The sequence below is a fragment of the Pseudomonas peradeniyensis genome (assembly GCF_014268935.2).
GTDB classification, from domain to species: Bacteria; Pseudomonadota; Gammaproteobacteria; order Pseudomonadales; family Pseudomonadaceae; genus Aquipseudomonas; species Aquipseudomonas peradeniyensis.
Genome location: NZ_JABWRJ020000002.1, coordinates 1,061,019 through 1,175,450 on the forward strand (window position 1 = coordinate 1,061,019; position 114,432 = coordinate 1,175,450).

The 114,432-nt window shown below is 63.8% G+C and carries 95 protein-coding genes, 2 tRNA genes, 3 rRNA genes and 2 pseudogenes (2 of these 102 running past the window's edge); 47 read left to right on the forward strand and 55 right to left on the reverse strand.

Going from position 1 to position 114,432, the window contains the following annotated elements; translation table 11 throughout:
* On the reverse strand, positions 1–171 hold the 5' end (the start) of the coding sequence (locus tag HU751_RS14255; RefSeq protein ID WP_050704003.1) for a PadR family transcriptional regulator. It extends 363 nt beyond the left edge of the window; 171 of the gene's 534 nt are visible here — the first part of the coding sequence; the start codon lies at positions 169–171; its stop codon lies off the left edge, out of view.
* A gap of 104 nt (positions 172–275) precedes the next feature.
* The gene (locus HU751_RS14260; RefSeq protein WP_186732058.1) at positions 276–3,395 is read right to left on the reverse strand and encodes a transglycosylase domain-containing protein; all 3,120 of its coding nucleotides are present in this window, start codon (positions 3,393–3,395) and stop codon (positions 276–278) included.
* 425 nt (positions 3,396–3,820) lie between these two features.
* On the opposite strand from HU751_RS14260, the gene HU751_RS14265 reads away from it, so the two are divergent.
* The gene (locus HU751_RS14265; protein ID WP_186713053.1) at positions 3,821–5,239 is read left to right on the forward strand and encodes an amino acid permease; all 1,419 of its coding nucleotides are present in this window, start codon (positions 3,821–3,823) and stop codon (positions 5,237–5,239) included.
* A gap of 60 nt (positions 5,240–5,299) precedes the next feature.
* On the opposite strand, the gene HU751_RS14270 is transcribed toward HU751_RS14265, so the two are convergent.
* Complete coding sequence (locus HU751_RS14270; RefSeq protein WP_186732059.1) at positions 5,300–6,919, reverse strand: FMN-binding glutamate synthase family protein; 1,620 nt, start codon at positions 6,917–6,919, stop codon at positions 5,300–5,302.
* 180 nt (positions 6,920–7,099) lie between these two features.
* Here HU751_RS14270 and HU751_RS14275 point away from each other — a divergent pair, with 180 nt between their 5' ends.
* On the forward strand, positions 7,100–7,357 hold the full coding sequence (locus tag HU751_RS14275) for a type B 50S ribosomal protein L31 (protein WP_186732060.1): 258 nt from the start codon (positions 7,100–7,102) through the stop codon (positions 7,355–7,357).
* A gap of 8 nt (positions 7,358–7,365) precedes the next feature.
* Here HU751_RS14275 and HU751_RS14280 read toward each other — a convergent pair whose 3' ends face one another.
* The gene (locus HU751_RS14280; RefSeq protein ID WP_186732061.1) at positions 7,366–11,652 is read right to left on the reverse strand and encodes a DEAD/DEAH box helicase; all 4,287 of its coding nucleotides are present in this window, start codon (positions 11,650–11,652) and stop codon (positions 7,366–7,368) included.
* 175 nt (positions 11,653–11,827) lie between these two features.
* Between HU751_RS14280 and HU751_RS14285 the strand changes: the two genes are divergently transcribed.
* Entirely contained in the window at positions 11,828–12,241 is a 414-nt protein-coding gene (locus tag HU751_RS14285) for an NUDIX hydrolase (protein WP_186732062.1), read from the forward strand.
* Here the strand turns inward: HU751_RS14285 and metR are convergent.
* Positions 12,225–13,142 carry a transcriptional regulator MetR gene (gene metR, locus HU751_RS14290; protein ID WP_186732063.1) on the reverse strand — a complete coding sequence of 306 codons (918 nt, stop codon included), beginning with the start codon at positions 13,140–13,142 and terminating at the stop codon, positions 12,225–12,227. The two genes, HU751_RS14285 and metR, sit on opposite strands and share 17 nt — an antisense overlap.
* 197 nt (positions 13,143–13,339) lie before the next feature.
* Here metR and HU751_RS14295 point away from each other — a divergent pair, with 197 nt between their 5' ends.
* Positions 13,340–14,335, forward strand: coding sequence for an alpha/beta fold hydrolase (locus HU751_RS14295; RefSeq protein WP_186732064.1), 996 nt, complete (start codon positions 13,340–13,342; stop codon positions 14,333–14,335).
* Positions 14,336–14,382: 47 nt separating this feature from the next.
* Here HU751_RS14295 and HU751_RS14300 read toward each other — a convergent pair whose 3' ends face one another.
* The 7 genes from HU751_RS14300 to HU751_RS14330 all read right to left on the reverse strand — a co-directional run bounded on the left by HU751_RS14300 (position 14,383) and on the right by HU751_RS14330 (position 21,258).
* Positions 14,383–14,718: a GlpM family protein gene (locus HU751_RS14300; RefSeq protein WP_186732065.1), complete on the reverse strand. Its 336-nt coding sequence runs from the start codon at positions 14,716–14,718 to the stop codon at positions 14,383–14,385.
* A 27-nt stretch (positions 14,719–14,745) separates the two neighbouring features.
* Positions 14,746–16,074: a two-component response regulator AauR gene (gene aauR, locus HU751_RS14305; RefSeq protein ID WP_050704012.1), complete on the reverse strand. Its 1,329-nt coding sequence runs from the start codon at positions 16,072–16,074 to the stop codon at positions 14,746–14,748.
* Positions 16,071–17,975 (reverse strand): two-component sensor histidine kinase AauS, encoded by a 1,905-nt coding sequence (gene aauS / locus HU751_RS14310; RefSeq protein ID WP_050704013.1) that lies wholly within the window; start codon positions 17,973–17,975, stop codon positions 16,071–16,073. The genes aauR and aauS overlap by 4 nt, the downstream gene beginning before the upstream one ends.
* A gap of 68 nt (positions 17,976–18,043) precedes the next feature.
* Positions 18,044–18,778, reverse strand: coding sequence for an amino acid ABC transporter ATP-binding protein (locus tag HU751_RS14315; RefSeq protein WP_011532505.1), 735 nt, complete (start codon positions 18,776–18,778; stop codon positions 18,044–18,046).
* Positions 18,775–19,446 carry an amino acid ABC transporter permease gene (locus tag HU751_RS14320; protein WP_011532506.1) on the reverse strand — a complete coding sequence of 224 codons (672 nt, stop codon included), beginning with the start codon at positions 19,444–19,446 and terminating at the stop codon, positions 18,775–18,777. Before HU751_RS14320 ends, HU751_RS14315 begins: the two co-directional genes overlap by 4 nt.
* Complete coding sequence (locus HU751_RS14325; RefSeq protein WP_023629014.1) at positions 19,447–20,193, reverse strand: amino acid ABC transporter permease; 747 nt, start codon at positions 20,191–20,193, stop codon at positions 19,447–19,449.
* Between the two features lie 147 nt (positions 20,194–20,340).
* Entirely contained in the window at positions 20,341–21,258 is a 918-nt protein-coding gene (locus HU751_RS14330; RefSeq protein ID WP_186732066.1) for a glutamate/aspartate ABC transporter substrate-binding protein, read from the reverse strand.
* 319 nt (positions 21,259–21,577) lie between these two features.
* Here HU751_RS14330 and HU751_RS14335 point away from each other — a divergent pair, with 319 nt between their 5' ends.
* Positions 21,578–22,207: a dermonecrotic toxin domain-containing protein gene (locus HU751_RS14335; RefSeq protein ID WP_186732067.1), complete on the forward strand. Its 630-nt coding sequence runs from the start codon at positions 21,578–21,580 to the stop codon at positions 22,205–22,207.
* A 32-nt stretch (positions 22,208–22,239) separates the two neighbouring features.
* Positions 22,240–25,638: an NEL-type E3 ubiquitin ligase domain-containing protein gene (locus HU751_RS27115; RefSeq protein WP_367616960.1), complete on the forward strand. Its 3,399-nt coding sequence runs from the start codon at positions 22,240–22,242 to the stop codon at positions 25,636–25,638.
* On the opposite strand, the gene glpD is transcribed toward HU751_RS27115, so the two are convergent.
* From glpD to HU751_RS14360, 4 genes are all read right to left on the reverse strand, one after another.
* The gene (gene glpD / locus HU751_RS14345; protein ID WP_186732069.1) at positions 25,639–27,168 is read right to left on the reverse strand and encodes a glycerol-3-phosphate dehydrogenase; all 1,530 of its coding nucleotides are present in this window, start codon (positions 27,166–27,168) and stop codon (positions 25,639–25,641) included.
* 260 nt (positions 27,169–27,428) lie between these two features.
* Positions 27,429–28,184, reverse strand: a complete 756-nt coding sequence (gene glpR, locus HU751_RS14350) for a DNA-binding transcriptional repressor GlpR (protein ID WP_186713043.1) — start codon at positions 28,182–28,184, stop codon at positions 27,429–27,431.
* Positions 28,185–28,297: 113 nt separating this feature from the next.
* On the reverse strand, positions 28,298–29,797 hold the full coding sequence (gene glpK / locus HU751_RS14355) for a glycerol kinase GlpK (RefSeq protein ID WP_186732070.1): 1,500 nt from the start codon (positions 29,795–29,797) through the stop codon (positions 28,298–28,300).
* A gap of 79 nt (positions 29,798–29,876) precedes the next feature.
* The gene (locus tag HU751_RS14360; RefSeq protein ID WP_186732071.1) at positions 29,877–30,728 is read right to left on the reverse strand and encodes an MIP/aquaporin family protein; all 852 of its coding nucleotides are present in this window, start codon (positions 30,726–30,728) and stop codon (positions 29,877–29,879) included.
* Between the two features lie 306 nt (positions 30,729–31,034).
* Between HU751_RS14360 and ybaK the strand changes: the two genes are divergently transcribed.
* A complete protein-coding gene (gene ybaK, locus HU751_RS14365) occupies positions 31,035–31,505 on the forward strand; it encodes a Cys-tRNA(Pro) deacylase (RefSeq protein WP_050704020.1) in 471 nt (156 codons plus the stop codon).
* A gap of 99 nt (positions 31,506–31,604) precedes the next feature.
* Positions 31,605–32,384, forward strand: a complete 780-nt coding sequence (locus HU751_RS14370) for a PhzF family phenazine biosynthesis protein (protein WP_186732072.1) — start codon at positions 31,605–31,607, stop codon at positions 32,382–32,384.
* A 218-nt stretch (positions 32,385–32,602) separates the two neighbouring features.
* On the opposite strand, the gene HU751_RS14375 is transcribed toward HU751_RS14370, so the two are convergent.
* The gene (locus tag HU751_RS14375) at positions 32,603–33,697 is read right to left on the reverse strand and encodes an ABC transporter ATP-binding protein (RefSeq protein WP_186732073.1); all 1,095 of its coding nucleotides are present in this window, start codon (positions 33,695–33,697) and stop codon (positions 32,603–32,605) included.
* Positions 33,694–34,614: an ornithine carbamoyltransferase gene (argF, locus tag HU751_RS14380; RefSeq protein ID WP_050704023.1), complete on the reverse strand. Its 921-nt coding sequence runs from the start codon at positions 34,612–34,614 to the stop codon at positions 33,694–33,696. The genes HU751_RS14375 and argF overlap by 4 nt, the downstream gene beginning before the upstream one ends.
* A 364-nt stretch (positions 34,615–34,978) precedes the next feature.
* On the opposite strand from argF, the gene HU751_RS14385 reads away from it, so the two are divergent.
* Entirely contained in the window at positions 34,979–37,087 is a 2,109-nt protein-coding gene (locus HU751_RS14385) for a molybdopterin oxidoreductase family protein (protein ID WP_186732074.1), read from the forward strand.
* A gap of 91 nt (positions 37,088–37,178) precedes the next feature.
* The gene (gene grxD / locus HU751_RS14390) at positions 37,179–37,514 is read left to right on the forward strand and encodes a Grx4 family monothiol glutaredoxin (RefSeq protein WP_016713741.1); all 336 of its coding nucleotides are present in this window, start codon (positions 37,179–37,181) and stop codon (positions 37,512–37,514) included.
* 65 nt (positions 37,515–37,579) lie between these two features.
* On the opposite strand, the gene bfr is transcribed toward grxD, so the two are convergent.
* Positions 37,580–38,053, reverse strand: coding sequence for a bacterioferritin (gene bfr, locus HU751_RS14395; RefSeq protein ID WP_028690081.1), 474 nt, complete (start codon positions 38,051–38,053; stop codon positions 37,580–37,582).
* A gap of 202 nt (positions 38,054–38,255) precedes the next feature.
* Entirely contained in the window at positions 38,256–38,477 is a 222-nt protein-coding gene (locus HU751_RS14400) for a bacterioferritin-associated ferredoxin (RefSeq protein WP_046854452.1), read from the reverse strand.
* 214 nt (positions 38,478–38,691) lie between these two features.
* Here HU751_RS14400 and HU751_RS14405 point away from each other — a divergent pair, with 214 nt between their 5' ends.
* Positions 38,692–39,294 (forward strand): peroxiredoxin, encoded by a 603-nt coding sequence (locus HU751_RS14405; protein ID WP_023629028.1) that lies wholly within the window; start codon positions 38,692–38,694, stop codon positions 39,292–39,294.
* A gap of 77 nt (positions 39,295–39,371) precedes the next feature.
* On the opposite strand, the gene rnt is transcribed toward HU751_RS14405, so the two are convergent.
* Together rnt and pyrC are read right to left on the reverse strand one after the other, a co-directional pair.
* The gene (gene rnt / locus HU751_RS14410; RefSeq protein WP_225933324.1) at positions 39,372–39,983 is read right to left on the reverse strand and encodes a ribonuclease T; all 612 of its coding nucleotides are present in this window, start codon (positions 39,981–39,983) and stop codon (positions 39,372–39,374) included.
* Positions 39,984–40,042: 59 nt separating this feature from the next.
* Complete coding sequence (gene pyrC / locus HU751_RS14415; protein ID WP_186732075.1) at positions 40,043–41,089, reverse strand: dihydroorotase; 1,047 nt, start codon at positions 41,087–41,089, stop codon at positions 40,043–40,045.
* Between the two features lie 130 nt (positions 41,090–41,219).
* Between pyrC and HU751_RS14420 the strand changes: the two genes are divergently transcribed.
* Entirely contained in the window at positions 41,220–42,218 is a 999-nt protein-coding gene (locus HU751_RS14420; RefSeq protein WP_186732076.1) for a flagellar protein MotY, read from the forward strand.
* 128 nt (positions 42,219–42,346) lie between these two features.
* Positions 42,347–43,564, forward strand: coding sequence for an argininosuccinate synthase (locus tag HU751_RS14425; protein WP_050704027.1), 1,218 nt, complete (start codon positions 42,347–42,349; stop codon positions 43,562–43,564).
* Between the two features lie 42 nt (positions 43,565–43,606).
* Here the strand turns inward: HU751_RS14425 and HU751_RS14430 are convergent, their stop codons facing one another.
* The gene (locus tag HU751_RS14430) at positions 43,607–44,062 is read right to left on the reverse strand and encodes a hypothetical protein (protein WP_186732077.1); all 456 of its coding nucleotides are present in this window, start codon (positions 44,060–44,062) and stop codon (positions 43,607–43,609) included.
* Positions 44,063–44,429: 367 nt separating this feature from the next.
* Between HU751_RS14430 and HU751_RS14435 the strand changes: the two genes are divergently transcribed.
* Positions 44,430–45,056, forward strand: coding sequence for a response regulator transcription factor (locus HU751_RS14435; RefSeq protein WP_028690074.1), 627 nt, complete (start codon positions 44,430–44,432; stop codon positions 45,054–45,056).
* 48 nt (positions 45,057–45,104) lie between these two features.
* On the opposite strand, the gene HU751_RS14440 is transcribed toward HU751_RS14435, so the two are convergent.
* The 7 genes from HU751_RS14440 to metG all read right to left on the reverse strand — a co-directional run bounded on the left by HU751_RS14440 (position 45,105) and on the right by metG (position 50,885).
* Positions 45,105–45,281 (reverse strand): PA3496 family putative envelope integrity protein, encoded by a 177-nt coding sequence (locus HU751_RS14440; protein ID WP_050704028.1) that lies wholly within the window; start codon positions 45,279–45,281, stop codon positions 45,105–45,107.
* A 104-nt stretch (positions 45,282–45,385) separates the two neighbouring features.
* On the reverse strand, positions 45,386–46,024 hold the full coding sequence (nth, locus tag HU751_RS14445; RefSeq protein WP_186713034.1) for an endonuclease III: 639 nt from the start codon (positions 46,022–46,024) through the stop codon (positions 45,386–45,388).
* A gap of 4 nt (positions 46,025–46,028) precedes the next feature.
* Positions 46,029–46,553 (reverse strand): Rnf-Nqr domain containing protein, encoded by a 525-nt coding sequence (locus tag HU751_RS14450; protein WP_186732078.1) that lies wholly within the window; start codon positions 46,551–46,553, stop codon positions 46,029–46,031.
* Entirely contained in the window at positions 46,550–47,161 is a 612-nt protein-coding gene (locus HU751_RS14455) for an RnfABCDGE type electron transport complex subunit G (protein ID WP_186732079.1), read from the reverse strand. Before HU751_RS14455 ends, HU751_RS14450 begins: the two co-directional genes overlap by 4 nt.
* On the reverse strand, positions 47,158–48,129 hold the full coding sequence (locus HU751_RS14460) for an RnfABCDGE type electron transport complex subunit D (protein ID WP_186732080.1): 972 nt from the start codon (positions 48,127–48,129) through the stop codon (positions 47,158–47,160). Before HU751_RS14460 ends, HU751_RS14455 begins: the two co-directional genes overlap by 4 nt.
* A 75-nt stretch (positions 48,130–48,204) precedes the next feature.
* Positions 48,205–48,753, reverse strand: coding sequence for an Rnf-Nqr domain containing protein (locus HU751_RS14465; RefSeq protein ID WP_186732081.1), 549 nt, complete (start codon positions 48,751–48,753; stop codon positions 48,205–48,207).
* A gap of 89 nt (positions 48,754–48,842) precedes the next feature.
* Complete coding sequence (metG, locus tag HU751_RS14470) at positions 48,843–50,885, reverse strand: methionine--tRNA ligase (RefSeq protein ID WP_186732082.1); 2,043 nt, start codon at positions 50,883–50,885, stop codon at positions 48,843–48,845.
* A gap of 158 nt (positions 50,886–51,043) precedes the next feature.
* On the opposite strand from metG, the gene apbC reads away from it, so the two are divergent.
* Positions 51,044–52,138, forward strand: coding sequence for an iron-sulfur cluster carrier protein ApbC (gene apbC, locus HU751_RS14475; RefSeq protein WP_186732083.1), 1,095 nt, complete (start codon positions 51,044–51,046; stop codon positions 52,136–52,138).
* A gap of 192 nt (positions 52,139–52,330) precedes the next feature.
* On the opposite strand, the gene HU751_RS14480 is transcribed toward apbC, so the two are convergent.
* Positions 52,331–52,540 (reverse strand): cold-shock protein, encoded by a 210-nt coding sequence (locus tag HU751_RS14480; protein ID WP_003254922.1) that lies wholly within the window; start codon positions 52,538–52,540, stop codon positions 52,331–52,333.
* Positions 52,541–52,868: 328 nt separating this feature from the next.
* Between HU751_RS14480 and dcd the strand changes: the two genes are divergently transcribed.
* Together dcd and HU751_RS14490 are read left to right on the forward strand one after the other, a co-directional pair.
* Positions 52,869–53,435, forward strand: coding sequence for a dCTP deaminase (gene dcd, locus HU751_RS14485; RefSeq protein ID WP_003258001.1), 567 nt, complete (start codon positions 52,869–52,871; stop codon positions 53,433–53,435).
* A 93-nt stretch (positions 53,436–53,528) separates the two neighbouring features.
* The gene (locus HU751_RS14490) at positions 53,529–53,771 is read left to right on the forward strand and encodes a hypothetical protein (RefSeq protein WP_050704037.1); all 243 of its coding nucleotides are present in this window, start codon (positions 53,529–53,531) and stop codon (positions 53,769–53,771) included.
* 6 nt (positions 53,772–53,777) lie between these two features.
* On the opposite strand, the gene HU751_RS14495 is transcribed toward HU751_RS14490, so the two are convergent.
* Positions 53,778–54,893, reverse strand: a complete 1,116-nt coding sequence (locus tag HU751_RS14495) for a succinylglutamate desuccinylase/aspartoacylase family protein (protein ID WP_186732084.1) — start codon at positions 54,891–54,893, stop codon at positions 53,778–53,780.
* A gap of 222 nt (positions 54,894–55,115) precedes the next feature.
* Between HU751_RS14495 and HU751_RS14500 the strand changes: the two genes are divergently transcribed.
* Positions 55,116–55,541 (forward strand): type II toxin-antitoxin system HicB family antitoxin, encoded by a 426-nt coding sequence (locus HU751_RS14500; protein WP_186732085.1) that lies wholly within the window; start codon positions 55,116–55,118, stop codon positions 55,539–55,541.
* Positions 55,542–55,621: 80 nt separating this feature from the next.
* Here HU751_RS14500 and HU751_RS14505 read toward each other — a convergent pair whose 3' ends face one another.
* From HU751_RS14505 to HU751_RS14525, 5 genes are all read right to left on the reverse strand, one after another.
* Positions 55,622–58,057, reverse strand: a complete 2,436-nt coding sequence (locus HU751_RS14505; RefSeq protein ID WP_186732086.1) for a penicillin acylase family protein — start codon at positions 58,055–58,057, stop codon at positions 55,622–55,624.
* A gap of 193 nt (positions 58,058–58,250) precedes the next feature.
* Positions 58,251–58,454, reverse strand: coding sequence for an SEC-C metal-binding domain-containing protein (locus tag HU751_RS14510; RefSeq protein ID WP_012313055.1), 204 nt, complete (start codon positions 58,452–58,454; stop codon positions 58,251–58,253).
* A 7-nt stretch (positions 58,455–58,461) separates the two neighbouring features.
* Positions 58,462–58,938, reverse strand: coding sequence for an LEA/WHy family protein (locus HU751_RS14515; protein WP_186732087.1), 477 nt, complete (start codon positions 58,936–58,938; stop codon positions 58,462–58,464).
* A gap of 2 nt (positions 58,939–58,940) precedes the next feature.
* Positions 58,941–59,417 carry a YchJ family protein gene (locus HU751_RS14520; RefSeq protein ID WP_186732088.1) on the reverse strand — a complete coding sequence of 159 codons (477 nt, stop codon included), beginning with the start codon at positions 59,415–59,417 and terminating at the stop codon, positions 58,941–58,943.
* A 4-nt stretch (positions 59,418–59,421) separates the two neighbouring features.
* Positions 59,422–59,916, reverse strand: coding sequence for a DUF6231 family protein (locus tag HU751_RS14525; RefSeq protein ID WP_186732089.1), 495 nt, complete (start codon positions 59,914–59,916; stop codon positions 59,422–59,424).
* Positions 59,917–60,076: 160 nt separating this feature from the next.
* Here HU751_RS14525 and HU751_RS14530 point away from each other — a divergent pair, with 160 nt between their 5' ends.
* From HU751_RS14530 to HU751_RS14545, 4 genes are all read left to right on the forward strand, one after another.
* Positions 60,077–60,769: a PA1041 family peptidoglycan-binding anchor lipoprotein gene (locus HU751_RS14530; protein WP_110738786.1), complete on the forward strand. Its 693-nt coding sequence runs from the start codon at positions 60,077–60,079 to the stop codon at positions 60,767–60,769.
* Between the two features lie 89 nt (positions 60,770–60,858).
* Complete coding sequence (locus HU751_RS14535) at positions 60,859–61,578, forward strand: PA1041 family peptidoglycan-binding anchor lipoprotein (RefSeq protein ID WP_186732090.1); 720 nt, start codon at positions 60,859–60,861, stop codon at positions 61,576–61,578.
* 98 nt (positions 61,579–61,676) lie between these two features.
* Complete coding sequence (locus HU751_RS14540) at positions 61,677–61,952, forward strand: DUF1145 domain-containing protein (protein ID WP_050704046.1); 276 nt, start codon at positions 61,677–61,679, stop codon at positions 61,950–61,952.
* The gene (locus HU751_RS14545; RefSeq protein WP_186713019.1) at positions 61,945–62,703 is read left to right on the forward strand and encodes a collagen-like protein; all 759 of its coding nucleotides are present in this window, start codon (positions 61,945–61,947) and stop codon (positions 62,701–62,703) included. The genes HU751_RS14540 and HU751_RS14545 overlap by 8 nt, the downstream gene beginning before the upstream one ends.
* A 147-nt stretch (positions 62,704–62,850) precedes the next feature.
* Here the strand turns inward: HU751_RS14545 and HU751_RS14550 are convergent.
* Together HU751_RS14550 and HU751_RS14555 are read right to left on the reverse strand one after the other, a co-directional pair.
* Positions 62,851–64,212, reverse strand: a pseudogene (locus HU751_RS14550) (IS3 family transposase).
* A gap of 801 nt (positions 64,213–65,013) precedes the next feature.
* Positions 65,014–65,478: a CopD family protein gene (locus HU751_RS14555; protein WP_186735322.1), complete on the reverse strand. Its 465-nt coding sequence runs from the start codon at positions 65,476–65,478 to the stop codon at positions 65,014–65,016.
* A gap of 98 nt (positions 65,479–65,576) precedes the next feature.
* On the opposite strand from HU751_RS14555, the gene dinG reads away from it, so the two are divergent.
* From dinG to pdxH, 5 genes are all read left to right on the forward strand, one after another.
* On the forward strand, positions 65,577–67,721 hold the full coding sequence (gene dinG / locus HU751_RS14560; RefSeq protein WP_050704221.1) for an ATP-dependent DNA helicase DinG: 2,145 nt from the start codon (positions 65,577–65,579) through the stop codon (positions 67,719–67,721).
* An 81-nt stretch (positions 67,722–67,802) separates the two neighbouring features.
* Positions 67,803–70,031, forward strand: coding sequence for a beta-galactosidase (locus HU751_RS14565; protein ID WP_186735321.1), 2,229 nt, complete (start codon positions 67,803–67,805; stop codon positions 70,029–70,031).
* 169 nt (positions 70,032–70,200) lie between these two features.
* Entirely contained in the window at positions 70,201–71,346 is a 1,146-nt protein-coding gene (locus HU751_RS14570; protein WP_186735320.1) for a serine hydrolase domain-containing protein, read from the forward strand.
* A gap of 99 nt (positions 71,347–71,445) precedes the next feature.
* The gene (locus tag HU751_RS14575; protein WP_186735319.1) at positions 71,446–72,423 is read left to right on the forward strand and encodes an OmpA family protein; all 978 of its coding nucleotides are present in this window, start codon (positions 71,446–71,448) and stop codon (positions 72,421–72,423) included.
* A 19-nt stretch (positions 72,424–72,442) separates the two neighbouring features.
* A complete protein-coding gene (gene pdxH / locus HU751_RS14580) occupies positions 72,443–73,090 on the forward strand; it encodes a pyridoxamine 5'-phosphate oxidase (RefSeq protein ID WP_186735317.1) in 648 nt (215 codons plus the stop codon).
* A 111-nt stretch (positions 73,091–73,201) separates the two neighbouring features.
* Here pdxH and HU751_RS14585 read toward each other — a convergent pair whose 3' ends face one another.
* Positions 73,202–73,432 (reverse strand): hypothetical protein, encoded by a 231-nt coding sequence (locus HU751_RS14585; protein WP_050704226.1) that lies wholly within the window; start codon positions 73,430–73,432, stop codon positions 73,202–73,204.
* Positions 73,433–73,580: 148 nt separating this feature from the next.
* Here HU751_RS14585 and HU751_RS14590 point away from each other — a divergent pair, with 148 nt between their 5' ends.
* Complete coding sequence (locus HU751_RS14590) at positions 73,581–74,045, forward strand: outer membrane lipoprotein (protein ID WP_050704227.1); 465 nt, start codon at positions 73,581–73,583, stop codon at positions 74,043–74,045.
* 72 nt (positions 74,046–74,117) lie between these two features.
* Here the strand turns inward: HU751_RS14590 and HU751_RS14595 are convergent, their stop codons facing one another.
* The 7 genes from HU751_RS14595 to HU751_RS14625 form a co-directional block, all read right to left on the reverse strand.
* Positions 74,118–75,725 carry an NAD(P)/FAD-dependent oxidoreductase gene (locus HU751_RS14595; protein WP_186735315.1) on the reverse strand — a complete coding sequence of 536 codons (1,608 nt, stop codon included), beginning with the start codon at positions 75,723–75,725 and terminating at the stop codon, positions 74,118–74,120.
* A gap of 103 nt (positions 75,726–75,828) precedes the next feature.
* A complete protein-coding gene (locus HU751_RS14600; protein WP_050704229.1) occupies positions 75,829–76,506 on the reverse strand; it encodes a COG3650 family protein in 678 nt (225 codons plus the stop codon).
* Between the two features lie 115 nt (positions 76,507–76,621).
* Positions 76,622–77,323, reverse strand: coding sequence for an ABC transporter ATP-binding protein (locus tag HU751_RS14605; RefSeq protein WP_011532591.1), 702 nt, complete (start codon positions 77,321–77,323; stop codon positions 76,622–76,624).
* Positions 77,324–78,091 (reverse strand): high-affinity branched-chain amino acid ABC transporter ATP-binding protein LivG, encoded by a 768-nt coding sequence (gene livG, locus HU751_RS14610; RefSeq protein ID WP_084856089.1) that lies wholly within the window; start codon positions 78,089–78,091, stop codon positions 77,324–77,326.
* Positions 78,088–79,344, reverse strand: coding sequence for a high-affinity branched-chain amino acid ABC transporter permease LivM (locus tag HU751_RS14615; protein WP_186735313.1), 1,257 nt, complete (start codon positions 79,342–79,344; stop codon positions 78,088–78,090). The genes livG and HU751_RS14615 overlap by 4 nt, the downstream gene beginning before the upstream one ends.
* Positions 79,341–80,264: a high-affinity branched-chain amino acid ABC transporter permease LivH gene (gene livH, locus HU751_RS14620; protein WP_028692119.1), complete on the reverse strand. Its 924-nt coding sequence runs from the start codon at positions 80,262–80,264 to the stop codon at positions 79,341–79,343. The genes HU751_RS14615 and livH overlap by 4 nt, the downstream gene beginning before the upstream one ends.
* Before the next feature lie 235 nt (positions 80,265–80,499).
* The gene (locus tag HU751_RS14625; RefSeq protein WP_186735311.1) at positions 80,500–81,615 is read right to left on the reverse strand and encodes a branched-chain amino acid ABC transporter substrate-binding protein; all 1,116 of its coding nucleotides are present in this window, start codon (positions 81,613–81,615) and stop codon (positions 80,500–80,502) included.
* A 358-nt stretch (positions 81,616–81,973) separates the two neighbouring features.
* Between HU751_RS14625 and HU751_RS14630 the strand changes: the two genes are divergently transcribed.
* Positions 81,974–82,279, forward strand: a complete 306-nt coding sequence (locus tag HU751_RS14630) for a DUF2288 domain-containing protein (protein ID WP_186735309.1) — start codon at positions 81,974–81,976, stop codon at positions 82,277–82,279.
* Between the two features lie 211 nt (positions 82,280–82,490).
* Here HU751_RS14630 and HU751_RS14635 read toward each other — a convergent pair whose 3' ends face one another.
* Entirely contained in the window at positions 82,491–84,674 is a 2,184-nt protein-coding gene (locus HU751_RS14635; protein ID WP_186735307.1) for a hypothetical protein, read from the reverse strand.
* A 193-nt stretch (positions 84,675–84,867) separates the two neighbouring features.
* On the opposite strand from HU751_RS14635, the gene HU751_RS14640 reads away from it, so the two are divergent.
* Positions 84,868–85,755, forward strand: coding sequence for an NAD(P)-dependent oxidoreductase (locus tag HU751_RS14640; RefSeq protein ID WP_050704234.1), 888 nt, complete (start codon positions 84,868–84,870; stop codon positions 85,753–85,755).
* Here the strand turns inward: HU751_RS14640 and HU751_RS14645 are convergent.
* Together HU751_RS14645 and rapA are read right to left on the reverse strand one after the other, a co-directional pair.
* The gene (locus HU751_RS14645; RefSeq protein WP_186735305.1) at positions 85,655–87,919 is read right to left on the reverse strand and encodes a putative bifunctional diguanylate cyclase/phosphodiesterase; all 2,265 of its coding nucleotides are present in this window, start codon (positions 87,917–87,919) and stop codon (positions 85,655–85,657) included. The genes HU751_RS14640 and HU751_RS14645 overlap by 101 nt on opposite strands.
* 255 nt (positions 87,920–88,174) lie before the next feature.
* Positions 88,175–91,021 (reverse strand): RNA polymerase-associated protein RapA, encoded by a 2,847-nt coding sequence (gene rapA / locus HU751_RS14650; RefSeq protein WP_186735303.1) that lies wholly within the window; start codon positions 91,019–91,021, stop codon positions 88,175–88,177.
* A gap of 127 nt (positions 91,022–91,148) precedes the next feature.
* On the opposite strand from rapA, the gene HU751_RS14655 reads away from it, so the two are divergent.
* The 4 genes from HU751_RS14655 to ccoM all read left to right on the forward strand — a co-directional run bounded on the left by HU751_RS14655 (position 91,149) and on the right by ccoM (position 92,756).
* Positions 91,149–91,844 (forward strand): M949_RS01915 family surface polysaccharide biosynthesis protein, encoded by a 696-nt coding sequence (locus HU751_RS14655; RefSeq protein ID WP_028692112.1) that lies wholly within the window; start codon positions 91,149–91,151, stop codon positions 91,842–91,844.
* A gap of 112 nt (positions 91,845–91,956) precedes the next feature.
* Positions 91,957–92,283 carry an aspartate-semialdehyde dehydrogenase gene (locus HU751_RS14660; RefSeq protein WP_186735301.1) on the forward strand — a complete coding sequence of 109 codons (327 nt, stop codon included), beginning with the start codon at positions 91,957–91,959 and terminating at the stop codon, positions 92,281–92,283.
* 59 nt (positions 92,284–92,342) lie between these two features.
* Entirely contained in the window at positions 92,343–92,504 is a 162-nt protein-coding gene (locus HU751_RS14665) for a hypothetical protein (protein WP_096048546.1), read from the forward strand.
* Between the two features lie 135 nt (positions 92,505–92,639).
* Positions 92,640–92,756 carry a cytochrome c oxidase subunit CcoM gene (ccoM, locus tag HU751_RS27080; RefSeq protein WP_023629476.1) on the forward strand — a complete coding sequence of 39 codons (117 nt, stop codon included), beginning with the start codon at positions 92,640–92,642 and terminating at the stop codon, positions 92,754–92,756.
* A 113-nt stretch (positions 92,757–92,869) separates the two neighbouring features.
* Here the strand turns inward: ccoM and HU751_RS14670 are convergent, their stop codons facing one another.
* On the reverse strand, positions 92,870–93,598 hold the full coding sequence (locus HU751_RS14670) for an SDR family oxidoreductase (protein WP_186735299.1): 729 nt from the start codon (positions 93,596–93,598) through the stop codon (positions 92,870–92,872).
* A 101-nt stretch (positions 93,599–93,699) separates the two neighbouring features.
* On the opposite strand from HU751_RS14670, the gene HU751_RS14675 reads away from it, so the two are divergent.
* Positions 93,700–94,479 carry a LysR family transcriptional regulator gene (locus HU751_RS14675; protein ID WP_186735297.1) on the forward strand — a complete coding sequence of 260 codons (780 nt, stop codon included), beginning with the start codon at positions 93,700–93,702 and terminating at the stop codon, positions 94,477–94,479.
* A gap of 179 nt (positions 94,480–94,658) precedes the next feature.
* Here the strand turns inward: HU751_RS14675 and HU751_RS14680 are convergent, their stop codons facing one another.
* On the reverse strand, positions 94,659–95,417 hold the full coding sequence (locus HU751_RS14680; protein WP_186735295.1) for an SDR family NAD(P)-dependent oxidoreductase: 759 nt from the start codon (positions 95,415–95,417) through the stop codon (positions 94,659–94,661).
* 115 nt (positions 95,418–95,532) lie between these two features.
* On the opposite strand from HU751_RS14680, the gene HU751_RS14685 reads away from it, so the two are divergent.
* The gene (locus tag HU751_RS14685; protein ID WP_186735293.1) at positions 95,533–96,453 is read left to right on the forward strand and encodes a LysR family transcriptional regulator; all 921 of its coding nucleotides are present in this window, start codon (positions 95,533–95,535) and stop codon (positions 96,451–96,453) included.
* A 125-nt stretch (positions 96,454–96,578) separates the two neighbouring features.
* The gene (locus HU751_RS14690) at positions 96,579–96,899 is read left to right on the forward strand and encodes a DUF2025 family protein (RefSeq protein WP_186716147.1); all 321 of its coding nucleotides are present in this window, start codon (positions 96,579–96,581) and stop codon (positions 96,897–96,899) included.
* A gap of 20 nt (positions 96,900–96,919) precedes the next feature.
* On the opposite strand, the gene HU751_RS14695 is transcribed toward HU751_RS14690, so the two are convergent.
* Together HU751_RS14695 and HU751_RS14700 are read right to left on the reverse strand one after the other, a co-directional pair.
* Positions 96,920–99,505, reverse strand: coding sequence for a bifunctional diguanylate cyclase/phosphodiesterase (locus HU751_RS14695; protein WP_186735291.1), 2,586 nt, complete (start codon positions 99,503–99,505; stop codon positions 96,920–96,922).
* Between the two features lie 51 nt (positions 99,506–99,556).
* On the reverse strand, positions 99,557–100,633 hold the full coding sequence (locus tag HU751_RS14700; protein ID WP_186735289.1) for a diguanylate cyclase: 1,077 nt from the start codon (positions 100,631–100,633) through the stop codon (positions 99,557–99,559).
* A gap of 125 nt (positions 100,634–100,758) precedes the next feature.
* On the opposite strand from HU751_RS14700, the gene HU751_RS14705 reads away from it, so the two are divergent.
* The gene (locus tag HU751_RS14705; RefSeq protein ID WP_186735287.1) at positions 100,759–101,853 is read left to right on the forward strand and encodes an MBL fold metallo-hydrolase; all 1,095 of its coding nucleotides are present in this window, start codon (positions 100,759–100,761) and stop codon (positions 101,851–101,853) included.
* Here the strand turns inward: HU751_RS14705 and HU751_RS14710 are convergent.
* Positions 101,850–102,725: a formate/nitrite transporter family protein gene (locus tag HU751_RS14710; RefSeq protein WP_186735286.1), complete on the reverse strand. Its 876-nt coding sequence runs from the start codon at positions 102,723–102,725 to the stop codon at positions 101,850–101,852. The genes HU751_RS14705 and HU751_RS14710 overlap by 4 nt on opposite strands.
* Before the next feature lie 458 nt (positions 102,726–103,183).
* On the opposite strand from HU751_RS14710, the gene HU751_RS14715 reads away from it, so the two are divergent.
* The 9 genes and pseudogenes from HU751_RS14715 to HU751_RS14755 form a co-directional block, all read left to right on the forward strand.
* Positions 103,184–104,720 (forward strand): 16S ribosomal RNA (locus HU751_RS14715).
* 86 nt (positions 104,721–104,806) lie between these two features.
* Positions 104,807–104,883 (forward strand) — tRNA-Ile (locus HU751_RS14720).
* A gap of 24 nt (positions 104,884–104,907) precedes the next feature.
* A tRNA-Ala gene (locus HU751_RS14725) sits at positions 104,908–104,983 on the forward strand.
* Positions 104,984–105,228: 245 nt separating this feature from the next.
* Positions 105,229–108,121: ribosomal RNA gene (locus HU751_RS14730) — 23S ribosomal RNA — on the forward strand.
* 133 nt (positions 108,122–108,254) lie between these two features.
* Positions 108,255–108,370 (forward strand): 5S ribosomal RNA (rrf, locus tag HU751_RS14735).
* The 16S, 23S and 5S rRNA genes sit together here with 2 tRNA genes alongside, the layout of an rRNA operon.
* 410 nt (positions 108,371–108,780) lie before the next feature.
* Positions 108,781–110,424 carry an acetolactate synthase large subunit gene (locus HU751_RS14740; RefSeq protein WP_023629316.1) on the forward strand — a complete coding sequence of 548 codons (1,644 nt, stop codon included), beginning with the start codon at positions 108,781–108,783 and terminating at the stop codon, positions 110,422–110,424.
* 218 nt (positions 110,425–110,642) lie between these two features.
* A pseudogene (locus HU751_RS14745) lies at positions 110,643–112,590 on the forward strand (flavin monoamine oxidase family protein).
* A gap of 135 nt (positions 112,591–112,725) precedes the next feature.
* Positions 112,726–113,622 (forward strand): nitrilase family protein, encoded by an 897-nt coding sequence (locus tag HU751_RS14750; RefSeq protein ID WP_186712712.1) that lies wholly within the window; start codon positions 112,726–112,728, stop codon positions 113,620–113,622.
* A 93-nt stretch (positions 113,623–113,715) separates the two neighbouring features.
* Positions 113,716–114,432 carry the 5' portion of a hypothetical protein gene (locus tag HU751_RS14755; RefSeq protein ID WP_225933325.1) on the forward strand. 351 nt of this gene lie beyond the right edge of the window, so the window shows 717 of its 1,068 coding nt (coding positions 1–717); its start codon is at positions 113,716–113,718; its stop codon lies beyond the right edge, outside the window.

Consider the following 114,432-nt stretch of genomic DNA (forward strand, 5'->3'; position numbering starts at 1 on the left):
GCTGTAGCTGCCGTCGAAGAGGGTCTCGATCTGACGGATCAGGTCGTAGCCGTGGCCGGGTTGTTCGGCCAGCATCGACAGCATCAGCAGCTTCAGGTCGCCGGGGGCGAACACCCGCGGGCCACGCTCGCCGCGGCCGGGGCGGCGTTCGAAGGGGTCGTGGTCGCGCATGGGGAAGAGCTCCGTCTGTTTAGATATATCGCAAGATATTACTCAAGATATATCTAAAGACAAGCCTTCAAATGCAGATGATTATCATCTAATTTCTTGATGGTTCAGGATTGGCCCGTCACCTGCGGCGCCTTGCAAGCGGTGGGGTTGCCCGGCTCCAGGTACGGCATGAGGATCGGCGCCATGCCCTTGAGCACCTGCACCGGCAGCGCGGAGGTGAACTTGAAGGCTTCTGCCGAGCGCCCCGGGACGAACGCGGTGAGGGTGCCGAAGTGGTTGTCGCCGAGGAAGAACACGAAGGTCGCAGTGCGGTTCAGCGAACGCGAGCCGATCAACCGGCCGCCGGCGCCGAAGCTTTCGATGCGGTTGTCGCCGGTGCCGGTCTTGCCGCCCATCACCAGCGGGGTGCCGTCGTGCAGCTTGAAGCTGCCGGAGATGCGCCGCGCGGTACCTGCATCGACCACCTGCGACATGGCACCCTTGAGCGCCCGGGCGACTTCCACCGGGAGGATCCGCTGGCCACGGTCGGGGTCGCTGATCAACTGGGTCTCGTAGGGGGTGTTCTGGGCGAAGTGCAGGGTGTCGATGCGCAGCGTGGGCAGGCGCACGCCGTCGTTCTGGATGATCCCGACCAGTTCGGACAGCGCGGCCGGACGGTCGCCGGAGCTGCCGATGGCGGTGGCCAGCGACGGTACCAGGTGGTCGAACGGGTAGCCGACGCGCTTCCAGCGCTGGTGGATGTCGGTGAACGCCTCGATCTCGACCATGGTGCGGATGCGGCTGTCGCGGGCGCCCTGGTGGCGGCTCTTGAACAGCCAGCTGTAGACCTCCTGGCGCTCGAAGCGGCTGGCGTTGAGGGCGTCCTTGAGCGAGGCGCCGGGGTTCTTCAGCAGGTAGCCGAGCAGCCACAGGTCCAGCGGGTGGACCTTGGCGATGTAGCCCTGGTCGGGCAGGTCGTACTTGCCCGGGCCGTAGGCTTCGTACATCTCTACCAGGCGGCCGTCGGTGAGCTTGGCCATGGCCTTCTTGTCTTCCTTGCTGTGGGCGCGGACGAAGGCGTTGAAGGTCTCCTGGCCGGCCTCGGGGAACAGGTAGCGGTGCACCGCGGCCAGGCGCTGCGGGGTCACGCGCATGCTGTCGAGGAAGGTGTCCAGGCGCTGCTGCGAGGTCTTGCGCTGGTACTTCTTCCAGAAACGCATGGTGTAGTTGGAGCCTTCGCGGTCGGCGAAGCGCGCCAGGTATTCCTGGCGGCGCGGGTCGCTGTCGTCCCTGAGCAGTGGTTCGCGGTTGAACGGCTGCTGGTAGGTGACGTAGCGCACGATGTCGCGCATCAGGCGGATGAACGGCAGGTTGATCGACTCGCGCAGGGCATCCTTGAGGGTCGGGTTGCGGTTGTTGTCTTCCTTGCGGAAGTTGTTGAACACATGCATGCCGCCACCGGTGAAGAAGGCCTCGCCGGTGTTGGCCGAGTACTTGCGCTCGAGCGCCGCGTCGAGCATGGCGTCCAGGCTCTGGTTCTTGCTGTTCTGCATCAGCCATTCCAGCGACCACTGGGTGAGGCGGTCGAGTTCGGCCACCGGGACCTTCTTCAGCTCGGCCGCCGGCTTGCCGGCGTACTTGCCGTGCAGCTCGGCGATGATTTCCAGGTAGGTGGTCAGCACCCGCAGCTTGGCGGTGGAGCCCAGTTCGAGCTTGCTGCCTTCGTTGATATCGAAGGGCTGGTTGGTGCTGTCGGTCTGCACCCGCACCCGCGAGCCGTCGGCGGTGCGTTCGAACAGGGTGAAGCTGTAGCTCACCTGGTCGGTGGTCTTGGCGGTGAGCAGACGTTCGCCGATCAGGCCGATCTGCGCGGCGAACTCCGGGTCGGCGAGGTTCTTCAGGTACTGGCTGACCTGCACCTGCAGGTCGGCCTGCAGGGTGCTGGTGGCCGACAGGTCGAGGCGGTCGAGGTCATACAGCGGCCGATTGAGCATGGCCGCCAGGCGATTGCGGGCCAGGCTGATGCCTTTGTTGGTGATGATCGGCACGATGGTCGGTTGGGCCACCCAATCGCGGTACACCGCCTTGCTGGCCAGGGCGGCGTCGGCCAGGGGGCGCTCGATGATGCCGTTGGCCGCCAGCACGCGGATGTGCGAGTCGGTGAGCTCGGCCAGCTCGATGCGGCCCTTGGACAGGTAGTGCGAAGGGCGGCGCTGGGCGATCATCAGCGACAGCACCTGACGCAGGGCCAGGCCGCGCTCGGCCATGCTCTTTTCGTCGCTGGCGGTGGAGGTGAGGGCCTGGTTGACCTGGTCGAAGTCGGCGCCGTACCACACCCGCAGGCCTTCGGCCATGCCGTGCACCTCGCCGTGGCCGGGTACCGCCGACAGCGGCACGCTGTTGAGGTAGTCGCGCACGATGCGTTCGCGGGCCTCGGTGGTGTCCGGGCCGCCCTGGTAGGCGCGCACGCTGGCGGAAATCATCTGGCGGATCTTCTCGGCGCCCGAGACGGTCAGCCCGTCGGGTGAATGCCGGTACTTCTCCAGCTGGGTGGCCAGGGTGCTGCCGCCGGCCGACTGCCCGGGCAGGGCCAGGTACTTGGCTACCTGGCTGTAGGCGGCCTTGGCGAAACGCGGCCAGTCCACCGCCGGGTTGTTCTGCGGGTCTTTCGGGTCGAGCAGGTCGCGGTTCTCGATGAACAGCAGGCTGTTGACCATCACCGGCGGGATCGCCGCGAAGTTCGGGTACAGGTGCTGCGGGTAGTTGTACTGGTAGAGCATGTCGCCGCGGCAGTCGGTGATCGACAGGCCGGCCTGGATCTTCTCCACGTAGGGCACGAACAGGCCGTGATCGACGTAGTTCATCAGCGCCGGGGAGAAGCGCACCTGCTGGTTGATCAGGTAGTCGCGCTTGAGCAGTCGCGGCAGGAACTCGCCCAGGGCGCTGTAGCCCAGGCGTCTGTCGAAGGGGCCCTCGCCGGGGTAGACGATGGCGTCGCTCGGGCCGGGCTCCAGGGCGTAGGTGAGGGTGCCGGCCAGGCGGCTGAACTCGCGCGATTGCAGGCGTGAGGTCTGGAACTCGTCGTAGGCTGCCAGGCCCACCGCGACCAGGCCTATCAGCAGGATGAGCAGGATCAGGCGCCACCACAGGCGGCGCTGACGTGGGGTCTTGGGCAAGGGGGCTTCAGCCTGAGGTGCTTTGGGTGCTTCCGTTCCGGTTGGTTCCGATTGCCACAGTGCGCCCATAGTCTTAAGTCCGGCCAAGTGTTTTCGCGTTACTTGTCTGAAGCTTAGACGCTGGCCCAGTTTGGTGAAAAATTTGTAAGAAGCTTCGAGCAATCGCGTATGAACATGCGCCTTTGGTGCGACTTCCATTCTTCGGCAATGTTGTTAATGTAGCTGCCCCATTCCTGTGCATGGGCGGAGCGAGGCCAGAATGCCCCTCCGGTGAAGGGCTTTTTGCCGAGAATTCTCGCCAAATATCCCGCTGTATATAGTGAAAAGCCCTGCAAGTGGCTTCCTATACTGCTCGCCCCCTTCGACCCGCCGGCGCCCCGCGCCCGGTGGACAGGCCCGCCCACAAGGCGGCCTGGCGAGACGACGCCCCGCCTATCGGCGCGGCCGGTGCTGCACGAAGGTTAAATCCAATAACAAAATGAGGTTGTATTGCTATGCCAGTCGGCAACCATCCTGCCCCCGACGAGTCCGTCCAGGGCGGCCCGCTCAAGCGCGAGCTGGGCGAACGGCACATCCGTCTGATGGCCCTTGGCGCCTGTATCGGCGTCGGCCTGTTCCTGGGTTCGGCCAAGGCCATCGAAATGGCTGGCCCCGCCATCATGCTCTCCTACATCATCGGTGGCCTGGCCATCCTGGTGATCATGCGCGCCCTCGGCGAGATGGCCGTGCACAACCCGGTGGCAGGCTCCTTCAGCCGCTACGCACAAGACTACCTAGGCCCCCTGGCGGGCTTCCTCACCGGCTGGAACTACTGGTTCCTGTGGCTGGTGACCTGTGTCGCCGAGATCACCGCGGTGGCCATCTACATGGGCATCTGGTTCCCTGACGTGCCACGCTGGATCTGGGCGTTGATGGCCCTGGGCAGCATGGGCGCGATCAACCTGATCGCGGTCAAGGCGTTCGGCGAGTTCGAGTTCTGGTTCGCCCTGATCAAGATCGTCACCATCATCGCCATGGTGCTCGGCGGCATTGGCATCATTGCCTTCGGCTTCGGTAACGATGGCGTGGCCATGGGTATTTCCAACCTGTGGAGCAACGGTGGCTTCATGCCCAATGGCGTGACCGGCGTGCTGATGTCGCTGCAGATGGTGATGTTCGCCTACCTGGGCGTGGAAATGATCGGCCTGACCGCCGGCGAAGCGCGCAACCCGCAGAAGACCATCCCCCAGGCCATCGGTTCGGTGTTCTGGCGCATCCTGCTGTTCTACGTGGGCGCGCTGTTCGTGATCCTGTCGATCTACCCGTGGAACGAGATCGGCAGCCAGGGCAGCCCGTTCGTGATGACCTTCGAGCGCCTCGGCATCAAGACCGCCGCCGGCATCATCAATTTCGTGGTGATCACCGCCGCGCTGTCGTCGTGCAACGGCGGTATCTTCAGCACCGGGCGTATGCTCTACAGCCTGGCGCAGAACGGCCAGGCCCCGGCCACCTTCGCCCGCACTTCGAAGAACGGCGTACCGCGCAACGCGCTGCTGCTGTCGATCGCCGCGCTGCTGCTGGGCGTGCTGGCCAACTACCTGGTGCCGGAAAAGGTGTTCGTCTGGGTGACCTCGATCGCCACCTTCGGCGCGATCTGGACCTGGGTGATGATCCTGCTGGCGCAGCTCAAGTTCCGCGCCGGGCTGAGCACCGCCGAGCGCAACGCGCTGAAGTACCGCATGTGGCTGTGGCCGCTGAGCTCGTACCTGGCGTTGGCGTTCCTGGTACTGGTGGTGGGGCTGATGGCGTACTTCCCGGATACCCGCGTGGCCCTGTATATCGGCCCGGCGTTCCTGGTGCTGCTGACGGCGCTGTACTACACCTTCCGCCTGGCGCCGAAAGAGGCCCAAGGCGTGGCGAGTACCGCCTCCTGATGAACAAAGCCCCGGCCAGTGCCGGGGCTTTGTTTTTGTATGGCCCTCATCGCGGGGCGATCAGGCCGCCACCTCGCTATGCGGCTCGAAGCTGTCGGCCCGGGCCAACTGCCACATCCGCGAATAGAACTGCCCATTGACCTCGCCGGTCAGCAACTCGCCCGGCTTGAGGAAGACGTGCATCTGCGAGAACAGCTTGATCTCGGTGGCCGAGATCCGCCGCACCAGGTGCTTGGCCTCCAGTTGCGCCGGATGCTCCAGGCCCGCCGCAGCGAGCATTTCGGCCAGGGCGCGCAGGGTGTTGTGGTGGAAGTTGAGCACCCGCTGGGCCTTGTCCGGCACCACCAGCGCACGCTGGCGCAGGGCGTCCTGGGTGGCCACGCCGGTCGGGCACTTGTTGGTGTGGCAGCTCTGCGACTGAATGCAGCCAATGGCGAACATGAAGCCGCGCGCCGAGTTGGCCCAGTCGGCGCCGATGGCCAGCACGCTGGCGATGTCGAAGGCGCTGACGATCTTGCCGCTGGCGCCGAGCTTGATCTTGTCGCGCAGGTTCAGGCCGACCAAGGTGTTGTGCACGAACAGCAGGCCCTCGCGCAGCGGCACGCCGATATGGTCGGTGAACTCCACCGGGGCGGCGCCGGTGCCGCCTTCCTTGCCATCGACGACGATGAAGTCGGGCAGGATGCCGGTTTCCAGCATGGCCTTGGCGATGCCCATGAATTCCCACGGGTGACCCAGGCAGAACTTGAAGCCCACCGGCTTGCCGCCGGACAGTTCACGCAGCTGGGCGATGAACTGCATCATCTCGATCGGGGTCGAGAAGGCGCTGTGGCGTGATGGCGAGATACAGTCCTCACCCATCATGACGCCACGGGTCTCGGCGATTTCCCGGGTCACCTTGTGCTTGGGCAGGATGCCGCCATGGCCGGGCTTGGCACCCTGGCTCATCTTGATCTCGATCATTCGCACCTGCGGGTTCTGCGCCTGGGCGGCGAAGCGCTCGGGGTCGAAGCGGCCGTCCGCGGTGCGGCAGCCGAAGTAGCCGCTGCCCAGTTCCCAGACCAGGTCGCCGCCGTGTTCGCGGTGGTAGGGGCTGATGCTGCCTTCGCCGGTGTCGTGGTGGAAATTGCCCAGCTTGGCACCCTGGTTGAGGGCCCGGATGGCGTTGGCGCTGAGTGAGCCGAAGCTCATGGCCGAGATGTTGAAGATCGATGCTGAGTACGGCTGGGTGCACTGCGGGCCGCCGACGCTGACGCGAAAGCTGGCCGGGTCGGCCAGTGGCGCCGGGCGCATGGAGTGGCCGATGAACTCGAAGCCCGACTCGTAGACGTCGATCAAGGTGCCGAAGGGTTTGTCCGAGGCTTCGTTCTTGGCCCGGGCGTAGACCAGCGAGCGCTGGGCGCGGGAGAAGGGCAGGGCGTCGCTGTCGGATTCCAGCAGGTACTGGCGGATCTCCGGGCGGATGCCCTCGACCAGGTAACGGATGTTGCCCAGGATCGGGTAGTTGCGACGGACCGCGTGGCGTTGCTGGAGCAGGTCGAACACGCCGATCAGGCTGAGCACCCCGGTGGTCAGGGTGAACGGCCACAACCAGTCGTGGGCGAGGAACGGCAGGCTGGCGAGAGTGAACAGCACGCAGGCGGCGAAGAAGGCGTAACGGCTGAGGAGTGACAGGCTCATACGGTGTCCTTGCGAATGGCTCGGTCAGGCTCAGGGGCCTGGGGCAAAGCCCGACCATAGCCCGGTTGGGCGCCGCTATGCCAGCGTGGGGCGGACGAGAAAAATGAAAATTGGGGTATCGAAAATCATTCGCGATAAGATATGTTATAAAGTAACTATAACTCACACGAGATTGCCCCCATGAAAGCTGGTATCCACCCCGCCTATCGTCCCGTGCTGTTCCACGACACTGCCGCCGATGTGTTCTTTCTGATCGGCTCGACGGTCGAAACTGATCGCACCTTGGTGCACAGCGATGGGCAGACCTATCCGTATGTGGCGCTGGATGTGTCCAGTGCCTCGCATCCGGTGTACACCGGGCAGCAACGCAAGACCACGGTCGAAGGGCGGGTGGCCGGGTTCAACAAGCGCTTCGCCGGTTTCCAGGCCAAGCGTTGATCGTGTAGTCAAATGGACGGAGTGTCGCGCAACAGATGCTGGCGCCATTGCGTCTGTTCGGTGGCTGTCGAGTCGACAAGAAACTGGTACTTGCCCGCCACGCGGGTGGCTACCGCGACACCCTCCCGGTACAGCACGCGGTTACCCGCCACCGCCGGTACCTTGGCCCCAGGCAACAAGGTACCCACCAGGTTCAACGGATCGCAGCCGCTGACCACCACCAGCTCGCCTTGCGGTGAGCGCCTGCGTACCTGGCGCAACAGCCCCACGGCTTCGGGCAAGGCGAACTGCTCACCCGCCAGCCCGGCGATAAAGCGCCCGCCACGGATTTCGCCACGGGCCTCGAGGCGGTGGTAGCAGCGCAACAGGTCGCGCCATGGCGGCAGCGCATCGCTCTCGCGCTCCAGCAGGCGCCAGCAGACGACGCCATAGCGGCGCAGCAGGCTGCGGGCCACATGTTCCAGGCGCAGGTTGGCGTCCACGGCAATGCTCGAACGGCGCAACAGCGCCCAGCGTCCGGCGTGGACCATGCTGCTCGACAGCGCGGGATGGCCGCGGCGGCTGTTACGTGAAGTGCGCTTGGCCGCCGGCGTGATCAGGCTGCGCAGGCCGCTGAAACCATCGGCGCTGGCCAGGCCCGAACCGACCAGTTCCTGCAGGGCTGCCTCCAGCTCGCTGGGTAGCAGATGAGCTTCGTGGGCCAGTTCATCGAAGAACAAGGCGCCTTGTTCCTGCAACGTCTGCAACACCCGTCGTGCGCGTGCGCCCAGTTGTTCGAGGTCGGCTGTGGGCGCCAGGCTGCGCCATAGCCCCAGGTGTTCGCGGGGCAGCAGCACCAGCGGCGTGCTGGCCAGGGTGCTGGCTGACAGCGTGGACGCCAGCCGGCTCCAGGCCCACTGGCCGCTGCGACAGGCATCGTCCAGCCAGTGCGGGCTGTAGTCCTTGATCCGTGCCGGCAGCAGGTCGCTTTCCCAGGCGCCGGCGGCGGCGGGGAAGCCTTGCAGCTGGGCGAGCACTTCGCCCAGCGCTTGCGGCCCGCGCAGGCGGGTTTCGCCGCCCAGGTGCTGCCAGTCGAACAGAAAGCGCAGGAAGTCCTGCAGGCTGACCGGCTCGATTTCCTGGCGCAGGCGCTTGACCGTGTAGCGGTGGATGCGCGCCAGCAGGTGCCGCTCGCACCACTGCAGGCCAGTCTGGCCTGGGCTGAAGTGGCCACGCATCACATAGCCCTCGCCTTCCAGGCGGGCCAGGGCCTTTTCGGCATTACCCGGCGCCTGTGCAAGCGGGTTGACGATCTCGGTCAGGGTCAATGGACCGAAGCCACTGAGCCGGGCGCGCAGCAACTCGATCAGGGCCGTGTCGAGGTCGGGCGGATCGGTGAAACCTGGCAACACCGCAACGTCCGGGTGCGGGCGGGCGTCGGGATACAGGATCAGCATCGCCTGCAGGCGCTCGCGGGCGAACCACAGGCGTCGCTCCCCGGCATCCAGATGACAGGCGCGACCGGCCTTGGCCAGTTGCGCCAGCAGTTGCGGCCAGCCGGGATTGCCCTCGACTTCAGGTTGGGTAATGGCGCCCAGGCTCATCAGCGCCTCATGCATTTCGTCGGCATTGTTCGCCTGTGGCCAGGCCTCGGCCTGCACCGCGGCGATGGCGTCGCCGTCCAGCGCACCCAGGTCGTCGGCGCTGTGCACGTCGTTCCAGCGTCGGTTGAGCACGGCCTGGGTACGCCGCTCTTCAAGCGGTGCGTCGTCGAGGAAGGTGTAGGGCCGGGCGTTTAGGATGGCCGAAGCCAGCGGCGAAGGGGCCGGCAGGTCGCGACTGAGCAGGCGTACCTCGCCGTTCTCCATGCGCCGCAGCAACGCCAGCCAGCCCTCGCTGTCCATGGCCTCGTGCAGGCAGTCGTCGAGGGTCTGTTGCACCAGCGGGTGGTCGGGGATCTGTCGCTCGCCGACGATATTCTCCAGGCAGGCGATCTGGTCGGGGAACACGGCGGCCACCAGGTCCTCGCTCTTCATCCGCTGGATCTGCGGCGCCACCTTGCGTCCGCCCACATAGCGCGGCAAGGCCAACGCCACCGCCGCGTTCCAGCGCCAGCGCACGCCGAACAGCGGCGCATCGAGCAGGGCCTGGACCAGAATCGGCTCTGCGCTGCGGCTGTGCAGGTAGCGCCATACTTCGTCCAGCGCGAAGCTGTGGCTGGTGGACAGCGACAGCACGATGGCGTCCTCGCTGGCCGCCGCCTGCAGTTCGAAATTGAACGCGCGGCAGAAGCGCTTGCGCAGGGCCAGGCCCCAGGCCCGGTTGATCCGGCTGCCGTAGGGGGAATGAATGATCAGCTGGGTGCCGCCGGACTCGTCGAAGAAACGTTCCATCACCAGCGTCTGCTGCGAGGGCAGGGCGCCCAGTACCTGCCAGGTGCGGCCCAGGTAGTCGAGCAGCTGCTCGGCGCAGCCTTCATCCAGGGCGTAGGTCGTTTGCAGCCAGGCGTGAACCTGCTGGCCATCGCCGGCCTGCAATTGCTGGTCGATCCGCTGTTGGAGGCGGGCCACCGCGGCGGACAGCTCGTCACTGCGCCCCGGTGCCTCGCCCAGCCAGAACGGGATGGTCGGCGGCAGGCCGTGGGCGTCCTCGACCCGTACAAGTCCCGGTTCGACCCGCAGGATGCGATAGGAGGCATTGCCCAGCTGGAATATATCGCCGGCGATGCTCTCCACCGCGAAGTCTTCATTGACGCTGCCGATGTTCAGCGCCTGGGGCTCGAGCAGCACCGCATAGTCGGCGGTCTCGGGGATGGTGCCGCCGCTGGTCAGGGCGGTCAGCTGGCTGCCGCGGCGCCCACGCAGGGTGTGGTTCACCGCATCCCGGTGCAGGTAGGCGCTGCGGATGCCCTGGCGACCGTTGAAGCCTTCGGCGAGCATGCGCAGCAAGGCCTGGTAGTGGCTTTCGTCGAGTTGGCCATAGGGACTGGCCCGGCGCAGCAGGTCGAACAGCGCCCGCTCGTCCCAGGGCTGGTTGCTGACTTCGGCAACGATCTGCTGGGCCAGCACATCCAGTGGCGCCGCCGGGATATGCAGTTCGTCCAGCTCGCCCTGGCGCACGCAGTCGAGCAGGGCGACACATTCGATCAAATCGTCCCTCGAGGTGGGGAACAGGCGCCCCTTGGGCACGCCGTCGACCTGGTGGCCGGAGCGCCCGACCCGTTGCAGCAAGGCGGCGATCGAGCCCGGCGAGGCGATCTGGCAGACCAGGTCGACCTCACCGATATCGATGCCCAGCTCCAGCGAGGCGGTGGCCACCAGCATCTGCAGTTCGCCGCCCTTGAGACGCTGCTCGGCGGCCAGGCGATGCTCCTTGGCCAGGCTGCCGTGGTGCGCAGCCACGGCGTGGTTGCCCAGGCGCTCGCCGAGGTGGCGGGTCAGGCGCTCGGCCAGGCGCCGGGTGTTGACGAACACCAGGGTAGTGCGGTGCTCGCGGGCAAGGCTGGCGAGGCGGTCGTAGACCAGCTCCCAGACATCCGTGGCCATCACCGCGCCCAGCGGCACGGGCGGCACTTCCAGGGCCAGGTCGCGATGGCGGACATGGCCGATATCGACGATGGCGCAGGGGCGCTCCTGCCCGACCAGGAACCGCGCCACCCGCTCCACCGGGCGCTGGGTGGCGGACAGGCCGATACGTCGCAGCGGCCGGCCAGCCAGGGCCTGCAGACGCTCCAGGGTCAGCGCCAGGTGGCAGCCGCGCTTGTTGCCGGCCAGCGCGTGGATTTCGTCGACGATCACCGTGTGCACACTGGCCAGCCCCTCGCGGCCCGAGGCCGAGCCCATCAGCACGTAGAGCGATTCCGGCGTGGTCACCAGGATATGCGGCGCCAGCTTGCGCATGGCGGCGCGTTCCTTCTGCGGGGTGTCGCCGGTGCGCACGGCGGTGGTGATGCGCGGGGCCTTCAAGCCAAGCTGTTCGATCTGCCGGCCGATACCTTCGAGCGGCACGTCGAGGTTCAGGCGGATGTCGTTGGACAGCGCCTTGAGCGGCGAGACGTAGACGACCTGGGTCTGCGCCGGCAGTTCGCCGTCGTGCGCCAGGCCCTCGCGGAACAACTCGTCGAGCACGGCGAGGAAGGCGCTGAGGGTCTTGCCCGAGCCGGTCGGCGCGGCCAGCAACATCGACTGGCCACCGTGAATCAACGGCCAAGCGTCGGCCTGGGCCTCGGTGACCGTGGCGAAACGCTGGCGGAACCAGGTGGCGACGGCGGGGTGGAACAGGCCGAGCACCGGGTGTTGGTGGGCAGGGAGGTTCATGGGTTGGTTATGGCGGGTTGCCGGTGGATTGGCAAGGGGCCGTTCGTCCGGGAAGCCTATCGCGGGGCGAGCCCGCTCCCACGCGTATTCGGCAGGGCTGTCGTGGGAGCGGGCTTGCCCCGCGATAGGCTCTGGTCAGGTATCCTGCGCCCCTTCATCCGCCTGTGAGTCCACCATGTCCAACACCATCCGCATCGCCGCCGCCCTGCTCATCGACGCGCAAGGCCGCACCCTGCTGGTACGCAAGCGCGGTACCCAGGCGTTCATGCAGCCCGGCGGCAAGATCGATGCGGGCGAGTCGCCGGCCCAGGCGCTGGTGCGTGAGCTGCACGAGGAGCTGGGCCTGCGCGTCGATCCGGCCCAGGCCATTCACTTGGGCCGTTTCAGCGCCCCGGCCGCCAACGAACCGGGCTTCGAAGTGCAGGCCGAGTTGTTTCGCGTCCAATGCACCGCGATGGTAAGCCCGGCGGCGGAAATCGAAGAGGTGACCTGGCTGTCCGCCGACCAGGCGACGGACCTGGATCTGGCCCCCCTGACTCGCGACCTGATCCTGCCGCTGTGGCGCGAAGGCCTCAACGCACCGCGCTGACCCCGTCCAGGGTGGCGAACGAGGTGTCCTTGGCGGTCAGCAGGAAGTCGCGCATGTACGGCGCATCGAGCATGTCGGTGCGCACCGCGGCATAGAGCGTGGCGAACAGCCCTTTCTCGCCCAGGCGCTTGCCCTTCACGTAGCCCCGCGAGCTGTACTCGTGCAGCGCCCAGTGCGGCATGCCGCACACGCCGCGGCCGCTGGCCACCAGTTGCATCATCATCACCGTCAGCTCTGACGTTCGCACCGCGGCCGGCTCGATGTCGGCCGGCTCCAGGAAGCGGGTGAAGATGTCCAGGCGGTCGCGTTCCACCGGGTAGGTGATCAGGGTCTGGTCGAGCAGGTCCTGGGGCACGATGAACGGCTTGGCGGCCAGCGGGTGCTGGTTGGCCACGGCGAGCATGGCCTCGTAGGTAAACAGCGGCACGTAGGTGATGCCGGCCAGGTCCACCGGGTCGGAGGTCACCACCAGGTCCAGGTCGCCACGGGCCAGGGCCGGCAGCGGGGCGAAGGCGAAGCCCGAGGCCAGGTCCAGCTCCACCTCCGGCCAGGCGTCGCGGAACTGGTCGATGGTCGGCATCAGCCACTGGAAGCAGCTGTGGCACTCGATGGCCATGTGCAGGCGTCCGGCGGTGCCGCCGGCCAGGCGGGCGATGTCGCGCTCGGCGCCGCGCAGCAGCGGCAGGGTGGCGTCGGCCAGTTGCAGCAGGCGCAGGCCGGCACTGGTGAAGCGGATGGGCTTGGTCTTGCGCACGAACAGCGGCAGGCCCAGGCGTTCCTCCAGCTCCTTGAACTGGTGCGACAGCGCCGACTGGGTCAGGTGCAGGCGCTCGGCGGCCTCCACCAGGCTGTCGGCTTCGCGTAGGGCATGAAGGGTTTTCAGGTGGCGGATTTCCAGCACGACGGCTCCGTGAGCATTCTTTGAGCTAAAACGAGGTTTCGTTGAGTTTCCCTCATGTTGCCATGTGCTGTCGATAACAGGATGCACACGACCGCTCGGCAAGGTTCACGAAACTGTCACGGTTTTGTGGCAGCGCGCCCGAACGGATTTCATCAGACTCGCGCTCTACTGGGGATCTGCATTCTGGTGTTTCTTTCATGCGGGCTTTATTACTTTTCTTCTTGCTGCTGGTCAGCGTGCCGGCGAGCTTCGCCGAGGGCCGCTGCGACGTCCATGTGCCGGTGCAACGGGCCGAGCTCGGTGAGCTGAGCCTGGTCTACCAGAGTGTCGGCGCGCCCCGTGATCCGGCGCTGTTGCTGGTCATGGGCCTGGGCGGGCAGCTTATCCACTGGCCGGACGATGTGGTCGAGGCCCTGTGCCGCCAAGGTTTTCGGGTGATCCGCTACGACAACCGCGATGTCGGCCTGTCGCGCTGGAACCAGCTGCCGGCCTCGGCCAACCTGACCGTCGAACTGCTGCGCTACAAGCTGGGCCTGCCGGTGTCGGCGCCCTATACCCTCACCGACATGGCCGGTGACGGCCTGGGCCTGATGGATGCCTTGGGGATCCGCCAGTTCCATGTGCTGGGGGTGAGCATGGGCGGCATGATCGCCCAGCATCTGGCGGCCATGGCCCCGGAGCGGGTAAGCAGCCTGACCCTGGTGATGTCCAGTTCGGGGGCCGCCGGCCTGCCGGCGCCGGATCCGGCGCTGGTGCAGTTGCTGGCGCGGCGCAGCGCGCCGAGCCGCGAAGTGGCCATCGAACAGCAGGCCGACCTGCTGGCGGCGTTGGGCAGCCCGGAGGTGCGGGACGACCGTGCCGTGTTGCTGGCACAAGCCGCCGTGGCTTATGACCGGGCGTTCAATCCGGAAGGGGTCAAGCGCCAGATCATGGCGATCCTTGCCGAACCCAGTCGGGTCGCGTTGCTCAACCAGCTGCGGGTGCCGACACTGGTGGTGCACGGCACCGCCGATCCGTTGCTGCCGGTGATGCACGGGGTGCATCTGGCGGCGCATATCCAGGGCAGCCAGTTGCGCTTGATTCCGGGACTGGCGCATCGTTTCCAGGAGCCGTTCAAGGCGCCGTTGCTGGGGGCGGTCCTACCCTACCTGCAGGCGCATCGGCAGGATGTCACGCATATCGCCCGGCTCTAGAGCCTATCGCGGGGCAAGCCCGCTCCCACGATAGCCCCGCGGTACGCTCAGTGCATTCTTACCCAGAGGCTCACCAGCATCGTCGCCGCCGCCAGCCAGGCCACCGTGGCCAGGGCTAGCGACGCCTCCAGGCGCAGGCGGTCGACCAGCACGTACAAGGTCGCCAAGTACACGAAGTACGGAATGATCGACCACATCCCGAACAGGATGGTGGTCTTCAGGTCTTCCAGCGATCGCCCCTTGCCGACGATGTAGTGGGCGATCAGGGCAAAGGTGGGAAACAGCGGCACCAGGCCGGCAATGTAGTAGTTGCGGGTCTTCGACAGGATTGCCAGGAGCACCACCACGCCGGCGCCCAGGGCCGCTTTGAATACCAGGTCCACGTTGAACTTCCAGGGTCAGGTTGCCGATCAGCCGAGGCCGTACTTCTTCACTTTGTCGAACAGCGTGGTCTTGGCCATGCCCAGCTCCTGGCTGGCCTGGCTCAGGTTGCCGCCGGTGCGCTGCAGGGCGTCGCTGAGCAGGTTGCGTTCGAACGCTTCGACCGCCTCGGCAAAGCCCAGGCCCTGGCTGGCGCCGCCGCTGGGACCCTTCTTGAACGCGGGCAGGCCCAGGGCATGGCGCTCGGCGACGTTGCGCAGCTCGCGCACGTTGCCCGGCCAATCGTGGGCCATCAGCCGCGACAGGGTCTGGCTGTCCAGCTCCGGCGCCTCGCGGTCGAAGCGCAGCGCCGATTGCTGCAGGAAGTGCTCGAACAGTTGCAGGATGTCTTCGCGGCGCTCGCGCAGCGGCGGCAGCTCCAGGGTGACCACGTTGAGCCGGTAGTACAGGTCGCTGCGGAACTGGCCGCTCTGGCCGAGCGTGGCAAGGTCGGACTTGGTCGCGGCGATCACCCGGCAGTCCACCGGGATGCTCTGGTTCGAGCCCAGGCGTTCCAGGGTGCGCTCCTGCAGCACGCGCAGCAGCTTGATCTGCAGGTTGATCGGCATGCTCTCGACCTCGTCGAGGAACAGCGTGCCGCCATTGGCATGTTCGATCTTGCCGATGCGCCGCTTGCCGGCGCCGGTGAAAGCGTTGGCCTCGTGGCCGAAGATTTCGCTTTCGAACAGGTTCTCCGGCAGGCCACCGCAGTTCAGCGCCACGAATGGCTGGCCCTGGCGCCGGCTGAAGTCGTGCAGGCAACGGGCGACCAGCTCCTTGCCGGTACCGGTCTCGCCCTCGATCAGTACGTTGGCCGAGGTGTCGGCGACGTTGGCGATCAGTTCGCGCAACTGCTCCATGGCCGGCGAACGGCCGATGATGCGCCCTTCCAGGCTGCTCTGCTCGGCCAGTTGGCGGCGCAGGGCGAATACCTCGCGAGACAGGCCGCGCTGTTCCAGGGCGCGGCGCACCACCTCGACCAGGCGCTCGGGCGAGAAGGGCTTCTCCATGAAGTCATAGGCGCCGTTGCGCATGGCGCCGACCGCCATGTCGATGTCGCCGTGGCCGGTGATCAGCACCACCGGCAGGCTGCGGTCGCGGGCCTTGAGGCGGTTGAGCAGTTCCAGGCCATCGATGCCCGGCAGGCGGATATCGCTGACGACGATACCGGCAAAGTCGTCGCCGATGCGCTCCAGGGCCTGTTCGGCGCTGCCGACGCCTTCGCAGGCGATGTCTTCCAGGGCCAGCGCCTGCTGGCAGCCGAGCAGCACGTGCGGGTCGTCTTCGACGATCAGGACGGTGAGAGGGGCTTGTTTCATAGAGGCTCAGCCAATTCGCTAGGGGGCGTGACCAGGGGCAGGGCAAGCACGAACGCGGTGCCGCCACCGGCGGGATGTTCGACGCTCAGTGTACCCTTGGCAGCGGTGGCCAGGCTCGCCGACAGGGTCAGGCCCAGGCCCAGGCCATGCTCGCCCGGTTTGGTGGTGAAGAAGGGTTCGAACAGGTGCTTGCGTGCCTCGGCATCGATGCCGTGGCCGTTGTCGAGCACCCGCAGGCGGTACTTGTCGCCCTGGACTTCGCCTTCCAGCCAAAGTTGCGGCAGGGGTTGGGTGGCCATGGCGTCGAGGGCGTTGCCGATCAGGTTGACCAGGATCTGTTCCAGGCGGGTCTGGTCGATGGCCAGCAGCTGGTCGTCGAACTGTCGGTGCAGTTGCAGATGACAGGCGCTGATGCGGTTGGCCAGCACCTGCAAGGTGGCCTCCACGGCCTTCTCCAACGAGGCCTGGCCACTGTCGTCGCCACGTCGGGCGAACGAGCGCAGGCTGGCGGTGATGCGGCCCATGCGGTCGATCAGGTCGTTCATGGTGCGCAGGTTGGCGCTGGCGGTTTCCAGCGCGCCGCGCTCGAGGAAGCGCACGGTGTTGCCGGACAGGGTGCGCAGGGCCGCCAGCGGCTGGTTCAGTTCGTGGGCGATGCTGGTGGACATCTGCCCGATGGCTGCCAGCTTGCCGGCCTGGACCAGTTCATCCTGGGCGTGGCGCAGGGTCTGCTCGGCGTGGCGGCGCTCGCGGATCTGGCCCTTTAGCCGTTCGTTGCTGGCGCGCAGGTCGGCGGTGCGCTCGGTGATCTTGCGCTCCAGCTGGCTGTTGGCTTCTTCCAGTGCCTCGCGGGCGGCCAGGCGGGTGGCGATCACCTTGCGCCGCTCGTTCCAGGCGATGGCCAGGATCGCCAGCAGGGCGAAGGCCACGCCCACCAGGATGCCCTGCATCATCGATTCGCGGCGCAGGTCCTGCAGCGGGGTGAGCAGGGTGAAATGCCAGGGGGTGTCGACCAGGCGGCGGGTCTGGGCCAGGTAGGACACCTCGCGCTGCTTGCCCTGGTCGGTCTCGCTGTTGGCCGGGAAGGTCAGCTTCTCCACGCCGTCGGCCAGGGTTTCGCGGGCCAGCGGTTGCAGTTCGTTGAGCGGCCACCAGTAGTACTGCAGGCTGCGCGCCAGGCGTTCCTTGATCTGCGGCGTCAACGGGCGTACCGATTTCAGGCGCCGGGCCGGGTCGCTGGAGAGGATGATGATGCCGTTCTCATCACTGACGAAGGCCTCCAGGCGGGCGCGCTGCCAGCGCTCCTCGAGGGTGTCCAGGCGCACCTTGATCACCGCCACGCCGATGATCTTGCCGTGTTCCTCCAGCCCGTGGGCCAGGTAGTAGCCGGCCTCGCCGGTGGTGCTGCCGATGCCGTAGAAGCGTCCCGGCTCGCCGCGCACGGCGACCTGGAAGTAGGCGCGGAACGCCAGGTCCTCGCCGAGGAAGGAGTCGGCGTCGCGCCAGTTGCTGGTGGCCTGGACCCGGCCGTTGGTGTCGAGGACGAAGATGGCCCGGCTGCGGCTGCGCCGGTTCAGGCCTTCGAGGTATTCGTTGACGGTCTGGCGATCACCGGCCTCGGGGTCGGTGAGCAGGCGCGAGACGCTGTCTTCCAGCTCCAGCAGGCTGGGCAGGTAGGTGTACTTGCTGATTTCGCTTTCGACGGTGCGGGCGTGCAGCTCCAGCTGGCGTTCGCCATTCTCGCTGAGGGTGCGGATGCCGTTGCTCTCGCTGATCAGGAAGGCGGCGAAGCCCAGCCCGACCATCAGCAGGATGACCAGGGGCGGGACGAGCAGTTGGCGGATCAGACGGGATTTCACGGCGGGCTGGGCAGGGCGAAGGAGCGAAGGATCGCATTTCATCACAGTGGCCTTGTCACGACCAGCATCCGCTGCCCGGCAGGTGGCCGGGCAGCGTCACTGTAGCCGACTCAGTGTTGCAGGATCTTGCTCAGGAAGTGCTGGGTGCGCTCGTGGCGGGCGTTCGGGTTGCCGAAGAAATCTTCCTTCTGGCAGTCCTCGATGATGTTGCCCTTGTCCATGAAGATCACCCGGTTGGCGACCTTGCGCGCAAAGCCCATCTCGTGGGTCACGCACATCATGGTCATGCCTTCGTGGGCCAGCTCGACCATCACGTCCAGTACTTCGTTGACCATTTCCGGATCCAGCGCCGAGGTCGGTTCGTCGAACAGCATGACGATCGGGTCCATCGACAGGGCGCGGGCGATCGCCACGCGCTGCTGCTGGCCGCCGGACAGCTGGCCGGGGTGCTTCTTGGCATGGGCGCCGAGGCCCACGCGGTCAAGCAGGGCCAGGCCCTTCTTGGTGGCTTCCGCCTCGCTGCGGCCGAGCACCTTGCGCTGGGCGATGGTCAGGTTCTCGGTGATCGACAGGTGCGGGAACAGCTCGAAGTGCTGGAACACCATGCCGACCCGCGAACGCAGCTTGGGCAGGTTGGTCTTCGGGTCGGCGATGGAGGTGCCGTCGACCACGATGTCGCCCTTCTGGAACGGCTCCAGCGCGTTGACGCACTTGATCAGGGTGGACTTGCCCGAGCCGGAAGGACCGCACACGACCACCACTTCACCCTTCTTGACCTCGGTGCTGCAGTCGGTCAGTACCTGGAAGTCCCCGTACCACTTGTTGACGTTCTTGATGGAAATCATACGGTGATCCTTTTTTGCAGGCGCTTGACCAGCCAGGAAGCGGAGAAGCTGATGAGGAAGTAGACGACACCGGCAAAGATCAGGAACTCATGGGAGCGTCCGATGATGTCGCCATTGGAGCGGGCCGAGTTGAGGAAGTCGATCAGGCCGACGGTGTAGACCAGCGAGGTGTCCTGGAACAGGATGATGCTCTGTTGCAGCAGCAGCGGGGTCATCTTGCGAAACGCCTGGGGCAGGATGATCAGGCGCATGCACTGGCCGTAGCTCATGCCCAGCGCCTGCGCGGCGCCCATCTGGCCCTTGGAGATCGACTGCACGCCGGCGCGGACGATTTCGCAGAAGTAGGCCGCCTCGAACATCATGAAGGCCACGACGCAGGAGGTGAACGCGCCCACCGGGGTGTCTTCGCCGGTGATCCAGCGCAGCACGAACGGCACCGCCAGGTAGAACCAGGTGATCACCAGCAGCAGCGGGATGGAGCGGAAGTAGTTGACGTAGGTGCCGGCGATATTGGCCAGCAGCTTGTTCGACGACAGGCGCATCAGGGCCAGGATGGTACCCAGGGCAATGCCGCCGACCACGCCCATGACCATCAGTTGCAGGGTCAGGACCATGCCGTCCCAGAGGGCGGGCAGGGCCGGGATGATTTCACTGAAATCCATGTCCATTTACTTGCCTCCCACGGAAATCAGGCCCGGTACCGCGACTTTCTTCTCGACCATGCGCATGAGCAGCATCAGGCCCATGTTCAGGGTGAAGTAGATCAGGGTGGCCAGGGTGAATGCTTCGAACAGGTTCGCGGAGAACTCGGCGGTTTGCTTGGTCTGTGCCAGCAGCTCCATCAGGCCGATCAGCGAGGCCACCGAGGAGTTCTTGAACACGTTCAAGAATTCCGAGGTGAGCGGCGGAATGATGATCCGGTAGGCCTGGGGCAGCAGCACGTTCATGTAGATCTGCGGCAGGCTGAAGCCCATCGCGCGCCCGGCCGACTCCTGGCCGCGGGGCAGCGCCTGGATGCCGGTGCGCACCTGCTCGCAGACACGGGCGGCGGTGAACAGGCCGAGGCAGATGACCACGCTGATCAGCGCCGAGGTGGTCGGGTTGAGGTCTTGCTTGAACCACTCCTGCAGGCCTTCGGGCAGCAGGTCCGGTACCAGGAAGTACCAGATGAACAGCTGCACCAGCAGCGGCACGTTGCGGAACAGCTCGACATAGGCGGTGGCAATCCCTGACACCAGACGATTGGGTACGGTACGCATCACGCCGAGCAGCGAGCCCAGCAGCAAGGCGATGATCCAGGCGGAGATGGCGATGGCGATGGTCCAGCCCAGGCCGGTGACGTACCAGTCCAGATAGGTTTCGCTGCCCACGCCGGTGGACTTGAAGAACACGCCCCAGTCCCAGTTGTAATTCATCGGGATTTCCCCTCAGACGGTTGTTTCACGGGCACCTCGATACATCCGGGGGCGTTCGACGCCCTCGGATGTAAAGGTTAGACACTAACTAAGTGGCCTGTTGGATGGATTCGCGCGGATGCGCTTCAGGCCACTATTTGCCGGAGGTCAGGACTTCTTCTCGTCCGCCGCCTTGTCGGTCGGCTCGGCGATCAGCTTCTTCAGCTCGTCGCTCATCGGGAACTGCAGGTTCAGGCCCTTTGGCGGAATCGGCTGCTGGAACCACTTGTCGTAGCTCTTGTTGACGTCACCCGACTTGAAGTAGGCAACGATGGCCTCGTCGACCGCTTTCTTGAAGGCCGGGTCGTCCTTGCGCACCATGCAGCCGTAGATTTCGTACGACTGTGGCGTGCCGGTGATGACCCAGTCAGTCGGCTTCTTGGCCTTGGCCATTTCACCGGCCAGCAGGGCGTCGTCCATCATGAAGGCCACGGCGCGGCCGCTTTCGAGCATGTTGAAGGCTTCACCGTGGTCCTTGGCGGAGATCACGTTCATCTTCATCTGCTTGTCGGCGTTCATCGCCTTGAGGATGCGCTCGGAGGTGGTGCCGGCGGTGGTCACCACGTTCTTGCCGGCCAGGTCGGCAAAGTCTTTATAGGAGGGCTGGCCATCCTTGACCTTGGTCAGCAGGCGGGTGCCGACTTCGAAGATGCCCACCGAGAAGCCGACCTGCTGCTGGCGCTCGACGTTGTTGGTGGTGGAGCCGCACTCAAGGTCGACGGTGCCGTTCTGCACCAGCGGGATGCGGGTCTGCGAGGTGACCAGGTTGTACTTGACCTTGATGTCGGTGCCCAGTTGCTTCTTCAGGGCTTCGACGACGGCCAGCTGGATGTCGTGGGAGTAGCCCACTGGTTCCGGTTTGCCGGCCAGATAGGAGAACGGGATGGAGGAGTCGCGGTGGCCCAGGGTGATGGTGCCGGAGTCCTTGATCTTCTTGAGAGTGCCAGTCAGCTCTTCGGCCATGACGGGCGATGCGATGACAGCGGCCGCGATGGCGGCGCCCAGCAATTGACGAACGATGCGCATCAAATTTTCCTCGACGTGTTTGTTTTTTTTATGGAGCCGTTGGCGGACTCTTTCGTTCAACGAATACAGCATGAAGCGTGGTGCATTCGGCGTTCAAGTGTAGAGCATGAGTCGTGCCAAGCCCCAACCTTGATGATAACGCCGCGAAAATACTGGGGATTACTCTTTGTTGAAGGTTTTTAGGTGTCATTTGATGTCCGTCAAACCGAACGCGTTGTGCCATGCCGTTCGGAAATCCGAATGAAGGCATGTAACTATCTACCGACAGGGCTTGGCGGGTCGCGGGTCAACTGTGGCTTTTCCCATCAAGAGAAGCGCCATGAGTCTTCACGAGATTGTCCCCGATTCCGTAGATGCGTTGATTGCCAAGCGTTTGCCCGTCTGGTTGAGCAGTGCCGAGGTCGACCGCTTGCAGGCGCTGCATCGCGCACTCAAGGCGCAGCAGAAAAGTGCCGAGAACATGCGTGAACTCCTGGCTCCTGTGCCGGCACTTGATGCATTTGCCGAGCCCTTGCTCAGGCAGGCACTGCTCAAGCAGTTCAAGCTCGACATTGACGTGCGCAACAGCACCGTGAATATCGTGCAGGAGATCTATCATCCGGTGCCGCTGAACGCGGCGCCGAAGCTATGGGATCGGCGCACGTCCAGCAGGGAGTTGTTGGCGGCGGTACTCCATAACTACACCGAGGGCGAAACCACGCCTGGTGCGCTGACCGTGGCTACAGTTCTGGATGCCGATAAAAAACGGCTGAACATCGGTTTCACCCAGTTCGCGAAACTTTGCCGGAGCCTGGACCTGGGCGGTCAGTATCAGAAATTGCTCAAGGCGCACCTGCAACCGAGCGATTTGCTGGCGAAGGAGGCCGTACATGCGCAGGTCGAAGAGGATCTTCGGGCACGCATGGAGGTCGCCGTGCGCCGATCGTTCCCGGCGATCCGGCCGTATTGACCTGCCGCCAGCTGTACTTGCTGGGCAAGCGCATGGAGGGTGTGGTGACCGTGGAAGTCCGGGAGCACGCCTTGGGCGCTGTCACGGGCATTCTCAGCTGGATTCCGGACGATCCAGTACAGTCCGTCCAACATCATGCCTCCTGGGCTGCGCTGTACCGGACGCTGGCCAGGCGCATGCGGCAATCGTCCTATTCCGACTTCTTCATGCGCTTCGTCCGTGAGCGGGACAGGCCAGTGTTCGCCACTGTGCTGAAAAAGTTGCTCAAGGATACGGACAGCTCCCGGGATATCGAACTGGATGGGCGTCATCTGGAGTTCGAAGGCGCGTTGATTGCCTACCTGCGCAAGTTGCGTATCGAGAAAATCCTGGATGACGCGCGTGTGCTTGCAGTGCCCACCGCAGAAGCAGACGCCGACGCGTGTCGCGAGCGATTCGAGCGTTACCTGGAAGCCGGGCTTACCCTCCTCAATCTGGCGGGCTTCTTCGTGCCAGTGCTTGGCGAGGTCATGCTGGGGGTGGCCGCCGCTCAGATTGCCAACGAGGTGTACGAGGGATACGAGGACTGGGCGATAGGTGACCGTCAGGCCGCCTTGCAGCATATGTTCGGGGTGGCCGAGAACCTTGCGGTGGCTGCCATCCTCGCCACGGGGGGAGTGGCGGCCGGGAAGGTGCTGGAGCGTTCGCTGACGGTAGACAACCTGGTACCGATAGTCGATGACGCCGGGCAGGCGAAGTTGTTCAAGGGCTCAAAGGAACCACATGAATGGTCCGGCACAGGCCTGTTGATGCGTCGGCTAGGCCGAGAACTGAGTGACATGACCGATGAGCAGGCCCTGTGGCTGGCCGAAGGTACCGGTTTTGGCGAGGAGCGCCTGCGTCGATTGCATGTGCAGCAGGCTTCACCTCCAGCCCGCTTGCTCGATGCCTGGGAGCGCTACCAGCTGCACGAGCAGTTTCCCGCGTTACGTGACGAAGCCTTTGAAGCCCAGGTGCGATCCAGGCAAGGCACCGAGACACCAGAAGCGTTGTTGCTGAGGCGGGATTTCCCGGGATTGAGCCATCGGGGCGCGCAGGAAATCATCGAACAGGCCAATGGGCGGCAGCTCGCAGAGATGCTCGATAAGCAGCGTATCCCGCTGGAACTCGCCGAGCACGCGCGCTGGTTTATGCGTGACAGTCGGTTGGATCGGGCTTGCGCTGGCTTGCGCCAGGCAAGCGCGGTGAATCTGGACAGCGAGCGTCTGGCCCTGGGGTTGGTCGACCAGCAAGCACCGTGGGCTGAAAACGGGCGTGTTGAATTGCGTGACAGTTCTCGTGAGGGGGCCTTGCGCACTCAGGTCGGCAGTGAGGAAACCGCAGATATTCGCTATATCGTTCGCGGCACCCAGGGTTATCAGGCTCAGGATGGCAACGGTATCCCGTTACCGCAGGCGTCGGAGCAGGACAGTCTGATCCAGGCGATATGCCTGCATCTGGAACCGTCGCAGAAACTGTTGCTGGGTGACGCCTTGCTGGGTGAAAAGGCGTTGACCGACAAGCTGGCGGCATTGGCTGGCGGCCAGCGGGAACAGGCGGCCACATTGATCAGGCAGGCGCCGGTCGGAGAGGGTATCCACCCATTGGCCCGTTTCGCCGACGGCCGCCTGGGATATCCGTTATGTGGCCGTACGCCAGGTGGCCGCCAGGCGAGTCGACGGGGGATTCATCAGATCTACCCGACCCTTGGCGAGGAAGAGCTGGAAAACTACCTGTTGGACCTGCTGGCCAGGCAGGTCGATCCATGGGTGCACTACAACCAGTTGAAGCATCAATTGAGCCGCCTGCGCGAAGGCCTGCAAAGCTGGTGTAGCGCAGGCAACGGCATACTCGAAAAGCTCAGGCGCCGACGTGTGGCCACCGCCATGCGCCGTTGCTGGCGACGCAAGAGTCGGGTCCTGGGCGATGGAGGCCATTGGCTGATGGTCCGTGGCGAACAGGTAGGCAGCGTGCCGGTCCTGCCCACGGGCATCAGCTATGGGCATGTGACGCGCCTGACCCTGCGCGACATGGACCTTGCCGCCATCGATGCGGACTTCCTGTCACGCTTCACCGGGCTGGTGGAGCTCGACCTGCGGGAAAACAGGCTTACGCAAGTACCGGCGGGTATCGAGCGTCTCACCTCGCTGCGCTATCTGCGCCTGGGCTACAACCAGATTGCCATGGACAGTGCCGGCAACCAGCGCCTGCTGGCACTGGTCAATCTGCGCGAGCTCGACCTGGGCCACAACCCGCTCGGCCAGGCCCCCGATGTGAACGGGCTGCGCCACCTGCGCCGGTTATCGCTGCATTCGACCGAGATCGCCACGCTGCCCGAGCGGGTTCAGCAGTTGCCCTGGCAGGGCGTGGTCGACCTGCGCAACAACAGCATCCAGCATGTGCGCCAGGATCTGCACAGCCTGCAACTGCGCTTGCAGCGAATGGTCCTGCATGACAACCCGCTGGATGAAGCCAGCCAGGCGTTGGTGAACCTGGCGTCCCGCGAGCCGATCAATCGCAACCCCATTGAGCACCAGCTGATCGATCAGGCTGCTCGGGAGCTATGGTTGGCCGGTAGCTCGGGCAAGCTGCGTAGCCAGCGTGAAGCGCAATGGCTGAGGTTGCGCGAGGAGCCTGAATCAACGGCGCTGTTCCAGTTTTTCGCCGATTTTGCCCGGACCGAGGATTTTCGCGAGCATGCCGATTTCTATCGCAGGCGCATCTGGCGAATGATCGATGCGTGCGAGCAGAACACCGAGCTGCGTGCAGTGATGTTCGCCCAGGCTGGCGGGGAGCGTGCCTGCGAGGATCGGTTGTTGCTGATCCTCAGTGAGCTTGAGGTCACGTTGTATGTGGAGCGTGCTTCGGCGGGGAGGCGTCTGGCCGAGCGCGAGGAGGCCTTGCTGAAGGCCGGGCGGGCGTTGTATCGACTGGATGAGGTCAACACCCTGGCTGCGCGCAAGGTGCAGGAACTCGAACGCCAGGGTGGGGAGGTGGACCCGATCGAAGTCTATATGGCCTATCGGACGCACTTGTCCGGGCCCCTGGGTCTTCCGGCCCAGCCTGACGGCATGTACTACCTGACGGATGCCAGGGTGTCGCCGGGTGACCTTAACACTGCCAGGCTACAGGTTCTGCGGGAGGAGACACCGCAACGGCTGAGCGAGGCATTGGCACAACGACCGTTCTGGGACACCTTTGTGCATGCGCGCTACCCGGGGAAGGTCGATGCCTTGGTCTCTGCCCTCGATGAACAACTGACACAGGCAGCGGCGCTCTCCGAACAGATGTACCTGGTTCGCTCCGAGTCCCTGCGGGTGAAGTATGAAGCTTCCTTGCAGGCGCTGCGCCTGAGCCTGGCGCAGGAGGCCTATGCCCGCCCCCTGCCTGGCGTTGCTGCTGTCGAGGCGTGATCAGGCGGCCTGGACGCGGGCCTGATTCTGCTGCAGGTACTCCTCGAGTGCCTGTTGCTCGGCGGCCGAGGTGAACAGGCCGAGCTTGGTCCGGCGCCAGAGAATGTCAGCGGATTCCACCGCCCATTCCTGCTCGCGCAGGTAATCCACCTCACGGCTGAACAGGCCACCGCCGATGGATTGACCCAGGCCCTCTGGGCCTTCCACGCCTTCGAGCAGGCGCCATACACGGCTGCCGTAGGTCACGGCCCAACGCTTGGCGATGTCCACCGGCAACCAGTCATGGCGTGCCAGCACGGCATCGACCAAGGCTTGAACGGTGGTCATGCTTTCGCCCCCCGGCAGCGCTGCGCCAGCGGTCCAGCTGCCGCGCATCTGGGTGAAGAATGGCTGCAACTCGGCCATGGCCGACTCGGCCAGCTTGCGGTAGGTGGTCAGTTTGCCGCCGAACACCGACAGCAATGGTGCCTCACCTTGGGCTGCGGACAGTGCCAGGGTGTAGTCGCGGGTCACGGCCGACGGGTTGTCCGACTCGTCGTTGCACAGCGGACGTACGCCGGAATAGGTGTGCAGGATATCGGCGCGGCTGAGCTGGTGGTTGAAGTGCTCGTTGACCACCTTGAGCAGGTAGTCGGTTTCCTGATCGGTGATCGCTACTTTGGCCGGGTCACCGCTGTATTCGCGGTCGGTGGTGCCGATCAGGGTGAAGCGATCCAGGTAAGGAATGCAGAAGACGATGCGTTGGTCTTCGTTCTGCAGGATATAGGCGTGCTCGCCTTCGTACAGGCGCGGCACGATCAGGTGGCTGCCCTGGATCAGGCGGATGCCGTACGGTGCGTCGAGCTTGAGATCGTCCTTGATGAAGCTGGCGACCCAGGGGCCGGCCGCGTTCACCAGTGCCCTGGCGCGGATGCTCTGCAGGCTGCCGTCGGCATGCTGCAGTTCTACCTGCCACAGACCGTCGACGCGCTCGGCGCGCAGGCAGCGGGTGCGGGTGTGGATGTGCGCGCCGTTTTCCCGTGCGGCCATGGCGTTGACTACCACCAGGCGCGCATCGTCCACCGCGCAGTCGGCGTATTCGAAGCCGCGGGTGATGGCCGGCTTGAGCGGGTAGCCCGGGCCGAAGCGCAGGCCGCGCGAGGCGCCCAGGCGCTTGCGCTTGCCCAGGTGGTCATAGAGGAACAGGCCGGCGCGGATCATCCACGCAGGACGCAGGTGCGGGCGATGGGGCAGCACGAAGCGCATGGGTTTGACGATGTGCGGCGCCTTGGCCAGCAGGACTTCACGCTCGGCCAGTGCTTCGCGCACCAGGCGGAACTCGTAGTGCTCCAGGTAGCGCAGGCCGCCGTGGATCAGCTTGCTGCTGGCCGAGGAGGTGTGCTGGGCCAGGTCGTCCTTTTCGCAAAGGAACACCTTCAGGCCGCGCCCGGCGGCATCGGCAGCGATACCGACGCCATTGATGCCACCGCCGATCACGGCGAGGTCGTAGCAATCCTGGAGCGGTGGCTGGGACGAAACGGGCTGGGACACGGGCAAGGCCTCCTGAGGCTGTTCACATCGAATATGAACATTGATGTTCGTTTTCGAAAATACTAGCGCAATGAACAGGCGGCTGCCAGTCAGTCTTTATAGAAAAAACTGATCGGATGACAGGGAAATGAACATTTGTGAAAAAGAGAGAGGTGAACTGTTGGAAATTTTCAGGGGGGGGCGAGATCGAGCACCGTACGGACGGCGCTCTATCTCATGGGCGACACAAGGGGTGAGCCATGCGCCCCACGGGCACTGTTTCAAACCACCTCAAGACGAATCTTGTACTGGTTTAGCAGTTGGGTCAGGGCAGGAGAGGGGGCCTGATCCGTCACCAGGCAGTCGATCAGGCTGATCGAACCGAGGCGGACCATGGCGTTGCGGCCGAACTTGCTCGAGTCCGCCGCCAGCAGCACCTGGCGGGCGTTGGCAATGATCGCCTGGGATACCCGCACCTCCTGGTAGTCGAAGTCCAGCAGGCTACCGTCCTCGTCGATACCGCTGATACCGACCACGGCGAAATCGACCTTGAACTGGTTGATGAAGTCGACGCTCGCCTGGCCGACCACGCCACCGTCGCGACGAACCGTGCCGCCGGCCACCAGCACCTCGAAATCGTCCTTGGCCGCCAGGATCGCCGCCACATGCAGGTTGTTGGTGATGACCTTCAGGTGGTTGTGGTTGAGCAGGGCGCGGGCGATGGATTCGGTGGTGGTGCCGATATTGATGAACAGCGAGGCATGGTCGGGAATCTGCCGGGCCACGGCTTCGGCGATGCGCTGCTTCTCGTCGCGCATCTGGTCGGCGCGCATGGCGTAGGCGGTGTTCTCGATGCTCGAGTCGTAGGCTGCTCCACCGTGATAACGGCGCAGCAGGTTGACCTCGGCGAGCTGGTTGATATCGCGGCGGATGGTCTGCGGGGTGACGACGAACAGCTGCGCCATCTCCTCGATGCTGACGTAGCCGCGTTCGCGGACCAGCTCGAGGATTTGTTGTTGGCGTGGGGGCAGATTCATGGGCGGTCCTTTGGGGCAGCCGGACAAATTCTGCAATGATGCCGTAGGAAGGGGATGACGACCAGTAGGCCTTTGGTCAACTGGGGCTGCGCAGCAGCCCCGGCCTTCCTCAATCAGGCGTCGTGATCTTCCCAATCGCGGGTGCGATCGACAGCCTTGCGCCAGCCCTTGTACAGCTTCTCTTTCGCCGTTTCATCCAGTTGCGGGCTGAACTCGCGCTCGATGATCGCCTTGTCGCGCAGCTCGTCCAGGCCGCTCCAGAAACCGCAGGCCAGGCCTGCCAGGTAGGCCGCGCCCAGCGCCGTGGTCTCGCGCATTTTCGGGCGCTCGACGCAGGTGCCGAGAATGTCGGCCTGGAACTGCATGAGGAAGTTGTTGGCCACCGCGCCACCGTCCACCCGCAGTTCGCTCAGGCGCTGGCCGCAATCCTGCTGCATGGCGTCGAGCACGTCGCGGGTCTGGTAGGCGATCGATTCCAGGGCGGCGCGGATGATGTGATCGACCTTGACGCCACGGGTCAGGCCGAACAATGCGCCGCGGGCGTACGGATCCCAGTAGGGTGCGCCCAGGCCAGTGAAGGCCGGTACCAGGTAGACGCCGTTGCTGTCCTTTACCTTGCTGGCGAAGTACTCGGTGTCGTAGGCGTCGTTGACGATCTTCAGTTCGTCGCGCAGCCACTGCACGGTGGAGCCGCCATTGAACACCGCGCCTTCGAGGGCGTAGGCCACCTCGCCGCGGGGGCCGCAGGCGATGGTGGTGAGCAGGCCGTGGGACGACTGGACCGCCTTGTCGCCGGTGTTCATCAGCAGGAAGCAGCCGGTGCCGTAGGTGTTCTTGGCCTGGCCCGGTTCCACACACATCTGGCCGAACAGCGCCGACTGTTGATCGCCAGCGATACCGGCGATGTCGATGCCGCTCTTGGTCTTGCCATAGACTTCGGACGATGGGCGTACCTCAGGCAGCATCTGACGCGGAATGCCGAGGATATCGAGCAGCTTCTCGTCCCACTGCAGCGTATGGATGTTGAACATCAGCGTGCGCGAGGCGTTGGTGTAGTCGGTGACATGCACCTTGCCGCCGGAGAATTTCCAGATCAGCCAGGTATCGATGGTGCCGAACAGCAGCTCGCCACGTTCGGCGCGTTCGCGGGCACCTTCGACGTTGTCGAGGATCCACTTGAGCTTGGTGCCGGAGAAGTACGGGTCGGTGACCAGGCCGGTGGCCTCGCGGATGTACTGCTCGTGGCCGTCGCGCTTGAGCTGGGCGCAGATGTCGGTGCTGCGGCGGCACTGCCAGACGATGGCGTTGTACACCGGGCGGCCGGTTTCCTTGTCCCAGACGACGGTGGTCTCGCGCTGGTTGGTGATGCCGATGGCGGCGACCTGGGCGTGGCTGATGCCGGCCTGGGCCAGGGCCTCGACCATGGTCGCGCTCTGGGTGGCGAAGATTTCCATCGGGTCGTGTTCGACCCAGCCCGCCTGCGGGTAATGCTGGGCGAATTCACGCTGCGAGGTGCCCACCACGTTGGCGTCGCGATCGAAGATGATGGCGCGCGAACTGGTGGTGCCCTGGTCCAGGGCGATGATGTAGTTCTTGTCCAGGGTATCGGTCATGTCGGTGGCCTTGCACGAATATGGGAGTAGGTCAGGGCGTGGCGGGCGCCGGCCTTGCGGTCCGGGCCCGGCGCGGGCATCAGGAAACCTGGGTATCGCCCTGAGGATTATCGTCTGTCTGTTGGGCCGCGGCCTGGGTGGTCGGCAAGTTGCGGGCGATCAGCCCGCGGTACAGGGCCGCGCCCAGGCTGGCACCGAGGATCGGCGCGAACACTGGCACCAGGAAATACGGAATATCGCGCCCGCCGGTGAAGGCGACTTCGCCCCAGCCGGCCAGGAAGGTCATCAGTTTAGGCCCGAAATCCCGCGCCGGGTTCATCGCGAAGCCGGTCAGCGGGCCCATGGCGCTGCCGATCACGGCGATCAGCAGACCGATCAGCAGGGGGGCGGTGGCGCCGCGTGGCAGACCGTTGTTGTCGTCGGTCAGGGCCATGATCACGGCCATCAGGATGGCGGTGATGATCACTTCGACCAGGAAGGCCTGGCCGGTGGACAGCGCCGGGTGCGGGTAGGTGGAGAACACCGAGGCCAGCTCCAGGCTGGCCTGGCTGCCGCGCACCATGGCGTGGCTTTGTTCGAAATCGAAGAACAGGTTGCTGTACAGGAAGTACACCAGGGCGGCGCCGCAGAACGCGCCGCACACCTGGGCCAGCATGTAGAACGGCAGTTTGCGCTTGTCGAAGCCGGCGAATACGGCCAGGGCGATGCTGACTGCCGGGTTCAGGTGCGCGCCGGAGACACCGGCGGTCAGGTAGATCGCCATGCTCACGCCGACCCCCCAGATGATGCTGATCTCCCACAGGCCGAAGCTGGCGCCGGCGACCTTGAGCGCGGCGACACAACCGATGCCGAAGAAGATGAGCAGGGCGGTGCCGAGAAACTCGGCCAGGCATTGGGCGGATAACGTGGGTTCGCGTAGAGCAGTTGTCATGTGTGACCTCGGTTCTTGTTGTTGTGAGGCGCTGGGCGCTCGACAGCAAAAAAGCCCGGAGTCGATCCCCATTGACGCCGGGCGGGTACAGGAAGTGCACCTTATAGGTGCACCTTGTATTCATAAACGAAAAAATATAGACAAGAAACGCTGATGTCAAAGGTCGAAAATGAACGCCTGGCCATAATTTGACTGGCACGCCGGGTTGTGAATTCATGGCCGCTGCTCTAGCTTGGGACCTGCGCTGGCTGCATGGGTGGAATTGCCCTAAAGTACCGGGCGACTTGTGATCGACTGGAGCCGTTGATGACCCCCGCCCTGGACCTCTTGAAGAAGGCGCGCGCCGAGCACCGCGTGCACAGTTACGAACATGATCCGAAAACTGCCTCGTATGGCCTGGAGGCGGCGGAAAAGCTGGGCCTTGACCCGCTGCGGGTGTTCAAGACCCTGCTCGCCAGCAGCGAAAAGGGCGAGCTGCTGGTGGCCGTGGTGCCGGTGGTCGGCACCCTCGACCTCAAGGCACTGGCCCACGCGGCGGGGGTGAAGAAGTGCGAAATGGCCGATCCGCAGGCCGCCCAGCGCGCCACGGGCTACCTGGTCGGAGGGATCAGCCCGCTGGGGCAGAAGAAGCGCCTGCGCACCTTTATCGATCAATCCGCGCAACAACATGAAACGATTCATGTGAGCGCTGGCCGTCGTGGTCTCGAAGTGGAACTGGCTGCCGTGGTGCTGGCCACCCATACCCAGGGACAGTTCGCCGAGATTGGTCGCGGCTGATCATCTGTACTGATAGAAATTCCACGACTCTGTCTCTGTCGGGCCCTGGCGGCATGCCGCATGCTCGGGGCCTTTCCCGCCAGATACAGGAGTCGTGGCATGCAGTTGCATTTTCATCAGGTGGACGCCTTCAGCGACCGTCCCTTCGCTGGCAACCCGGCCATGGTCTACCACCTGGAGCAGTGGCTCGACGATGGCCTGATGCAGCAGGTGGCCGCCGAACACAACCTCGCCGAAACCGCTTTCGTGGTGGCCGAGGGTAATGGCTATCGGATCCGCTGGTTCACCCCTAGCACCGAAGTCCCCCTGTGCGGTCACGCCACCCTGGCCAGCGCCCATGTCCTGTTCGACGTCTATGGTGAGCAGGCGCCGCGCCTGGATTTCCAGAGCCGCTCGGGCCTGCTCAGCGTCAGTCGTGAGAACGATCGCCTGTGGTTGGACTTCCCGCGCATCGACCCGCAGCCGCTGGCCGAGCCAGTGGCGGTAGCCGAGGCGCTGGGGTGCGAGGTGCGCGAGGTCTACCAGACCCGCGAGCTGTTCGTGGTGCTCGACTCGGAGCGGGCGGTACGCGATTGCGCGCCGGACATGGCGGCGCTGGCTCGCCTGCCGGGCTTGGGGGTGATCGTGACGGCTGCGGGTGAGCGACATGATTTCGTATCGCGCTATTTCGCTCCAGGCATCGGCATCCCGGAGGACCCGGTCACCGGTTCCACCCATTGCTCGCTGATCCCTTACTGGGCGGCACGGTTGGGCAAGCACGACTTGCAGGCCTTCCAGTGTTCAGCCAGGGGTGGTGAACTGTTCTGTCGCCTGGAAGGGGAGCGGGTGAAGATCGGCGGGATGGCTCGGCGGGTGGCCAGCGGTATGCTGATGTTGTGAGCTGAGAGGCTCGCCGAGCCTTGTCGAGCTAGGTGCAGGGTTGAAAACATCATTTGCGTGGGGGCTGGCTTGCCCCGCGATGGAGTATGGCACCGGCTTCGCCGGTGATCGCGGGTCAAGCCCGCTCCCACGCTGTCCCAGCCAGATCAAAGTGATAGGGGCGGGCAAGCCCGCCCCCAAAAGGATGTTTTCAGTCCCAGTGCATCAATGCGCGGAACTCACGCGCCGCACGCCTGCTCATGACTGGCCAGCTGCGCGGCGACGCTGCCGGGCACCGCGAACAGTACCAGGTGGTCCGCCGCTACCGCGATACCGACGTCCTGGCCGACCTGATGGTCGTTGTGGCTGGGGAAAATCGCCTCGAGCTGGCTGCCGGTGGGCAGTTGCAGGCGATACAGCGTCGAGGCGCCGAGGAAGCTCTTGCCGATGATCCGCGCCCGCAACGGGCTGTCGGGGGCATGGATGATGTCATCCGGACGCAGCAGCACATCCACCGAACTGCCAGGAGCCATGGTGTAGGCGCGGTTGCCGCGCAGCTCGCCGAGTTCGGTGGTTACCGCCTCGTGGCTGCTCATCTGGCCGCGAATGAAGTAACCCTGGCCGATGAAGCTGGCGACAAACGGGGTCTGTGGCTCGTGGTAGAGGTTGTAGGGCGTGTCCCACTGTTCCAGGCGGCCCTCCTTGAACACGCCGACATGGTCGCTGACGGCAAAGGCTTCCTCCTGGTCGTGGGTGACCAGGATGGCGCTGGTGCCGCGGCTCTTGAGAATGTCGCGCACTTCATGGCTCAGGCGCCGACGCAGTTCCACATCGAGGTTGGAGAACGGCTCGTCGAGCAGCAGCAGCTGCGGCTCGGGCGCGAGTGCCCGGGCCAGGGCCACGCGCTGTTGCTGGCCGCCGGACAGCTCGTGCGGGTAGCGCCCGCCCAGGCCGCCGAGCTTGACCAGCTCGAGCATCTCGTCGACTACCGCCGCCTGGCGCGGGTGCTTGCCGATGCCGAAGGCGATGTTCTGCGCCACGGTGAGGTGGGGGAACAGGGCGTAGTCCTGGAACACCATGCCGATCCGGCGCTTTTCCGGGGCCAGGGTGAACCCGGCGCGGGAAATGACTTCCCCGGCCAGCTGGATCTCGCCGTCGTGCACCGGCTCGAAGCCGGCGATGGCGCGCAGCGTGGTGGTCTTTCCGCAACCGGAGGACCCCAGCAGGCAGCCGATGTCGCCTGCGTTCAGATGCAGGTTGAGGTTCTGGACGATGCGCTGCTCGCCATAGCCGCAGGCGAGGTTGCGCAGGTTGAGCAGTAGCTGTTGACTCATGCGTGGTGGTAAGCCGGTTCTACAAGGAATTCCAGAAGGGCCTTCTGCGCATGCAAGCGGTTTTCAGCTTCGTCCCAGGCGACCGAACGGGGGTCGTCGAGCAGGTCCTGGCTGATTTCCTCGCCACGGTGGGCGGGCAGGCAATGCATGAACAGGGCATCGGGTGCCGCCAGGTCGAGCAGTTCGCGGGTGACCTGGTAAGGCGCGAAATGCGCCAGGCGCCGTGCAGTTTCCTCTTCCTGGCCCATGGAAGTCCAGACATCCGTGGTCACCAGGTGAGCGCCGCGCACGGCTTCCTTCGGATCACGGATGATCTGCACACGGTCACCACCCAGTGCCAGGAAGCGTTGATCAGGCTCGTAGCCTTCAGGGCAGGTGATGCGCAGTTGGAAATCGAACTGCACGGCAGCTTCGATATAGGAGTTGCACATGTTGAAGCCGTCGCCGACCCAGGCCACGGTCTTGCCCTGGATCGCGCCACGGTGCTCGAAGAAGGTCTGCATGTCGGCCAGCAGCTGGCAAGGGTGCGACTCGTCGGACAGGCCGTTGATGACCGGTACCTTCGAGTTGGCGGCGAACTCGGTCAGGGTGCTGTGGGCGTGGGTGCGGATCATCACCGCGTCGACCATGCTCGACAGCACGATGGCGCTGTCGGCGATCGGCTCGCCGCGGCCCAGCTGGGTGTCGCGCGGCGACAGGAAGATGGCCTGGCCACCGAGCTGGATCATGCCAGCTTCGAAGGACACCCGGGTACGGGTCGAGGATTTCTCGAAGATCATGCCCAGCACGCGGTTCTTCAGTGGCTCGAACAGCACGCCTCGTTTGCGCAGGTCCTTCAGCTCGATGCCTCGACGGATCACGCCGAGCAATTCGTCAGCGGTGAAATCCATCAGGGAGAGAAAGTGCCTTGCGCTCATGATTGACTACCTTATCTGCAACGTTCTGCAGGTCGACCGTATGGGTTTTGTTGACAACGGGGGTGACCTGCGGCGTAAGCCGCACGGGGCGGACGGAATAGGGGAAGGCGCAATACTATAATTAAATGTCGCCTAAAACCAAGAGGGGAAACAGCGCCACTGTGTCAAAGGGTGTCGTAAGCCCTTGCCGGCTGGCTGTTTTTTATTTGCTACAGCGGTTGTACACGGCTCGGAGCGTATTTGGCAAACCCGTTGTCGCGAATCGCCCGCCTGATGTCGTCCGATTCACGACGCGAACCTCGCTGGCGAGCCCCGGTCGGCAGGCGCATAGTCGAATCTCGACAATAACAAGGCAGAGGCGGCCATGACCAAGACCCTGCATCACCGAGCCTGTCACCTGTGCGAGGCCATCTGCGGCCTGAACATCGAAGTCACCCACGAAGCCGAGGGCCCGGCGCGGATCAGCTCGATCAAGGGCGACCCGCAGGATCCCTTCAGCCGCGGCCATGTCTGCCCCAAAGCGGTCGCCCTGCAGGACATCCAGGATGACCCCGACCGCCTGCGCCAGCCCCACCGGCGCATCGGTGACCAGTGGCTGCCAGTCAGTTGGGACGAAGCCTTCGCCCTGGCCGCCGAGCGGCTGTGGGCGATCCAGCAGGCCCACGGGCGCAACGCGGTCGCCGTGTACCAGGGCAATCCCAGCGTGCACAACTATGGGCTGATGACCCACAGCAACTACTTCCTCGGTTTGCTCAAGACCCGTAATCGCTTCTCGGCGACTTCGGTGGACCAGTTGCCGCAGCACCTGACCAGCCACCTGATGTACGGCCATGGCCTGCTGCTGCCGATTCCGGACATCGACCAGACGCAGTTCATGTTGATCCTGGGCGGCAATCCCCTGGCCTCCAATGGCAGCATCATGACCGTCCCGGATGTGGAAAAGCGCCTCAAGGCGCTCAAGGCCAGGGGCGGGCAACTGGTGGTGGTGGATCCGCGACGCAGCGAGACAGCTGCGCTGGCCGACCAGCACCTGTTCATTCGCCCCGGTGGCGACGCGGCGCTGCTGTGTGGGCTATTGCATACGCTGTTCAGCGAGAACCTGGCCCGGGGCTCGCATCTGCCGGTTGCGGGCCTGGAGCAGGTGCGCGAAGCCATCCTGCCGTTCGATGCGTCTGCCATGAGTGCGTTGTGCGGTATTCCGGCCGAGGCGATCCGCCAGCTGGCACGAGATTTCGCCGCTGCCGACAAGGCGGTGTGCTATGGCCGGATGGGCGTATCGACCCAGGCCTTCGGTTCGCTGTGCCACTGGCTGGTGCAGTTGATCAACCTGGTCACCGGCAATCTCGATCGGGAGGGCGGTGCCCTGTGCACGGCACCTGCGGTCGACCTGGTCGCCAGCACTTCCGGCGGGCATTTCGATCAATGGCGCAGTCGGGTCTCTGGCTTGCCCGAGTATGGCGGCGAGCTGCCGGTCTCGGCCCTGGCCGAAGAGATCCTCGAATCCGGGGAGGGTCAGGTGCGGGCGCTGGTGACCGTGGCGGGCAACCCGGTGCTGTCCACACCCAACGGGCGTCGCCTGGACGACGCCCTGGCCGGCCTCGACTTCATGCTCAGCATCGACCTGTACATCAACGAGACCACGCGCCATGCCGACCTGATCCTGCCGTCGACCTCGGCGCTGGAGAACGATCACTACGATTCCACCTTCAACCTGCTGGCGGTGCGCAACGTTACCCGTTTCAACCGGGCAATCCTGCCCAAGCCCGAAGGCGCGCTGCACGATTGGGAGATCTTCGTGGGGCTGGCCAGGGCCTTTGCCGAGCGCGCGCAGGTCGAGCTCAAGGCAACCCTGCCGCCGGCACAGATGATCGACTTCGCCCTGCGCAAGGGGCCTTATGGCGAGGAGACGCCCTGGAAGCTCTCGTTAGGCGTGTTAGACGCGCATCCCCATGGCCTCGACCTCGGGCCGCTGCGCGCCAACCTTACGACGCGCCTGCGCACGGCCAGCGGCAAGGTCGAGGCGGCCCCGGGAGTACTGCTCGAGGACCTGCGGCGCCTCGCCCGTATGGCCGCGCCTGCGGATGACCAGTTGCTGCTCATCGGCCGTCGCCATGTGCGCAGCAACAACTCGTGGATGCACAACTATCATCGCCTGGTCAAAGGCAAGCCACGCCATCAGTTGCTGATGCATCCGGACGACCTGCGCCGGCGTCAGTTGCAGGACGGCCAGATGGTGCGGGTTCGCTCGCGTACCGGGATGATCGAGGTGACGGTGCAGGCCAGCGAGGAAATGATGCCAGGCGTAGTCAGCCTGCCCCATGGCTACGGCCATGGGCGCCAGGGCGCGCGCTTGCAGGTGGCCGCTGCGCAGCCGGGGGCGAGTGCCAATGACCTGACCGACGAACACCTGCGCGATGGCGTTTCCGGCAATGCAGCCCTCAATGGCGTGCCGGTACAGGTCGAGGCCGCATGAAGCACGGCAAGGCCGAGCATGCTGCTCGGCTTTCCGATACAATGCGTCACCGTGCCGACGACCCTGTCGGAAAGTTCAGCCGAGGTGCTTCATGGATATCATCGATACAATCAAAGAGCAGATTGCCAACAACACCATTCTGCTTTACATGAAAGGTTCGCCGAATGCGCCGCAGTGTGGCTTCTCGGCCAAGGCTTCGCAGGCAGTGATGGGTTGCGGCGAGAAGTTCGCCTACGTCGACATCCTGCAGAACCCGGAAATCCGCGCCAACCTGCCCAAGTACGCCAACTGGCCGACTTTCCCGCAACTGTGGGTGGCCGGTGAGCTGGTCGGCGGCAGCGATATCATGCTGGAAATGTTCGAAAAGGGTGAGCTGCAGACCCTGATCAAGGAAGCGGCCGCCAAGGCCAAGGCTTCCGAGGCCTGATCCGGCGCTTGCCGCAGGTAGCAAAAAGCCCCGCCTAGGCGGGGCTTTTTCGTTGCTGGCGAAACTTATTCTTCGCCCATCTGCGACTGCAGGTAGTTCTCGATTGTGATCTTGTCGATCAGGCCCAGCTGGGTTTCCAGCCAATCGATGTGTTCTTCCTGGTCTTCGAGGATGTCTTCGAGCACATCGCGCGAGCCGAAGTCGCCGGCGGTTTCGCAGTGGGCGATGGCAGCCTTGAGGTCGGCATGGGCCTTTTTCTCAAGCTTGAGGTCGCAGTCGAGCATCTCCTTGGTGTGCTCGCCGATCATCAGCTTGCCCAGGTCCTGGACGTTGGGGATGCCTTCGAGGAAGAGGATGCGCTTGATCAGCTTGTCAGCGTCCTTCATCGCCTGGATGGACTCTTTGTACTCGAGCTTGCCGATCCTGTTCAGGCCCCAATCTTCATACATGCGCGCGTGCAGGAAGTACTGGTTGATTGCGACCAGCTCGTTTCCGAGGATCTTGTTGAGATGCTGGATGACGCTTACGTCGCCTTTCATGATGGGGTCCTGCCCTGTAGAAGTTGAGCCAATACAGAGAAGTTTGAGCCCGACCTATCTCTATGTCAAACCTAAGTTATTGAATAATAAGTGAAAATTAATCGGAATAAGAATGTTTGTGAACCGCGTTCGGGCGCTAACTTATTGAATTGCAGGCATAAAAAAACCGGACACTGGGTCCGGTTCTTCGAATTCGGGGAAATTACGCCGCGTTGAATTCAACGGGGTAGGGCAGGGCGGCCTGCTGGCTCAGTTGCAGCTCGGTGAGGGTTTCGCGTACCACCTGCTTGGCGAGGCAGGCGCACTTGCCGCATTGGCTGGCCACATTGGTGGCGGCTCGCACTTCCTTGTAGCTGCAGCATCCTTCGTAGATCGCATCGCGGATCTGTCCATCGGTGACACCGACACAGAGACACACATACATAAAGGCTGACCGTCGCGGGTTGAGTCGATGCGTTGGAGAGTAATGGTAATGAGAATGCTTGTCAAAACACTTTGTGTAAGGTGCGTGCCAGAGCGACCGGCGGTCGAGATTCGGCCTGTCACGCAAAGCTGTGTATGATGGTCGGCCTTTGCTGGATCCGGGGGAACGCGTTCCGCCCGGGCAAGGTTTTTCACCCCTCATCAGGAGAGATCGAATGAGCGTACTCGTTGGCAAACAAGCCCCGGACTTCACCGTTCCAGCCGTGCTGGGCAACGGCGAGATCGTCGACAGCTTCAACCTGGCCTCGGCCATCAAGGGCAAGTACGGCCTGGTATTCTTCTACCCGCTGGACTTCACCTTCGTCTGCCCGTCCGAGCTGATCGCCCTGGACAACCGTATCCCTGACTTCCAGGCGCGCAACGTGGAAGTGATCGGCGTGTCGATCGACTCGCACTTCACCCACAACGCCTGGCGCAACACCCCGGTCAACAACGGCGGTATCGGCCAGGTCAAGTACACCCTGGCGGCCGACATGACCCACGAAATCTGCAAGGCCTACGACGTCGAGTCCGAAGGCGGCGTGGCCTTCCGTGGCGCCTTCCTGATCGACACCAACGGTGTCGTTCGTTCGCAGATCGTCAACGACCTGCCACTGGGCCGTAACATGGACGAGCTGCTGCGCCTGGTCGATGCCCTGCAATTCCACGAAGAGCACGGCGAAGTCTGCCCGGCCAACTGGAAGAAAGGCGACAAGGGCATGAACGCTTCGCCGGAAGGCGTCGCTGCCTACCTGAGCGAGAACGCTGGCAAGCTGTAATTTGCCACGCGCATAAAAAAACCGGCCCTGGTGGCCGGTTTTTTTATGCGCTGCGAACATGTCGCGGGAGGCGGGCCTCAATCGTTGAAATCGCGCCAGCCGCCCATTTCTTTCCAGCGGTTGACGATGCCGCAGAACAGCTCGGCGGTCTTCTCGGTGTCGTAGCGCGCCGAATGCGCCTCTCGACCGTCGAAGTCGATGTCCGCGCTCTGACAGGCCCGCGCCAGCACGGTCTGGCCGTAGGCGAGGCCGGCGAGGGTGGCGGTATCGAAGCTGGAGAACGGATGGAACGGGTTGCGCTTGATGTCATTGCGCGCGACTGCGGCATTGAGGAAGCCCAGGTCGAAGCTGCTGTTGTGCCCGACCAGGATCGCCCGCTTGCAGCCATTGGCCTTCAGCGCCTTGCGCACACCGCGGAAGATATCGGTCAGCGCGCTTTCCTCGCTCACCGCCATGCGCAGTGGGTGGTCCAGCTTGATGCCGGTGAACTCCAGCGCGGCTGCCTCGATATTGGCCCCTTCGAACGGTTCGACCCGGTGGAAGTAGGTGTGCTCGGGGAACAGGAAGCCCTTTTCATCCATGCCGATGGTGACGGCGGCGATCTCCAGCAGCGCGTCGGTGGCGCTGTTGAAACCGCCGGTCTCGACATCCACCACCACCGGCAGGTAGCCACGGAAACGCTCGGCCATCGGATGGCGCGAGCCGCTGCTGACCTGGCTGTCCTGGTCGTCTTCGTAAAGATCTTCGCTCACGCGTTGTCCTCCAGCAGGCGCCAGCGCAACTTCTCACCGGCGCGCAGGGGGATCACGGTATTGTCGCCGAACGGCAGGCTGTCCGGTGCGGTCCATTCCTCACGCACCAGGGTGATGGTGTCGGTGTTGCGCGCCAGGCCGTAGAAGTCCGGGCCGTGCTTGCTGGCGAAGCCTTCGAGCTTGTCCAGCGCGTTGCGCTGTTCGAACGCCTCGGCATACATCTCGATGGCGGCGTAGGCGGTGTAGCAACCGGCACAGCCGCAGGCGGCTTCCTTGGCATGCTTGGCGTGGGGCGCCGAGTCGGTGCCGAGGAAGAACTTCGGGTTGCCGCTGGTGGCGGCATCCAGCAGCGCCACCTGGTGGGTGTTGCGCTTGAGGATCGGCAGGCAGTAGAAGTGCGGGCGGATACCGCCGACCAGCATGTGGTTGCGGTTGTACAGCAGGTGCTGGGCGGTGATGGTCGCACCGACGTTGGCCGGCGCTTCGCTGACGAACTGCGCGGCGTCGCTGGTGGTGATGTGTTCGAACACCACCTTCAGGGTCGGGAAGCGCTCGACCAGGCGGCGCATGTGCTCGTCGATGAAGCGTTTCTCGCGGTCGAACACGTCGATCTCGCTGCGCGTGACTTCACCGTGCACCAGCAAGGGCATGCCGGTTTCGGCCAGGGCCTCGATCGCCGGGAAGATATTGTCGATGCTGGTCACGCCCGAATCGGAGTTGGTGGTGGCGCCGGCCGGGTAGAGCTTGGCGGCGTACACGATCCCGCTGGCCTTGGCGGCACGCACATCGTCGGCGCTGGTGCGGTCGGTGAGGTAGAGCACCATCAGCGGCTCGAAGCGGCTGCCGGCGGGGCGTGCGGCAAGGATGCGCTCGCGGTAGCCAGCGGCCTCGACGGCGTTGCGCACCGGCGGAACCAGGTTGGGCATGATGATGGCGCGGGCGAAGGTGCGCGCCACGTCACCGACGGTGTGGGGCAGGACGGCACCATCGCGCAGATGGATGTGCCAGTCGTCGGGGCGCAGGAGGGTCAGGCGATCGGACATTGGAGATTCCAGGCGGGTCGAACTCAGAAGCCAATGCTACCGGAAAACCCCTGTTCGAGCACGGCTATCAAGTTTTCCGACGGGCGACCGATAGCGTTCAGGTAAGCCGTCGAAATTTGTGGAGCCTCCCGTGCGCCAGCGTTACCTAGCCCTGTTCACCCTCGTTGCCAGCCTGCCGGCCGGGGCAATGACCTTCCAGACCCGCGTGGAGAACGTCGCCTGGAAAGTCGAGGGTGACCAGTTCGAATGTCGCCTGATCCAGCCGATCGACGGTTTCGGCAGCGGTGAGTTCGTGCGCCGTGCCGGCGAGCAGCCGACCTTCCAGCTGCGCTCGGACAGCAATGTCCTGGGCGCCGGTTCCGCCACCCTGCTGGCTGCTGCGGCGCCCTGGCAGCCCGGGCGCGGCGACATCAACCTCGGTGCGGTGCACATGGCCCGTACCGGTGTGCTGTTCACCTCCAGTCAGGGTCAGGCCAGCCGTCTGATCAACGGCCTGCTCGATGGTCGCAGCACCGTGGTGCGCAACTACCGGGGCGAAGGTGGTCGGCCGATGGAAGTGCATGTGATGCCGGTCAGTTTCGCCAAGGCCTACAGCGACTACCAACTGTGCGCCGCCAAGTTGCTGCCGATGAACTACGACCAGATCCGCCAGACCCAGGTTGGCTTCCCCGGAGGCGGGATCGAGCTGGACAGCTCGGCGCGCGCCCGTCTGGATGTGCTGCTCGACTACCTGAAGGCCGATCCGACGGTCAACCGCATCGAACTCAACGGCCACTCCGACAACAGCGGTAACCGCCTGACCAACCGCGACACCTCGCGCCGACGGGCGCTGGCGGTGGCCGATTACCTCAAGGCCCATGGCGTGCCGGAAGAGCAGATCAGCGTACGCTTCCACGGCGAACGCTATCCGCTGGCCAAGAACAACAGTGCCGCCAACCGCGCGCGCAACCGCCGGGTGAACATCCAGCTCGAGCGCGTGACACCGGTCGAGAAGCCGGTGGAGAAGCCGGTGGAGAAACCGGCAGCGCAGGTGCCGCCGACGGCCCCGGCACCCGCCGCCGCCACGCCTACGCTTACGCCAACGACGCCTGCAGCCGCTGCCACGCCGTCCGCTCCAACCAAATCCTGAGTGCGACAGCGGGTCGCGCCCTCGACAATTCCTGTCGCTTTGTCGTCACAAGCTGTCGCCCCATTGTAAATTTTTCGGCAACGCCGGTAGAATCATCTGCTTTCCGTACAACCCCGTGGAGTGATGGCATGGCGGACGTAAAAAAGGTCGTATTGGCGTATTCCGGCGGCCTTGATACTTCGGTGATTCTCAAGTGGCTGCAGGACACCTACAACTGTGAAGTGGTGACCTTCACCGCTGACCTCGGCCAGGGCGAGGAGGTCGAGCCGGCCCGCGCCAAGGCCCAGGCGATGGGCGTGAAAGAAATCTACATCGACGACCTGCGCGAAGAGTTCGTGCGCGACTTCGTCTTCCCGATGTTCCGCGCCAACACCGTCTACGAAGGCGAGTACCTGCTGGGTACTTCCATCGCCCGCCCGCTGATCGCCAAGCGCCTGATCGAGATCGCCAACGAAACCGGCGCCGACGCCATTTCCCATGGCGCCACCGGCAAGGGTAACGACCAGGTGCGCTTCGAGCTGGGCGCCTATGCGCTGAAGCCCGGCGTCAAGGTCATCGCCCCGTGGCGCGAGTGGGACCTGCTGTCCCGCGAGAAGCTGATGGACTACGCCGAGAAGCACGGCATCCCGATCGAGCGCCACGGCAAGAAGAAATCGCCGTACTCGATGGACGCCAACCTGCTGCACATCTCCTACGAAGGCGGCGTCCTGGAAGATACCTGGACCGAGCACGAAGAAGACATGTGGAAATGGAGCGTCTCCCCTGAGAACGCCCCCGACCAGGCCACTTACCTCGAGCTGACCTACCGCAACGGTGACATCGTCGCCATCGACGGCGTCGAGAAGAGCCCGGCCACCGTGCTGGCCGACCTCAACCGCATCGGCGGCGCCAACGGCATCGGTCGCCTGGACATCGTCGAGAACCGCTACGTCGGCATGAAGTCGCGTGGCTGCTACGAGACCCCGGGCGGCACCATCATGCTCAAGGCCCACCGTGCCATCGAGTCGATCACCCTGGACCGCGAAGTCGCTCACCTGAAGGATGAGCTGATGCCCAAGTACGCCAGCCTGATCTACACCGGCTACTGGTGGAGCCCGGAGCGTCTGATGCTGCAGCAGATGATCGACGCTTCGCAGGTCAACGTGAACGGTGTTGTGCGCCTGAAGCTGTACAAGGGCAACGTCACGGTCGTTGGCCGCAAGTCGGACGACTCGCTGTTCGATGCCAATATCGCGACCTTCGAGGAAGACGGCGGCGCCTACAACCAGGCCGATGCCGCAGGCTTCATCAAGCTCAACGCACTGCGCATGCGCATCGCGGCCAACAAGGGCCGTTCGCTGCTGTAAGCCTTTGGCGTACCCGAAAAACCCGGCCTCGGCCGGGTTTTTTCATGCCCCGGATTCAGGGGGAGGCGGGGCCTCTCCTTCCTGCATCGGCGACACCGAGAGGTGGATGCAGGTTCGTGTATCGAGGTTGTACAGGATCCAGCGACGCTGTTGGCCGTGGGGACGCTCGATCATCCGCAGCACATGGTTTTCGATGAGCTTTCGACTGTCGGTACCGGAGATGGCGATGATCATCGCCCCTTTGTCCCGTGCGGCAGGTGGGTACCGCGGCCTGTCCACCCCCGTGGCGCGTCTGTCCGGGGCAAACAGCGACCCGTTGTTGAAGTTGAGCGTAAGGAAGAACAGCACGGTGAGGAAGAATGGAAACCCTACCAGGAACCAGGTGTAGACAATCTGGCTGTCGTCGCTGAGAAACGGCAGCGAGGCCAGGGCGGACGCCTCGATCACACCGGCAAATACAGCGATAAGGGTCAACGGACTGATAGGGTCGCGATTCATGATGAGTGCCTGGCCATGCTTTGCCCATCAGTAGCTCGTTTTCCCGATTGCGATAAGCGTGGATCATTTCCCTGCCGGGTGATGCCACAGGCTACGGCAGCGCTTTTTATCCAGTCTGTACAGTCGAAATTTCCTGCATGAAGTGTCACCTGGCGGCACTTGGATCCAATTCTGCCGACTGTTACTTTTTGGGGGCGACGAACATGCATCTATTACATTTTGTTAATTAGCTGCTTGTAGGAAGAATCTCTATTAACAGTAGTCCACTTCTTTCGGTGAATTTGCCAGGGAAACCGCTGCATAAATAATCGTTATGCTCGGGTGTGGTGGTCTATCGAACTAAAAATAACGTATCAATGGGAATCGCATGAATAAAGTGCTGATCGTGGATGATCACCCGGTCATTCGCCTGGCCGTACGCATGCTGATGGAGCGGCATGGCTACGAGGTGGTGGCGGAGAGCGACAATGGTGTGGATGCCTTGCAACTGACGCGGGAGTATTTGCCGGACATTGTCATTCTGGATATCGGGATCCCCAAACTGGATGGGCTTGAAGTGATTGCCCGGATGACCCTGGCAAGTCCCGGGACCAAGGTGCTGGTGCTGACCTCTCAGGCGCCGGGGCACTTCTCGATGCGCTGCATGCAGGCGGGGGCGGCGGGTTATGTGTGCAAGCAGCAGGAGTTGACCGAACTGCTCAGCGCGATCAAGGCGGTGCTGTCCGGCTACAGCTATTTCCCCAACCAGGCGCTGCACAAGGGGCGCTCGGGCGTAAGCGGCGCCACGGAGATGGAGATGGTCGAGCGGCTTTCCGGGCGGGAGATGATGGTGTTGCAGCAGCTTGCCCGGGGCAAGAGCAACAAGGAGATCGCCGACAGCATGTTCCTCAGCAACAAGACGGTCAGTACCTACAAGACGCGCCTGCTGCTCAAGCTGAATGCCCGCTCGCTGGTGGACCTGATCGAGCTCGCCCAGCGTCATGGGCTGGCCTGACAGCATCATTGAAAAAGCCTCCACTGGGGAGGCTTTTGCGTGCTTGTTCTACAAGTCGTAGTCGAAGTCGGCCAGTTGCTTCTGCAGGCGTCGTTCCTCGAGCATGTTGTCGATGGTGCGGCGTTTGCTCAGGTTGGTCTTGGCCGGTTCGGCCTGCGGCTCCACATCGTCGTCCGCACTCTGGAAATCGTCGTCGATTGCCAGCTCTTCTTTATCGGTGCTCATGCGTCACTCCAAGCCAAAGGGCCATTGGCCGTCCTTATAACGGGAATCGCAGAGCGGGTAAAAAAGATTTTTTCAATTGCCTCGAGCAGGTTTCAGCTATTGCCTCAATCGTCGGAAGTCTTGTGCTTGTATTCGCACAGGTCTTCGATCCGGCAACTGCCACAGCGCGGTTTGCGGGCCTGGCAGACATAGCGGCCATGCAGGATCAACCAGTGGTGGGAGTCGAGCAGATAGTCCCTGGGCACGAACTTGAGCAGCTTCTTTTCCACCTCCAGCACGGTCTTGCCCGGTGCAATACCTGTGCGGTTACTGACCCGGAAGATATGCGTGTCGACGGCCATGGTGAGCTGGCGAAAGGCGGTGTTGAGCACCACGTTGGCGGTCTTGCGGCCGACGCCGGGCAGGGCTTCGAGGGCTTCGCGGGTCTGCGGGACTTCGCCGGCATGTTGTTCGACCAGCAGACGGCAGGTCTCGATGACGTTCTTGGCCTTGCTGTTGTAAAGGCCGATGGTCTTGATGTACTCGCTCAGGCCATCGACGCCCAGGGCGTGGATGGCCTGCGGGGTGTTGGCGACCGGGAACAGGCGGGCGGTGGCCTTGTTGACGCCGACATCCGTCGACTGGGCCGAGAGGATCACGGCGATCAGCAGTTCGAAAGGGCTGGAGTAGGCCAGTTCGGTCTTGGGCTCGGGATTGTCTTCATGCAGCCTGCGAAAGATCTCCAGGCGTTTGGCGGCATTCATGGGGTCAACGGGTTCCTTGACGACGTGAGGCGGTATTCGATGGACGCAGGTGATTGTACAGGCCCAGCAGCAGGCCGAGCAGTATCAGCGCGCCGGGCGCCAGCGCGGCGAGGTGCAGGCCGAGACCGTCGGCCAGCAGTTGGCGGCAGATGCCCAGGGCCAGGCCGGCCGCCAGCAAACCAAGCAGTCCGAGCCCCAGGAGGCGATATCGGCCAGGCTGTGCTGGCAGTTGCTCGCTGGCCAGGCAGGGCAGGGCCAGCAGCAGTGGGTAGAGGCCAAGCTGTTTGGCCAGGGGCATTGTCCAGGTTTGCAGGCCGAGGTGCAGGCAAGTCGCCAAGGCGGCGGCAAGTACTGTGCTCGCCCATAGACGGGGGCTGTGTTCCAGGTGACGACGCAGAGGGGCCATCAAGGCCTGGTGCAGCCCCACCAACAGGGCTGTGCAAAGGCTGATCGCGAGCGCCTGGATGATGGTGGCGCTTGCGCCGAGCAATGGCACCAGACTGATTGGCAGGAGCCAGAAACGGTTCATGGAGGTGTCTCACCGAGCAATGCGGGGCGATGCTGGTCAAAATAGCGCAGTGCATCCTGGATCGCCTCGATGACTGCCCGCGAGGTTACCGTTGCCCCGGCCAGCTGGTCGAACGCGCCCTGGTCGCGCTTGATCGCCCAGGCTTGTTCGGGCGTATCGCGCAGTGTCCGGCCGATGAACTGGTCCAGCCAATGGCGCGCCGGGTCTACCAGTTGATCGCCAAGGCCTGGGCTTTCCTGCTGTTCGAGCACGCGCACGCCCACCAGGCGGCCCTGGCGGTCGATGGCGATCACCAGTTCGATGGCGCCGCCATAGCCCTGGACGCTGCTGTGCAGCAGAACAGCACTGGTGATGCCCGCCAGGCTGGCGCGGTAGCCGGCCAACAGATGGCTATGGCTCAGCTTGGCGTCTTTCAGGGCCAAGGGGGTTTGCAATGGCCGGTTGTCGTAGCTGCCCGGCGGCAGCACTTTGAGCCACTGCTGTTCTTGCCATTGGCGCGAGGCCTCGGCAATCGGCCCGGCGGTGAAGCGCTGCCAAGCCAGTGTCGCGACAATCGCCAGCCCTGCAACCAGTAGCAGCACTGTGGCACTGCGCCAGCGGGCGGTCATGGGCAGGCCTGCTGGCGGCGTTCCGCCCAGCGATCAAGGGTGGGGACGGCGAGGTTCATCAGCAGGACGGCGAACGCCGTGCCATCGGCGAAGCTGCCCCAGGTGCGGATCAGGTAAATCAGCAGGCCGGTGCCGATACCGAACAGCAGGCGGGCCAGCGGCTGCTTGCAGCCAGATACCGGTTCGGTGGCGATGAAGAAGGCGGCCAGCATGGTCGAGCCGGACAACAGGTGCAGCAGTGGCGAGCCGTTGGAATCGGAGCCTGAGCCATTCCAGCCCAGCAGGCTGGACAGGAACAAGGCGCCGAGCAGGCCGACGGGGGCCTGCCAGCCGAAGACCTTGCGCTGCAGCAGGAACACCCCGCCGAGCAGGAACGCGAGGTTGACCCACTCGGTGCCACGCCCACCCAGGTGGCCGAACGCCGGGTGGCTGGCGAACAGTTCGTCGATGGTCAGGCTGCGGTTGTGGCGCAGGACATCGAGTACCGTGGGACTGGCCCAGGCGTCGATCCGTTCGCTGGCGCCGAAAGCAAGGTTCAGGCTTTCGACGAGCCCGGGGGCCTGGCCGGGCCAGTGGTTCATCTGCAAAGGGAAGCTCAGCAGGACGAACGCATAGCCGACCATGGCGGGGTTGAACAGGTTGCGCCCGACCCCGCCGAAAGCCTGTTTGCCCAAGCCGATGGCGACGCAGGCCGCCATCACGGGTAGCCACCAGGGCGCCTGGCTGGGCAGGGCTGCGGCCAGCAGCGCGGCGGTGACCAGTGCACTGCCGTCGCCAAGGGCGCAGGCGACCGGCATTCTCCGCCAGCGCAATAGCACAGCCTCGGTGGCCAGCGCCGCGCAACCGCTCAACAGCAGGTTGATCAGCACGCCCCAGCCATGCAGCCAGAACAGCACCAGCAGGCCAGGGGCGCAGGCCAGCAGAACCAGCTGCATGGTGCTGCGCAGGCGCGGATCAGTGGTCGGCATGGGTTTGCAGGTCCTCGAGGTGTTGTACAGCGATGGCTTCCGTTGCCGGGGGCAGGGCGATGCGTGGACCCAGGTTCATTGGGTGAAGAGTCCGTTGAGTCCCGAAAACGCCATGGCCATCACCCCAGCGCCGATCAACTGGACGGGCAGGCCGCGCAGGGCTGCGGGCATCTCGGCATGGCGGCAGCGGGCGTCAAGATCGGCATACAGTACCAAGGCCAGCCAGAATCCCAGCGCGCCGACAATGGCCCACGCCAGAATCCCCCACCCGTCCACACTGTCGCTGCCAAGCAATAACAGCAAGCCTAGCAACACGGCGTTTGCGCTCAGCTGGGGTTGCAGGTCGTGCAGGGGCCAGTCTGGCCGAAAACGTCGGAGCAGGTTTGGCAGTGTCCAGGCCAATGCCGCCAGCAAGGGCAGGAAGATGAACAATTGCAGGTCCTGCAACCCCAAGGGCAGGAGAAATTGCCGGTGCAGCCAGACGCCTACAGGTAGTGCAACGAGGATCAACAGGGCCGAACACAGGCCCAATGCATGCAGGCGCGCACGCTCGACCGGCTCGGCCTGCAGGACCAGGTGATTGACCAGCGCGGCGCTGACCAGGATCAGGACGTAGTCACTCATGGCGATGCCGAAAATCGGAGGGTGCCATCATTATCGGACAGCGGGTGGCAGATGCAACTGCCCCGGCCAATTGGCCGGGGCAGGAGGGCTTACTTGATACGCTGGCCTGGCTTGGCGCCGCTGTCGGGGCTGAGCAGGTAGATCTCTTCACCGCCAGGGCCGGCGGCCATGACCATGCCTTCGGAAACACCGAAACGCATCTTCCGCGGCTTGAGGTTGGCCACCATCATGGTCAGGCGGCCTTCCAGCTTGGAAGGGTCCGGGTAGGCCGACTTGATGCCCGAGAACACGTTGCGGCGTTCGTCACCGATGTCCAGGGTCAGCTGCAGCAGCTTGTCGGCACCGGGCACTGCTTCGGCCTTGACGATCAGCGCCACGCGCAGGTCGACTGCGGCGAAGGTGTCGAACTCGATCTCGGCTGACAGCGGGTCCTTGGCCAGCTCGCCATTGCCCGCCGGAGCGGCCTTGGCTTCGGCGGCCAGCAGGTCTTCCTTGCTGGCGGCGACCATGGCTTCGACCTTGGTCGGCTCGATGCGGCTCATCAGGGCCTTGAACGGGTTGAGCTGATGGTTTTCCAGGCGCGACAGGTGGTCGTCCCAGGTCAGCGGGGCGACGTTGAGGAACGCCTCGGCGTCCGCTGCCAGCAGCGGCAGCACCGGCTTGAGGAAAATCACCAGCTGGCGGAACAGGTTGATGCCCTGGGCGCAGATGGCCTGTACTTCGTCCTGCTTGCCTTCCTGCTTGGCCAGCGACCACGGCGCCTTGTCGGCGATCCAGGCGTTGGCGCGGTCGGCCAGGGCCATGATCTCGCGCATGGCGCGGCCGAAGTCGCGGGCCTCGTAGGCCTCGGCGATCGACGGCGCGGCGGCGAGGAAGGCCTCGGTCAGCTCGGGCGCGGCATCGCCGGCAACCATCACGCCGTCGTTGCCCTTGTGGATGAAGCCGGCGCAGCGACTGGCGATGTTGACCACCTTGCCGACCAGGTCGGAGTTGACCTTCTGCACGAAGTCCTCGAGGTTCAGGTCGAGGTCGTCGACACCGCGACCCAGCTTGGCGGCGTAGTAGTAGCGCAGGTATTCCGGCTGCAGGTGGTCGAGGTAGGTGCGCGCCTTGATGAAGGTGCCGCGCGATTTCGACATCTTCGCGCCGTTGACGGTCAGGTAGCCGTGCACGTTGACCGCGGTCGGCTTGCGCAGGCCCGCGCCTTCGAGCATGGCCGGCCAGAACAGGGCGTGGAAGTTGACGATGTCCTTGCCGATGAAGTGGTACAGCTCGGCCTTGGAGCCTTCGTTCCAGAACGCGTCGAAGTCCAGCTCCGGACGGCGGTCGCAGAGGTTCTTGAAGCTGGCCATGTAGCCGATCGGCGCGTCCAGCCAGACGTAAAAGTACTTGCCCGGCTCGCCCGGGATCTCGAAGCCGAAGTACGGCGCGTCACGGGAGATGTCCCATTCCTGCAGGCCCGAGTCGAGCCATTCGGCGAGCTTGTTGGCCACCGCGTCCTGCAGGGTGCCGCTGCGGGTCCACTGCTGCAGCATGGCCTGGAAGTCCGGCAGCTTGAAGAAGAAGTGCTGCGAGTCGCGCAGCACCGGGGTGGCGCCGGAAATCGCCGACTTGGGGTTCTTCAGTTCGGTCGGGGCGTAGGTGGCGCCGCATTTCTCGCAGTTGTCGCCGTACTGGTCCTCGGCCGCGCACTTGGGGCAGGTGCCCTTGATGAAACGGTCGGCGAGGAACATGCCCTTCTCGGGGTCGAAGTACTGGGTGACCGAACGGGTGGCAATGTGCCCGGCGTCGCGCAGACGGGTGTAGATCAGGCTCGACAGTGCGCGGTTCTCCTCGCTGTGCGTGGAGTGGTAGTTGTCGAAGTCGACCAGGAAGTCGGCGAAGTCGGCGCTGTGCTCGGCCTGGACGTTGGCGATCAGCTGCTCCGGGGTGATGCCTTCCTTTTCCGCGCGCAGCATGATGGCCGAACCATGGGCGTCGTCGGCGCAGACATAGATGCACTGGTTGCCGCGCAGCTTCTGGAAGCGCACCCACATGTCCGTCTGGATGTACTCCAGCATATGGCCAAGGTGGATCGATCCATTGGCATAGGGCAGGGCGCTGGTGACGAGAATCTGACGTGGCTCGGACATGGTGGCTCGGCTACTTATCTGGCTACGGGGTAAAAATGAGGGTGATCGGCCACTATAAAGGGCTGGCGAATTTATTTCACCCCAAGGACGCATCTGCTGACGATTGACGGGTTAGCATAGGCGCCTGTTCCGTATCCAGTTTGCCAATGGGAGCCTCCATGAGTGCCGTCACCCGTGCCGCCGTCGAAGGCGTGCTTCGCCAGTACACCGACCCCTACCTGAACCAGGACCCGGTCAGCGCCGGTTGCGTGCGCGCCATCGACATCCAGGGCGGGCAGGTCAGCGTGCAGTTGCAGCTGGGGTATGCCGCCGGCCTGTTCAAGGGCGGCTGGGCGCAGGTGCTGCAGACCGCGATCGGCAACCTCGATGGCGTGGCCTCGGCCAGCGTGAGCATCGACTGCGTGATCGCCACCCACAAGGCCCAGGCCCAGGTGCCGGCCATGGCCAACGTGAAGAACATCATTGCCGTGGCCTCGGGCAAGGGCGGGGTCGGCAAGTCGACCACCGCCGCCAACCTGGCCCTGGCCCTGGCCCGCGAAGGCGCCCGGGTGGGCATTCTCGATGCCGACATCTATGGCCCGAGCCAGGGGGTGATGTTCGGCATCGCCGAAGGCACCCGCCCGCAGGTGCGCGATCAGAAGTGGTTCGTGCCGATCAAGGCCCATGGCGTCGAGGTCATGTCCATGGCGTTTCTCACCGACGACAACACGCCGATGGTCTGGCGTGGCCCGATGGTCTCGGGGGCGTTGCTGCAACTGGTGACCCAGACCGCCTGGGACGACCTCGACTACCTGGTGATCGACATGCCGCCGGGTACCGGTGACATCCAGCTGACCCTGGCGCAGAAGGTGCCGGTGGCAGGCTCGGTGATCGTCACCACGCCCCAGGACCTGGCGCTGCTGGACGCGAAGAAAGGCGTTGAGATGTTCCGCAAGGTCAACATCCCGGTGCTGGGGGTGGTCGAGAACATGGCCGTGCATATCTGCTCCAACTGCGGCCATGCCGAGCACCTGTTCGGCGAAGGCGGTGGCGAGAAGCTGGCGGCGCAGTACGGCGTCGAGCTGCTGGCTTCGCTGCCGCTGTCGATGCTGATCCGCGAACAGGCTGACAGCGGCAAGCCGACCGCCATCGCCGAACCGGAAAGCCAGATCGCCATGGTCTACCAGGAGCTGGCGCGGCAGGTGGGGGCGCGGATCGTGCTGCAGGAAGCGGCGGCGCCAGCGATGCCGAGCATTACCATCAGCGAGGATTGATTCGGGCTGGGTAGCTCAGGACCTGAGGGGCGTGGGAGCGGGCTTGCCCCGCGATGATGGTTGCCTGGGCTGGCGCCATCGCGGGGCAAGCCCGCTCCCACGAATAGATATGCTTACAAAGCCATCAATCTTCAGGCACAAAAAAACCCGCCAATGGCGGGTTTTTTTTGAAAGCGAGGAAGCGAGATCGACTTAGGCGATCTGAACTTCTTCAGCCTGCATGCCTTTCTGGCCGCGGGTAGCGACGAAAGTAACAGCCTGGCCTTCTTTCAGGGTTTTGAAGCCGTCAGCTTGGATGGCTTTGAAGTGCACGAACAGGTCGTCGCCCGACTGAGGGGTGATGAAGCCGTAGCCCTTCTCATCGTTGAACCACTTGACAACACCGGATTGACGGTTGGACATTTTTCTGTCTCCTTGGACAAAGTTGATAACGGTCAGGAAACACCCTGACCGGGACTGAGCGCAAAGAGAGCAGAAAATTCAGCGATGGGCCGATCAGGATCGTGCATCAAACTAGAGATTCTCGGTGTCACGTGCAGCACAGTGGCGCCACCTTAACCCACTTTCCACAACCTGCCAATGGCCAACAAGCGCTTTGATGAAATTCGGATCGGCGGCCTGTACAGGCCCCGTCCGGCGCGGGATAGGGCGAGGAAACTTTAACCCGGGCGTCGGGACCGGTAAGATGCACCTCTCGTTTTTTACCCCGCACTCTTCAGGACACCTCGCCATGAGCATCAAATCGGACAAGTGGATTCGCCGCATGGCGCAGGAACACGGCATGATCGAACCGTTCGTCGAGCGCCAGGTGCGCGGCGAGCAGGACAGCCGGGTCATTTCCTTCGGTGTCTCCAGCTACGGCTACGACGTGCGCTGTGCCGACGAATTCAAGGTCTTCACCAACATCAACTCGGCCACCGTCGATCCGAAGAACTTCGATGCCGGCAGCTTCGTCGACATCAAGAGCGACGTGTGCATCATCCCGCCGAACTCCTTCGCCCTGGCCCGTACCGTCGAGTACTTCCGCATCCCGCGCGACGTGCTGACCATCTGCCTGGGCAAGAGCACCTATGCCCGTTGCGGCATCATCGTCAACGTCACGCCGCTCGAGCCCGAGTGGGAAGGCCATGTGACCCTGGAGTTCTCCAACACCACCACGCTGCCGGCGAAGATCTACGCCAACGAAGGCGTGGCGCAGATGCTGTTCCTGCAGTCCGACGAGGAATGCGAAGTCTCGTACAAGGACCGTGGCGGCAAGTACCAGGGCCAGCGCGGCGTCACCCTGCCACGCACCTGAGCCGACAAAGCGCGGGAATTGTTTCCGCGCCCGGCACTCCAATGAGAAGTCCCGGCGCGCATGCCGTGCGCCGGGCCTTGTCAGGAGCCGCCGATGAAACTCGACCCCGCAATCAGTGCCAAGCTGGCCGTCCTGCAGCCGAACCAGATCGGATTGCTGGCCTGGTCGCTGATGGCCCACCCGCCGATCCACACACCGCTGCCGATGCAGGCCGGTGGCGTGCCGCACCAGCCCGATCCCGACACGCCGCAGCCGCCGGAACCCGGCGAGCACCCGCCGATGGAGCCGGGCGAGCCGACCCTGCCCGACGAGCCGCCTCCCGCCCCAGTGGCCTGATTTTTCTCAGTTGCCCAGCAGGTAGCCGCTGCGGCAAACCTGTTCGCCGGCCACATGGGCAACCACCATGCCTGCCGTGGCCATGCGCCGGATGCTGCGCGCGTAGAGCAGCCCGGCCTGGGTATTGCGCAGGGGTGTGACCCGGTCGTTGAGCGGGTCGATGACCTCGGCAATCAGTTCACCGGCTTGCAGGTACTGGCCGGGCGCGGCGTGGAACACCAGCAGCCCGCCGAGTGGCGTCATGACCGGCTCCACAGCCGCCAGCGGCGTCGCCGGGTGCACCAATGCGGGCATCGAGGCCGGCTGGCCCTCGATGACCCCGGCATGGATAAGGAAGTCGAGGATCGCCTGGCAGTCCCGGGTCGCCAGGGGGTGGCTGACATCGGCCTGGCCGCGCAGCTCGATGGTCACCGAGAAACTGCCCTGGGGGATCGGGAAGCGTTTGCCGAAGCGCTGCTGCAGCTGCCACCACACCAGACTGAAACACTCATCGAACGACTGTCCGCCCGAGTCGGTGGCCAGCAGGCTGGCCTGCACGCCCAGGTAGCGGGCCAGTGGCTCGACCTGGGGCCAGGCTTCCGGCGTGGTGTACAGGTGCTCGACGGCCTCGAAGTCGCAATGCAGGTCGAGCACCATGTCGGCGTCGCAGGCCAGGCGTTGCAGGGTCAGGCGCTGCGACTGCAGCGGCGTGTGCGCGGGGTGGGCATCCAAACCCCGGCGCAGGTATTCGCGTATCAGCGCCAGGTTGTGCGACGGATCCTGGGTGAGATGGCCTTCGACCTGGTCTCCGATGCTGTCGGACAGGTCGACGAACCTGCGGTTGAAGTTCTCGCCGCTCTGCAGTTCGAAACGGCCCAGCGGCGCGTCCAGCAGCACCTGCTCCAAGCCCACCGGGTTGGCCACCGGCACCAGGATGATCTCCTTGCGCAAGCGGCCCTGCTGCTCCATTTCCCCGAGTCGCTGCTTCAGGTGCCAGGCCACCAGCATGCCCGGCAGTTCGTCGGCGTGCAGCGAGGCCTGGATGTACACCTTGCCGGCGCCACGCGGGCCGAAGTGGAAGCTGTGCAACTGGCGGGCGATACCCGGGACAGGGGAGAGCAGGTCGTGGGTCGAGTGGTGCATGGTGGTCCTGATATCAGCGTTTTTGGGCGATGGCTGGGATTAAGGATAGAAGCATAACTTCGGGAGTGGCGCACTATTCGGATCGCGGGACCGAGGAGCACGGTACAGACACGGACTACCTGAAATGAAGAAATGCTGAACCTTCAGGTGTTGTTTACTGGGGCTTCATCGTGATGCGCACCAAGTGCGTCTTGCCAGTTGACCACGCAACGAGGTGACGAAATGAATTTCGATTATCCGGTGAACGTGCACCGTGATGCAGGCAGTGTCTGGATCAGTTGCCCGGATATCCCCGAGATGGCCAGTGCGGGGGATACGCTCGATGAGGCGCTGTTCGATGCGGTGGATGCCCTGGAGTCAGCGCTTTCACTGTACGTAGATCGTCGGGCCGCCATTCCGTTACCTACGTCATTGCAATCAGCCGAGGCTGTTGTCAGGTTGCCGGCGCTGACCGCAGCGAAGGCTGCCTTGTGGAACACCATGATTGCCCAGAACGTAACCAAGACCGAAATGGCCCGACGGCTTGGCGTGAACCGGCCTCAGGTGGATCGCCTGGTCGATCTGTTACATCGCTCCAAGATCGAACAGGTCGAGCATGCCTTGCATGTGTTGGGGCAGCGCATCGAACTTGCAGTGGTGGCTGCCTGAGGTGGCTCCGGGAGCTTACCTCCCGGCTAAGTTTGTAGTGTGGTCCATCCAGGATTACCCCGGATGAACCGTGATAGGACTTATTTCCCAGGCACTAGCGTTAACCGCTGACTGCCATATGCCCTTGCAAAGTTTTGCGGTTGCAGCGGCAGGCTGCTGAAGCGGCCCTTGAACCAGGCATCGAGCCCGTCGCTGTAGTTGCGGCTGGCCGGGTTGCCGGACTGGCCGTTGCTGGTCAGTACCTGCAGCGGTTCGGCCTGGCCGAAGTCGACGATCATCCGCGCCGAGGCCGGCAGTTGGGTGTCGAAGCCGTTCCCCCAGGCATAAGGGGTCAGGGCCAGGGTGCTGAAGTCGCCGCCCGCCGCCAGGGGCGCGCGGTCGAGCTTGTCGCCCAGGCCGTGGTAGGCCGGTGCCGGCCAGCGGTACTGGTGCAGCTTGCCCCATTGCCAGGCGCGGCGATCGGCGCCGAGCTGGGCGGTGCCGGTATCCACCGCAGCGGCCAGGCTGCGGGCGAGGATGGTCGGCTTGTCTTCCTTCTGCGGCGTGCCGCGATCATCCCAGAACGGGCTGTCCTCGCGCCCCAGCAGGTGATCGACCTGGGCGGAGTAGGACAGCTGGGCATTGCCGACGAAGGCCTGCCAGGCCGGGCCGGATTCCGGGCCCAGTTCGTCGAGGAAGGTCTGCCGGGTGACCGCCTGCAGGAACAGTTCATACAGCGCGGCATCGGCCGACACCGGGCTCAGCCGGCCATCGAAGGCCTTGAGCCGGGCCAGGGCATCACGGGCCTTGTCGCGCTGCGCGGCGGGCAGGGCGTCGATGGCCTGCTTGAGCGGCTGGGCCATGCCGGGCGCGTCGAACATCTGCTTGAGCTTGTCGGCCAGCAGCGTCACCTGGTCGTTCTGCAGGGCCATCAGGCTACGGCTGTCGTGACGACCGTTGCCGGCCAGCTGGGCCATGCGCTCGGCACGCTCGGGGTAGTACCAACTGCTCGACAGTTGCATGCCATAACCCTTGGGCAGGCTGCGCTGGTTGGCATGGCCGATGAAGCCGGCGGGCGGATCCTGGTCGTAGGGGTGCAGCATCGCATCGGCGTAGCCGTCCCAGTCATAGCGTCCGTCCCAGCCCGGCGAGGGCAGCAGGCCCTGGCCTTCGCGGCGGTTGGGGTAGCGGCCGCTGACCTGCCAGCCGATGTGCTGGGGCTCGGCGAACACGAAGTTCAACGCCGCCGCAGCGACCTCGCGGGTGCTGTCGAAGGCGCGCTCGATGTTCTGCGCGCGGGTCAGGTCGAACAGCGCGTCGAGGCTGCGATCCTCCTTGAGCTGCGGCAGGTGCAGGGCCAAGGCCAGGCTGCCATGGCCCGGCAGCAGGGTGCCGTGACGGGTGTCGTACATCACCTCGCGCTGCGGGCGCTGGCCGCGGACGAAGAAGGTTTCGTTGCGTGCGCGGGCCTGCTGCCACTTGCCGTCGGCGAGGTAGCTCAGCTGGCTGCCCTGGCGCCGTACCTGCTCGAGGAACAGGTCCTGGTTGTCGGCCATTACCGCGCTACTGCTCCAGGCCAGCTTGCCGTTGTAGCCGGCCAGCACGATCGGCAGGCCTGGCAGCGACAGGCCTGCGACCCGGTACTTGGTGGTATGGATCTGTACCGGGCTCAGTGCCCAGGTGGCGCGGCTGTCACTGGCCAGCAGGCTCTTGCCGCTGCGGCTGCGCTGGGGTGTCAGGGCCAGGTTGGCCGAGCCGGGGGCGCCCAGCAGGCCGAGGTCGGCCAGTTGCTGGCCGGCGGCGGTGAGTGCGCCGAGCCCTGGTAGCTGGCTGGCCAGGTTCACCCCCTTGAGTTTGTCGACCTCGCCCTCGGCCAGTGGCTCGTCGGGGGCGCCGGGCAGCAGCCAGGCGAGTTTGTCGGCACCGACCTTCTGCGCCAGGGTCAGGGCCGACAGTTCCTCCTGCAGGTTCACCGACTGGCTGAAGGCGTAGAGACTGAAGATCAGCGCCGAGTCCTCGGGCTTCCAGTATTCCGGGCGATAGCCGCTGCGGGCGAGCTCGCCCGGCAGCTTGTCGCGGTAGCGGAACAGGTAGGCGTTGACCCCGCGGGCGTACACCTCGAAGAAGCGCTTCAGGCGCGGCGAGGCATCGGCGTAAAGCTGGCCGGCGCTCTGCTTGAGGTTGGCGGCGCGCATCAGGCGGTCCATCTCCAGGGCGTCGGCCCCGGCCAGCTCGGCCAGGCGTCCCTGGGCCAGCAGGCGCATGGCGACCATCTGCTCGATGCGATCCCCGGCGTGCAGGTAGCCCAGGCTGAACAGCGCGTCATGGAAGCTGCTGCTTTCGATCAGCGGCGCGCCCATCGCGTTGCGCCGAACCGAGACGTTCTGCGCCAGGCCCTTGAGCGGTTGCACGCCGGTCGTCGGCAGCACACTGTCCTGGTGACCACCCATCTGGCAGCCGCCGAGCGCGAGCAGGCCAAGCAACGCGGCAGCACTGCCGAGGCGGAGAGGGAAGGGCGGAAGGACGGGGGCGGCCATGACTAGGCTCCTGCAGGGCGTGGCGGGGTTCTGAAAGGCGCTAAGGTAGTGAGCGCGCAGTCGCCGTGCAAGGTGCCGGGAAGCTTTATTTACCAGTGGTAGTGCTGGTGCGTGCAGATCGCGGGTCAAGCCCGCTCCCACGACGATTTGCCGGGGAGCGGGCTTGACCTGCGATGGCCTGATTTGACGTCGATCAGGCGCCGTGGCACTTCTTGAATTTCTTCTCGCTGCCGCACGGGCAAGGGTCGTTGCGGCCGACGTCCTTCAGGGCGTTGCGCACCGGCTCCTGGTGGCCGTGGTTGCAGTGCGGGCCGTGCACATGGCCATGGTCGTGGTCGTGGTGATGGTCGTGACCGTGGTTGCAGTCGGGGCCATGGACATGGGGTTGCTGGGTCATTGCGGGGTTACTCCGGTTGTAGATCGCCGGGGATTATCTCACCCCTTTGCGACAAGTGCAGGTCCCGATGGACGATCAGCCCGGTGGCCAGCTCGCCGCGCAGTTGGTATTGCAGGGGTTGCCCACTCTTGAGCAGCTTCGCCAGGGGCTTGAGGTGCTGCCAGAGGTTGGTGCGCACGGTGATCTTGAAGGTGCGCCGGGCCTGGCCGCCGACGCTGCGCCACAGGCTTGCCTCGTCCTCGGCCAGGAGCAGGTCGCCCAGGCGCACCGAATAGGCCAGGTGGCGGATGAACAGGCGGCTGTCGTTGGGGTTGTCGACCCGCAGGTGCAGGACGAACTCCTGCTGGTGCAGACGCATCTTCACCGGCTCCACCTCGAGCAGGTGCAGCTGTGGCTCGCGCCAGGTGTCGTCGCCCCAACTGGCGCAGCCCGCCAGCCAGCCCAGTAGCAGGCCGAGTGTGAGCAGGCGGGCCAGGGCGCGCATGTTCAACTACCGAGGTAACTGGCGCAGCATTTCTTGAATTTCTGCCCGCTGGCGCAGGGGCAGGGGTCGTTGCGACCGGCCTTGAGCACCACGGTCGGGTCGATGAAGTACCAGCGTCCGGCATGCTGGACGAATGCCGAGCGCTCGCGGTGCTGGTGGTCGCCTTCCAGGTCGTGCCAGCGCGCGGTGAAAGTGACGAAGGCGTGCTCGGGTTGCCCGCCCAGCACCTCGGCGCTTTCCACCTCCAGCCCCAGCCAGGTGCTTTGCGCGCTCCAGGCCGCCATGGCGGCGCGATCCAGCTCGGCCTGCTGGGCCGGCAGGGTGGTGTTCACCAGATAGTCCACCAGGCCCAGCACGTAGGCGCTGTAGCGCGAGCGCATCAGGGTCTGGGCGTCCGGCGCCGGGGTGCCGCTGTGATAATGCCCGCAGCAGGCGTCGAGCAGGTTGCCGCTGCCGCAGGGGCAGATCGAGACACTCATCCGGTCACCACCAGTACTTGCCGAAGTTTTCAGGGTTGGCCCAGAACTTCGCATTGAGCCAGTCCGGGACCTGCTTGTAGTCATGCAGATCATAGGTGAACAGGCTCAACACCTGTTCGTCACGCTGGAATTTCTCGCTGGCCGAGAGTGCCAGCGAATAGAAGTCGGTGTCCTGCCAGCCGCAGGCGTTCAGATCCGCCAGCACCGCGACGCGGCTGGCATTGAGGTTGCGGATACCGCCCAGCAGCTCCAGGCCGGTGCGCTTGGGCAGGTGCTCCAGGCAGTCGACCAGTACCGCCAGGTCGAAGCGTCGGGCCGCCTGTTCGGCGGGGAGCGGACCGGGTGCGGCGAGCTCGATTCGGGTCTCGGGATGGGCGGCGGCGAAGGCCTCCAGGGCCGGGAAGCGGCTGCCCACCAGCAGTAGCTGGCGCGGGGTGAAGCGATCGAGCAGGGCGGCCAGGGCCTGCTGCGGCGTGCGTTGTGAGAAAACCTCGGTCATTGCCATTCCTCGTTCAGGTCGCTCAAGACTAGCGGTCCCAGGCGATCGGGCAAAGAGGCGCGTCGCCACGTCGTGGCTTATTGCTGGCAGAGCGGTAATCGCCGGTCTTTACTCCCAGAGCATCGGTAATGCACCGATTCCCCCTAGGAGAAGCAACAAGATGAGCATAGTACGCACAGCGATACCCCTGGTTCTGCTCACCAGTGTGTTGACTGGTTGTGCAGGTTTGCAGAAAACCGACTGGCCGAAGTGTGCTGCCGTCGGGGGCGTGGGTGGCGCGGCCCTGGGCGCGATCGAAAGCTCCAGTTGGGCCGGCTGGGGCGCGTTGCTCGGTGGCGGCCTGGCGGCCGGCTATTGCTGGGCCCACGGCGATGGCGACGAAGACGGCGATGGCGTGCCGGACAGTCGCGACAAGTGCCCCGGCACCCCGCGTGGCGTGCAGGTCGATGCCAACGGCTGCCCACCAGAGCCGGCACCGGTGGTCGAGGAAGTGGTGGTGCAGAAGGAAGAGGTCATCGTCATCCGTGATGTGCGTTTCGAGTTCGACTCGGCGCGCCTGACCGCCACTGACAAGGAGCGCCTCAACACCATCGCGACGCGCCTCAAGCAAGAAGCCCCGGGCGCCCGCCTGAGCGTTTCCGGCCACACCGACAGCGTCGGTTCCGACAGCTACAACCAGAAGCTGTCCGAGCGTCGTGCCCAGTCTGTGACCAACTACCTGGTCGAAAGCGGCGTACCGCGTGCCAGCTTCGTCTCGGTGGTGGGCGCTGGTGAAACCCAGCCGGTGGCCGACAACGCCACTGCCGATGGCCGCGCCATGAACCGCCGCACCGAGATCAAGATCCAGCGTTGACCGCCGTGCGCCCGCGCCTTGAGAAGTGGCGCGGGCGCGTCTTTACTCCTGTGTGACCGGTAGCGGCCGGTGACACAGGAGCAATCACCATGCGTGTTTTGTCGAAAGCGGCACTGCCGTTGGTGGTGGCGACGAGCCTGCTTACAGGCTGCGCCACCCACAGCGATGGCAGCGCGCCCCTCAATCAAAGGACCTGGCCCATCTGCAGCCTGCTTGGCGGACTGGTCGGCGGCGGCCTGGGCGCCATCGAGAGTTCCACCTGGGCAGCCGGTGCCGGTGCTGCCGGAGCTATTGCCGGTGGCCTGATCTGCTATGCCCAGGATGGCGACGAGGATGGCGATGGCGTATTCGACCGCCGCGACCGCTGCCCGGACACCCCGGCTGGCACCCAGGTCAATCACATGGGCTGCCCGTTGCCGCAGTATCCGGCGTCGGCCCCTCAACCGGAACCGGCGGCAACCCCGGAGGTGATCACGCTCGATGACCAGGGCCAGGTGCTGTTCGCCTTCGACTCCGCCGAGCTGACCCAGGGCGCCCAGCAGCGCCTGCAAGGTTTGCTGCCCAAGCTCAACGACCCCAGCGTGGCCAGTGTCAAGGTCATCGGTTTCACCGACAGCGTGGGCTCGGACAGCTATAACCAGCGCTTGTCCGAGCGCCGCGCCAGCGGTGTTGCCGAGTACCTGATCAGCCAGGGGCTGGCGCCGAACAAGGTGACCAGCCAGGGCCGTGGCGAGAGCGAGCCGGTGGCTGACAACGACACCGATGAGGGCCGCTCGCGCAACCGACGGGTGGAGCTGCACCTGAACTGAACCCCTCTGGCGCATGCCCTGGCAGTAGGGTTACTGTTGCCGGCGCGGCCCGCTCGAACGGGCCGCGCCGACATAACAACAATCCATGGGGGCCGGACATGAAGTTCATCCTGGGCCTGGGCAAGGCTCTGACGGTGGCGTTCTGGGGCGTGGTGCTGTTCAACCTGTTCATGCCGCAGCCGTTGCCGCTCAATCTGCTGATCAATGCCGCGGGTATCGTCCTGCTGTCGCTGCATGCGCTGGAGGTGCTGTTCTTCAATGGCAGCCTGCGCGGACGCAGCCATCGCTGGTTCGACCGCCTGCAGATCCTGCTGACCGGTATCTTCCACGTCATGTCCATCCCCCGTCCGCAGGAGGCGTCGAGCCATGCGTAAATTGATGTTGCTGGCCGCACTGGCCAGCCCCCTGGTCCAGGCCGAAAGCCTGGAGGTCGCCGCCCATTCGATGCTGCGTCTGCCCAACAAGGCGGCCAGCGTGCACCTGGAGCAGTTGCGGGTGGCCGATTCGGCGACGCTGTTGCTGCCGGCGACGCTTACCGAACTGAAGATCGACCGGCTCGAGCTGGGGCGCGATGCGCGGATCGCCATTGCGCCGGCGGAGCGGGACCTGAGTATCGAGGCTTTGAGTGCCTACCTGGGCGAGGGCAGCGAGTTCAGCGCGCCCGGGGCGCCCGGGACCTATGAACGTGCGGCGCGGCCGGGGCGTAACCTGGATCTGCGGTTGCAGGCGCTGGAGGCGGATCGGCTGTCGATCGACGCCCGGGGCGGGGCTGGGGCGCCTGGGTATGTTGGGCTCGATGGGGCCAATGGCAAGCCCGGGGGGTGTACCTGGGGGCAGGCCAGCCGTGGGGCCAATGGTGATGATGGTGGTAATGGGCATGATGGGGCTTCCGGCGGGCGGGTTCGTCTGGCGGTGCCGGAAGGGTTTGCGCAGGAGCGGATTGTGGTGAGGCTTGATGGTGGTGCGCCGGGCAAGGCGGGGGCTGCTGGGAAGGCTGGTTTGGGTGGGGCTAGTAAGGGGTGTCTGGTTTATCGGACTGATGCTGGGGGGAATGGGCGGCCTGGGCAGGCCGGGCAGCCTGGGTTGGCTGGGGGCTCGGGGGAGTTGATTCTTCAGCGGCTTTGAGTTTCTTTGGCTTGGTTGTTTGGTTGTTTGGTTGTTTGGTTGTTTTAGTTGGTGTTGAGGGTTGTATGTGCATTCATTTGTGATGTCGACGCTTATTCACCTTTCCGCCCTTACGTGAACTGACCCCCGAAAGTTGGACAGGGTACGCTATGGGTTCAGCGCTTGGGTCCGAAATTGTACCGGACTCAAGCCATTTAGTCTGAGACTGATGCGTTCTTGGTTGTAGTAAGCGATGTAATCCTCTAGCCCTGATGCCAGTTGTTCAACACTCTCAAACGATTCCAGATAAAAGAACTCGCTCTTGAGCGTGCCAAAAAAACTTTCCATCGCGGCGTTGTCCAGGCAGTTTCCCTTTCGCGACATGCTCTGCTCGATATTCTTCCCGGCCAACATGTGCCGGTAAGCTGGCTGCTGATACTGCCAGCCTTGATCGGAGTGCAATATTGGTTTGTCATCTTGATTCAGCCGCTCAAAGCTTGCTCCAGCATTGTCGAAACCATCCTGAACTCAGGGCGTCGGTTGATCTGATAAGCGAGGATCTCGCCGTTGTACAGGTCCATCACCGGCGAAAGAAATAGCTTCTGGCCCTTTACCTTGAACTCTGTCACGTCGGTTACCCATTTTTGATTAGGGGCCTGCGCCTTGAATTCACGCTTGAGCAAATCAGATGCAACAAGCCCCTCGGAGCCTCGATACGAGCGATATTTCTTCACTTTGACTAGCGATTTGAGGCCCATCAACTGCATCAGCCGCTGCACCGGGCTTCTTGTGATTGATCACCTCGGCATTGTGCCCAAGAACCGCAGTGATACGGCGGTAGCCATACCGCCCCTTATGCTGGTGATAGACCCTGTCGATGCGTTCCTTGAGGGCAGCATGCCTGTCGGTCTGCAACACTTTGCTTTGGTAGTAAAGGTACTGCGTGCCAGGCCTGCAGCGCGCAACAGAGCGAGTCGATGCTCACGCCTTAATCCTTGGACAGCTTGCGTTTTCTTGCCTGCGCAGTGCGTGGGTCCGCTTGGATCAAGGCATCGAGCTTTTTAGATAGGCATTCTCCGCGCGCAGATATTCCAGCTCTTCGAGCATTTGCTCAGGCGTGAGCTCACGATCCGAAGGTGCAGAAGGTCCTGCGCTGGATTGCTTTGATGGCTTGCGGGGCATGTTTAACTCTCGGGCACGGTTCGGATGAAGGGCTTCTATTCCGCCTTCATCGTACAGCCTTTTCCATTGCCTGATGCTGCTCGGCCCACGGATATCAAACCTTACGCATGCTTGCTGAGCAGACAGCCCGTCTTGCTCGATGCATTGCAAAACCTTTAATTTGAACTGAGCATCGTAGTGACTGTACTTGGGAATCAAACCGGCTGCGCCGTGTTTCTCATAGCCCTTTACCCAGCGGCGCAGCAGCGAAGGGCTCAGCTCATGCTTCAGTGCCACTTCATGAACACTGCGGGCAGAAAGGCACTCTTCGATGAGTGCCTGCTTGAGCGCCAGGTTGTATTTCGTCATGGAACACCCTCCAAGGGATAAGGTGTCCAACTTTCGGGGGTCAGTTCAACGGCGGGTAACTTTTTGAAGGATCAAAAAGTCACCAAAAAATCCTCGCTCCATTCATCCGGCCCTCCGCTTCGCTCCGGGTTCCCTCACTCCGGCCTTGCTCCCGGGAGGACCGCGCTGCAGGGCCCATCCTGGGCCCCAGCGCTTGACGGGCATCCATGCCCGTCACCTCCCTCCGCAAGTCCTGCGTTCGGCCTCCTGAAGTCGCGAAGTTACGAGCGGCGCCTGGACTGGCGCAGCTGTCGCTAGTTTAAATCTAATTAATCTCTCGATCGCATCGCGGGGCAAGCCCGCTCCTACACGACAGTCGCCGTTATATATAACCCTGTAGGAGCGGGCTTGCCCCGCGAAAGGGTCGGAACAGCCAATATATAACTAACTGTCAACCAACTAACTTCGCATCTCTTGCTCTTGCTCTTGCTTCTAAGCGCGCAATAGTCCAGGCAACACCAATTGCGACTTCAGGAGGCCGAGCGGAGTTCTTGCGGAGGGAGGTGACGGCCATGGATGGCCGTCAAGCGCTGCGCCCCAGGATGGGGCGTTCAGCGCGGTCCTCCCGGGAGCAAGAACGGAGCGAGGGAACCCCGGAGCGAAGCGCAGGGGCCGGATGAACGGAGCGGAACGGTTTTGCCTACTTTTCCCTAGAGAAAAGTAGGTCGCCGTAAAGGCGAAAAGGTGACTAAATGTCGACATCACCTACGAATGCGCATACAAAAACCAAAACAATCACCAAGGAGCCAGAACCCGAACCCCTCAAACCCAAACCCGCGAACTAGCCACCCCCACCACCAACACCCCAATCAACAAATTAACCCCCACCAACCGCCGAATCCGCCCCAGCACCCCAGCCCCCGAAGCCCAATCCCCAGCCTGCACCGCCGTCCGCAGTTCAGGCAGCAACAAAGACTGAATCCGCATGAACAACGCAAACATGACAATCCCCCCGCCAATCATCACCTGCACGTAACGAGGCGCGGTCTCGAACCCGGCAAACCGCAGGTGAATCATCCCGACCCCGCTGACAGCCAACACCGCCACAGCCAGCCAGACCCATCTGAAGAACCGCTGGAAAACCTCCACCCACAACCGCAGCCGCGCAGGCCCCTCCAGCGCGGCAACCGTTGCCGGCCGCAGCACCAGCCAGGCGAAGAACATCCCCCCGACCCAGACAAGGGCGGCCAGGACATGCAAGGTGTAGGGCAGGGCAAAGGCAAGCATCCGGATCTCCATGCGGCACAAAGGGCAATAGCGGGGTATGATAGCCGGCCCATGCGAAACACTGAAAATATATCCAGCCCTCCGGGCGCCTGCAGACCATGATCAGCAACGAACTCAAAGCCACCATCCAGGGCGCCTACTCGCGTTTCCTCGAAGCCAAAAGCCTCAAGCCACGCTACGGTCAGCGCCTGATGATCGCCGAAGTGGCCAAGGTGCTCGGCGACATCGCCTGCGACGACGACGGCCGCCGTGCCGGCGAGCCCGCCGTGGTGGCCGTCGAGGCCGGCACCGGTACCGGCAAGACCGTCGCCTACAGCCTGGCCGCGATCCCCGCGGCCAAGGCCGCCGGCAAGCGCCTGGTGATCGCCACCGCGACCGTGGCCCTGCAGGAGCAGATCGTCTTCAAGGACCTGCCCGACCTGATGCGCAACAGCGGGCTGAACTTCAGCTTCGCCCTGGCCAAGGGCCGCGGCCGCTACCTGTGCCTGTCCAAGCTCGACGTCCTGCTGCAGGAAGGCCATGCCCAGTCGGCCACCGCCCAGCTGTTCGAGGAAGAAGGCTTTCGCATCGAGGTCGACGAGCGCAGCCAGAAGCTGTTCAACAGCATGATCGAGAAGCTCGCCGGTAATCGCTGGGACGGCGACCGCGACAGCTGGTCCGAAACCATCGAGGACCAGGACTGGGCTCGCCTGACCACCGACCATGGCCAGTGCACCGGCCGGCATTGCCCGAACTTCCAGCAGTGCGTGTTCTACAAGGCCCGTGAAGGCATGGGCAAGGTCGACGTGATCGTCACCAACCACGACATGGTCCTGGCCGACCTGGCCCTGGGCGGTGGCGCCGTGCTGCCCGACCCGCGTGACACCATGTACGTGTTCGACGAAGGCCACCACCTGCCCGACAAGGCCATCGGCCACTTCGCCCACTATTCGCGCCTGCGCTCCACCGCCGACTGGCTGGAGCAGACCGCCAAGAACCTGACCAAGCTGCTGGCCCAGCATCCGCTGCCGGGCGACCTTGGCAAGTACATCGAGCAGGTCCCGGAGCTGGCGCGGGAAGTCCGCACCCAGCAGCAGTTCATGTTCACCCTCTGCGAGCAGGTGGCGGATTTCCGCGCCGGGGAGGACATGGAAGGCCGTGATCGTCCGCGCTACCGTTTCGAAGGCGGGGTGGTGCCTGAGCAGATCCGCGAGGTCGGCATCGAGCTCAAGAAAGGCTTCGCCCGCCTCAACGACCTGTTTACCCGCCTGGCCGACCTGCTCAAGGAAGGCATGGACGGCGAGAACAACATTGGTATCGCCAGCCACCAGGCCGAGGAGTGGTACCCGCTGTTCGGCAGCCTGGTGACCCGCGCCCAGGGCAACTGGGAGCTGTGGACCGCGTTCACTGCCGAAGACCCGGAAGACAACCCGCCCATGGCCCGCTGGCTGACCCTGGCCGAAAGCGGCGCGCTGTTCGACATCGAGGTCAACGCCAGCCCCATCCTGGCCGCCGAGATGCTGCGCAAGAGCTTGTGGAACGTCGCTTATGGCGCCCTGGTGACCTCGGCGACGCTCACTGCCCTGGGCAAGTTCGACCGCTTCCGCATGCGTTCGGGCCTGCCCCGCGACGCAGTGCAGTGCGTGGTGCCCAGCCCGTTCGTGCATGGCGACGCCGGCCTGCTGCGGGTGCCCGACCTCGGCGCCGACCCGCGGGACGCCACGGCGCACACCGCGGCGATCATCCGCGAGCTGCCGGGCATCGTCGAGGACGCGCGTGGCGCGCTGGTGCTGTTCTCCTCGCGCAAGCAGATGCAGGACGTGTTCGACGGCCTGGACCGGGACTGGCGCAAGCTGGTGCTGATCCAGGGCAACCTGTCCAAGCAGGAGACCCTGAACAAGCACAAGGCGCGGGTCGACGACGGTCAGCACAGCGTGCTGTTCGGCCTGGCCAGTTTCGCCGAGGGTGTCGACCTGCCGGGCGCCTACTGCGAGCACGTGGTGATCGCCAAGATTCCTTTCGCCGTGCCGGACGATCCGGTCGAGGCCGCGTTGGCCGAATGGATCGAGGCCCGTGGCGGCAACCCGTTCATGGAAATCGCCGTGCCCGATGCCTCGCTGCGCCTGATCCAGGCCTGCGGCCGGCTGCTGCGCACCGAGCAGGACCGTGGCGTCATCACCTTGCTCGATCGCCGCCTGGTTACGCAGCGCTACGGCAAGGCTATCCTCAATGCGCTGCCACCTTTCCGACGGGAAATCGGCTGAGTGCCGGAGCAAGACGCACAACCCGTTGTCCATTACTCGATTGCGAGCCCATGACGGGCTCCGAAGGAGAGTCATCGCCCTATGATCCGCCGCACCCTGCCTGTCGTGTTCTCCCTGTTGTTCAGTGCGCCCTTGCTGGCCGGGCAACAGACGTTGTTCAGCTTCGTGCGCCCGGCCTCGGTGGTGAATGTCCTCACCCAGGACGCCAGCCTGCCGCAGTACAACGCGGAACAGACAGCCGAAGGCGAAGTGTTGCGGCGGGTGGTGTTCAACCCGGTGGCGCAGCCGGCCCTGCGCCTTGCACCGCAAGGCGGAGCGTGGGACTGGAGCGCCGGCCAGGCACTGACCCTGCGCCTGCAGAGCGGGATGGACTGGGCGCTGACCGTCGATGTGACGGTGCAAAGCAGCGACGGGCGCACCCTCACCAGCCGCATCGACCTGCCGGCCGGGCCCGCGCAGACCGTGATGATTCCGCTCAAGGCCAGTTCGCCGCTGAGCCAGGGCATGCGCGCCGGGCCACCCATGCCCTGGACCTTCGAGGGGCAACGCCTGCTGCTCACCAGCAGCGAAGGCGCCGTGGACCTGGCGCAGGTCACTTCGATCAGCCTGAGCATTCCCGGCCCCAAGGTGGCCCAGAGCCTGTTGATCGAGAAAGTCGGCCTGCAGGATGACGACCAGGCGTTCAAGGCCGCCTACAGCGAATTGATCGATGCCTATGGGCAGTCGACTCGGGGCCGCTGGCCGGAGAAGATCGTCGGTGATGAGCAGCTCAAGGCCGCCGACAACCGCGAGCAGGCACAACTCAATGCCTGGCTGGCCGAACGGGACAAGCTCAAGCTGGATACCTATGGCGGCCTGCTCGCGGGGCCGACGTTCGAAGCCAAGGGCTTCTTCCGCACCGAGAAGCGCGACGGGCGCTGGTACTTGGTGACGCCCGACGGGCATCCGTTCTATTCGCTCGGCGTCAATGCCGTTGCCGCCGATGGCGGGCGCACTTATGTCGCCGGCCGCGAAGGCATGTTCAAGGGCTTGCCAGGCGAGGGCGAAGCCATGAACGCCTTCTACGGCGAAGGCAACAACGACGACGGCAATGCCTCGTCCCAGGGCCGGGGCTTCAAGCAAGGGCGCTGGTTCGATTTCTATGCGGCCAACCTGCAGCGCACCTATGGCAAGCCTTGCCCGCAGGATGGCACGGCCTGCCCGGCGCCGGCCCTGGACGCCCAACGCTGGCAGGCCCACACCCTGGACCGCCTGCAGGCCTGGGGCTTCAACACCCTCGGCAACTGGAGCGACCCGGCCCTCGGCCAGGCCAGGCGCCTGCCGTACACCTTGCCGCTGTCGATCGTCGGTGACTACGCCAGCATCAGCACCGGCATGGACTGGTGGGGCCGCATGCCCGATCCGTTTGACCCGCGCTTCGCCATGGCCACCGAGCGTGCCGTGGCCATCGCCGCCCGGGATCACCGCGACGACCCCTGGCTGATCGGTTACTTCGCCGACAACGAACTGGCCTGGGCCGCCCCCGGCAACGATCCCAAGGCACGCTACGGCCTGGCCTACGGCACCTTGCGCCTGACCACCGATGTGCCGGCCAAGCGCGCGTTCCTCAAGCAGCTGCGCGACAAGTACCGCAACCAGCAAGGCTTGTCCAAGGCCTGGGGGATCGAGCTGACTGCCTGGGAACTGATGGAAGACCCGGGCTTCGAGGCGCCCTTGCCCAACCCGGAGCACCCGGAAATCGAGCGCGACTACCAGTATTTCCAGCAGGTGTTCGCCGAAACCTATTTCAAGACCATTTCCGATGCCCTGAAATGGCATGCGCCCAACCATTTGCTGCTGGGCGGGCGCTATGCGGTCAGCACGCCCGAGGCGGTGCAGGCCTGCGCCAGGTTCTGCGATGTGCTGAGCTTCAACTTCTATACCTTGAAGCCTGAAGACGGCTACGACTTCGCCCGGTTGGCCGAGCTGGACAAGCCGGTGCTGGTCTCGGAGTTCCAGTTCGGCTCCCGCGACCGTGGCCCGTTCTGGCCAGGCCCGCTGGAGGTGGCTCGCGAGGAAGACCGTGGCCCGGCCTACGCCAACTTCCTCAAGGCCGCCATGGCCCAGCCGATGATCGTTGGCGCTCACTGGTTCCAGTACTTCGACCAGCCGGCCAGCGGCAGGCTGCTGGACGGCGAGAACGGCCACCTGGGCCTGGTGGCCATCACCGACGTGAGCTACCCGGGCTTCGTCGAGGCGGTGCGCCGGAGCAACCTGCAGAGCCTCACGCAGCTACGCACCGAACTTGACAAGCCCGCCCCCAAAAAATGAGTGCTGTCCCTGGCAGCGCTTTCGTGGGAGCGGGCTTGCCCCGCGATAGCGTTCCACCAGGGAACAAGGGCGCCCCTGGCAACCACCCGACCATATCCAGTTTGCAAATCGCCCAACTACTGAAACAATGCACCCCTTTGCAAGCCAGGTCGTACAGAGAGGTAGTCGGGTGCAGATCCAGGGTCACTATGAGCTGAAGTTCGAGGCGGTGCGCGATGCCTTCGCCGCGTTGTTCGAGGATCCCCAGGAGCGTGGTGCCGCATTGTGCATCCAGGTCGGCGGCGAGACCGTGGTCGACCTGTGGGCTGGCAGCGCCGACAAGGACGGCCGCGAGGCCTGGCACAGCGACACCATCGCCAACCTGTTCTCCTGCACCAAGACCTTCACCGCCGCCACCGCCCTGCAACTGGTGGGCGAGGGCAAGCTGGCCCTCGATGCGCCGGTGGCACGCTATTGGCCGGAGTTCGCCCAGGCCGGCAAGGAGCAGGTCACCCTGCGGCAGTTGCTCAGCCACCGCGCCGGCCTGCCGGCCATCCGTGAGCTGCTGCCAGCCGAGGCGCTGTACGACTGGCAGGCCATGGTCGATGCCCTGGCCGCCGAAGCGCCCTGGTGGACGCCCGGCAGCGAACACGGTTATGCGGCGATCACCTATGGCTGGCTGATCGGCGAGCTGATCCGTCGCGCCGACGGTCGTGGCCCGGGTGACTCGATCGTGGCCCGCACCGCCCGGCCATTGGGGCTGGATTTTCATGTCGGCCTGGCGGACGACGAATTCCATCGCGTGGCGCATATCGCCCGCGGCAAGGGCAACCCCGGCGATGCCGCGGCCCAGCGCCTGCTGCAGGTCACCATGCGCGAGCCCGAGGCCCTGTCGACCCGGGCCTTCACCAACCCGCCGGCGATCCTCACCAGCACCAACAAGCCCGAATGGCGGCGCATGCAGCAGCCGGCGGCCAATGGCCACGGCAACGCCCGCAGCCTGGCGGGCTTCTATGCCGGCCTGCTCGACGGCAGCCTGCTGGAGTCCGAGTTGCTCGACGAACTGACCCGCGAGCACAGCCTCGGCCAGGACCGCACCCTGTTGACCCAGACCCGCTTCGGCCTGGGCTGCATGCTCGACCAGCCAGAAGTGGCCAACGCCACTTTCGGCCTTGGCGCACGGGCGTTCGGCCATCCCGGCGCGGGCGGTTCGGTCGGCTTCGCCGACCCCGAACACGACGTGGCCTTTGGCTTCGTCACCAATACCCTGGGACCCTACGTGTTGATGGATCCGCGTGCCCAACGCCTGGTGCGGGTCCTTGGCAGTTGCCTTTGATCGGGTAACGCGGGTATTGCCCGGACCCTTTGACTATCCTCAATGCCAACGCCTGACGCGTATGGGCAAAATTTCTTTCTATTTCATGGTGTATCGCTGATGTCTTCACATAAAACCTTAGCACTCGCCCTGTGCCTGGCCATGACCGGCTGCGCCAGCCATTCCCAGGACGCTTCAAAGGACAGTGGCCTGAACTGGTGGCCCTTTGGCTCGGACAAGGTCGCCGACAAGGAAGTGAAGGAGGCCGTCGTCGAAAACGTCGCCAAGGCCGATGCCAAGTCCGAAAGCGCCAGCCGCTGGTGGTGGCCGTTCGGTAGCGACGAGAAAAAGGACAAGGTCGCGGCGGTGCCGAAGATCGACCAGAAGGCCACCCAGGCCTGGCTCGACCAGTACGAGCCGAAGGTCCGCGAAGCGATCAAGGGCAGCAAGTTCGAACTCGAACGCCGTGAAGATGTGCTGGCGGTGACCATTCCGGCAGACAGCTCCTACAACCCGGACCGCCCGAACATGCTGCTGCCGGCTACCCTCGGTCCGATCACCCAGGTGGCCAAGGCCATCGAGACCGACACCAAGACTGCCGTGCTGATCCTCGGCCACGCCGACAGCAGCGGTGCCACCGCCGCCAACCAGAAGCTCAGCCTCGAGCGTGCTGCTTCGGTGTCGGCGATCTTCCGTCTCAGCGGCCTGCAGCGTGACCGCCTGATGCTCAAGGGCATGGGCTCGGTGATGCCGCGCGCCGCCAACGACAGCGCCGAGGGCCGCGCCCTGAACCGCCGCGTCGAGCTGCTGCTGACCCCGCAGAACACCATGGTCGCGTTGCTGGCCAAGTACCAGCAAGCCGCCCCGGCTCCGGCTCCGGCGGCGATGGTCGCCACCCAGGATGCCAAGGCCCCGGTGGCCAAGCCAGCCGTCAAGGCCGCTGCCAAGCCGGCTGCGAAAAAACCGGCCGCCAAGGCCAAGGCGCCGGCCAAGGCCAGCACCGCCGCGAAGAAGAAAGCCGCTCCGGCCAAACCTGCCGCGAAGAAGGCCGCCACCGACAAGAAAGTCGCCGCCAACAGCCCTGCGAAGACCAACTGATCGTCAAGGAAACGCAGTCATGACCCAATCCCTGGCCGATATGCGCCGCGACTACACCCGTGATGGCCTGGCCGAAGCCCAGGCCCCGGGGGAGCCGTTCGCGCTGTTCCACCACTGGTTCGCCGATGCGGTGAAGACCGAGCAGCTACCGGTGGAAGCCAACGCCATGACCCTGGCGACCGTCGACGCCGATGGCCGTCCGCATTGCCGGGTGCTGTTGCTCAAGGCCCTCGATGCCCGAGGGTTCACCTTCTTCACCAACTACGAAAGCGCCAAGGGGCAGCACATTGCGGCTAACCCGTTCGCGGCCATGACCTTCTTCTGGCCGGCGCTGGAGCGTCAGGTGCGGATCGAAGGGCGGGTGGAAAAGGTCACGGCCAAGGAGTCGGACGATTACTACCAGGTGCGTCCTTTAGGCAGCCGCCTGGGCGCCTGGGCGTCGCCGCAGAGCCGGGTGATTGCTGACCGTGAGGAACTGGAAGGGTTGGTCAAGGCCACCGAGGCGCGCTTTTCCGACACCCAACCGCATTGCCCGGAACACTGGGGCGGCTATCGCCTGGTGCCGGAGCGTGTCGAGTTCTGGCAGGGGCGAGCCAGCCGCTTGCATGACCGGCTGAACTACCGGCTGGTCGATGGCCATTGGCTGCGCGAGCGTTTGGCGCCCTGACATCTGGGGCCGCTGCGCGGCCCATCGCGGCACAAGGCCGCTCCTACAGGAATCGCGTAACCCCTGTAGGAGCGGCCTTGTGCCGCGATGGGCTGCAAAGCAGCCCCAGCATTACCGATACCCCGCCGCCTCCCGCTCCAGCCACGCCGCCAACTCCTTGCGCCGCACCTTCTCGACCCGCGCCCGCTCCAGCAACTCGAGCATGAAATCCCGCTTCGCCGGATCCTCCCCGGCCAGCGACAGCGCCAGGTCCCGGTCCATCCAGCGCCGCATGCGCACATACAGCCACCCGTGAAAATACAGGCCGGCGATAGTCACCACGACGACGATGAAGTAATCCATGGCTATCCTTGGTCTCACGTAAAAGGTCCGCCACACAGCCGGCATAGGCTGTACCTGGGCTGAATGAAAACAATTTTATAACGTTTGCGCCGTGACACTTGTCAAGGCGCGGAGTCTAATGGACACCTGTCTTATGGAGATTGACCCCATGCGTAAATCCGCTTTGCTGCTGGCCAGCTTCACCACCGTGTCGCTGCTGCTGGGCGGCTGCCAGTCGTCGCTGACCGGCGACAGCTACTCCCGTGATGAGGCCCGCCGCGTGCAGACCGTGCGCATGGGTACCATCGAATCTCTGCGCCCGGTGAAGATCGAAGGCACCAAGACCCCGATCGGTGGTGGCGCCGGCGCCATCGTCGGTGGTGTCGCCGGCAGCGCCATCGGTGGCGGCCGTGGCAGCGTCGTGGCTGCGGTGATCGGTGCCGTGGCCGGTGGCCTGGCAGGTTCCGCCGCCGAAGAGGGCCTGACCCGCACCCAGGGCGTCGAGATCACCGTGCGTGAAGACGACGGCAGCATGCGCGCCTATGTGCAGCAAGTGCAGCAGAACGAGGTTTTCCGCGTGGGCGAGCGTGTGCGCATCATGACCGTCGATGGCACCAGCCGCGTCACTCACTGATCGCCGTACAAAAGAAACCCCGAACGGGCCTGGCCTGTTCGGGGTTTTCTTTTGCCTGTAGCCGCGATCGGATTACAGGCCGAGCATGTCCCGCGCCACCGCTTCGGCGATACGGATGCCATCCACGCCGGCCGAAAGAATGCCGCCAGCGTAGCCCGCGCCTTCGCCCGCCGGGAACAGGCCCTTGAGGTTGAGGCTCTGCAAGCTGGCATCACGGGTGATGCGCAGCGGCGACGAAGTGCGGGTCTCGATGCCGGTCAGCACCGCGTCGTGCAGGTTGTAGCCCTTGATCTGGCGGTCGAAGGCCGGCAGCGCCTCACGAATCGCCTCGATGGCGAAGTCCGGCAGGCTCGGGGCCAGGTCGCCCAGGGTCACGCCCGGCTTGTAGGACGGCTCGACGCTGCCCAGCGCGGTGGACGGCCGGCCTGCGACGAAGTCGCCCACCAGCTGCGCCGGTGCCTGGTAGTTGCTGCCGCCCATCACGTAGGCATGGGCCTCCAGGCGTTCCTGCAGCTCGATGCCGGCCAGCGGGCCGCCCGGGTAGTCGCGCTCGGGGTCGATACCGACAACGATACCGGAGTTGGCGTTGCGCTCATTACGCGAGTACTGGCTCATGCCGTTGGTGACCACGCGGCCCGGTTCGCTGGTGGCGGCGACCACGGTGCCGCCCGGGCACATGCAGAAGCTGTAGACCGAGCGACCGTTCTTGGCGTGGTGCACCAGCTTGTAGTCGGCGGCGCCGAGTTTCGGGTGGCCGGCGTACTTGCCCAGGCGCGCCTTGTCGATCAGCGACTGCGGGTGTTCGATACGGAAACCGACCGAGAACGGCTTGGCTTCCATGAACACGCCCTTGGCGTGGAGCATGCGGAAGGTGTCGCGGGCGCTGTGCCCCAAGGCCAGCACCACATGCCGCGAGTGCAGCTGTTCACCGCTCTGCAGTACCACGCCGGTGAGCTGTTCGCCGTCGATCAGCAGGTCGGTAACCTTCTGCTCGAAGCGTACTTCACCGCCCAGGGTGATGATTTCCTCGCGCATCTTCTCGACCATGCTGGTCAGGCGGAAGGTGCCGATGTGCGGCTTGTTGATGTAGAGGATCTCGTCCGGCGCGCCGGCCTTGACGAACTCTTCCAGCACTTTGCGGCCGTGGTGGTTCGGGTCCTTGATCTGGCTGTACAGCTTGCCGTCGGAGAAGGTACCGGCGCCGCCTTCGCCGAACTGCACGTTGGACTCGGGGTTGAGCACGCTCTTGCGCCACAGGCCCCAGGTGTCCTTGGTGCGCTGACGCACTTCCTTGCCTCGCTCGAGCACGATTGGCTTGAAGCCCATCTGCGCCAGCAGCAGCCCGGCGAAGATGCCGCAGGGGCCGAAGCCGACCACGATCGGGCGCGCAGGCAGCTCGGCCGGGGCCTGGCCAACGAACTTGTAGCTGACGTCCGGGGCCACGCCGATCTTGGCGTCGCCTTCGAAGCGGCGCAGCAGTTCGTCTTCGTTGCTGGTTTCAAGGTCGATGGTGTAGATGAACAGCAGCTCGCTGTTCTTCTTGCGCGCATCGTAGCTGCGCTTGAACAGGGTGAAACCGAGCAGTTGCTCATCGCTGATGCCCAGGCGCTGGACGATGGCGGCGCGCAGCTCGTCGTCGGAGTGGTCCAGGGGCAGCTTCAGTTCGGTGATTCGTAGCATGGCAGGGTCCAGTATCCCGGCCATGGGCGGCCGGCGGCTTTACACAAACCGCCAAGTATAAGCTGTTAGCCGCCCCGACTGGCAGGATAAAAGTGCCTGGCGATCAGAGGTCGCGGGCGCCGCCGTAGTAGGCGCAGCCCTGCAGGGTCTTGCCGTCGATGCGCAGCTCGGCCTTGAGGTGGCGGATGGCGCCGGTGGCGCCGTCGACGCAGCGCTGCGGCGCGACCCACAGCTCGACGCGCTGGCCGTTGGCCTCGCTGGACAGGCTCAGGCCACCGCCGGGCATTGCCTCTTCCAGGTAGGGCAGCGCCAGCGGATCCTGGCCGATGCGGTTGAGCACCATGCCCTTGCCGCTGGCCTTGATGTCCCAGTCCGGCTCGTGGCCGCCGGCACGCAGGGTCAGTTGCTTGAAGTTCGGATCTTCGCAGCCGGAATACTCGGAGGTTTCGAGGCGGTACAGGCGGGTCACGTCGAGCTGGCCGTCGCTGCCGGCCTGCTTGCTGCCGGTCATGCGCGCGCGGACGTCGGCGAACAGCTTGTCACCGGCGTCGTCGGCCAGGTTGGCGGCTTCCTGCAGGATGCCGGTGGCGGCAACGTCGTTGACGATGAAGCGACGGCTTTCGCTGCAGGGCTTGAACAGGAGATGACCGCCGGCCGCGCTCAGTTCGCCTTGCATGCGGGTGGTGCCCAGGTTCGGGTCGACCGGTTTTTCGGCCAGCATCTGGCAGCCGGCGAACAGCGGCAGCAGGGCGGTAAGCAGCAGGGAAGGGGTGAGGCGCATGGGGCGGGCTCCGGGAGACTTTGCAAAAGAGCTGGCCACGTTACGCAGGGTGCGCATGGATCACAAGGGCCTCATCGCGGGGCAAGAAAAAAGGGCCCGAAGGCCCTTTGATCATTCAACCCCCGAGGTACGCGTCGCGCACCTTAGGGTCGGTCAGCAACGCTTCACCGGTGCCCTGCATCACCACCTTGCCGTTCTCCAGCACATACGCCCGGTCGGCGATCTTCAGCGCCTGGTTGGCGTTCTGCTCCACCAGGAACACGGTCACGCCATCGCGGCGCAGCTGTTCGATGATGTCGAAGATCTGCTGGATGATGATCGGCGCCAGGCCCAGCGACGGTTCGTCGAGCAGCAGCAGCTTGGGCTTGCTCATCAGCGCCCGGCCGATGGCCAGCATCTGCTGCTCGCCGCCGGACATGGTGCCGCCGCGCTGGATGTAGCGTTCCTTCAGGCGTGGGAACAGCTGCAGGACCTTGTCCAACTGCTCCTGGTAGTCGCCCTTGTCGGTGAAGAAACCGCCCATGGCCAGGTTTTCCTCGACGGTCAGGCGCGAGAACACGCGGCGGCCTTCCGGCACCACCGCGATGCTCTTGCGCATGATGTGCGAGGACGACTGGCCGACCAGCTCCTCGCCCAGGTACTTGATACTGCCGCTGCTCGCCTGGGGCGAGCCGCAGAGGGTCATCAGCAGGGTCGACTTGCCGGCACCGTTGGCACCGATCAGGGTGACGATCTCGCCCTGGTTGATCTCCACGTTGACGCTGTGCAGCGCCTGGATCTTGCCGTAGAAGGTGGAAACGTTCTCGAACTTCAGCATTTACGCCTCCCCCAGGTAGGCCTTGATCACATCAGGGTTGCCGCGAATCTCTTCCGGCGTGCCATCGGCCAGGGGCGTGCCCTGGTTGATCACCACGATGTGGTCGGAAATGCTCATCACCAGTTTCATGTCGTGCTCGATCAGCAGCACGGTCACGTTGTGGGATTCGCGCAGGTAGGCGATGAGGGCCTTGAGGTCCTCGGTCTCCTTGGGGTTGAGGCCGGCGGCCGGTTCGTCGAGCATGATGATCCGCGGTTGGGTCATCATGCAGCGGGCGATTTCCAGGCGCCGTTGCTGGCCGTAGGCGAGGGTGCCGGCGGTACGGTTGGCGAACTCGGTCAGGTTGACCTTCTCCAGCCAGTACTGCGCGCGCTCCATGGCCTCCTTCTCGCTGCGGCGGAAGCTCGGGGTCTTGAACAGGCCGGCGAAGAAGTTGGTGTTCAGGTGACGATGCTGGGCGATCAGCAGGTTTTCCAGCGCGGTCATTTCCTTGAACAGGCGCACGTTCTGGAAGGTCCGCACCACGCCCTTGCGGGCGATCTGATGGCCGGCCAGGCCCTGGATCGGCTGGCCGTCGAGCAGGATGGTGCCGCCGCTGGGCTTGTAGAAGCCGGTGAGGCAGTTGAACACGGTGGTCTTGCCGGCGCCGTTCGGGCCGATCAATGCCACCACCTGTTTTTCCTTGACGGTCAGGCCCACGCCGTTGACCGCCAACAAGCCGCCGAAGCGCATGCTCAGGCCGCTGACTTGCAGAATTTCGCGGCTCATCGAGGCAGCTCCATGTGCGGACGTTGCATGGGCAGCAGGCCCTGCGGACGCCAGATCATCATCAACACCATCAGCGCACCGAACATCAGCATCCGGTATTCGCTGAACTCACGCATCATCTCCGGCAGCAGGATCATCACGATGGCCGCGAGAATCACGCCCAGCTGCGAACCCATGCCACCCAGCACGACGATGGCGAGGATGATCGCCGACTCGATGAAGGTGAACGACTCCGGTGTCACCAGCCCCTGGCGGGCGGCGAAGAAACTGCCGGCGAAACCGGCGAAGCAGGCACCCAGGGTGAACGCCGAGAGCTTGATCACGGTGGGGTTCAGGCCCAGCGCGCGGCAGGCGATCTCGTCTTCACGCAGCGCTTCCCAGGCCCGGCCGATCGGCATGCGCAGCAGGCGGTTGATGACGAACAGCGCCAGCAGTGCCAGCAGCAGGGCCACCAGGTAGAGGAAGATCACCTTGTTGATCGAGTTGTATTCCAGCCCGAAGAACTCGTGGAAGGTCTGCATCCCTTCGGCAGCTTTACGTTCGAAGGTCAGGCCGAAGAACTCCGGCTTGGGGATGTTGCTGATGCCGTTGGGGCCGCCGGTCCAGTCGGTGAGGTTGCGCAGGAACAGGCGAATGATTTCGCCGAAGCCCAGCGTCACGATCGCCAGGTAGTCGCCGCGCAGGCGCAGCACCGGGAAGCCGAGCAGGAAACCGAAGGTGGCGGCCATCAGGCCGGCGATCGGCAGGCACACCCAGAAGCTCCAGCCCAGGTAGTGCGAGAGCATCGCGTAGCTGTAGGCGCCGACGGCGTAGAAGCCGACGTAACCCAGGTCGAGCAGGCCCGCAAGCCCCACCACGATGTTCAGGCCCAGGCCCAGCAGCACGTAGATCAGGATCAGCGTGGCGATGTCGACCGCGCCGCGCGAGCCGAAGAACGGCCAGATCAGCGCCGCCACGATCAGCCCCATGATGACCCAGCGCTGGGTCTTCGGCAGGGTGAGGAAGTTGGTCACCGAAGGCGGTACCAGCTTGCGCTCCGAGCGGCGGCCCATCACCGCGCTCCACTGCTTGTCGAACAGTACGCGCAGGAACATCAGCACCGAGCACGCGGCGATGATGCTGATGGTGAACGAGCCCTGGCTGTGCACGATCAGGCTGATGCCGTCGATGCTGAGTTTCAGGCCCAGCACCGGGAAGGCCACGGCCCAGACCAGCAAGGCGCTGAAGAACGCCTGTTTGAGATTTCTGTTCATACTTTTTCAACCTCCGGGCGGCCCAGGATGCCGGTCGGCCGGAACAGCAGGACAAGAACCAAAAGACCGAATGCCACCACGTCCTTGTACTGGTCGCCGAAGATGTCGGCGCCGAACGCTTCGGCCACGCCCAGCACCAGCCCGCCGAGCATGGCGCCCGGGATGCTGCCGATGCCGCCCAGAACCGCCGCGGTGAAGGCTTTCAGGCCCACCAGGAAACCGGCGTTGGGGTTGATCACTCCGTACTGCATGCTCAGCAGCACGGCCGCCACCGCCGCCAGCGCGGCGCCGATGACGAAGGTCAGGGCGATGATGTTGTTGGTGTTGATGCCCAGCAGGTTGGCCATCTTGATGTCCTCGGCGCAGGCGCGGCAGGCGCGGCCCAGGCGGGAACGGGAGATGAACAGGGTCAGGCAGGTCATGGCGACGAGGGTCACCACGAACACCAGGATCTGCATGTACGAGACCAGCACTTCCTCAGCGCCACCAGGGCCGAACGAGAAGCTGCCGGGGATCAGGTTGGGGATGGACTTGTCCTTCGAGTCCTGCGACAGCAGGACGGTGTTCTGCAGGAAGATCGACATGCCGATGGCGGAGATCAGCGGGATCAGCCGGTTGCTGTTGCGCAGCGGCCGGTAGGCGACCCGTTCGATGCTGTAGCCGTAGGCACTGGTGACGAAGATCGTGGCGACGAAGGCCACGGTCATCAGGATCGGCAACGAGTGGATGCCCATCATGGCCAGCCCGGCGAGGGCGATGAAGGCCACGTAGGAACCGATCATGTACACCTCGCCGTGGGCGAAGTTGATCATGCCGATGATGCCGTACACCATCGTGTAACCGATGGCGATCAGCGCGTAGGTACTGCCGATGGTCAATCCGTTAACCAGTTGTTGTAGGAAATGGTAGATCTCAGGCATTACAGCGCTCCTAAAAACCTGATTTGCATTTCTCTGGCGGGGATGACCCCGGCCCATGTTCTCGTGGTCTACGCCACGTGATCTTGTGCGGGCACAACCAGGAAACCGCGGGTGACGGTTTTAAGATTTTCAGGTGAACCGGCTCCCGGATCACGGGAATCAGGTCCATAGAACCTCGTAAAACAAAGCCCACTGCTCGCACAGTGGGCTTCTCGGTCAGCTATTAGTCACGCAGTTACTGAGGGGAGACTTCGGTCTTCGGCTTGCCGAAGTGCCATTCGTAGACCACGAACTTGAAGTCCTTCAGGTCGCCTTTCGCGTCGTAGGACAGGTCGCCGGTCGGGGTCTTGAAGGTGCCGGCGTGGATGGCGGCAGCCACCTTGTCGGTGTCTTCGGACTTGGCAGCCTTGATGCCTTCGGCGATCAGCTGGACAGCCGAATAGGCCGGGAACACGAACGGACCGCTCGGGTCCTTGCCGTCGGCCTTGATGGCGTCGACGATGGCCTTGTTCGCAGGGTCGGCGTCGAACGACTTCGGCAGGGTGACCAGCAGGCCTTCGGAGGCGCCCTGGGCGATCTGCGAGATGGAGTCGTTACCCACGCCTTCCGGGCCCATGAACTTGGCTTTCAGGCCCTTCTCTTGCGCCTGGCGCAGGATCAGGCCCAGTTCCGGGTGGTAGCCGCCGTAGTAGACGAAGTCGACGTTGTTCTGCTTGAGCTTCTGGATGATCGAGGAGAAGTCCTTGTCACCGGCGTTCAGGCCTTCGAAGACGGCGACCTTGGTGCCTTTCTTCTCGAGGGTGGTCTTGACCGCGGTGGCGATGCCTTCGCCGTACTGCTGCTTGTCGTGCAGGACCGCAACGACCTTCGGCTTGACGTGGTCGGCAATGTAGTTGCCGGCGGCCGGGCCCTGGGCGCTGTCCAGGCCGATGGTGCGGAAGACCATCTTGTAGCCACGGCTGGTGATGTCCGGGGAGGTGGCGGCGGGGGTGATCATGATCACGCCTTCGTCCTCGTAGATGTCGGACGCAGGCTGGGTGGAGCTGGAGCACAGGTGGCCGATCACGTACTTGACGCCATCGTTGACCACTTTGTTGGCGACGGCCACGGCCTGTTTAGGGTCGCACGCGTCGTCGTATTCCTTGGCTTCGAGCATCTTGCCATCGACGCCGCCCTTGGCGTTGATGTCCTTGATGGCCTGTTTGGCGCCGACGAACTGCATGTCGCCGTACTGGGTCACCGGCCCGGTCTTGGGACCGGCGATGCCGATCTTGATGGTGTCGGCGGCAAACGAATGGCTGGCGACTCCGGCCAGAACCATCGCGGCAAACAGCTTGGAAATCTTGATCATAGTGCTCCACTCATTCTGTTGTAATTCTTATAGTCCTGAGGCCAGGGCTACAGACCGGGCGGGATCTACGGCCTGGCTACGCCATGCCGTGAGCCCACCTTCCCCCGGAACATGTCCCGGAACTGTACCGGTACAGTGTAGAGCGCCGTCCGAGCGCTTGAAAAGCGGGCGAAAAGCGTCTGTTTCGAGGGGTGTCGCCTGGTCGACATAAAGATACAGAAAAGCGCCATCGCTTTGCCGGTATCTGCGGCCCGCCCCCACAAGTTCGGGCCTGATCGACCAAATTACGTATTTGAAACCAGGTTTTTCTGCAAAAATGCCGGCCTTTTTGTTGGACGATCTTTGCGCAGGTAAACCCATGACTGATCAAGTAAGCACCCTCTATGCCAAATTGCTCGGCGAGACCGCCGTCATCGAGTGGAAAGCCCTGGAGCGTTTCTGGGCCAAGGGTGACCTGATTTGGGTCGACCCCAGCCTCGACCTGATCACCGTTGCCGAGGCGATGGCCGAGAATCGCCGCGAGATCTTCGCCAAGTGGCGTAGTGATGGCACTGTCGGGCCGGTTTCCGCCGAGCAGGCGCTCGACCTGCAAACCCGCGATCCAGAGATCTGGGCGGTGGTGGTTTCGCCGTTCATCGTGATCCAGGCGAAGAAAGCGGAATAAGCACGCGCTTTTTTAGTGCGTAAAAATGCGCAGACGCCTCACGATGGTGCGCATTGACGCTCACGTAAGGTGGAAGTTGGTAACAGTGGCGGGGTGATTTGGCGGGGCGGTAACAGTTTACGGAATGCGTAATACGCCGCCGAAATGATCGCGGGGCAAGCCCGCTCCCACCAAGACTCCTCGTGGGAGCGGGCTTGCCCCGCGATTGTTTTCAGTAATCCACGCGCCCGGTATGACTGTTCAGCGAAATCACCCGGGTCTTGCCGATGCGGTGGCGGAAGATCTCGCGCAGGTACTTCACCGCCTTCTTCACGCACTCGCGCGACAGGCGGATATCGTTGATCGACACGAACCGGCTCTTGTCGTTGATCAGCTCGCGGTACTTCTTCTCGTACATCGGCTTGATCGCGTACCAGTTGGTGTCGAGGATCTTCGCCGGGTTCTCGAACTCGTTGAGCAGGTCGTCGATGCTGTCTTCATCGAAGTGCTCGCTGGTGATGAACTCCAGGATCGCGTTGTCCATGGTGTCGTCGAAGCGGTAAGGGTTGCGCGCGAAGCAACGCTTGATGAACGCCACGATCAGGGTCAGGAAGTCGTCCGACAGGCACGGGCTCTTGGCGATCAGGGTGGTCAGCGACAGGTTGGCCGAGGCGCCGATTACCAGCGCGTAGCGCTTGAGCGTGGTGTTGGGGAACAGGCTGTTGAGGTGGGTCTTGAGCCGGTTCAGGTCCATGTACGACAGCTTGTAGTCCTTGGGCAGCGACACGATCGACACCACCGACGAGCAGTTCTTGAAGAAGTGCAGGTCGTGCAGGGCTGCGGCGTCGTAGCCCGAGGCCTGGTACTGCTCCAGCGCGGCGCGGTAGCGGCGCGACTCGATCGGCAGCAGGCTGATGCCCTCGATGGCCTGGGTCTGCTTGTTGAAGTGCGGCAGGTCGATGGAGCGGAAGAACAGGTCGTCGATGTCCAGGCGCGGTTGCTCGCGCTCGAACACCTTGAATTTGTCCGACCCCGCCGGCGGCACTTCCGGCACCACCGATTCGGCGTAGGCGATGGCCACTGGGCCGGCCAGGCTCATGAACAGGTCGTTGGCGTCCAGGCGGATGGTCTCGCCGATGTCGATGCCGGCGCGACGGAAGTAGTTCTGGTCGTAGTCGGTGGTCACCGCCTGGGCGGTGAGGATGTTGAAGATCTGTTGGGAGATGTACTGGTTGGCGTGCTTCTCCATGGCGTTGACGTCGATGTTCTGGATCGTGCCGTCATCGCTCTCTTCGGCGTAGCGCATGATGTCGTTGGAGATCAGCATCATCGCGTTCCACGGGCGGATGCGGCCCATGACGCTGGCTTCGCTGCTGTCTTCATTGTCGAAGTTGTACGAGAAGTCCCATTCCTCCGACAGGTATTTGCACAACAGGCGGCCGGCGTTGATGTGCAGCGCCTCGGACATCTCGCTGCGGTGGTCGGAGGCATTGGGCAGCACGCAGATGCCACTGGTGAAGATCGGCTCGAAGACGAACGAGTGCCCGCTCTTGCCGTCGTTCTCGTCGGCCGGCTTGGTGTCGAAGGTCTTGTTCATGTACGAGTACTGCTGGGCCAGGCCGAACTCCGAGGCCATCCCCGAGCCGGTGCCGCCGCCGGCGCTGAAGATGTAGAAGTACAGGCGCGACTGGTTCGCCTTGATGCCGCAGGAGTCGATCAGGTACGAGTGGATCAGCTTCCAGTCGGCGCTGGAGAAGCGCTGGGTGTCCTTGTTGAGGATGATCTTGGCCAGGTACTGGCCGAGGATCGGCGCGTTACCGGCGCCCCCGGCATGCACCTCGGACAGGTCCATGATCTTCATCTTGCTGTAGTCACGCAGGAAGCCGCCGCGCTCGCCCTTGCGCGAGAAGCGGATGCGTCCGGCGATGTCCTTGTCCAGGTCACCCAGCATCACCAGCGGTTCGACCAGGAACACTGGCTTGGCGGCCTTGTTCTGCACCAGGCGCAGGTTCTGGCGGATCCAGCGCGCCGGGCTGTAGCCCGCTTCACCCTTGAAACGGTCCTCGTTGTTGTACTCGTTGAGGAAGAAGGTGCGGGCGTTGTACACCAGCTCCGCCACGTCCAGGGCGATGTTCGAGCCGCAGCGGCCCAGGCCGATCAGGCACACCGACGGGAACTGCTGCTCCAGGCGCAGCTGGTCCTCGTCCTCGACGTGCAGGTTCGGCGGGAACACCAGGTCGCGCAGGCCGTCGAGGTTGTCGAGGATGCGCTGGATGTCCTGCTCGGTGAAGTACAGGTACTGCTGCGCCGGCGTGCTGCGGGCGGCGGGTAGGTCTCGAGCACTGCCGGCGGTCAGCGAGGTGGGGCTGAGGGTCGGCTCGGGAGCCGCATTGGCAGAAGTGTTCGTAGAGGTCATAGTGCGCCATTTGCCTGGAGTGGTTGGCTTCCCGGTGATGCATGTCATCTAGCCATCACGGAGAAATTTCGCGACTTTATCAGTGCGTCTTTTTCTTATGCGATAGGGGGTTTCCTTAGTCGGACTAAGGTTTTTCCCTTCGCACCCGCATTGCATCGTCCGTTTGTCACGCTTCTTTAATCTGGAGTTGCTCATGAGTACTGCATTGCCTTCGCTGGGGTTTGCCGGGATCGGCCTGATGGGCCTGCCGATGTGCCGTCGGCTGCTGGCCGCCGGGTATCCGCTGACCGTGTGGAACCGCAGCCCGGACAAGTGCGCCGAGCTGGTCGCCGCCGGTGCGCGACTGGCCGCCAGCCCCGCCGAGCTGTGCCAGGCGACGGACATGGTGCTGCTGTGCCTGGCCGACACGGCGGTGGTGCGCGAGGTGGTGTTCGGCGAGCAGGGCGTCGCCCAGGGCGGGCGCAGCGGTCAGTTGCTGGTGGACTTCTCCAGCCTTGAGCCGACCGCCACCCGGGAGATGGCCGCCGAGCTGGCCGCCCTGTGCGGCATGGCCTGGCTCGATGCGCCGGTGTCCGGTGGCACGCCGGGGGCCGAGGCCGGCACCCTGGCGATCATGGTCGGTGGCGAGGCGGATGATCTCGAGCGGGCGCGGCCGGTGCTGCTGACCCTGGGCCAGCGGGTCACGCACATGGGCGCGGTGGGCGCAGGCCAAGTGACCAAGGCGTGCAACCAGATGATCGTGGCCTGCAATGCACTGGTAATCGCCGAGGTAGTGGCGCTGGCCGAGCAGTCAGGGGTCGATGCGCGGCTGATCGCCGAGGCGCTGGCGGGTGGGTTTGCCGACTCCAGGCCGCTGCAGATCCTTGCCCCGCAGATGGCCGAGAGCCGCTTCGAGCCGGTCAAGTGGCACGTGCGCACCTTGCTCAAGGACCTCGACACCGCGGTGAAATTCTCCCGCGAGCAGGGCTCGGCGACGCCGCTCAGTGGCCTCGCCGCGCAATTGATGCGCCTGCACGGTAGCCAGGGTTATCTGCAAAAAGATCCGGCGACCCTGGTAGCGCTGTATCGCAACAAGGACTGAGTTCGCCCGGCTGGCGGTCGAGCCGTTCGAGGATCGGCCGCAGCTCGGACAGCGGCACCGGCCGGCTGAGCAGGTAGCCCTGCAGGTAGTCGCAGCCATGGCTGGCCAGGAACTCATGCTGCTCGACGGTCTCGACGCCTTCGGTGACCACCTTCAGGTGCAGGGTGTGGGCCATGATGATGATCGCCTGGACGATCTCCCGGTCCTTCTGGCTGCCTGGCACATCCTGGATGAACGAGCGGTCGATCTTCAGCACGTCCAGTGGCAGGCGCTTGAGGTAGGCCAGTGACGAATAGCCGGTGCCGAAGTCGTCGATCGACAGCGCCACGCCCTGGGCGCGGATGCGCTTGAGCAGGCTGATGGTGTGGTGAATGTCGCCCATCAGCGCGTTTTCGGTGACCTCAAGTTCCAGCTGGCGCGGCGCCAGGCCGGCCTGGAACAGCGCCATCTCCACCTCGGTGGCCAGCTCTTCGCGGCCAAGGGTGAGCGCCGAGCAGTTCACCGTGACCTTCAGTTCGCCATAGCCATGGCGATTGAGCTGGGCCAGGTCCTCGCAGGCCCGGCGCAGCACCCACAGGTCCAGTTCGGCGATCAGGCCGTTGGCCTCGGCGATGCAAATGAAGCGGTCAGGGCTGAGCAGGCCGTGTTGCGGGTGCTGCCAGCGCACCAGGGCCTCGAGCTTGGCCACCTGGCCGCTGCGCAGGTCGAAGATCGGCTGGTAGTGCACGCACAGGCCGCGTTCCTCGAACAGCGCCACACGCAGTTCCTCCTCCAGTTGCAGCTCCAGGGTGGCGCGGGTCTTCAGTCCATTGTTGAAGAAGTTCAGGCTGTTGCGCCCGCAACCCTTGGACTGGTACAGCGCCAGGTCGGCGTTCTTCAGCAGCTCCTCGGTGCTCTGGCCGTCGTCGGGGAAGATGCTGATGCCGATGCTGGTGGTCATCACCATGCGCCGGCCCGCCAGGTCGATCGGCTCCTTCATCCGCTGCATGATGCGCTGGGCCAGGTGGCGGGCCTCGTCGCGGCTGTTGAGGCTGGTGACGATGCAGAACTCGTCGCCACCGAAGCGCGCCACCAGGTCCTGGCCGCGGGTGGCGGCCTTGATATGGCCGGCGATCACCTTGAGCAGCTCGTCGCCGGCGGCATGCCCGAGGCTGTCGTTGATGCGTTTGAAATGGTCGATGTCGAGGAACATCACTGCCAGCATGCCTTCATGGGCGGCCTGTTCGGCCAGGCGCTCGGCGAACACCTGGTTGAAGCCGCGACGGTTGACCAGGTTGGTCAGGGCATCGTAGTGGGCGGCCTGCTGCAGCGAGGCCCGGGCCTGGTCGAGCTGGCTGAGCAGCACATTGACTCGGCGCAGGTCGTGCTCCTTGCTTTGCAGCTTCTTGTCGGCCAGCGCCGCGCTGATGCTGCCGCCGCTGATCAGCAGGGTGATGACGGCGATGGTCAGCGCCAGTTGCAGGCTGTTGTCGGCCGATGGCAGGCGCAGGGCGGTTTCGCCGGGAATTACCAGGGTCATGGCGGCCATGCCGGTGAAATGGGTCAGCACGATGCCGCCGGCCATCAGCAGGCTGGCGCCGTACTTGAGCAGCAGGTGCAGGGTGCCGCTGCCCGTGTTGAAGTAACGGGCCATCAGCAGCGCCACCAGGCTGGCGAGCACGGCGATGCCGATGGAGGCGAGCAGCAGGCCGGTCTGGTAGTACTGCTGGGCGCTGGTCTGCAGGGCGGCCATGCCGGTGTAGTGCATGACGCTGATGCCCAGGCCGATGAACAATGCGGTCTGCAGGTAATGGCGCAGGCGCATTTCGCTGCGGTTGAGGCTGTTCATCGCTAGCCAGGCGGCGAGCAGGGCCACCAGCAGCGACAGGCCGGTCAGCGGCGCGTCGAAGTGGATCTCCAGCGGTGCCTGAAACGCCAGCATGCTGATGAAGTGCATGGCCCAGATCCCGCCGGCCAGGCAGCAGGCGCCGAGCACCCGCCATTGCCGACGGGCGAAGCGGTCTTCGCAGTGGCTCTGGCGTTCGCTCATGTCCAGGGTGGCGAAACAGGCGGCGCTGGCCACGATGAAGGCGAGCAGCACCAGGAAGGGGTTGTGTCGGCAGTCGAGGATGATCTGTCCGGTCGCCGGCAGCTCGGCGAACAATTGCAGTCCCAGCCACTCCATTGCAGGCCTCTTCGTCGAGTCTTCACTCGTCCCCAATAAGCACGGATGGAGACTGTTCCTGCAGGAGTATAGAAACGGGTGCTTAAGCCTTCCTGATTAATGGCACTTTGATTTCTACCATTTGGATATGAAGGCAATAGCTGGATGGTCTAAATGAATATCGACAGGCTGAAGCGATCGCGGGGCAAGCCCGCTCCCACGATTCCCTGACGGGCTCGTGGGAGCGGGCTTGCCCCGCGATGACCACTTTAGAGATCAACCCGCGACAAGCACTCGGATCGCCTCAAGGCGCAGCGCCGCTTTGTCCAGCGCCGCCAGCCCTTCTTCACGCTGCTTGCGCAGGGCATCGATCTCGCTGTCACGCACGCTCGGGTTCACGGCCTTCAGCGCGGTCAGGCGCGCCAGTTCCTCGTCGGCCTCGGCGGTAAGCCGCTGGCGGGCCTGGGCCACGCGTTCGTCGTGGGTCGGCAGGACCTTGGCCTCGCCGGCGGCGATGCGCTTGGCCAGCACGTCGCGCTGGGCCTGGACGAACTTGTTGGCGCTGGCCTTGGGCACGCTTTCGAGCTGGTCGTTGAGGGTTTCGAATGCCACCCGCGGGCCCAGGTCGTTGCCGTTGGTGTCGAGCAGGCAGCGCAGCGCGGCCGGCGGCAGGTAGCGGCCCAGCTGCAGGCTGCGCGGGGCCACCACTTCACTGACGTAGAGCAATTCGAGCAGCACGGTGCCGGGCTTGAGCGCCTTGTTCTTGATCAGCGCAACTGCGGTGTTGCCCATCGAGCCGGACAGCACCAGGTCCATGCCGCCCTGGACCATCGGGTGTTCCCAGGTCAGGAACTGCATGTCCTCGCGCGACAGCGCCTGGCCACGGTCGTAGGTGATGGTCACGCCTTCGTCGTCGCCCAGCGGGAAGCTGGCGTCGAGCATCTTCTCGCTTGGCTTGAGGATCAGGGCATTTTCCGAATGGTCCTCGCTGTCGATGCCGAAGGCGTCGAACAGGGTTTCCATGTAGATCGGCAGGGCGAACTGGTCATCCTGTTCGAGAATGGCCTCGACCAGTGCCTGGCCTTCGCCGGCGCCACCGGAATTGAGCTCCAGCAGGCGGTCGCGGCCGGTGTGCAGCTCGGCTTCCAGGCGCTCGCGCTCGGCGCGGGCCTCGGCCACCAGCTTGCCCCAGCTCTTCTCGTCACTGTCGGCCAGCAGCGGCAGCAGGCGTGGGCCGAACTGGTGCTGCAGGGCGTTGCCCGTCGGGCAGGTGTTGAGGAAGGCGTTGAGGCCTTCGTGGTACCACTGGAACAGGCGCTCCTGCGGGCTGTCCTGCAGGTACGGGATGTGCAGCTGGATCGTGTGCTTCTGGCCGATCCGGTCGAGACGGCCGATGCGCTGCTCGAGCAGGTCGGGGTGGGCCGGCAGGTCGAACATCACCAGGTGATGGGCGAACTGGAAGTTGCGGCCCTCACTGCCGATCTCGGAGCAGATGAGCACCTGGGCGCCGAATTCCTCGTCGGCGAAGTAGGCGGCGGCGCGGTCGCGCTCGAGGATGCTCATGCCTTCATGGAACACCGTGGCCGGGATGCCGGAACGCACGCGCAGGGCGTCTTCCAGGTCCATGGCGGTCTCGGCGTGGGCGCAGATCACCAGGACCTTGGTACGCTTGAGCATCTTCAGGGTGTCGATCAGCCAGTCGACCCGTGGGTCGAAGCGCCACCAGCGCTCGCCTTCGCCAGTCTCGCCCTGGGCCTGGAAGGCCACTTCCGGGTACAGCTCGGCGCGCTCGCCCGAAGGCAGCTCGGCGTAGGCGTCGGGATTGGCCAGCGGATAGGGGTGCAGCTGGCGCTCGGGGAAGCCCTGGATCGCCGCGCGGGTGTTACGGAACAGCACGCGGCCGGTGCCGTGGCGGTCGAGCAGCTCGCGGATCAGACGGGCGCTGGCCTGGCTGTCGCCATCGCTGACCGCGGCCAGCAGGGCTTCGCCTTCGGCGCCGAGGAAGCCCTGGATGGTGGCGTGGGCCTTCGGCGACAGACGGCCTTCGTCGAGCAGTTCCTGCACGGCTTCGGCCACCGGGCGATAGTGCTCGCTCTCGGCGCGGAAGGCGGCCAGGTCGTGGAACCGGTTGGGGTCGAGCAGGCGCAGGCGGGCGAAGTGGCTGTCCTGGCCAAGCTGTTCCGGGGTGGCGGTGAGCAGCAGCACGCCCGGGATGACCTGGGCCAGTTGCTCGACCAGCGCATACTCGGCGCTGGCCTGTTCCTCGTGCCAGACCAGGTGGTGGGCCTCGTCGACCACCATCAGGTCCCAACCGGCGGCGAACAGCGCGTCCTGGGCCTTCTCGTCCTCGACCAGCCACTCCAGGGCGACCAGCGCCAGCTGGGCATCCTCGAACGGGTTGCTGGCGTCGCTCTCGATGAAGCGCTCGGCGTCGAACAGCGCCACCTGCAGGTTGAAGCGCCGGCGCATTTCCACCAGCCACTGGTGCTGGAGGTTCTCGGGCACCAGGATCAGCACGCGGTTGGCGCGCCCGGACAGCAGCTGGCGGTGGATCACCAGGCCCGCCTCGATGGTCTTGCCCAGGCCTACTTCGTCGGCCAGCAGGACCCGTGGGGCGATGCGGTCGGCCACTTCACGGGCGATGTGCAACTGGTGGGCGATAGGCTGGGCGCGTACGCCGCCCAGGCCCCACAGCGATGAAAGCATCTGCTTGCTGGTGTGCTGCAGGGTGTTGTAGCGCAGCGAGAACCACGACAGCGGGTCGATCTGCCCGGCGAACAGGCGGTCGCTGGCCAGGCGGAACTGGATGAAGTTCGACAGCTGCGTCTCGGGCAGGGTGCGCGGCTGGTTCTGGCCGTCGATGCCGTGGTAGACCATCAGGCCGTCGATGTCATCGACCTCCTGCACGGTCAGCTTCCAGCCTTCGAAGTGGGTGATCAGGTCGCCGGGCGAAAAGCGCACGCGGGTCAGCGGCGCATTGCGTAGCGAGTACTGGCGGGTGTCGCCCGTGGCCGGGTAGAGCACGGTCAACAGGCGGCCATCCTGCGCCAGGATGGTCCCAAGACCGAGCTCGGCTTCGCTGTCGCTGATCCAGCGTTGCCCCGGTTGATACTGCTGCGCCATACTGCCAAAACTCCCGCGATGAAAAAGCCGACTATGTTAACGGATCGGCTTCGCCAGACCAATGAATGTGAAGAGTCTAGCGCTTTCATCGACGAACACCGTCCCGTCACGAGGGCCACGCGCCAACATGGTTGCCAAGCACCGCTGGTTGAACGTCACCCTGGGCCTGGGCAGCCTCGCGCTGCTGGCCGCCTGCGAACAGAAGAGCTTCGAAGTCCTGCCGCCGATTCCGGTCGAGCAACTGGAGGTGCTCGGTGTGCAGACGCCGATCAAGAGCGTGCACTTCCACGACCGCGAGGGTGAAGGCCTGCTGGTGCTGAGCCGGGTCGACGGCCAGGCCACCGACCCCGATACCGAGGAGGAAGTCGACAAGGTGGTGCTCAAGGCCACTCTGTATGGCCGCGCCGCCGGCGGTGATGCCTTCAAGGCGCGCTGGCAGATCGAGCAGGAGACTACCTGCGCCGGGCTGGACCTGGACGTCGACTTCTATACCGATGTCAGCGATGTCGGTGACCTGAACAAGGACGGCGTCGCCGAAGTGACCGTGGCCAGCCACGCCTTCTGCGGCGGCGGCATCGACCCCCACGACATCGCCATCGAGATGCGTGAGGGCCAGGCGATCTACACCATCACCGGCCAGTCGCTGATCAGCCCGCCGGGTGAAGACGCGTTCGGCGGTGAGCGCGAGGACAGCGCTTCGCTCAAGAGCGCCCCGCAGGTCGTGCGCGAGCACATGGACGCGGTCTGGCAGCAGGTCTACAAGCGGCCCTGGAGCGAGTCGAGCGCCGCGCCCGACGACGACCCGGACGACGAGGCCGAGTAAGCCCGCGCTATACTTCAGCCCGGTGCGGTGCTGTGACACGCCGCACACCTTCGACCGCGGGCATTCAAGGCGGCGCACCACCAGCCGATAACAAGGCTACAGGAGACCCACCATGCTGCCGCCGATCATCCCGCTCAGTGCCGCCCCCGTGACCTCGCAACAGGATCCGGTCAAGCCGCCGCCGACCATCCCGCCGGTAGTACCCGCGCAGCCGACCTCCAGCGACGGCACCATTGACCTGAAGAATCATCGCGATCCCGAAGAGCAGGCCCTGCTGCTGCGCGACGAGCAACGCCGTCAGCAAAAAAGGCGCAAGCAGGCTGAAGGCGATCGGTACGAGGCCGTGCCGGGCGAAGAGCTCAATGCCGACAACACCGTGCCGGTGGCGCCGATGGGCGAGCGCACGCGCCAGGGGTTGCTGGTGGATATCGAAGTCTGACTAGTCAGCACCGCCGCTAGCCTTCATCATTGAGGCCTCTGCTGTCCGTCGAGCCCGCCATGAGCCAAGACAACCTGATCGATTTCGGCGCCGAACGCGCCAAACGCATCCACGACCTCAACGACAAGCGCCTGAACGACATGCGCCAGGCCTTCGAGCAGGCCATGCCGCTGGCCCAGGCCAAGAAGAAAAAGCCCAAGGGCAAACCCAAGAAGCGCTGAAACTTGATGCAGGTCAACCCTGCACCCGCCTCGCGCGCCCGGCTCCGGGCGCCATTGACTCCGGTCAATTTTCCCCCTCCCGGCATTGGTTACCTTGCACCCATCGGATGACGGCACATCAAGGGAGGGGCCGACATGTTCTTCGACAACGTGGTTATCGCCGGTGTGGTAACGGTCGGGTTGATGTTGGCGTTCTTCGCCGGTCTGGGCATTTTCATCTGGAAGGACTCGAAAAAGCGCAATCAGCGCTGATCCTTCCCGATTCACGAGCACGCAAGGCATTTAGGGCGACTTCGGTCGCCCATTTTTTTTGCCTGGTTTTTCATCGCGGGGTGGGGCTTGCCGAGGAACGGGGCGCATCAATCTCAGGGCTGCTGGGCGGTCGCCGCCAGCACGATCTCGCGAATGCACACCTGCTGCGGTTGCTGGTAGGCCCAGACGATCGCCCCGGCGACATCCTCGGCGCTCAGTACCACGCCGCCCATGTCATTGGCCTTCCACGCCTCGTAGTCGCGCTTGATGCCCTCGTCGGTGGTGTGTCCGAGCAACTCTGTCTCCACTGCGCCCGGCGCGATGGTCACCACCCGCACATTGTGCGGCGCCAACTCCTCGCGCAGGTTCTCCGACAGCCCGTGCACGGCGAACTTGCTGCCTACATAGGCCACATGGTTGGGGAAGGTCTTGCGCCCGGCCACGGAGCTGACGTTGATCAGCGTGCCGTGGCGCCGCTTGATCATCCCGCCCACCAGCGCATGCACACCGTTTAGCAGGCCCTTGACGTTGATGTCGAACATGCGCTCCCACTGCTCCGGATCCTGCTCGTGCATCTGCCCCAGCAGCATCACGCCTGCGTTGTTCACCAGGGCATCGGCCGGGCCGTACAGCGCTTGGGCATCTGCCACGGCGGCCACCAGCGCCGCCCGGTCGCGGATATCCACGGCGCGGCACAGGCAATTGGGGAGTGCCAGCGCCTCGAGGCGTTCCAGGCGTCGGGCGATCAGCAGCAGCGGATGCCCCGCAGCGCTAAAGTGTTGGGCGGTGGCGGCGCCGATACCGGAGCTGGCGCCAGTGACGATAATCAGGGGTTTGTTCATGGTTGCCTCCAAGGCATAATCACTTTCGATGGCCAGGATTCTAGATAGCGCTCGCGGCCATGAAAAACGGCTTATTTCTTTGGCTGGCATCGGTTCTATCTATGGATATCCGTCATCTCAAGGCATTCATCGCGGTCTTCGAAGCGCGCAACATCACTGTAGCCGCCCAGCGTTTGTGCGTGGCACAGCCGACCTTGTCGGTGACCATTCGCCAGCTGGAGGAGGACCTGGGCGCCGAACTGTTCCTGCGCCAAGCCCGCGGCGTCGAAGTCAGCGAACAGGCCCGCGAGCTGTATCCCCAGGCCTGCCGCATGGTGGCCGAGGCCGAGGCCCTGCGCCTGCGGTTTCGCCAGGGGCAGGAGCGGGTGCCGCTGGCGCTGGGCATCGAGGCCGACATCGCGCCGGCCCAGGTCGAGGCCTGTGTGCGCTTGGCCAGCCAGGCGGTGGTGGGTCTGCAGTTGACCCTGCTGGAAGGCTGCGATGGCGACGCTCGTCTGGCCGACGAGGCCCAGCGTTGCGAGGACGAACTGTTCCTGCCGCTGTGGGAGGAAGCGTTCGTGCGGGTGATGGCCACCGGCAGCCAGCCGGACGGGCGCTGGATCACCTGCCCGCAGCACCCTTCGCACCAACGCTTGATGGGCTTGTATGACGGGGGCGAGCAGGTCGGCCAGGCCGGTTCGTTGCAACGGGTCCTGGCCATGGTCGCCGCCGGGCAGGGTGCGGCCTGGTTACCGCAGTCGCTGGTCGAGCGTTGCCCGGGTGTCTACTGGCAGCCGGGCAGCGGCCTGACGCTGCGGCGTCGGGTCGGGTTGTGCATGTCCCATGAAGCCTTGGCACTGCCCGCCGTGGCGGCGCTGCATCAGGCCCTGAGCCGCGTTTGAACGACCAGGATCCATGCGTTTCCCTGTGTAGGAGCGGCCTTGTGCCGCGAAAGGGTCGCGAAGCGGCCCCAGGCTTTAGCATCAGTGCACAAATTGCTGGGTCTGCTACGCAGCCCTTTCGCGACACAAGGCCGCTCCTACAGGGAAACGCGTAGCAAGCCAGTCAGTCTGCCGCGTGCCTAGAGGAACATCCCCCCAGACACCTCCAGCCGCTGCCCGGTGATCCAGCCATTGCCATCCTCCAGCAACAGGGCGATGGCCGCACCGATATCGTCGGGCAGGCCGACGCGTCCCAGCGCCGTGTTGCCGGCAATATAGTCATTGACCTGCTGGTTGTCGCGCACCACGCCACCGCCGAAGTCGGTCTCGATGGCGCCCGGTGCGAGAATGTTCACGCGAATGCCGCGCGCGCCCAGTTCCTTGGCCTGGTAGCGGGTCAGCACCTCCATGGCTCCCTTCATGGCCGCGTAGGCGGCATAGCCGGGCAGGGCGAAGCGGGTCAGGCCGGTGGAGATGTTGACGATGCGCCCGCCGTCGGCCAGCAGCGGCAGCAGGCGTTGGGTGAGGAAGAATGGCCCCTTGAGCTGGATGTTCAACAACTGGTCGAACTGCGCCTCGCTGGTCTCGCTGAACGGCACGTTCAGGCCGATGCCGGCATTGTTCACCAGGAAGTCCAGCTGACGACGGCCGAACTGCTGTTCGAGGGTGTCGCCCAGGCGCTCGGCGAAGGCGGCAAAGCTGGTGCTGTCGCTGACATCCAGTTGCAGCATGGCGGCGCGCACGCCGGCCTGTTCGAGCGAGGCGGCCACGGCGCGGGCCTCGTCGGCCTTGCTGTGGTAGGTGCCGATGATGTCGATGCCGCGAGCGGCCAGGTGTTCGGCGGTGTTCTTGCCCAGGCCGCGGCTGGCGCCGGTGATCAGTGCGATCTTGCGAGTCATGTCGGTTACCTCGGTGGGGTGGTTGTTGAATGACAGGTTATTGATCGGTTGATGGCTGTTAAATCCACGGATTCCGGAAATACTGTTCGTATTGAATGGACAATGGGAGCCCGTGATGAACAAGCTGGAGCTGTTGCGCACCTTTGTCAGGGTCAGCGAACTGAGCAGTTTCACCCTGGCCGGCGAGAGCCTGGGCTTGCCGCGCTCGACCGTCTCCGAGCAGGTGCGTGCGCTGGAGCGCTTGCTCGGCACGCGCCTGTTCAACCGCACCACGCGACGGGTGCAGACCACCCAGGACGGCGCCTTGCTCTACGAGCGCAGCAAGGACCTGCTGTCGGGCATGGACGAGATCGAAAGCCTGTTCAGCGCCGACGATGCCGACCTGGCCGGGCGTCTGCGCATCGACCTGCCGACCATGATGGCGCGGCGGCTGATCGTGCCGGCGCTGCCAGGGTTTCTCGAGCGTTTCCCGCGTCTGGAAGTGGAGCTCAGCTGCACCGACCGCCAGGTCGACCTGCTGCGCGAAGGCTTCGACTGCGTGATGCGCATCGGCGCGCTCAGCGACCTGGACGTGGTCGCCCGCCCGGTGGGGCGCCTGAGCATGCGCAACTGTGCTAGCCCCGCCTACCTCGAGCGTCACGGCGTGCCACGGAACCTGCAGGATCTGGCCGGCCATCGGCTGGTCCACTATGTGCGCAACCTCGGTGCCCGCAGCGCCGGGTTCGAATACGAGCAGGAGGGCGAGCTGCGCTTCCAGGCCATGGCCGGCGTGGTCACGGTGAACAATGCCGAAGCCTACTCGGCCGCCTGCCTGGCCGGACTCGGGCTGATCCAGGTGCCGGCGGTGGGTGTCGATGAACACCTGCGCAACGGTGAACTGGTATCGCTGCTCGAGCCCTGGCAGGCGCGGGCCATGCCGGTGTCGCTGCTGTATGCGCGGCAGCGCCATGTGCCGCGACGGGTCCAGGCGTTCATGAACTGGCTGGCGGCGCTGCTGGCGTCGCAGGTCGACCCGGTGGCGGCGCCAAGCGGCTGAAACGGGAAGGGGCGAGAAAGCGTGGCGAAGATTCCGGCAGTTGCGTTAGGCTGGCACCTGCGCGTCGCCCGCCAGAGGTGACCGTTCCCTGCGTGCGTCACTTCCGAATTTTGCGAGGTTACGCCATGGCCATCACTTCCCAGGACATTTGCAACGCCGCCGAACAGCTCAAGGGCTTTGTCGGCTTCCACGGCAAGCGCGGCATTCATATCGTGCGGTTTTCCGAAGATTCGTTCGGCATGGACGTCGCCGACGACAGCATCATCCCCTGCAACGAGTTCGTCTGGCGCCCCGAGGCCGACACGCGCATGGCCTTGTGCCGGGAGCGCCTGGCCTTGTTGCTGGAGCAGCACGTGGACGACCGGCTGAACATCGGCGAGCCGCTGCGTATCTACCTCAAGCGCACCGACCTGCCGGAGATCGTGGCCGAGCGCAGCCTGCGCTGACGGCATGCATCAAGAGGGACTCAGGACACATCCTGCTGGCGCACCTCCCGGCCCGCCAGCAGCGCCTCGAACCCCGCCCGGTCCACCGGCTTGCTCAGGTAGTAGCCCTGAACCTCATGGCACTGTTCCTTGTCCAGCGCCTGCAACTGCTGCTCGGTCTCCACCCCCTCGGCGGTGACCGTCAGCCCCATGGCCTTGCCCAGGTTGATGATGGCCTGGACCACCGCCCGGTCGTTGCCGCTCTGGCTGCTCAGCCCGGCGATGAAGCGCTTGTCGATCTTGATGCTGTCGAAGGGGTAGGTGCGCAGGTAACCCAGCGACGAGTAACCGGTACCGAAGTCGTCCATGTTCAGGCGCACGCCCAGCTCCTTGAGCGCGAGCATGGTGCCCAGGGCGCCTTCGATGTCGTTGAGCATCACGTTCTCGGTGATCTCCAGTTCCAGGCGCTGGGCCGGGAAACCAGTGTCCAGCAGCACCTGGCGTACATCGGCGACCACATCGCTGCGCGAGAACTGCGCCGGCGACAGGTTGACCGAGACCAGCAGCTCGTTGGGCCAGTCGCGGGCATTGCGGCAGGCCTCGGCCAGCACCCAGCGACCAAGGGGCACGATCAGGTCGCTCTGCTCGGCTAGCGGGATGAAGGTGTCCGGCCCGAGCAGGCCTTCCTCGGGATGCTGCCAGCGCAACAAGGCCTCCACCGAGACGATGCTCAGGTCGTCCAGGCGGTAGCGTGGCTGGTAATGCAGCACGAACTCATGCTGCTTGATCGCCCGGCGCAGATCGTTTTCCAGTTGCCGTCGGTACTGGATCTGCTGGTTCATCTCCGGCGAGAAGTAACGCCAGGTGTTCTTGCCGTCGGCCTTGGCCTGGTAAAGGGCAATATCGGCGCAGCGGATCAGCTCGCCGGCATCGTAGCCCTGGACCCGGGTCTGGGCGACGCCGATGCTGGCGCCGATGTGCAACTGGTGTTCCTCGTAGGCGATGGGTTGCTGCAGCAGGTCGAGCAGGCGGGCGCAGAAGCGGTCGATCTCGCTGCGGTTGTCCAGGCCATGCAGCACCAGGACGAACTCGTCGCCGCCCAGGCGGGCCACCAGGTCACCGTCGCGTGTGGTGTCGCGCAGGCGGCCGGCCACCTCCTGCAGCACTGCGTCGCCGGCCGGATGGCCGAGGGAATCGTTGATCGGCTTGAAACTGTCCAGGTCGAGCAGCAGCAAGGTCAGCGGCGGTGAGTCGCTGCCGCGTAGCAGGGCCTGCTCGAGGTGGCGCGACAGCTTGTTGCGGTTGGCAAGGCCGGTGAGGGCATCGTGCATCGACAAGTGCTGGATGCGGGCATGGGCGGCGACTTCGTCGGTGATGTCGCTGGCGGTGCCGCGAAAGCCGGCAAGCTTGCCCTCGTAGATGATCGAGCGCGCCGATACGCGGCAGTAACGGTTCTGCCCGTTGGCGTCATCGTAGTTGCAGCGCAGGTTGGCCAGTTGCTGCGGGTTTTCGTCGGCCTGGCTGTCGAGCCAGGGCAGCAGGGGCGTGGTGTCGCAGGCCAGCAACTGGTTGAGCGGCTGGCCGAGCCAGTCCTCAAGCCGGTAACCGGTGACGTTGACGAAGCGCTGCGACAGGTAGGTCAGGCGGTGCTGGCGGTCGGTTTCCCAGATCCAGTCCGACGCGGCCTCGGCCACCGCGCGAAAGCGCTGCTCGCTGGCCTCCAGGGCCCGGTTACTCTGCTGCAGGCGCAGCAGGCTGTCGTCGATGGCGCGGGAGCTTCGCAGGGCATGACGGAACAGGTAGAGCAGCACCAGGCCGAGTACCAGCAGCACCGCAAGCAGCGGCGGCAGGAAGGCGTGAAGCAGCTGGCGACCCGGCAGCGGCGTGTTCCAGGCCAGGTGATAGCCGGTTTCACCCAGGGCGATGTGTGGTTGTCCGGCCTGGGCGGCGCTGTTCTTCTCCAGGCGCATGCCGGTCAGGCCCGCGCCCTTGCCCAGCACGGCGAGCTTGGCCTCGGTGAGTTGGTCGACGAATACCATCACCGGCGCCTGGCGCACGTCCGCCTCGGTTACCTCTTTATCCGGGCGCACCGCCGCCGCGCTGAGCACCGCCGGCCAGCCGTTGAAGCGCACGAAGTGGGTCACCTGCTCGCGGGCCGGGGCCGCCTTGCGCGCCGCGTCGATGATCGGCGCCAGGGGGCTGTCGATATGGGCACTGGCCGGCGAGTCGGTGGGTTTGCCCTTGAACAGGGCGTAGGTAGTGCGGCCATCCTCGACCACGAACACGCCTTCATAGCCGCTGGCGCTGTACAGCGACTCGCCGACGTTCTTCTCTTCATACGCCCACTGCCAGTCGACCTTGCCGACCAGATGTTCGTAGGCGACGTCCCAGACGGCGTAGCTGGAGAGGAACTGGCGCGAGGCCACCAGCCGCTGCTCCAACGCCTGGGTAGCCTGGAAGGTACTCTGCTCCTGCGCCTGGCGGTCCAGCGTGGCGGCGATGTTGAACAGCGCCACCAGGGTGAACACGCAGGCGAGCCCGAACAGCGCGCAGAAGCCGCCGACCAAGCGGCGCACCTGCAGGCGCGAGGTGGGGCTGGAGGATGAAAGGTCGACGTTCCTGTCCATGTACGGGCGACTCCTTCAACTGCTGTCTGCGCCCGGGGCCTGGGCGAAGGTTCAGTCAGGATAGGCCAGCTTGAGCAGGGCGGCCTCGCCGCGGGCGAAATTGACCTGATCGCGCCCCTGGTGCTTGGCGGCGTACAGGGCCTTGTCGGCCTGTTCCAGCCAATGCTCGGGCGAGGCGAGGGTGGCGCGAAAGTCCGCCAGGCCGATGCTCAGGCTGATGCGCAGGTCCGGCAGTTGCGGGTTGCGGTAGGCGCCGACGCGTTCGCGCAGGCGCTCCATGGCCTGGCAGGCCTGGGCTTCCTGGGCGCCGGGGAGGATTACGCAGAACTCGTCGCCGCCGTAGCGCCCGGCCAGGTCGTCCTCGCGCAGGCTGCGCCGCAGTTCCTGGCTGAGCTGGCGCAGCACGCAGTCGCCGACCACATGGCCGTAGGTGTCGTTGATGGTCTTGAAGTGGTCGATGTCGATCAGGGCGATGACCGCCGGCAGCTGTTGTTGCTGGCAGATCTGGAACTTGAGCAGCAGCAGGTCCTTCCACGAACCATGGTTGAGCAGGCCGGTGAGGCTGTCGGTGCGGCTCAGGGCGCTGAGCCGGCGCTTGTGCTCGGCCAGCTTGATCGCCAGTTGATAGCACACCCAGCCCAGGGCCAGGGGGTAGAAGGTGAGCATCGGCAGGCAGGCGAGCACCTGCAACTGCGTGGCCTGGGGCTGCAGGCCGGTGCCGAGCAGGGCGCTGGCCAGCAGCATGCCGCCCAGCTGGGCCAGCAGGCCGCGCAGCAGCACCCGTTTGCCACCGGCGGCGACGTTGTTCATGGTCATCATTGACAGGATGGTCACGGTGGGCAGCGGGTTGAAATGCATCGCCGCGGTCCAGAATCCGCCCATCAAGGAGTCCAGCAGGATGTTGCGCTGTTCGGCCTGGTAGGGCGTGGCCGAGCGCAGGGCCCATTGGTAGGCCACATGAGGCCAGAGCAGGCCGTTGAACAGCAGCAGGGCCCAGGCCCACTGCGGCGGGTTCAGCGGGGCAATGGCCGCCATCACGCTGAACAGGCCGATCCCCAGACCGATGATGCGCGGCAGGTAGATGCGCCTGACAAAAGAGAGCCCCTTACCGCTGCGGTTGTCGATCATGGTTGTCGTTCTTCTGTGGGGCGCCGTTTATCGCATAAGTTGTATGAATATTGTTGAACAATCGTTCATCGGCGAAAAATGACCTTACAAGCCATTTCACGGTTGATCCGACCCTGTGGAGTAATATGAAGGCCTTCTTCATTTGCGGAGTGCTGCTGCTCATGGTCCCCATGGCTACCCCCGCTGGCGAGCCGGCACCACGCCGGGACGGACGCTTTCACAACCAGATCGAGCTGCCCAGGGACGGCGTGCTCAAGAAACTGCGCATCGGCGTCAAGTACCTGCTGCTGCGCAAGCCGCCGCAAACTCGACCAGACGCGGCGCTGAGCCTGCAGCCGATGACCCGCCAGCAGGTGGCCGACGCGCCGGATCACAGCCTGTGGCGCCTCGGCCACTCTACGGTACTGCTCAAGCTGCGCGGGCGCTTCTTCATTACCGACCCGGTGTTCGCCGAACGCGCCTCACCGGTGCAGTGGGCCGGGCCGCTGCGCTTCCATGCGCCGCCGCTGACGCTCGACGACCTGCCGCCGCTGACCGCGGTGATCCTGTCCCATGACCATTACGACCACCTCGACGAGCAGGCAATTCGCCGGTTGGCGCCGCGCACCGAGCACTTTCTCGCGCCGCTGGGGGTAGGCGACCTGCTCATCGAGTGGGGTGTGCCGCCGGCCAAGGTGCGGCAACTGGACTGGTGGCAGGAAACCGAGGTCGAAGGCGTGCGCTTCGCCGCCACGCCGGCGCAGCACTTCTCCGGGCGTGGGTTGTTCGACAGCAATCGCAGGCTGTGGGCGTCCTGGGTGATGATCGACGAAGGGCTGCGGCTGTTCTTCAGTGGCGATACCGGTTACTTCGCCGGATTTCGCGAGATCGGCGAGCGCTACGGGCCCTTCGACCTGACCTTGATAGAGACCGGCGCCTACAACGTTGCCTGGCCCAATGTGCACATGCAGCCGGAACAGACCCTGCAGGCGCACCTGGACCTGAAGGGCCGTTGGCTGCTGCCGATCCACAACGGCACCTTCGACCTGTCGATCCACAGCTGGCAGGAGCCCTTCGAGCGCATCCTGGCACTGGCCAATGCCGCCCAGGTGCAACTGAGCACGCCACAGATGGGCGAGCGGGTCAGCCTCGACTCACCGCATCCGGGGCAGAACTGGTGGCGACCGCGGCCATTGCCGCAGCGGGGCAGGGCGTCCGAGCGGGCGGTTGCCGCGCGCTAGTTCTTGCTCCCTTTATCGTCCTTCAATAGTTTCGAGGGTGGCTTGCCGCTGTCGCTGCGCACCTGGGCATGGCTGATCAAGGCGAAGATGAAACTGCCGCCAATGATGTTGCCGGCCAGGGTGGGCAGGGCGAAGTCGAGCCAGAAGGCGCTCCAGCTTTGCTCGCCGGCCCAGACCAGATAGGACACCTCGACCGAGCCCACCACTATATGAGTGAAGTCACCCAGGGCCATCAGGTAGGTGATCATCAGGATGATCCAGATCTTGGCGTGCTCCATGGACGGGATCATCCAGACCATGGTGGCGATCATCCAGCCTGAGACGATGCCCTTGGCGAACATCTGGCCGATGCCGTTCTCCATTACCTTGCGGCCGACATCCAGAAAGGCGACATCGGTCTTGCTGTCGAAGATCGGCAGTTCGAGCATCACCCAGGCCACCAGCAAGGTGCCGGCCAGGTTGCCGAGCAGGACAATGGTCCACAGGCGCAGCAGGCGGCCCAGGTTGGTGAGGGTGGGGGTCGTCATCAGCGGCAGCACAGCGGTCAGGGTGTTTTCGGTGAACAGTTGCTGGCGGGCGAGGATCACCGCCAGAAAGCCTGCGCTATAGCCCAGGCTGGCGACTACCTGGGCGCTGTCGCCTTCGGGCAGGCGGGCGTAGAACAGCCCCATGGCCATCAACGAAAGGCCCATGGTCAGGCCGGCCGCCAGCGCCGACCACCACAAGGCGGCGAGGGTGCGTTCCAGTTCCTGGTCACCCTGGGCGCGGATGATCTCGTGCAGCACCGCTGCCCGGGGCGGTTGGTTGTGGCTGACTTCCTGCTCTTCGTCCGGCGACAGCCCCGGGGTCTTCTCGCTCTGTGCATCGCTCATGGCAGCCGCTCCGCTTGCGTGTTTCTCTACAGAGCGGCAACCGCGTCGAATAGTTGCCGAACGGCCGCCGGATGGCGATCGAAAGTTTTTTCAGATCAAGGTGTTGACTCTGAAATCAAACCGCGTATTATTCGCCTCCTCGCAGCGTTGAACGCCACGAGGCAAGCGGTAAGTTGTTGAGGTTGAAGGTGTTTTGCAGAAAGCAGCTTCGAAAAAGACTTCAAAACAACGCTTGACATGAAATGAGGAAAGCGTAGAATGCGCGCCTCGGTTGAGACGAAAAGCTCTTGACCAAACGCTCTTTAACAAATTGAATCAAGCAATTCGTGTGGGTGCTTGTGAGTACGGACTGATAGTCGCCAAGATTATCAGCATCACAAGTGGCCATGCGAGAAATCACATAGTCATTTGAGATTGCTGAGCCAAGTTTAGGGTTTCTTAAAAACCCAAGCAGTATTGAACTGAAGAGTTTGATCATGGCTCAGATTGAACGCTGGCGGCAGGCCTAACACATGCAAGTCGAGCGGATGACGGGAGCTTGCTCCTTGATTCAGCGGCGGACGGGTGAGTAATGCCTAGGAATCTGCCTGGTAGTGGGGGACAACGTTTCGAAAGGAACGCTAATACCGCATACGTCCTACGGGAGAAAGCAGGGGACCTTCGGGCCTTGCGCTATCAGATGAGCCTAGGTCGGATTAGCTAGTAGGTGAGGTAATGGCTCACCTAGGCGACGATCCGTAACTGGTCTGAGAGGATGATCAGTCACACTGGAACTGAGACACGGTCCAGACTCCTACGGGAGGCAGCAGTGGGGAATATTGGACAATGGGCGAAAGCCTGATCCAGCCATGCCGCGTGTGTGAAGAAGGTCTTCGGATTGTAAAGCACTTTAAGTTGGGAGGAAGGGCAGTAAGTTAATACCTTGCTGTTTTGACGTTACCGACAGAATAAGCACCGGCTAACTCTGTGCCAGCAGCCGCGGTAATACAGAGGGTGCAAGCGTTAATCGGAATTACTGGGCGTAAAGCGCGCGTAGGTGGTTCGTTAAGTTGGATGTGAAAGCCCCGGGCTCAACCTGGGAACTGCATCCAAAACTGGCGAGCTAGAGTATGGTAGAGGGTGGTGGAATTTCCTGTGTAGCGGTGAAATGCGTAGATATAGGAAGGAACACCAGTGGCGAAGGCGACCACCTGGACTGATACTGACACTGAGGTGCGAAAGCGTGGGGAGCAAACAGGATTAGATACCCTGGTAGTCCACGCCGTAAACGATGTCAACTAGCCGTTGGAATCCTTGAGATTTTAGTGGCGCAGCTAACGCATTAAGTTGACCGCCTGGGGAGTACGGCCGCAAGGTTAAAACTCAAATGAATTGACGGGGGCCCGCACAAGCGGTGGAGCATGTGGTTTAATTCGAAGCAACGCGAAGAACCTTACCAGGCCTTGACATGCAGAGAACTTTCCAGAGATGGATTGGTGCCTTCGGGAACTCTGACACAGGTGCTGCATGGCTGTCGTCAGCTCGTGTCGTGAGATGTTGGGTTAAGTCCCGTAACGAGCGCAACCCTTGTCCTTAGTTACCAGCACGTTATGGTGGGCACTCTAAGGAGACTGCCGGTGACAAACCGGAGGAAGGTGGGGATGACGTCAAGTCATCATGGCCCTTACGGCCTGGGCTACACACGTGCTACAATGGTCGGTACAGAGGGTTGCCAAGCCGCGAGGTGGAGCTAATCTCACAAAACCGATCGTAGTCCGGATCGCAGTCTGCAACTCGACTGCGTGAAGTCGGAATCGCTAGTAATCGCAAATCAGAATGTTGCGGTGAATACGTTCCCGGGCCTTGTACACACCGCCCGTCACACCATGGGAGTGGGTTGCACCAGAAGTAGCTAGTCTAACCTTCGGGAGGACGGTTACCACGGTGTGATTCATGACTGGGGTGAAGTCGTAACAAGGTAGCCGTAGGGGAACCTGCGGCTGGATCACCTCCTTAATCGAAGACATCAGCCTGCTGATGAGCTCCCACACGAATTGCTTGATTCATTGTGTAAAGACGATGCTGTAACGCGACCCTGTTATAGGTCTGTAGCTCAGTTGGTTAGAGCGCACCCCTGATAAGGGTGAGGTCGGCAGTTCAAATCTGCCCAGACCTACCAATTACTTGGTGCGGCTGGTCAAATGGGGCCATAGCTCAGCTGGGAGAGCGCCTGCCTTGCACGCAGGAGGTCAGCGGTTCGATCCCGCTTGGCTCCACCACTCTTTCAGGTTTCGCAGCACTGCTCAGAACTTAGAAATGAACATTCGTTGATGAATGTTGATTTCTGACTTTTGTCAGATCGTTCTTTAAAAATTCGGATATGTGATAGATAGACTGAATGCCAGTTTCACTGCTGGTTATTCAGGCTAAGGTAAAATTTGTGAGTTCTGCTCAGCAATGAGCGAAATGCGAATTTTCGGCGAATGTCGTCTTCACAGTATAACCAGATTGCTTGGGGTTATATGGTCAAGTGAAGAAGCGCATACGGTGGATGCCTTGGCAGTCAGAGGCGATGAAAGACGTGGTAGCCTGCGATAAGCTTTGGGGAGTCGGCAAACAGACTGTGATCCAGAGATCTCTGAATGGGGGAACCCAGCCAGCACAAGCTGGTTATCTTGTACTGAATACATAGGTGCAAGAGGCGAACCAGGGGAACTGAAACATCTAAGTACCCTGAGGAAAAGAAATCAACCGAGATTCCCTTAGTAGTGGCGAGCGAACGGGGACCAGCCCTTAAGCTGGTTTGAGATTAGTGGAACGCTCTGGAAAGTGCGGCCATAGTGGGTGATAGCCCCGTACACGAAAATCTCTTGCCAGTGAAATCGAGTAGGACGGAGCACGAGAAACTTTGTCTGAACATGGGGGGACCATCCTCCAAGGCTAAATACTACTGACTGACCGATAGTGAACCAGTACCGTGAGGGAAAGGCGAAAAGAACCCCGGAGAGGGGAGTGAAATAGAACCTGAAACCGTATGCGTACAAGCAGTGGGAGCCTACTTTGTTAGGTGACTGCGTACCTTTTGTATAATGGGTCAGCGACTTATATTCAGTGGCGAGCTTAACCGAATAGGGGAGGCGTAGCGAAAGCGAGTCTTAATAGGGCGCTTTAGTCGCTGGGTATAGACCCGAAACCGGGCGATCTATCCATGGGCAGGTTGAAGGTTAGGTAACACTGACTGGAGGACCGAACCGACTACCGTTGAAAAGTTAGCGGATGACCTGTGGATCGGAGTGAAAGGCTAATCAAGCTCGGAGATAGCTGGTTCTCCTCGAAAGCTATTTAGGTAGCGCCTCATGTATCACTGTAGGGGGTAGAGCACTGTTTCGGCTAGGGGGTCATCCCGACTTACCAAACCGATGCAAACTCCGAATACCTACAAGTGCCGAGCATGGGAGACACACGGCGGGTGCTAACGTCCGTCGTGAAAAGGGAAACAACCCAGACCGTCAGCTAAGGTCCCAAAGTCATGGTTAAGTGGGAAACGATGTGGGAAGGCTTAGACAGCTAGGAGGTTGGCTTAGAAGCAGCCACCCTTTAAAGAAAGCGTAATAGCTCACTAGTCGAGTCGGCCTGCGCGGAAGATGTAACGGGGCTCAAACCATGCACCGAAGCTACGGGTATCACCTCTGGTGATGCGGTAGAGGAGCGTTCTGTAAGCCTGTGAAGGTGAGTTGAGAAGCTTGCTGGAGGTATCAGAAGTGCGAATGCTGACATGAGTAACGACAATGCGAGTGAAAAACTCGCACGCCGAAAGACCAAGGTTTCCTGCGCAACGTTAATCGACGCAGGGTTAGTCGGTCCCTAAGGCGAGGCTGAAAAGCGTAGTCGATGGAAAACAGGTTAATATTCCTGTACTTCCAGTTATTGCGATGGAGGGACGGAGAAGGCTAGGCCAGCTTGGCGTTGGTTGTCCAAGTTTAAGGTGGTAGGCTGAGATCTTAGGCAAATCCGGGATCTTAAGGCCGAGAGCTGATGACGAGTGCTCTTTAGAGCGCGAAGTGGTTGATGCCATGCTTCCAAGAAAAGCTCCTAAGCTTCAGATAACTGGGAACCGTACCCCAAACCGACACAGGTGGTTAGGTAGAGAATACCAAGGCGCTTGAGAGAACTCGGGTGAAGGAACTAGGCAAAATGGCACCGTAACTTCGGGAGAAGGTGCGCCGGTGAGGGTGAAGCACTTGCTGCGTAAGCCCACGCCGGTCGAAGATACCAGGCCGCTGCGACTGTTTATTAAAAACACAGCACTCTGCAAACACGAAAGTGGACGTATAGGGTGTGACGCCTGCCCGGTGCCGGAAGGTTAATTGATGGGGTTAGCGCAAGCGAAGCTCTTGATCGAAGCCCCGGTAAACGGCGGCCGTAACTATAACGGTCCTAAGGTAGCGAAATTCCTTGTCGGGTAAGTTCCGACCTGCACGAATGGCGTAACGATGGCGGCGCTGTCTCCACCCGAGACTCAGTGAAATTGAAATCGCTGTGAAGATGCAGTGTATCCGCGGCTAGACGGAAAGACCCCGTGAACCTTTACTATAGCTTTGCACTGGACTTTGAGCTTGCTTGTGTAGGATAGGTGGGAGGCTTTGAAGTGGGGACGCCAGTTCTCATGGAGCCATCCTTGAAATACCACCCTGGCAACCTTGAGGTTCTAACTCAGGTCCGTTATCCGGATCGAGGACAGTGTATGGTGGGTAGTTTGACTGGGGCGGTCTCCTCCCAAAGAGTAACGGAGGAGTACGAAGGTGCGCTCAGACCGGTCGGAAATCGGTCGTAGAGTATAAAGGCAAAAGCGCGCTTGACTGCGAGACACACACGTCGAGCAGGTACGAAAGTAGGTCTTAGTGATCCGGTGGTTCTGTATGGAAGGGCCATCGCTCAACGGATAAAAGGTACTCCGGGGATAACAGGCTGATACCGCCCAAGAGTTCATATCGACGGCGGTGTTTGGCACCTCGATGTCGGCTCATCACATCCTGGGGCTGAAGCCGGTCCCAAGGGTATGGCTGTTCGCCATTTAAAGTGGTACGCGAGCTGGGTTTAGAACGTCGTGAGACAGTTCGGTCCCTATCTGCCGTGGACGTTTGAGATTTGAGAGGGGCTGCTCCTAGTACGAGAGGACCGGAGTGGACGAACCTCTGGTGTTCCGGTTGTCACGCCAGTGGCATTGCCGGGTAGCTATGTTCGGAAGAGATAACCGCTGAAAGCATCTAAGCGGGAAACTTGCCTCAAGATGAGATCTCACTGGAGCCTTGAGCTCCCTGAAGGGCCGTCGAAGACTACGACGTTGATAGGTTGGGTGTGTAAGCGCTGTGAGGCGTTGAGCTAACCAATACTAATTGCCCGTGAGGCTTGACCATATAACACCCAAGCAATTTGCGCTGAGGCCAAATTGTGGTGGTGAAGACGAAAGAACCGAAAGTTCGCAGCTTCACAAAATCACATATCCGAATTCGCTGGAGTATCCATCTGGATGTTCTGGCAACAGAATTTCTTGACGACCATAGAGCATTGGAACCACCTGATCCCATCCCGAACTCAGCAGTGAAACGATGCATCGCCGATGGTAGTGTGGGGTTTCCCCATGTGAGAGTAGGTCATCGTCAAGATTCATTTCGCAAAACCCCTATCTGCGCGAGCAGGTAGGGGTTTTGTCTTTTCCACCCTGGTAAAGAAATCTGGCGTGGGAGCGGGCTTGCCCCGCGATGGCGCATGCCCGGATAACATCACGGCCTGATCTGGCCTTATCGCGGGGCAAGCCCGCTCCCACGGTATTCTGTTCCTACACAGGGATCCGTTTGCTGACGATCATGCAAATATCCTTTGCTCGTCGGCTACCTCACATCGCCTCGTCACAGGTGCGACAATATTGCCGTCACAATTACGTGACTTCCCCGTACCTACCCTGCGTCAAGGCTTAGGTTCGGGGCAATCCTGGCACCCGGACCGAGCGATGCCAGCGTACCGTGCTGCGCATTTCTGGACTTTCACCGTCCTATTACTTGAGGTTAGAAGCAAGATGGCCAAGGCCGCCGATGTCGTTGTGCAATGCCTGGAAAACGAAGGTGTCGAGTATGTGTTCGGCATTCCCGGTGAGGAAAACCTCGACCTGCTCGAGTCCCTGCGCAAGTCGAAGATCAAGCTGGTACTGACCCGCCACGAGCAATCCGCGGGCTTCATGGCCGCCACCTATGGCCGCCTGACCGGCAAGACCGGCGTCAGCCTGTCGACCCTCGGCCCTGGCGCGACCAACCTGGTGACCGCCAGCGCCTACGCCTACCTGGGCGGCATGCCGATGATGATGATCACCGGCCAGAAGCCGATCAAGAAGTCCAAGCAAGGCCGTTTCCAGATCATCGACGTGTGCGGCATGATGGACCCCATCACCAAGTACACCCACCAGTTCGCCTCGGCCGACAACATCCCTGCGCGCATGCGTGAGGCCTTCCGCCTGGCCGAAGAAGAGAAGCCGGGCGCCGTGCACCTGGAGCTGCCGGAAGACATCGCCGCCGAGCAGACCGACGCCCTGCCGATCCCGCGCAGCCTGCACCGTCGCCCGCTGGCCGAGCACGTGGCCATCGAAGCCGCCGTGCAGAAACTGCAGAACGCCCGCAACCCGATCCTGGTGATCGGCGCCGGCGCCAACCGCAAGATGACCGCCAAGGTCCTCAAGCAACTGATCGACAAGACCGGTATCCCGTTCATCACTACCCAGATGGGTAAAGGTGTGGTCGACGAGCGCCACCCGCGCTTCCTGGGCAACGCCGCGCTGTCGTCCGGTGACTTCGTGCACCGCGCCGTCGAAGCCGCCGACCTGATCGTCAACATCGGCCACGACGTGATCGAGAAGCCGCCGTTCTTCATGGTCCGTGGTGGCACCGAAGTCATTCACGTCAGCTTCCGCTCGGCTGAAGTCGATGCCGTGTACTTCCCGCAAGTGGAAGTGATCGGCGACATCGCCAACGCCGTGTGGCAGATCAGCGAAGCGCTGACCGACACCAGCCACTGGGACTTCACCCGCCTGATGGCCATCCGTGAAGCCAACGAAGCGCAGATCGCCGAAGGCGCCGACGACAACCGCTTCCCGGTCTACCCGCAGCGCATGGTCGCCGACATCCGTCGCGCCCTGCCGTCCGAAGGCATCGTCGCCCTGGACAACGGCATCTACAAGATCTGGTTCGCCCGCAACTACAAGGCCCACAAGCCCAACACCGTGCTGCTGGACAACGCCCTGGCGACCATGGGCGCCGGCCTGCCATCGGCCATGGCCTCGCACCTGGTGTACCCGGATCGCCCGGTCATCTCGGTATGCGGCGATGGTGGCTTCATGATGAACAGCCAGGAGCTGGAAACCGCGGTACGTCTGGGCATGCACATCACCGTGGTGATCCTGCGTGACGACGGTTACGGCATGATCCGCTGGAAGCAGGCCAACATGGGCTTCACCGATTTCGGCCTGGACTACGGCAACCCGGACTTCGTCAAATACGCCGAAGCCTACGGTGCCAACGGCCACCGCGTGGAAAGCGCCGAAGGCTTCCTGCCGCTGCTTGAGCACTGCATCAAGACCCCGGGCGTGCACGTGATCGACTGCCCGGTGGACTACAGCGAGAACGACCGCATCCTCAACAGCGAGCTGCGTGAGCGCGCGCTGGCGGTCTAAACGCTGACGACCCATCGCGGGACAAGCCCGCTCCCACGCCATCCGTTCCCATAGCGCTATTACAGGCCTGTGGGAATGGGGGCGTGGGAGCGGGCTTGCCCCGCGATAGCGTCAGTTCAGGCAACGACACACGCAGCACCACCATACACATCTACCGTTCCCCACCTCCCTGCTCTCGGCATGCTCAGGCTCCTCACCCACCCTGAGAACCCGAGACCATGACCATCGGATCAACGCACAACCATCCCGCCGACCTAGCCGTCGAGCCTTACACCCCAGTGCTGCCATGGGCCGCACGTTTCCCGAATCCGCCTGACCTGTGTTTCGACTACCGACGTCTTGTCGAGCAGCAAGGCGGCATTGCCCAGGTTGCTCGTCCTGCACATCGCATCTGCATTGTCGGTGCTGGCGTCACCGGCCTCACCGTCGCACGTGAACTGCTGCGCTGTGGTTTCACCCAGATCACACTGATCGAGCAAGCCCGGCGAATCGGGGGGCGTCATCTCACCGTGTCATCCTCTGCTGACAAGCCAACAGTACACACCGCTCCCTTCGAGATGGGCGCCATGCGCATGCCGTTCTTCAACCGAACCGGTGAGCCGCCCAAGGCAGGCCGCTCATTGATGGCTTACTACGCAGATCTGTTTGACCTGCTGCTTTCCGACTTTCCCAACCCTGGCACGCCGTGGGTCAATGCGACGGGTATCTATCTGCGTGAAGGCCAACTTGAAGGGGAGGGTGATCCGAAGCTGCTGATCTGGAAGAATCCCGAAGGCCACACCCCGCCACCTACTGCGGTACTACAGAGGATTCATGGCAAGTGGCGGCGCTTTGCCGAGCGTTTCGCCGAACAGGTGGCCGCCATCTACGGCACAGAAGGCTGGCTGGCGATGTGGTCGGCAATCGTCGAGCGATATCACAGGCTGTCGTTTCGTGACCTGGTATTGCTGCCGATCCGGGAGGCTTGGGACCCTGGCAATCCAGGCGATTTCGGCGGCCTTGGCATGGACTGTGACGAGTCGGCGATCTTCTATGCAATCGGCATCGGTGATGGCAGCTGGGGCGCTTTCTACGACGTATGTTGTCTCTATCCGCTGCGTACTGCCATTTTCGGGTTCAGCAGCCACCTGCAGCTTGTGCATGGGCGTGTGGATGAAAAGGGGGCGAGTGCTTGCAGCGCCGTATCAGGATGTCGAGACTGTGCCCGACAGCAGAGGCCTGCGTTTCCAGGCTCCTGCCTACCTGGGGATCGCTGCGTTGGATGAGGCCCTGCTGTTCATGGACATCGCTGGCCTGGGCGAATCCCTGTACAGCCAATGCGTGGCGCGTAAGGATGGCCTGCTGACGGACAGCTCGGTTCATGGCCTGCACAAATTGGCCGATGGCCGCATCCGCGTCGATTACCGTTGGCGGCACAGCGATGAAGCCAAGGCTCAGCCGATGAGTGAGGTGTTCGACAGCGTGGTGCTTACCACGCCGTCCTGGTTGATCGAAACAGGGATGCGCCTGGAGGGCTTCTCCCGGAGCATGCTGCCACCGGCCATTGTCGAGGCCTGGAAGCACGCCCATTGGGAAACCAGTTGCAAGGTTTATGCGCCGCTGCGTAAAAGCTTTCTCGACCAGTATCCCCATCTGCCGCAGATCCTGGTCACCGACAGCTTCGTGCACGATGTCTATGCCTACCGCTACAACGATCAGCATACCCGCGATTGCATCCTGCTCAGCTACACCTGGGAGGACGATGCCACCAAGCTGGCGGCGTATTCAGACGCGGAGCTTGTGGAAAAATGCGTAGCGGAACTCGATCGGATTCTGTTGCGTTGCACCAACATCGGCGAACCCATCTCGCCACATATCGATCTTGGAAACACCCGCATACAAAGATGGATGACAGACAGGAATGCACTTGGCTGTGCGAAATTGTACCGGGCGGGCGCCTATTACGACGCGGTAAGCCTGATGAAGTACAACCGTGACCGGAGTGCCCATTCAGGGCTCTACCTCGCCGGGGAGTCTTTCTCTGTCGATGCCGGCTGGACCGAGCCGTGTCTGCGCACTGCGATCGACACCGTGATCAACCTCTGCAACAACACCGGCGCACATTTCAAGGGGGGCTTCAGCCTCGAGCACTATCCGCATTATCAGCTGCCCCGACAGGCGCTTTGAAACAACTTTGTAGGAGTGCTCCTCCACGTATTTTCGCAATCTCCCTCAGTTCCAGAGGATCCTGCTGACTGTCGCCCCACCTGCCATGCCCGTTCTACTGGCGGCCTTCCACAACAACCAGAACAGGAAGCCGCCATGCAGGAACACACCACTCCCGTCAGCCCCGTACGCATTGCCGTCATCCAGTACGACCCGCAGGTCGGCCTGGACCATTGCGATGGCAACCTGAGCCGTGGCCTGGCCCTGGCCCGCCGCGCCGCGCGTGAAGGGGCGAACCTGATCGTGCTGCCGGAGCTGGCCAACACCGGCTACACCTTCAACTCCCGCGCCGAGGCCTATGCCCACGCCGAGACGCTGGAGGATGGACGATGCCTGCAGGCCTGGGCGGAGTTCGCCCGTGAGCAGCAGGTATATCTGGCCGCAGGATTCGCCGAGCGTGACGGCCTCAAGCTCTACGACAGCGCCGTGCTGTTCGGCCCGCAGGGACGGCTCGGGCATTACCGCAAGGCGCACCTGTGGAACCAGGAAAAGCTCTGGTTCACCCCCGGAGACCTGGGCTTCCCGGTGTTCGAAACGCCCATCGGCCGCATCGGCCTGCTGATCTGCTGGGACATCTGGTTCCCGGAGGTGCCACGGCTCATGGCGGCGCAGGGCGCCGACATCATCTGCAGCCTGAACAATTGGGTCTGGACACCGCCGCCGCTGTTCGACGAGGCCGGACGTTGCATGGCCTCGTACCTGACGATGACCGCGGCCCACGTCAACAATGTCTATATCGCCGCCGCCAATCGCATCGGTCGCGAACGGGGCGGGCGCTTCCTCGGTTGTTCGCTGATTGCCGGTACCAACGGCTGGCCCATCGGCGAGGTGGCCAGTGCCGAGGAGGAATGCATCCTCTACGCCGACGTCGATCTCAGCGCCGCCCGCTCGGCGCCGATCTGGAACAGCCTCAACGACCTGCCGCGTGACCGGCGCACCGACCTCTACGACGCCACCCTGGGGTATCGGCTGCATGCGCCGATGCCACGTTGAGGAGGCGTCATGGAACAGCGCCTTTCCTTACCGCGACAACGGTCGTCGTCGCTGATACTCCTGGGCCTCGCGCTGCTTTGCGTTGCCAGCCTGATGTTGGGTGGATGGCCCGATTATGCGCAGCTCGTCGCAACCCTCGACCAGCCGTTGAGCAGGCTGCGCTGGATTGTCGGCGATATCAGCGAGGTCGCCTTCTACAAGCACGAGTTGCCGGCACTGGGGCTGCTGCTGGGGGCGAGCCTCGCGCATTGGGCCCAGCAGCGCGGGTATCGCTTGCAAGGCTTTGCCATCTGCTACGGCACTGGTCTGTGGCCCTGGCTGATCATCAGCTCGCTGCTCGGTCTGCTGCTCAGCCATGCGTTGTGGGGCTGGACCCTGGAGGGTGGTGCCTGGCAGCCGACCTTCGTCGCCTTCGTCTCGCTGCCGGCGGCCATGGTCCTGCTGTTTGGCGGCGGTTGGCGCGTCGCGATCAATGGCGCGCTGCTCGGTGCCGTGCTGGTCACCCCGGCCAGCCTGCTGCTGGTCAACTACCTGTGCTACCCGCTGCAGTTGCCGGTGGTGATCGGCAATGTCAGTGGCATGGCACTGGCCAGTGTGCTGGCGTTCCTGCTGTGCAAGCGCTTTCCGGCGCTGGTTCGCGATGGACAGCACCCAGTGGTCGCCGCGACGGCCAGCCAGCCGGACTATGGCGTGGTCTGGACCTTGCGTCGGGTACTGGCCGATTTCAGCGAAGCGCCGTTCTTCGGCAATGAACTGGCCAGCCTCGGCTTGCTGTTGGGCGTCTTGCTGGCTTATGTACTGGCCCCGGCG

Bases quoted from the DNA above. Each gene is read 5' to 3' on its own strand.
- HU751_RS14260 (WP_186732058.1), bottom strand. From the start codon at position 3,395: ATGGGCGCACTGTGGCAATCGGAACCAACCGGAACGGAAGCACCCAAA.
- HU751_RS14265 (WP_186713053.1), top strand. From the start codon at position 3,821: ATGCCAGTCGGCAACCATCCTGCCCCCGACGAGTCCGTCCAGGGCGGC.
- HU751_RS14270 (WP_186732059.1), bottom strand. From the start codon at position 6,919: ATGAGCCTGTCACTCCTCAGCCGTTACGCCTTCTTCGCCGCCTGCGTG.
- HU751_RS14275 (WP_186732060.1), top strand. From the start codon at position 7,100: ATGAAAGCTGGTATCCACCCCGCCTATCGTCCCGTGCTGTTCCACGAC.
- HU751_RS14280 (WP_186732061.1), bottom strand. From the start codon at position 11,652: ATGAACCTCCCTGCCCACCAACACCCGGTGCTCGGCCTGTTCCACCCC.
- HU751_RS14285 (WP_186732062.1), top strand. From the start codon at position 11,828: ATGTCCAACACCATCCGCATCGCCGCCGCCCTGCTCATCGACGCGCAA.
- HU751_RS14295 (WP_186732064.1), top strand. From the start codon at position 13,340: ATGCGGGCTTTATTACTTTTCTTCTTGCTGCTGGTCAGCGTGCCGGCG.
- aauR (WP_050704012.1), bottom strand. From the start codon at position 16,074: ATGAAACAAGCCCCTCTCACCGTCCTGATCGTCGAAGACGACCCGCAC.
- aauS (WP_050704013.1), bottom strand. From the start codon at position 17,975: ATGAAATGCGATCCTTCGCTCCTTCGCCCTGCCCAGCCCGCCGTGAAA.
- HU751_RS14315 (WP_011532505.1), bottom strand. From the start codon at position 18,778: ATGATTTCCATCAAGAACGTCAACAAGTGGTACGGGGACTTCCAGGTA.
- HU751_RS14320 (WP_011532506.1), bottom strand. From the start codon at position 19,446: ATGGACATGGATTTCAGTGAAATCATCCCGGCCCTGCCCGCCCTCTGG.
- HU751_RS14325 (WP_023629014.1), bottom strand. From the start codon at position 20,193: ATGAATTACAACTGGGACTGGGGCGTGTTCTTCAAGTCCACCGGCGTG.
- HU751_RS14330 (WP_186732066.1), bottom strand. From the start codon at position 21,258: ATGCGCATCGTTCGTCAATTGCTGGGCGCCGCCATCGCGGCCGCTGTC.
- HU751_RS14335 (WP_186732067.1), top strand. From the start codon at position 21,578: ATGAGTCTTCACGAGATTGTCCCCGATTCCGTAGATGCGTTGATTGCC.
- HU751_RS27115 (WP_367616960.1), top strand. From the start codon at position 22,240: ATGGAGGGTGTGGTGACCGTGGAAGTCCGGGAGCACGCCTTGGGCGCT.
- glpR (WP_186713043.1), bottom strand. From the start codon at position 28,184: ATGAATCTGCCCCCACGCCAACAACAAATCCTCGAGCTGGTCCGCGAA.
- glpK (WP_186732070.1), bottom strand. From the start codon at position 29,797: ATGACCGATACCCTGGACAAGAACTACATCATCGCCCTGGACCAGGGC.
- HU751_RS14360 (WP_186732071.1), bottom strand. From the start codon at position 30,728: ATGACAACTGCTCTACGCGAACCCACGTTATCCGCCCAATGCCTGGCC.
- ybaK (WP_050704020.1), top strand. From the start codon at position 31,035: ATGACCCCCGCCCTGGACCTCTTGAAGAAGGCGCGCGCCGAGCACCGC.
- HU751_RS14370 (WP_186732072.1), top strand. From the start codon at position 31,605: ATGCAGTTGCATTTTCATCAGGTGGACGCCTTCAGCGACCGTCCCTTC.
- HU751_RS14375 (WP_186732073.1), bottom strand. From the start codon at position 33,697: ATGAGTCAACAGCTACTGCTCAACCTGCGCAACCTCGCCTGCGGCTAT.
- argF (WP_050704023.1), bottom strand. From the start codon at position 34,614: ATGAGCGCAAGGCACTTTCTCTCCCTGATGGATTTCACCGCTGACGAA.
- HU751_RS14385 (WP_186732074.1), top strand. From the start codon at position 34,979: ATGACCAAGACCCTGCATCACCGAGCCTGTCACCTGTGCGAGGCCATC.
- grxD (WP_016713741.1), top strand. From the start codon at position 37,179: ATGGATATCATCGATACAATCAAAGAGCAGATTGCCAACAACACCATT.
- bfr (WP_028690081.1), bottom strand. From the start codon at position 38,053: ATGAAAGGCGACGTAAGCGTCATCCAGCATCTCAACAAGATCCTCGGA.
- HU751_RS14400 (WP_046854452.1), bottom strand. From the start codon at position 38,477: ATGTATGTGTGTCTCTGTGTCGGTGTCACCGATGGACAGATCCGCGAT.
- HU751_RS14405 (WP_023629028.1), top strand. From the start codon at position 38,692: ATGAGCGTACTCGTTGGCAAACAAGCCCCGGACTTCACCGTTCCAGCC.
- rnt (WP_225933324.1), bottom strand. From the start codon at position 39,983: ATGGCCGAGCGTTTCCGTGGCTACCTGCCGGTGGTGGTGGATGTCGAG.
- pyrC (WP_186732075.1), bottom strand. From the start codon at position 41,089: ATGTCCGATCGCCTGACCCTCCTGCGCCCCGACGACTGGCACATCCAT.
- HU751_RS14425 (WP_050704027.1), top strand. From the start codon at position 42,347: ATGGCGGACGTAAAAAAGGTCGTATTGGCGTATTCCGGCGGCCTTGAT.
- HU751_RS14430 (WP_186732077.1), bottom strand. From the start codon at position 44,062: ATGAATCGCGACCCTATCAGTCCGTTGACCCTTATCGCTGTATTTGCC.
- HU751_RS14435 (WP_028690074.1), top strand. From the start codon at position 44,430: ATGAATAAAGTGCTGATCGTGGATGATCACCCGGTCATTCGCCTGGCC.
- HU751_RS14440 (WP_050704028.1), bottom strand. From the start codon at position 45,281: ATGAGCACCGATAAAGAAGAGCTGGCAATCGACGACGATTTCCAGAGT.
- nth (WP_186713034.1), bottom strand. From the start codon at position 46,024: ATGAATGCCGCCAAACGCCTGGAGATCTTTCGCAGGCTGCATGAAGAC.
- HU751_RS14450 (WP_186732078.1), bottom strand. From the start codon at position 46,553: ATGAACCGTTTCTGGCTCCTGCCAATCAGTCTGGTGCCATTGCTCGGC.
- HU751_RS14455 (WP_186732079.1), bottom strand. From the start codon at position 47,161: ATGACCGCCCGCTGGCGCAGTGCCACAGTGCTGCTACTGGTTGCAGGG.
- HU751_RS14460 (WP_186732080.1), bottom strand. From the start codon at position 48,129: ATGCCGACCACTGATCCGCGCCTGCGCAGCACCATGCAGCTGGTTCTG.
- HU751_RS14465 (WP_186732081.1), bottom strand. From the start codon at position 48,753: ATGAGTGACTACGTCCTGATCCTGGTCAGCGCCGCGCTGGTCAATCAC.
- metG (WP_186732082.1), bottom strand. From the start codon at position 50,885: ATGTCCGAGCCACGTCAGATTCTCGTCACCAGCGCCCTGCCCTATGCC.
- apbC (WP_186732083.1), top strand. From the start codon at position 51,044: ATGAGTGCCGTCACCCGTGCCGCCGTCGAAGGCGTGCTTCGCCAGTAC.
- HU751_RS14480 (WP_003254922.1), bottom strand. From the start codon at position 52,540: ATGTCCAACCGTCAATCCGGTGTTGTCAAGTGGTTCAACGATGAGAAG.
- dcd (WP_003258001.1), top strand. From the start codon at position 52,869: ATGAGCATCAAATCGGACAAGTGGATTCGCCGCATGGCGCAGGAACAC.
- HU751_RS14490 (WP_050704037.1), top strand. From the start codon at position 53,529: ATGAAACTCGACCCCGCAATCAGTGCCAAGCTGGCCGTCCTGCAGCCG.
- HU751_RS14495 (WP_186732084.1), bottom strand. From the start codon at position 54,893: ATGCACCACTCGACCCACGACCTGCTCTCCCCTGTCCCGGGTATCGCC.
- HU751_RS14500 (WP_186732085.1), top strand. From the start codon at position 55,116: ATGAATTTCGATTATCCGGTGAACGTGCACCGTGATGCAGGCAGTGTC.
- HU751_RS14505 (WP_186732086.1), bottom strand. From the start codon at position 58,057: ATGGCCGCCCCCGTCCTTCCGCCCTTCCCTCTCCGCCTCGGCAGTGCT.
- HU751_RS14510 (WP_012313055.1), bottom strand. From the start codon at position 58,454: ATGACCCAGCAACCCCATGTCCATGGCCCCGACTGCAACCACGGTCAC.
- HU751_RS14515 (WP_186732087.1), bottom strand. From the start codon at position 58,938: ATGCGCGCCCTGGCCCGCCTGCTCACACTCGGCCTGCTACTGGGCTGG.
- HU751_RS14520 (WP_186732088.1), bottom strand. From the start codon at position 59,417: ATGAGTGTCTCGATCTGCCCCTGCGGCAGCGGCAACCTGCTCGACGCC.
- HU751_RS14525 (WP_186732089.1), bottom strand. From the start codon at position 59,916: ATGACCGAGGTTTTCTCACAACGCACGCCGCAGCAGGCCCTGGCCGCC.
- HU751_RS14530 (WP_110738786.1), top strand. From the start codon at position 60,077: ATGAGCATAGTACGCACAGCGATACCCCTGGTTCTGCTCACCAGTGTG.
- HU751_RS14535 (WP_186732090.1), top strand. From the start codon at position 60,859: ATGCGTGTTTTGTCGAAAGCGGCACTGCCGTTGGTGGTGGCGACGAGC.
- HU751_RS14540 (WP_050704046.1), top strand. From the start codon at position 61,677: ATGAAGTTCATCCTGGGCCTGGGCAAGGCTCTGACGGTGGCGTTCTGG.
- HU751_RS14545 (WP_186713019.1), top strand. From the start codon at position 61,945: ATGCGTAAATTGATGTTGCTGGCCGCACTGGCCAGCCCCCTGGTCCAG.
- HU751_RS14555 (WP_186735322.1), bottom strand. From the start codon at position 65,478: ATGCTTGCCTTTGCCCTGCCCTACACCTTGCATGTCCTGGCCGCCCTT.
- dinG (WP_050704221.1), top strand. From the start codon at position 65,577: ATGATCAGCAACGAACTCAAAGCCACCATCCAGGGCGCCTACTCGCGT.
- HU751_RS14565 (WP_186735321.1), top strand. From the start codon at position 67,803: ATGATCCGCCGCACCCTGCCTGTCGTGTTCTCCCTGTTGTTCAGTGCG.
- HU751_RS14575 (WP_186735319.1), top strand. From the start codon at position 71,446: ATGTCTTCACATAAAACCTTAGCACTCGCCCTGTGCCTGGCCATGACC.
- pdxH (WP_186735317.1), top strand. From the start codon at position 72,443: ATGACCCAATCCCTGGCCGATATGCGCCGCGACTACACCCGTGATGGC.
- HU751_RS14585 (WP_050704226.1), bottom strand. From the start codon at position 73,432: ATGGATTACTTCATCGTCGTCGTGGTGACTATCGCCGGCCTGTATTTT.
- HU751_RS14590 (WP_050704227.1), top strand. From the start codon at position 73,581: ATGCGTAAATCCGCTTTGCTGCTGGCCAGCTTCACCACCGTGTCGCTG.
- HU751_RS14595 (WP_186735315.1), bottom strand. From the start codon at position 75,725: ATGCTACGAATCACCGAACTGAAGCTGCCCCTGGACCACTCCGACGAC.
- HU751_RS14600 (WP_050704229.1), bottom strand. From the start codon at position 76,506: ATGCGCCTCACCCCTTCCCTGCTGCTTACCGCCCTGCTGCCGCTGTTC.
- HU751_RS14605 (WP_011532591.1), bottom strand. From the start codon at position 77,323: ATGCTGAAGTTCGAGAACGTTTCCACCTTCTACGGCAAGATCCAGGCG.
- livG (WP_084856089.1), bottom strand. From the start codon at position 78,091: ATGAGCCGCGAAATTCTGCAAGTCAGCGGCCTGAGCATGCGCTTCGGC.
- HU751_RS14615 (WP_186735313.1), bottom strand. From the start codon at position 79,344: ATGAACAGAAATCTCAAACAGGCGTTCTTCAGCGCCTTGCTGGTCTGG.
- livH (WP_028692119.1), bottom strand. From the start codon at position 80,264: ATGCCTGAGATCTACCATTTCCTACAACAACTGGTTAACGGATTGACC.
- HU751_RS14625 (WP_186735311.1), bottom strand. From the start codon at position 81,615: ATGATCAAGATTTCCAAGCTGTTTGCCGCGATGGTTCTGGCCGGAGTC.
- HU751_RS14630 (WP_186735309.1), top strand. From the start codon at position 81,974: ATGACTGATCAAGTAAGCACCCTCTATGCCAAATTGCTCGGCGAGACC.
- HU751_RS14635 (WP_186735307.1), bottom strand. From the start codon at position 84,674: ATGACCTCTACGAACACTTCTGCCAATGCGGCTCCCGAGCCGACCCTC.
- HU751_RS14640 (WP_050704234.1), top strand. From the start codon at position 84,868: ATGAGTACTGCATTGCCTTCGCTGGGGTTTGCCGGGATCGGCCTGATG.
- HU751_RS14645 (WP_186735305.1), bottom strand. From the start codon at position 87,919: ATGGAGTGGCTGGGACTGCAATTGTTCGCCGAGCTGCCGGCGACCGGA.
- rapA (WP_186735303.1), bottom strand. From the start codon at position 91,021: ATGGCGCAGCAGTATCAACCGGGGCAACGCTGGATCAGCGACAGCGAA.
- HU751_RS14655 (WP_028692112.1), top strand. From the start codon at position 91,149: ATGGTTGCCAAGCACCGCTGGTTGAACGTCACCCTGGGCCTGGGCAGC.
- HU751_RS14660 (WP_186735301.1), top strand. From the start codon at position 91,957: ATGCTGCCGCCGATCATCCCGCTCAGTGCCGCCCCCGTGACCTCGCAA.
- HU751_RS14665 (WP_096048546.1), top strand. From the start codon at position 92,343: ATGAGCCAAGACAACCTGATCGATTTCGGCGCCGAACGCGCCAAACGC.
- ccoM (WP_023629476.1), top strand. From the start codon at position 92,640: ATGTTCTTCGACAACGTGGTTATCGCCGGTGTGGTAACGGTCGGGTTG.
- HU751_RS14670 (WP_186735299.1), bottom strand. From the start codon at position 93,598: ATGAACAAACCCCTGATTATCGTCACTGGCGCCAGCTCCGGTATCGGC.
- HU751_RS14675 (WP_186735297.1), top strand. From the start codon at position 93,700: ATGGATATCCGTCATCTCAAGGCATTCATCGCGGTCTTCGAAGCGCGC.
- HU751_RS14680 (WP_186735295.1), bottom strand. From the start codon at position 95,417: ATGACTCGCAAGATCGCACTGATCACCGGCGCCAGCCGCGGCCTGGGC.
- HU751_RS14685 (WP_186735293.1), top strand. From the start codon at position 95,533: ATGAACAAGCTGGAGCTGTTGCGCACCTTTGTCAGGGTCAGCGAACTG.
- HU751_RS14690 (WP_186716147.1), top strand. From the start codon at position 96,579: ATGGCCATCACTTCCCAGGACATTTGCAACGCCGCCGAACAGCTCAAG.
- HU751_RS14695 (WP_186735291.1), bottom strand. From the start codon at position 99,505: ATGGACAGGAACGTCGACCTTTCATCCTCCAGCCCCACCTCGCGCCTG.
- HU751_RS14700 (WP_186735289.1), bottom strand. From the start codon at position 100,633: ATGATCGACAACCGCAGCGGTAAGGGGCTCTCTTTTGTCAGGCGCATC.
- HU751_RS14705 (WP_186735287.1), top strand. From the start codon at position 100,759: ATGAAGGCCTTCTTCATTTGCGGAGTGCTGCTGCTCATGGTCCCCATG.
- HU751_RS14710 (WP_186735286.1), bottom strand. From the start codon at position 102,725: ATGAGCGATGCACAGAGCGAGAAGACCCCGGGGCTGTCGCCGGACGAA.
- HU751_RS14740 (WP_023629316.1), top strand. From the start codon at position 108,781: ATGGCCAAGGCCGCCGATGTCGTTGTGCAATGCCTGGAAAACGAAGGT.
- HU751_RS14750 (WP_186712712.1), top strand. From the start codon at position 112,726: ATGCAGGAACACACCACTCCCGTCAGCCCCGTACGCATTGCCGTCATC.